72 protein-coding genes and 3 pseudogenes are annotated in these 85,423 nt (G+C 63.7%); 39 read left to right on the top strand and 36 right to left on the bottom strand.

What is annotated here, in order from left to right; genetic code table 11:
- The first annotated feature begins 192 nt into the window (after nucleotides 1–192).
- The gene (locus tag NKJ94_RS21725; RefSeq protein ID WP_352527659.1) at nucleotides 193–747 is read left to right on the top strand and encodes a DUF4142 domain-containing protein; all 555 of its coding nucleotides are present in this window, start codon (nucleotides 193–195) and stop codon (nucleotides 745–747) included.
- A 241-nt stretch (nucleotides 748–988) separates the two neighbouring features.
- Complete coding sequence (locus NKJ94_RS21720; RefSeq protein ID WP_352527657.1) at nucleotides 989–1,231, top strand: polymerase; 243 nt, start codon at nucleotides 989–991, stop codon at nucleotides 1,229–1,231.
- A gap of 118 nt (nucleotides 1,232–1,349) precedes the next feature.
- Here NKJ94_RS21720 and NKJ94_RS21715 read toward each other — a convergent pair whose 3' ends face one another.
- Complete coding sequence (locus NKJ94_RS21715; protein ID WP_352527655.1) at nucleotides 1,350–2,210, bottom strand: DUF1236 domain-containing protein; 861 nt, start codon at nucleotides 2,208–2,210, stop codon at nucleotides 1,350–1,352.
- 202 nt (nucleotides 2,211–2,412) lie between these two features.
- Between NKJ94_RS21715 and NKJ94_RS21710 the strand changes: the two genes are divergently transcribed.
- The 4 genes from NKJ94_RS21710 (at nucleotide 2,413) to NKJ94_RS21695 (ending at nucleotide 5,764) form a co-directional block, all read left to right on the top strand.
- Entirely contained in the window at nucleotides 2,413–2,712 is a 300-nt protein-coding gene (locus NKJ94_RS21710; protein ID WP_352527653.1) for a DUF1236 domain-containing protein, read from the top strand.
- A gap of 363 nt (nucleotides 2,713–3,075) precedes the next feature.
- Nucleotides 3,076–3,930, top strand: coding sequence for a MetQ/NlpA family ABC transporter substrate-binding protein (locus NKJ94_RS21705; protein WP_352527651.1), 855 nt, complete (start codon nucleotides 3,076–3,078; stop codon nucleotides 3,928–3,930).
- Between the two features lie 99 nt (nucleotides 3,931–4,029).
- Nucleotides 4,030–5,127, top strand: a complete 1,098-nt coding sequence (locus tag NKJ94_RS21700) for a methionine ABC transporter ATP-binding protein (protein ID WP_352527649.1) — start codon at nucleotides 4,030–4,032, stop codon at nucleotides 5,125–5,127.
- Nucleotides 5,108–5,764, top strand: a complete 657-nt coding sequence (locus NKJ94_RS21695) for a methionine ABC transporter permease (protein ID WP_352527647.1) — start codon at nucleotides 5,108–5,110, stop codon at nucleotides 5,762–5,764. Before NKJ94_RS21700 ends, NKJ94_RS21695 begins: the two co-directional genes overlap by 20 nt.
- A gap of 419 nt (nucleotides 5,765–6,183) precedes the next feature.
- On the opposite strand, the gene NKJ94_RS21690 is transcribed toward NKJ94_RS21695, so the two are convergent.
- Both NKJ94_RS21690 and NKJ94_RS21685 read right to left on the bottom strand, forming a co-directional pair.
- On the bottom strand, nucleotides 6,184–7,869 hold the full coding sequence (locus NKJ94_RS21690; RefSeq protein ID WP_352527645.1) for a hydantoinase B/oxoprolinase family protein: 1,686 nt from the start codon (nucleotides 7,867–7,869) through the stop codon (nucleotides 6,184–6,186).
- Between the two features lies 1 nt (nucleotide 7,870).
- Nucleotides 7,871–9,955: a hydantoinase/oxoprolinase family protein gene (locus tag NKJ94_RS21685; protein ID WP_352527643.1), complete on the bottom strand. Its 2,085-nt coding sequence runs from the start codon at nucleotides 9,953–9,955 to the stop codon at nucleotides 7,871–7,873.
- A gap of 217 nt (nucleotides 9,956–10,172) precedes the next feature.
- Here NKJ94_RS21685 and NKJ94_RS21680 point away from each other — a divergent pair, with 217 nt between their 5' ends.
- The 5 genes from NKJ94_RS21680 (at nucleotide 10,173) to NKJ94_RS21660 (ending at nucleotide 16,385) form a co-directional block, all read left to right on the top strand.
- On the top strand, nucleotides 10,173–11,000 hold the full coding sequence (locus NKJ94_RS21680) for a ferredoxin--NADP reductase (RefSeq protein ID WP_352527641.1): 828 nt from the start codon (nucleotides 10,173–10,175) through the stop codon (nucleotides 10,998–11,000).
- Between the two features lie 161 nt (nucleotides 11,001–11,161).
- Complete coding sequence (deoC, locus tag NKJ94_RS21675; protein WP_352527640.1) at nucleotides 11,162–12,217, top strand: deoxyribose-phosphate aldolase; 1,056 nt, start codon at nucleotides 11,162–11,164, stop codon at nucleotides 12,215–12,217.
- 16 nt (nucleotides 12,218–12,233) lie between these two features.
- Nucleotides 12,234–14,606: an aldehyde dehydrogenase family protein gene (locus NKJ94_RS21670; RefSeq protein ID WP_352527638.1), complete on the top strand. Its 2,373-nt coding sequence runs from the start codon at nucleotides 12,234–12,236 to the stop codon at nucleotides 14,604–14,606.
- 173 nt (nucleotides 14,607–14,779) lie between these two features.
- Nucleotides 14,780–15,511 carry an SDR family oxidoreductase gene (locus NKJ94_RS21665; protein ID WP_352527636.1) on the top strand — a complete coding sequence of 244 codons (732 nt, stop codon included), beginning with the start codon at nucleotides 14,780–14,782 and terminating at the stop codon, nucleotides 15,509–15,511.
- Nucleotides 15,512–15,539: 28 nt separating this feature from the next.
- Nucleotides 15,540–16,385: a fumarylacetoacetate hydrolase family protein gene (locus NKJ94_RS21660; RefSeq protein WP_352527634.1), complete on the top strand. Its 846-nt coding sequence runs from the start codon at nucleotides 15,540–15,542 to the stop codon at nucleotides 16,383–16,385.
- A gap of 172 nt (nucleotides 16,386–16,557) precedes the next feature.
- On the opposite strand, the gene NKJ94_RS21655 is transcribed toward NKJ94_RS21660, so the two are convergent.
- From NKJ94_RS21655 to NKJ94_RS21630, 6 genes are all read right to left on the bottom strand, one after another.
- Nucleotides 16,558–17,556 carry an ABC transporter ATP-binding protein gene (locus NKJ94_RS21655; protein WP_352527632.1) on the bottom strand — a complete coding sequence of 333 codons (999 nt, stop codon included), beginning with the start codon at nucleotides 17,554–17,556 and terminating at the stop codon, nucleotides 16,558–16,560.
- 15 nt (nucleotides 17,557–17,571) lie between these two features.
- Complete coding sequence (locus NKJ94_RS21650; RefSeq protein ID WP_352527630.1) at nucleotides 17,572–18,633, bottom strand: Gfo/Idh/MocA family protein; 1,062 nt, start codon at nucleotides 18,631–18,633, stop codon at nucleotides 17,572–17,574.
- 240 nt (nucleotides 18,634–18,873) lie between these two features.
- The gene (locus NKJ94_RS21645; RefSeq protein WP_352527628.1) at nucleotides 18,874–19,713 is read right to left on the bottom strand and encodes a carbohydrate ABC transporter permease; all 840 of its coding nucleotides are present in this window, start codon (nucleotides 19,711–19,713) and stop codon (nucleotides 18,874–18,876) included.
- Between the two features lie 8 nt (nucleotides 19,714–19,721).
- A complete protein-coding gene (locus NKJ94_RS21640) occupies nucleotides 19,722–20,645 on the bottom strand; it encodes a carbohydrate ABC transporter permease (RefSeq protein WP_352527626.1) in 924 nt (307 codons plus the stop codon).
- Between the two features lie 243 nt (nucleotides 20,646–20,888).
- Nucleotides 20,889–22,145 (bottom strand): ABC transporter substrate-binding protein, encoded by a 1,257-nt coding sequence (locus NKJ94_RS21635; protein ID WP_352527624.1) that lies wholly within the window; start codon nucleotides 22,143–22,145, stop codon nucleotides 20,889–20,891.
- Nucleotides 22,146–22,147: 2 nt separating this feature from the next.
- On the bottom strand, nucleotides 22,148–23,107 hold the full coding sequence (locus tag NKJ94_RS21630) for an N-acetylmuramic acid 6-phosphate etherase (RefSeq protein ID WP_352527623.1): 960 nt from the start codon (nucleotides 23,105–23,107) through the stop codon (nucleotides 22,148–22,150).
- Between the two features lie 198 nt (nucleotides 23,108–23,305).
- On the opposite strand from NKJ94_RS21630, the gene NKJ94_RS21625 reads away from it, so the two are divergent.
- The 4 genes from NKJ94_RS21625 to nagA are packed head-to-tail and all read left to right on the top strand — an operon-like array spanning nucleotide 23,306 to nucleotide 27,169.
- Nucleotides 23,306–24,187 (top strand): glucosamine kinase nucleotide-binding domain-containing protein, encoded by an 882-nt coding sequence (locus tag NKJ94_RS21625; protein ID WP_352527622.1) that lies wholly within the window; start codon nucleotides 23,306–23,308, stop codon nucleotides 24,185–24,187.
- Nucleotides 24,184–24,966: a GntR family transcriptional regulator gene (locus NKJ94_RS21620; protein ID WP_352527621.1), complete on the top strand. Its 783-nt coding sequence runs from the start codon at nucleotides 24,184–24,186 to the stop codon at nucleotides 24,964–24,966. The genes NKJ94_RS21625 and NKJ94_RS21620 overlap by 4 nt, the downstream gene beginning before the upstream one ends.
- Nucleotides 24,963–25,994, top strand: a complete 1,032-nt coding sequence (locus NKJ94_RS21615; protein ID WP_352527619.1) for an SIS domain-containing protein — start codon at nucleotides 24,963–24,965, stop codon at nucleotides 25,992–25,994. The genes NKJ94_RS21620 and NKJ94_RS21615 overlap by 4 nt, the downstream gene beginning before the upstream one ends.
- A complete protein-coding gene (gene nagA / locus NKJ94_RS21610) occupies nucleotides 25,991–27,169 on the top strand; it encodes an N-acetylglucosamine-6-phosphate deacetylase (RefSeq protein WP_352527617.1) in 1,179 nt (392 codons plus the stop codon). Before NKJ94_RS21615 ends, nagA begins: the two co-directional genes overlap by 4 nt.
- Here nagA and NKJ94_RS21605 read toward each other — a convergent pair.
- From NKJ94_RS21605 to NKJ94_RS21590, 4 genes are all read right to left on the bottom strand, one after another.
- The gene (locus NKJ94_RS21605) at nucleotides 27,166–28,689 is read right to left on the bottom strand and encodes a malonate--CoA ligase (protein WP_352527616.1); all 1,524 of its coding nucleotides are present in this window, start codon (nucleotides 28,687–28,689) and stop codon (nucleotides 27,166–27,168) included. The two genes, nagA and NKJ94_RS21605, sit on opposite strands and share 4 nt — an antisense overlap.
- Before the next feature lie 40 nt (nucleotides 28,690–28,729).
- On the bottom strand, nucleotides 28,730–29,407 hold the full coding sequence (rpe, locus tag NKJ94_RS21600; protein ID WP_352527615.1) for a ribulose-phosphate 3-epimerase: 678 nt from the start codon (nucleotides 29,405–29,407) through the stop codon (nucleotides 28,730–28,732).
- A 224-nt stretch (nucleotides 29,408–29,631) separates the two neighbouring features.
- Nucleotides 29,632–33,603, bottom strand: coding sequence for a DUF7929 domain-containing protein (locus NKJ94_RS21595; RefSeq protein WP_352527613.1), 3,972 nt, complete (start codon nucleotides 33,601–33,603; stop codon nucleotides 29,632–29,634).
- Nucleotides 33,604–33,613: 10 nt separating this feature from the next.
- Nucleotides 33,614–35,587: a hypothetical protein gene (locus tag NKJ94_RS21590; protein ID WP_352527611.1), complete on the bottom strand. Its 1,974-nt coding sequence runs from the start codon at nucleotides 35,585–35,587 to the stop codon at nucleotides 33,614–33,616.
- Between the two features lie 578 nt (nucleotides 35,588–36,165).
- On the opposite strand from NKJ94_RS21590, the gene dnaK reads away from it, so the two are divergent.
- From dnaK to pmtA, 3 genes are all read left to right on the top strand, one after another.
- Entirely contained in the window at nucleotides 36,166–38,082 is a 1,917-nt protein-coding gene (gene dnaK, locus NKJ94_RS21585) for a molecular chaperone DnaK (protein WP_023718912.1), read from the top strand.
- A 229-nt stretch (nucleotides 38,083–38,311) separates the two neighbouring features.
- Complete coding sequence (dnaJ, locus tag NKJ94_RS21580; protein WP_352527609.1) at nucleotides 38,312–39,442, top strand: molecular chaperone DnaJ; 1,131 nt, start codon at nucleotides 38,312–38,314, stop codon at nucleotides 39,440–39,442.
- A 117-nt stretch (nucleotides 39,443–39,559) separates the two neighbouring features.
- Nucleotides 39,560–40,159, top strand: a complete 600-nt coding sequence (gene pmtA / locus NKJ94_RS21575; protein WP_352527608.1) for a phospholipid N-methyltransferase PmtA — start codon at nucleotides 39,560–39,562, stop codon at nucleotides 40,157–40,159.
- 34 nt (nucleotides 40,160–40,193) lie between these two features.
- Here pmtA and NKJ94_RS21570 read toward each other — a convergent pair whose 3' ends face one another.
- Nucleotides 40,194–41,183, bottom strand: coding sequence for an alpha/beta hydrolase (locus NKJ94_RS21570; RefSeq protein WP_502904212.1), 990 nt, complete (start codon nucleotides 41,181–41,183; stop codon nucleotides 40,194–40,196).
- Nucleotides 41,184–41,305: 122 nt separating this feature from the next.
- Here NKJ94_RS21570 and NKJ94_RS21565 point away from each other — a divergent pair, with 122 nt between their 5' ends.
- The 3 genes from NKJ94_RS21565 to NKJ94_RS21555 are packed head-to-tail and all read left to right on the top strand — an operon-like array spanning nucleotide 41,306 to nucleotide 42,929.
- Complete coding sequence (locus NKJ94_RS21565; RefSeq protein ID WP_352527606.1) at nucleotides 41,306–41,902, top strand: NADPH-dependent FMN reductase; 597 nt, start codon at nucleotides 41,306–41,308, stop codon at nucleotides 41,900–41,902.
- A complete protein-coding gene (gene pyrF / locus NKJ94_RS21560; protein ID WP_352527605.1) occupies nucleotides 41,899–42,612 on the top strand; it encodes an orotidine-5'-phosphate decarboxylase in 714 nt (237 codons plus the stop codon). The genes NKJ94_RS21565 and pyrF overlap by 4 nt, the downstream gene beginning before the upstream one ends.
- A gap of 29 nt (nucleotides 42,613–42,641) precedes the next feature.
- Entirely contained in the window at nucleotides 42,642–42,929 is a 288-nt protein-coding gene (locus tag NKJ94_RS21555) for a DUF1330 domain-containing protein (RefSeq protein ID WP_352527604.1), read from the top strand.
- Here the strand turns inward: NKJ94_RS21555 and NKJ94_RS21550 are convergent.
- From NKJ94_RS21550 to NKJ94_RS21525, 6 genes are all read right to left on the bottom strand, one after another.
- Nucleotides 42,926–43,984 carry a D-alanine--D-alanine ligase family protein gene (locus NKJ94_RS21550; protein ID WP_352527603.1) on the bottom strand — a complete coding sequence of 353 codons (1,059 nt, stop codon included), beginning with the start codon at nucleotides 43,982–43,984 and terminating at the stop codon, nucleotides 42,926–42,928. The two genes, NKJ94_RS21555 and NKJ94_RS21550, sit on opposite strands and share 4 nt — an antisense overlap.
- A gap of 167 nt (nucleotides 43,985–44,151) precedes the next feature.
- Nucleotides 44,152–45,033, bottom strand: coding sequence for an SMP-30/gluconolactonase/LRE family protein (locus tag NKJ94_RS21545; protein ID WP_352527602.1), 882 nt, complete (start codon nucleotides 45,031–45,033; stop codon nucleotides 44,152–44,154).
- Entirely contained in the window at nucleotides 45,030–45,671 is a 642-nt protein-coding gene (locus NKJ94_RS21540; RefSeq protein WP_352527600.1) for a 2-dehydro-3-deoxy-6-phosphogalactonate aldolase, read from the bottom strand. Before NKJ94_RS21540 ends, NKJ94_RS21545 begins: the two co-directional genes overlap by 4 nt.
- Nucleotides 45,668–46,618, bottom strand: coding sequence for a 2-dehydro-3-deoxygalactonokinase (locus NKJ94_RS21535; protein WP_502904213.1), 951 nt, complete (start codon nucleotides 46,616–46,618; stop codon nucleotides 45,668–45,670). Before NKJ94_RS21535 ends, NKJ94_RS21540 begins: the two co-directional genes overlap by 4 nt.
- Complete coding sequence (locus NKJ94_RS21530; protein WP_352527596.1) at nucleotides 46,618–47,385, bottom strand: SDR family NAD(P)-dependent oxidoreductase; 768 nt, start codon at nucleotides 47,383–47,385, stop codon at nucleotides 46,618–46,620. The genes NKJ94_RS21535 and NKJ94_RS21530 overlap by 1 nt, the downstream gene beginning before the upstream one ends.
- Before the next feature lie 132 nt (nucleotides 47,386–47,517).
- A complete protein-coding gene (locus NKJ94_RS21525; RefSeq protein ID WP_352527594.1) occupies nucleotides 47,518–49,320 on the bottom strand; it encodes a GtrA family protein in 1,803 nt (600 codons plus the stop codon).
- A 129-nt stretch (nucleotides 49,321–49,449) separates the two neighbouring features.
- Between NKJ94_RS21525 and NKJ94_RS21520 the strand changes: the two genes are divergently transcribed.
- The 3 genes from NKJ94_RS21520 to gshB all read left to right on the top strand — a co-directional run bounded on the left by NKJ94_RS21520 (nucleotide 49,450) and on the right by gshB (nucleotide 51,903).
- Nucleotides 49,450–50,460, top strand: a complete 1,011-nt coding sequence (locus NKJ94_RS21520; protein ID WP_352527592.1) for a glycosyltransferase — start codon at nucleotides 49,450–49,452, stop codon at nucleotides 50,458–50,460.
- Nucleotides 50,461–50,467: 7 nt separating this feature from the next.
- Complete coding sequence (locus NKJ94_RS21515; RefSeq protein ID WP_352527590.1) at nucleotides 50,468–50,842, top strand: GtrA family protein; 375 nt, start codon at nucleotides 50,468–50,470, stop codon at nucleotides 50,840–50,842.
- A gap of 116 nt (nucleotides 50,843–50,958) precedes the next feature.
- Nucleotides 50,959–51,903, top strand: coding sequence for a glutathione synthase (gene gshB / locus NKJ94_RS21510; protein WP_352527588.1), 945 nt, complete (start codon nucleotides 50,959–50,961; stop codon nucleotides 51,901–51,903).
- An 11-nt stretch (nucleotides 51,904–51,914) separates the two neighbouring features.
- Here gshB and NKJ94_RS21505 read toward each other — a convergent pair whose 3' ends face one another.
- Entirely contained in the window at nucleotides 51,915–52,295 is a 381-nt protein-coding gene (locus tag NKJ94_RS21505) for a cupin domain-containing protein (RefSeq protein WP_352527586.1), read from the bottom strand.
- 285 nt (nucleotides 52,296–52,580) lie between these two features.
- Between NKJ94_RS21505 and NKJ94_RS21500 the strand changes: the two are divergent.
- Nucleotides 52,581–54,167, top strand: a pseudogene (locus NKJ94_RS21500) (YifB family Mg chelatase-like AAA ATPase).
- A gap of 269 nt (nucleotides 54,168–54,436) precedes the next feature.
- Here NKJ94_RS21500 and NKJ94_RS21495 read toward each other — a convergent pair.
- From NKJ94_RS21495 to NKJ94_RS21460, 8 genes and pseudogenes are all read right to left on the bottom strand, one after another.
- Nucleotides 54,437–56,608 carry a malate synthase G gene (locus NKJ94_RS21495; protein ID WP_352527584.1) on the bottom strand — a complete coding sequence of 724 codons (2,172 nt, stop codon included), beginning with the start codon at nucleotides 56,606–56,608 and terminating at the stop codon, nucleotides 54,437–54,439.
- A gap of 257 nt (nucleotides 56,609–56,865) precedes the next feature.
- On the bottom strand, nucleotides 56,866–58,908 hold the full coding sequence (locus NKJ94_RS21490) for a hydantoinase/oxoprolinase N-terminal domain-containing protein (protein ID WP_352527582.1): 2,043 nt from the start codon (nucleotides 58,906–58,908) through the stop codon (nucleotides 56,866–56,868).
- Between the two features lie 248 nt (nucleotides 58,909–59,156).
- Entirely contained in the window at nucleotides 59,157–59,780 is a 624-nt protein-coding gene (locus NKJ94_RS21485) for a CDGSH iron-sulfur domain-containing protein (protein ID WP_352527580.1), read from the bottom strand.
- Nucleotides 59,781–60,315: 535 nt separating this feature from the next.
- Entirely contained in the window at nucleotides 60,316–60,690 is a 375-nt protein-coding gene (locus tag NKJ94_RS21480) for a hypothetical protein (RefSeq protein WP_352527579.1), read from the bottom strand.
- A gap of 293 nt (nucleotides 60,691–60,983) precedes the next feature.
- A complete protein-coding gene (locus NKJ94_RS21475) occupies nucleotides 60,984–61,496 on the bottom strand; it encodes a hypothetical protein (protein ID WP_352527577.1) in 513 nt (170 codons plus the stop codon).
- A gap of 191 nt (nucleotides 61,497–61,687) precedes the next feature.
- On the bottom strand, nucleotides 61,688–62,062 hold the full coding sequence (locus NKJ94_RS21470) for a hypothetical protein (protein WP_352527575.1): 375 nt from the start codon (nucleotides 62,060–62,062) through the stop codon (nucleotides 61,688–61,690).
- Entirely contained in the window at nucleotides 62,040–62,354 is a 315-nt protein-coding gene (locus NKJ94_RS21465) for a hypothetical protein (protein ID WP_352527573.1), read from the bottom strand. The genes NKJ94_RS21470 and NKJ94_RS21465 overlap by 23 nt, the downstream gene beginning before the upstream one ends.
- Nucleotides 62,355–62,650: 296 nt before the next feature.
- A pseudogene (locus NKJ94_RS21460) lies at nucleotides 62,651–62,962 on the bottom strand (elongation factor 4); the annotation flags it as partial.
- Nucleotides 62,963–63,227: 265 nt separating this feature from the next.
- On the opposite strand from NKJ94_RS21460, the gene NKJ94_RS21455 reads away from it, so the two are divergent.
- Entirely contained in the window at nucleotides 63,228–64,295 is a 1,068-nt protein-coding gene (locus NKJ94_RS21455; RefSeq protein WP_352527571.1) for a cyclic nucleotide-gated potassium channel, read from the top strand.
- Nucleotides 64,296–64,424: 129 nt separating this feature from the next.
- On the opposite strand, the gene lepA is transcribed toward NKJ94_RS21455, so the two are convergent.
- Nucleotides 64,425–66,230 carry a translation elongation factor 4 gene (gene lepA / locus NKJ94_RS21450; RefSeq protein WP_352527569.1) on the bottom strand — a complete coding sequence of 602 codons (1,806 nt, stop codon included), beginning with the start codon at nucleotides 66,228–66,230 and terminating at the stop codon, nucleotides 64,425–64,427.
- A gap of 157 nt (nucleotides 66,231–66,387) precedes the next feature.
- On the opposite strand from lepA, the gene NKJ94_RS21445 reads away from it, so the two are divergent.
- The 4 genes from NKJ94_RS21445 to msrA all read left to right on the top strand — a co-directional run bounded on the left by NKJ94_RS21445 (nucleotide 66,388) and on the right by msrA (nucleotide 69,634).
- Nucleotides 66,388–67,473 carry a TadE/TadG family type IV pilus assembly protein gene (locus tag NKJ94_RS21445; RefSeq protein ID WP_352527567.1) on the top strand — a complete coding sequence of 362 codons (1,086 nt, stop codon included), beginning with the start codon at nucleotides 66,388–66,390 and terminating at the stop codon, nucleotides 67,471–67,473.
- Nucleotides 67,474–67,695: 222 nt separating this feature from the next.
- A complete protein-coding gene (locus tag NKJ94_RS21440) occupies nucleotides 67,696–68,412 on the top strand; it encodes a DUF1223 domain-containing protein (RefSeq protein WP_352527565.1) in 717 nt (238 codons plus the stop codon).
- A 71-nt stretch (nucleotides 68,413–68,483) separates the two neighbouring features.
- On the top strand, nucleotides 68,484–68,810 hold the full coding sequence (locus NKJ94_RS21435) for a hypothetical protein (RefSeq protein ID WP_352527563.1): 327 nt from the start codon (nucleotides 68,484–68,486) through the stop codon (nucleotides 68,808–68,810).
- Between the two features lie 89 nt (nucleotides 68,811–68,899).
- Nucleotides 68,900–69,634 (top strand): peptide-methionine (S)-S-oxide reductase MsrA, encoded by a 735-nt coding sequence (gene msrA, locus NKJ94_RS21430; RefSeq protein ID WP_352527561.1) that lies wholly within the window; start codon nucleotides 68,900–68,902, stop codon nucleotides 69,632–69,634.
- 198 nt (nucleotides 69,635–69,832) lie between these two features.
- Here the strand turns inward: msrA and NKJ94_RS21425 are convergent, their stop codons facing one another.
- The 3 genes from NKJ94_RS21425 to NKJ94_RS21415 all read right to left on the bottom strand — a co-directional run bounded on the left by NKJ94_RS21425 (nucleotide 69,833) and on the right by NKJ94_RS21415 (nucleotide 74,075).
- A complete protein-coding gene (locus tag NKJ94_RS21425) occupies nucleotides 69,833–71,599 on the bottom strand; it encodes a mechanosensitive ion channel family protein (RefSeq protein ID WP_352527559.1) in 1,767 nt (588 codons plus the stop codon).
- A 101-nt stretch (nucleotides 71,600–71,700) separates the two neighbouring features.
- A complete protein-coding gene (locus NKJ94_RS21420; protein WP_352527558.1) occupies nucleotides 71,701–72,705 on the bottom strand; it encodes a cytochrome d ubiquinol oxidase subunit II in 1,005 nt (334 codons plus the stop codon).
- Nucleotides 72,702–74,075, bottom strand: a complete 1,374-nt coding sequence (locus NKJ94_RS21415; RefSeq protein ID WP_352527556.1) for a cytochrome ubiquinol oxidase subunit I — start codon at nucleotides 74,073–74,075, stop codon at nucleotides 72,702–72,704. Before NKJ94_RS21415 ends, NKJ94_RS21420 begins: the two co-directional genes overlap by 4 nt.
- Nucleotides 74,076–74,338: 263 nt before the next feature.
- Here NKJ94_RS21415 and NKJ94_RS21410 point away from each other — a divergent pair, with 263 nt between their 5' ends.
- From NKJ94_RS21410 to NKJ94_RS21395, 4 genes are all read left to right on the top strand, one after another.
- Nucleotides 74,339–75,265, top strand: coding sequence for an ABC transporter ATP-binding protein (locus NKJ94_RS21410; RefSeq protein WP_352527554.1), 927 nt, complete (start codon nucleotides 74,339–74,341; stop codon nucleotides 75,263–75,265).
- Nucleotides 75,266–75,279: 14 nt separating this feature from the next.
- Nucleotides 75,280–76,041 (top strand): ABC transporter permease, encoded by a 762-nt coding sequence (locus NKJ94_RS21405; protein ID WP_352527661.1) that lies wholly within the window; start codon nucleotides 75,280–75,282, stop codon nucleotides 76,039–76,041.
- Nucleotides 76,042–76,224: 183 nt separating this feature from the next.
- Nucleotides 76,225–76,716, top strand: coding sequence for a MarR family winged helix-turn-helix transcriptional regulator (locus NKJ94_RS21400; RefSeq protein WP_352527552.1), 492 nt, complete (start codon nucleotides 76,225–76,227; stop codon nucleotides 76,714–76,716).
- On the top strand, nucleotides 76,713–77,393 hold the full coding sequence (locus NKJ94_RS21395; protein WP_352527550.1) for a GNAT family N-acetyltransferase: 681 nt from the start codon (nucleotides 76,713–76,715) through the stop codon (nucleotides 77,391–77,393). Before NKJ94_RS21400 ends, NKJ94_RS21395 begins: the two co-directional genes overlap by 4 nt.
- Before the next feature lie 105 nt (nucleotides 77,394–77,498).
- On the opposite strand, the gene NKJ94_RS21390 is transcribed toward NKJ94_RS21395, so the two are convergent.
- On the bottom strand, nucleotides 77,499–79,490 hold the full coding sequence (locus tag NKJ94_RS21390; RefSeq protein WP_352527548.1) for a PhoX family protein: 1,992 nt from the start codon (nucleotides 79,488–79,490) through the stop codon (nucleotides 77,499–77,501).
- A 206-nt stretch (nucleotides 79,491–79,696) separates the two neighbouring features.
- Between NKJ94_RS21390 and NKJ94_RS21385 the strand changes: the two genes are divergently transcribed.
- The 4 genes from NKJ94_RS21385 (at nucleotide 79,697) to NKJ94_RS21370 (ending at nucleotide 83,223) form a co-directional block, all read left to right on the top strand.
- Entirely contained in the window at nucleotides 79,697–80,035 is a 339-nt protein-coding gene (locus NKJ94_RS21385; RefSeq protein WP_352527546.1) for a hypothetical protein, read from the top strand.
- A gap of 14 nt (nucleotides 80,036–80,049) precedes the next feature.
- A complete protein-coding gene (locus tag NKJ94_RS21380; RefSeq protein WP_352527544.1) occupies nucleotides 80,050–80,751 on the top strand; it encodes a phosphatase PAP2 family protein in 702 nt (233 codons plus the stop codon).
- Between the two features lie 311 nt (nucleotides 80,752–81,062).
- Entirely contained in the window at nucleotides 81,063–81,332 is a 270-nt protein-coding gene (locus tag NKJ94_RS21375) for a helix-turn-helix domain-containing protein (protein WP_352527542.1), read from the top strand.
- Nucleotides 81,333–81,513: 181 nt separating this feature from the next.
- A complete protein-coding gene (locus NKJ94_RS21370; protein ID WP_352527540.1) occupies nucleotides 81,514–83,223 on the top strand; it encodes a SulP family inorganic anion transporter in 1,710 nt (569 codons plus the stop codon).
- Nucleotides 83,224–83,236: 13 nt separating this feature from the next.
- Here the strand turns inward: NKJ94_RS21370 and NKJ94_RS21365 are convergent, their stop codons facing one another.
- Nucleotides 83,237–84,097, bottom strand: coding sequence for an NHL repeat-containing protein (locus tag NKJ94_RS21365; protein ID WP_352527538.1), 861 nt, complete (start codon nucleotides 84,095–84,097; stop codon nucleotides 83,237–83,239).
- A 114-nt stretch (nucleotides 84,098–84,211) separates the two neighbouring features.
- Between NKJ94_RS21365 and NKJ94_RS21360 the strand changes: the two genes are divergently transcribed.
- Nucleotides 84,212–85,018, top strand: coding sequence for a helix-turn-helix domain-containing protein (locus NKJ94_RS21360; RefSeq protein WP_352527536.1), 807 nt, complete (start codon nucleotides 84,212–84,214; stop codon nucleotides 85,016–85,018).
- A gap of 61 nt (nucleotides 85,019–85,079) precedes the next feature.
- Here the strand turns inward: NKJ94_RS21360 and NKJ94_RS21355 are convergent.
- Nucleotides 85,080–85,322, bottom strand: a pseudogene (locus NKJ94_RS21355) (integrase core domain-containing protein); the annotation flags it as partial.
- Nucleotides 85,323–85,423 lie beyond the last annotated feature (101 nt).

Raw genomic sequence — 85,423 nt, 5'->3', positions numbered from 1 at the left:
CCTGATGGCCGTGCGCCAGGTGCAGGACCGGTTTGTGATCTCGGCCGAAGTGGCCGCTGCCTTGTATGCGCCGATCAACACCGAGGCGCGGGGGGGGGGCGCCGCCCCCCCCCCCCCCCCCCCACCAGGCAACCTCGCCGCAGCTTCCGCGTTGAGCCATCGGAGGGATGACATCAGCCTCGGAGAACTCCCATGAAAGCACTTCTATCCATCACTGCGGCAGCGATGATGGCCGGCGCGCCTTTGGCTGCTTTTGCCCAATCGGCGACGCTGACGCCTCTGACGACCGACACCATGAGCAAGGTTGACACCGCGACGTTCGTGAAGACGGTGCCCATCGCCAATGCGTTTGAAATCGAGTCGAGCCGACTTGCACAGAAGCAGGCGACGGCCGACGATGTGAAGGCCTTCGCGGCGCAAATGGTCACGGACCACACCAAGGCCGGCGAGGACTTCAAGGCGGCGCTCGGCAAAGGTCAGACGACGTCGGCCACCGCGCCGGCCGGCTCGCCGCTGGACACCAAGCACCAGGCGCTGCTCGACCAACTCAAGGAGACCAGCGGTGACAGCTTCCAATCGAAATATATCGACATGCAGACCCAGGCGCATAAGGAAGCGGTGGCGCTGTTTTCCACATATGCAAATTCCGGCGATGACCTGGCGCTGAAGGAGTTCGCCAAGAAGACGCTGCCGGTGCTGCAAATGCACGAACGTCATGTCAAGGAACTCGCTGCCGCCCATCAATGAGAGCGCAGGCAGTTTCGCCGACAGAAGACGCGCCACTCCGGCCGGAGTGAAGTGGCTGTCGTCGGGCCACACAGCCGGGAACAAAGCACCGAGAGTGCCGTTATTTACCCGCTTATTCGGGAGGATCCAATGAAAGGCGGCATTCGCGAGGCGCCAAGGACAGTAGCGCCGGCTTTCGGCGCCGTCCCGGTCGCCGCTGTCACAGGCTGAAATCACTTTCCAGCCGGGACAGGTTGCCTCAATGCGCTACGGCGAGATATTTGCAAACGCAACAGCACTCTTGTTGCTGGCGCTAATGATTGGCGGCATCTTCGTGTTGTTTGGAGAACCGCTGTGGCCGCGGCACTACGCGAGAATGGTGCTGGTCACGAATATTGATGCCATGGCCACCGCGTCAGTCCGAACAAGCTGCGCTCCAAGTCCATGCCTGCCCGACACCATCGATCAGACCATGCTGGCTCCTCGCCCCGAGGACGGACCGTGATCTGCGATTTGCAGACGCTGCAACGCTGTGGAGCGGGATGCGGTAAGGCCCGCCGCGCAAGTCGCGCCGCGGGCCTTACCGGTGCAGTCAAACGGTCTTGCAAACCGTCTGGCTACAACTAGGTCAGGATAAGCACGATCTTGTAGGTATTCGGATCGACGATGATGATTCGGCCGTCGGCCAGCACGAAATATTCATAGGATTCGTAAGCCGGGACGATCTTGACGATGCGCGCCGGCAGACGATGCAGCCGGACCTTCTTCCGCGGAACCTCGATGCCGACAGAGATGTCGAAATCGACATTGGCAACCGGTTCGACCTTCGTCTCCTTGATGACCTGAGTAATCTCAGTCTTCTGTTCAACGGTCACATTGCTGATGGAAGCGGTCGAACTCTGGTCTTGCGTCTGCGTGGAGGCGTTGCCCTGAGTCTGCTCGGTAGTGGTGGTCCCAGTCTTGCCCTGAGCCTGCTCCTCGGTCTTCATTTTCGTGTTGCCTTGGGCCTGCTCGGTGGTGGCGGTTCCGGTTTTGCCCTGGGCTTGCTCGTCGGTTTTCATTTTGGTGTTGCCCGTGGCCTGCTGGTCAGTCGTAGCGCCAGCCTTGCCCTGGGCTTGCTCGTCGGTCTTCAGCTTCGGTTTGCCCGTGGCCTGCTGGTCAGTCGTGGCGCCAGCCTTGCCCTGAGCTTGCTCGTCGGTCTTCAGCTTCTTGTTGCCCTGGGCCTGCTGGTCAGTCGTAGCGCCAGCCTTGCCCTGAGCTTGCTCGTCAGTCTTCAGCTTCGGTTTGCCCTGCGCCTGCTGATCAGTCGTGGCGCCGGCCTTGCCCTGAGCCTGCTCGCCCGTCTTGGCGCCGCTCTGGCAATTGGCAGTGCCGGCTGCACAATTGGCGCCGGACTGGTCGTCGGCCGACTGCTGCGTCTGGGCAAGTGCTGCCCCGCAGCTGACGCTGATTGCTAGCATGCTGGTGATCAGAACGCCTTTCATGAGAGATCTCCTTGGAAAATGCGTCCCTTCACCGAGTAAAACTGCGGCTCAAAAACTTTGTTCCAAACTAATGGAGCGAAACGGCAAGTGATCCGATTGGCGGAACAAGCTCTATCCGATGGCGTTACCGGCCTAGCGACCCCGCTGCGAACGGCATGGTGCAGCGCAGCGCAGAGGTGGCTCACGACGAAAGGAGATAATCATGAGAATGCATCTTTCCGCGGCCGCGGCCGGGTTCTTGCTGCTCGCGGGCGTCGGCGCCGCTGCCGCCCAGGACGTGGTCATCGAACCGCAGCAGGAAACGGTCGTACGCGAGTATGTCAAAAAACAGCCTCTGGCGTCCGTCCAGCTTCCCGGCGTGGAACTCAATGTCGGCTCGACCTTGCCCGACACCGTCGAGCTTCATGAAGTTCCCAACGTCAAATACCGCTATGTCGTCGTCGACAACCAGACCGTCCTGGTCGATCCGGGCACGCGCAGGATCGTGAAGGTCATCCAGTGAGCAAAGCGCGTCGCTCTTTGAAGGGACATGCGGCGCGTCCTGCATTGTCGACACCCAAACCGCTGCCCGTCCTGGGCAACTCGGACGCAGAAAGGCCCGCCGTTTCGACGCACGGCGGGCCTCATAGCCGAGTCGACGCCCGGATAACTTCTGAACCAGCTTTGGCTTGAGGCGCATGATCCCAGCACGCCAGGGACGGCAGCGTCCTGTGCTCGCCAGACAAGAAACTTTGAGAGAATATTCCCGGCTTCGCATTTGGCGGGAAATACGGTTCTTTGATCTGACGGTCAGCATTTCCGATGATGCCGGCAAGGCTTCGCACTCCGCCTGGCCGCAACGACTTCAGAACCGACGGGATTGATCATGTCTGGGAATATCAACACTTTGCTTCCATTCCTCTCAGCAACTATAAACCGGCGCGCCGGCCTGGCCGTACTTTTTGCATCGGCGGTTGCGATTGTCGGCCTGGCTGCGTCCGGTTCGTCGTTCGCCGAGGACAAGAAGGCGATCAAGGTCGGCATCATGAGCGGCGAGGATGAGGACGTCTGGCGTGTCGTCACCGCCCAGGCGGCGGAGAGAGGCCTGACGGTCGAGACCGTGGTGTTCAACGACTATACCCAGCCGAACGAAGCGCTGGAGCGTGGCGAAATCGACGCCAACGCCTTCCAGCACAAGCCCTATCTCGACAATCAGATCAAGACGCAGGGCTATCATATCGTCCCCGTCGGCTATACCGGGGTCTGGCCGATCGGCCTCTATTCCAAGAAGTACGCGAAGGTTGCCGACCTGCCCGAAGACGCCGTCATCGGCGTGCCGAACGACCCGTCCAACGAAGGCCGCGCGTTGCGCGTCTTGCAGAGCGAAGGCCTGATCAAGCTGAAGGACGGCACCGGCATACTGGCAACGACCACCGACATTTCTGAAAACCCGAAGAAGCTGGTCATCAAGGAGCTCGACGCCGGCATCGTCGGGCGCTCGGTGGAAGATCTCGACGGAGCCGTGGTCAATACGGATTGGGCGTTGAAAAGCGGGCTTGGTCCGGAAAGCCGCATCGCCCAGGAGACGGTGGCCGACAACCCCTACCGCAACTTCATCGCGGTCAAGGCCGGCAACGAAAACCAGCCATGGGTAAAGACATTGGTCGCCTCCTATCAGAACGAAAAGGTGAAGGCCGAATTCGACCGGGTCTACAAGGGAACCGGCATCAGCGCCTATTGATGTCGAACCGGGCATTGAGGCTCGGGCTATGGGAAAAAGCGGTCCGCGTTCCAACGCGGACCGCGATCGCGTTTGCGGATCGCCGAGACAGGAACTTTCATGAACCAGCATTTCGCCTCGGTCACCGAAGTCGTGCATCCCGTCGAGAGCCGTTCCGCGGGATCGGACTATGTTGTGCGCCTCATCGAGCTGAAGCGGCGTTTCGGCGCGACAGCGGCGCTCGATGGCGTGTCGCTCAGCGTGCGCAAGGGCGAGATCCTCGGCATTATCGGCCGAAGCGGCGCCGGCAAATCGACGCTGATCCGTTGCCTCAATGGGCTGGAACGTGCGGATTCAGGACAGGTTTTCATCGAAGGCAGCGAGATCAGCCGGCTCGGCGAGCGCGAATTGCAGCCGCTGCGCCGGCGGATCGGCATGATCTTCCAGCATTTCAACCTGCTGTCCGCCAAGACGGTCGAAGACAATGTAGCGCTGCCGCTCAAGATCGAAGGCCGGCCCAAGGCCGAACGCCTGGCGCGCGCGGCCGAACTGCTCGAGCTCGTGGGCCTGTCGGAGAAGGCGAAAGCCTATCCGGCGTCACTGTCGGGCGGACAGAAACAGCGCGTCGGCATTGCCCGTGCGCTTGCGGCACGCCCGGCGCTGCTGCTGTCGGACGAAGCGACCTCGGCGTTGGACCCGGAGACGACGCGCTCCATCCTTGCCTTGCTCAGGGACATCAACCGGCAGCTCGGCCTGACCATCCTTCTCATCACCCATGAGATGGAGGTGATCCGTTCTATCGCCGATCGCGTCGCGGTGATCGACGCGGGACGGATCGTCGAGCAAGGGCCGGTGTGGTCGGTGTTTGCCGATCCGAAGTCGGAGATAACACAAAGCCTGCTCGGCGGCATCCGACCGCGATTGCCGGCGGAGATCGCAAGCCGGCTAACGCAGAACACGGGCGGCGAGGCTATCCTCAGGATCGACGTGGCGGGCGACGCCGCGCGCGGCCCGCTTTTGTCCGACCTTGCCGCAGCGGTTTCCGGCTCGTTCCGCCTCGTGCACGGCGGCATCGATCACGTCCAGCAGCAGCCTGTCGGGACGCTGTTCGTAGCGGTCGCGGGCAGCGATGAACATCATCTGGCACAGGTGATCGCGTTCTTGAAAGCCCACAATGCGCGGGTGGAGGTGCTTGGCCATGTCGACGGTTCTGTTTGAGCTCCTGCTTCGTTCGATCTGGGAAACCATCCTGATGACGGCCGCTTCCGGCCTCATCTCGCTGGTTTTCGGGCTGCCGCTCGGCCTGGCGCTGGTCGCCACCGACCGTGGCGGCATTGCCGAAAACCGCTGGGTGAACCGTGCGCTCGGCGCTGTGATCAACGGCTTCCGCTCGGTGCCGTTCATCATCCTTTTGGTCGCGCTGATTCCGGTGACGCGGCTGATCGTCGGCACCTCGATCGGCACATGGGCTGCCATCGTGCCGCTGTCGATCGCGGCGACGCCCTACTATGCCCGCATCGCTGAAGTGTCGCTGCGCGAGGTCGACCACGGGCTGATCGAGGCGGCGCGCGCCATGGGCGGCAACCGCTGGACGATCATCCGAGAAGTGCTGGTGCCGGAAGCGCTGCCCGGCATCGTCGCCGGCTTCACGGTGACGCTGGTGACGCTGATCGGCGCCTCGGCCATGGCAGGTGCCATCGGTGCCGGCGGGCTCGGCGACCTCGCCATCCGCTATGGCTACCAGCGCTTCGAGACCAGCGTCATGGTCGCCGTGGTCATTGTGCTGATCATCCTGGTCTGCGGCATCCAATGGGTCGGCGACCGGCTGGTCGCGAGGCTGGATCATCGGGCATAGCGGTGCGCAGCGGTTGTTTGGGCGATATGCCAGCACCCGGTGAAACTGTCACTGCCGGTCCGGCTTCTCCACCGCGCTCAGCGCCGCCAAGCCTTGTAGAGGCGGCTCTCCAGCTTGGAGATATAGCTGGATCAGTTGCTCATCCTCTGCGCGCTTATAGGCTAGCGGAATACCTCTGATCTGAGCAGGCATATCCCAGTCGGGCGGCCGGTCGTTTGGCGAGAACCATTTGCATCGCCGAACTTCGACCCAATTCCGGCGAATTGACAAACAGTTGTCGAGGCCGTCGTCTGCGTAGCCGAACTCTACACCGCAACAAGAACATATATTATGGCTGGGTTCTCGTCCGTTCTCGCCCCACGGCAAATCAGGAGACTGATCGAGGCCGCAGATACGGCATTTGAATTTGTCTTGTGGATTCATTTGATCCCGAACATGTCCCTGGCTTGCTCGGCGGTATAGTATCCTAGCCTGATATCCTGAGCGACCAATTCCGGGTCACGCTGCAAGGGATCGCCATAGCCGCCGCCGCCCGGCGTGCCGACGCGCACGCGGTCGCCGGCTTTCAGCGCGATGTCCTGCTCCTTGGAGAGATGCGGCGGCACATGGGCTTCGCCGTCGCGGAACACGGTCACCGTATTGACCGCGCCGTCCTTGCCGCCGAGGGCACCCTGCGGGCCGAAGCGGCCATGGTCCATGACGAAGGAGGCGCGGGCGTCGCCGCGCAGGATCTCGACCTCATAAGTGAGGCCGAAACCGCCGCGATGCTTGCCCGCGCCACCCGAGCCCTCGCGCAGGGCATAGTGGCGATAGAGCACCGGAAAGGCCTGTTCCATGATCTCGACCGGCGGCGATTTGGAAATGCCGATGGTCGAGCAGCCATTGGTCAGGCCGTCGTGACCGGCATTGCCGCCATAGCCGCCGCCGGAGATCTGGTACATGACGTAATCGCGGCCGCGCGCCGGGTCGTTGCCGCCGAGCGCGAAATTGCCGCTGGAGCCGGCGGGAGCCGCCGTCACCCTGTCCGGCAGCGCCTGCACCATCGCCGCGAATACCGCCTCGGCGATGCGCTGCGAAACCTCGGCCGCGCAGCCCGACACCGGGCGCGGATATTTGGCGTCTAGGAAGGTGCCTTCCGGTCGCTTGACGATGAGCGGCTCGAAGGCGCCGGCACTGATCGGCACATCCGGGAAAATGTGACGCATGGCGAGATAGACCGAGGACAAGGTCGTCGCCAGCACGCTGTTCATCGGCCCGGCGCAAGGCTTTGACGAACCCGCGAAGTCGAAGGTCAGCGTGTCGCCCTGCTTCTCCACCACAAGCGCGATGGTCAGCGGCTCGTTCACCACCCCGTCGGAATCGACGAAGGCCTGCGAGCGATAGATGCCGTCGGGAATGGCCGATATGTTGGCGCGCATCTGTTCGGCGGCGCGGCGGCGCAATTCGGCGATCGCCTCGATGACCGTTTCATCTCCGTAACGATCCAGGATACCGTTGAGCCGATCCTGGCCAATCAGCAGTGCTGCCGCCTGCGCCCGGATGTCGCCGATGCGTTGGTCGGCGACGCGGATGTTCGAGCAGATGATGGCGTAGATCTCGCGATCGAGCACGCCCTTCTTGAACAGTTTCACCGGCGGCAGCCGCAGGCCTTCCTGTTCGACCGCCGTAGCCGAGGCGGAGAAGCCACCGGGCACCGAGCCACCAATGTCGGGCCAATGGCCGGTGTTCGACAGCCAGCAGAAAATTTTTCTGTCCCTGTAGACCGGCATGGCGAAGCGCACATCCATCAGATGCGTGCCGCCGAGATAGGGGTCGTTGACGATGTAGATGTCGCCGGGCTCCGGCGGCAGGCAGCGGCCGTCGGCGATCATCTCGATCACCGTTTTTGTCGAATACTGCATGACACCGACGAACACCGGCAGGCCCTGGCTGCCTTGCGCGATCAGCGAACCGTCGACGGCCGAATAGATGCCGTCGGAGCGGTCATTGGCCTCGGCGATAACAGGCGAGAAGGCGGCGCGCGAAAACGTCAGGTCCATCTCGTCGCAGACCTGCTGCAGCGCCGCCTGAATGACCGAAAGTGTGATGGCGTCGAGCTTTTCCATCTCAGGCCTCACCAATGTCGATGATGATGTTGCCGTCGGCGTCCGATCGCGCCCGGTCACCGGGCTCGAGCACCGTTGTTGCGTCCATCTGTTCGAGGATCGCCGGCCCTTCGATGATGGCGTCGAGCGGCAGTTTTTCCCTGCCATAGACGGGCGTGTCATGCCAGCGGCCGCCATACCAGACCGGCCGGATCTCGCGCCGTGCCTCATCGAGCGTTTTGGCCCGGCCAGCCGGGTCGATCAGCCGCGACAGATCGATCGCCGGCCGCACGCCGGTCACCGAGGTGTTGAGGTTGACCAGATTGGCACGGATTTCCGGCAGCTCGACCTTGAAGCGGGCAAAATAGGCCCTCTCGAACAGTTGCTGCAGTACCTCGCGTGTCACTGCGGACGACGGCAGCGACACGTTGATGATATGCGTCTGGCCGACGAACTGCATGTCGGCGGAATGCGTGATGCGGATCGTTTCCGGCTTCACCGCTTCCTTGCCGATAAGCTCCTCGCCTTCGTTTCGGTGCCGTTCCAATATAGCGTGAAGCTCGGTTTCGTCGAGATTGGCCACCGGCTGGTTGACCGTGTTGACGAAATCGTGCCTGAGATCGGCGACGACGCAGCCGAGCGCATTGGTGATGCCCGGCCGCGCCGGCACCAGCACTTTTGGCAGGCCGAGTTCGCGCGCCAATGCCGTCGCATGCAGCGGCCCGGCGCCGCCGAAGGCGAACAACGTGAAATCGCGCGGATCGTGGCCGCGTGACACCGAGACCATGCGGATAGCGCCGGCCATCTTCATATTGCCCAGCCGCAGCACCGCTCCCGCCGCCTCGACGCCGGACAGCCCTGTGGCGCGGCCGATCCTGTCCTCGAATATGCCGGTGACACGTTTGACGGTGACCGGGTTTTCGACAGCAAGCAGCTTTTTCGGCGCCAGCCGGCCGAGCACCAGATTGGCGTCGGTGATGGTCGGCTCGCTGCCGCCGCGCCCATAGCAGATCGGCCCGGGATTGGCGCCTGCACTTTCCGGGCCGATCTGGATCAGGCCTGCCGCATCGACGCGGGCGATCGAGCCGCCTCCGGCGCCGACCGTGTGCACCGCCACCATCGGCACGTGAATCGGCATCGCATATTCGATCTCGATCTCGTTCGACACCGCCGGTTCGGCATCGCGGATCAGCGCCACGTCGGTCGAGGTGCCGCCCATGTCGTAGGTGACCAAGTTTTCGAAGCCGGCGCGCTTGCCGGTATAGGCGGCAGCAATGACGCCGGAAGCGGGGCCGGACATGACGGTCTTGGCCGATTCACGTGTGACAAAGCGGGCCGAGATCATGCCGCCATTGCCGTTCATGATCAGGAAGTCGCGGGCGTAGCCTTTTGACGCCAGTTCCTTGCGCAGCCGCTCGACATAGCGCTCGAGGATCGGCTGCACCGAGGCGTTGACCGAAGCGGTGACGCCGCGCTCGAATTCGCGCGCTTCCGACAGCAGCGCATGGCCTGACGTGATGTAGCCGTTCGGCCAAAGCTCGGCGGCGATCTCGGCCGCCCGCCGCTCATGCGCCGGGTTGGCGTAGGAATGCAGGAAATGAATGACGAGGGATTCGCAGCCGGCCTCGATCAGCTGTAAAATCGCTGCCCGCATCTCGGCCTCGTCGAGCGGGATGCGCACCGCGCCCGAGGCCTCTATCCGCTCCGACACTTCGAGCCGCAGATTGCGCGGAATGATCGGGACGAAGGTGCCCGTCATGCTATAGGGCTGCGGCCGTGTCCGCCGGCCAAGCTCGATCACGTCGCGAAAGCCGCGCGTGGTGATCATGCCGGTCTTCGCCAGCCGGCGCTCCAGCACCGCGTTGGTGGTGGTCGTCGTGCCGTGCACGATGAGGTCGATGCCGTCGACCGGAAAGCCGGTGGCGCCAAGCGCCGAAACGACGCCGAAAGCCTGGTTGTCGACCGTGGTCGGAGTCTTGGCGATATGCACCCTGCCACCGTCACGGCCGTCGATCAGAAGCAGGTCGGTAAAGGTTCCGCCGACATCGATGCCGGCGACGACGCTGCCCGCCGAATCCAGAGCTTGCGCCGAAAAATTCTGTTCCATTGTCGAAACCCGAAATGCCCGAACTGCTTACATGCCTCAGTTTGGAAACCTGTTTTACGGCGGCGTCTTGACGCAAATATCGTTTGTATACTAATAAATTCCGGACACAAGAGCTTACCGCTTCGGAGTGTGCAAGGGCACGCAGGAACCTGACCGGTTCGGGCGCGCAGGTGAAGATTTGGCGCCAGCGCTGAGCTGGTCCAGAAGGTTAGGTTTGATGAACACCACATCCGCGTTCAACACCGCCGGCGCGCGACCGCTGCAGTTTCCCATACCGGCTAATGTCTACGCCGAAACCGTGGTTTCGGTGAAGCACTATACCGACCGGCTGTTTTCGTTTCGCATCACGCGGCCGCAGTCGCTGCGCTTCCGCTCCGGCGAGTTCGTCATGATCGGCCTGCCCAACGCCGAGAAGCCGGTGTTCCGCGCCTATTCGATCGCCAGCCCGTCCTGGGACGACGAACTCGAATTCTTCTCGATCAAGGTACCGGACGGTCCGCTCACCTCGGAGCTGCAAAAAATCCAGATCGGCGACACCGTCATCATGCGGCAGAAGTCGACCGGCACGCTGGTGGTCGACGCGCTGACCCCGGCCAAGCGCCTGTTCATGATCTCGACCGGCACCGGCATTGCGCCCTTCGCCAGCCTGCTGCGCGATCCCGATACCTATGAGAAATTCGAGCAGGTGGTCCTGACCCACACCTGCCGCGACAATGCCGAGCTCACCTATGGCCAGGAACTGGTTGCGGCGCTGGAGAACGATCCGCTGATCGGCGAGCTGACCGGCGGCCGCGTCACGCTCTACAATTCGACGACGCGCGAGACCTCCGAGCGCATGGGCCGCATCACCGCGCTGATCGGCTCGGGCAAATTCTATAACGATCTCGACATAGACAAGCTCAACCCCGAGACCGACCGCATCATGATCTGCGGCTCGATGCATATGCTGAAGGACGTCAAGGAGCTGGCTGAAAGCCTCGGCTTCCATGAAGGCTCGCTGCATCATCCGGCTAGCTTCGTCGTCGAGCGCGCCTTCGTCGGCTAAAGCTGCGGCGCTTCGGTGCCCGATTTCCTAGATTTGGTTTTGACCATATGGTCAAAAGCAGCTGTCTTTGCAGCCTTTTTCCGCTATGACCGCTTGAAGGACTCGTGAAGCGCTGCTTCACGGTCTATCTTCGGCATAAGTCGCTGAACAAGGGGCAGGAGATGAGCAGCACAATCCGCGAAACCGATCTCGGTGCCGGCGCGTCCAAGATCACGCCGCTGCCGGCGCGCGCCGCCGCCAATGCACCAATCCCGCAAGCCCATGGCATTGCTCGCAATCCCGGAATGAGGCTCGATCTCGGCTTCATGGAGTCGATGCGCAGTGTCAACCGCTCGGCGCTGGAGCGTCGTGTCGCCAGCCTGACCAAACGACGCTCGATCAAGGCCGACGACCAGGCGGCCTGGCTGCTGCGCGCCGTCGCCTGCATGGACCTGACGACGCTGAACTCGAACGATACCGACGAGCGCGTGCGCCGGCTCTGCGCCAAGGCGGTCAATCCGTTTCGTCGCGACATTGCCGAAGGGCTTGGCATTACTGGAGAAAAGATCCGCCCGGCGGCGGTCTGCGTCTATCACCCCTTCGTCGCCACTGCCGTCGATGCGCTGCGCGGCACCGGCATTCATGTCGCCGCTGTTTCAACCGCCTTCCCGCACGGCCTTGCGCCTCTGTCGACGCGCCTGCAGGAGATCGAGGCTTCGGTGAGGGATGGCGCCGACGAGATCGATGTCGTCATTCCGCGCGGCCTGGTTTTCGGGGCGAAATGGCAGGAACTCTATAACGAGATCGTCTCGATGCGCGCCGCCTGCGGTGAGGCACATCTGAAGGTTATTCTCGGCACCGGCGATCTCGCCACGCTGCGCAACGTCATGCTCGCCTCGATGGTGGCGATGATGGCGGGCGCCGACTTCATCAAGACCTCGACCGGCAAGGAAAGCGTCAACGCGACGCTGCCGGTAGGCCTTGCCATGGTGCGCGCCATCCGCGCCTATTTCGAAGAGACCGGCTATCTCATCGGCTTCAAGCCGGCCGGCGGTATTTCCACCGCCAAGGCTTCGCTCGACTGGCTGGTGCTGATGAAGGAAGAGCTTGGCCGGCCGTGGCTGGAGCCGGAGCTGTTCCGCTTCGGAGCGTCGAGCCTGCTGACCGACATCGAGCGCCAGCTCGAGCATCATCTGACCGGCCACTATTCGGCCAATCATCGCCACGCGATGGTGTGATTTTCGGGAGCGCTCCATGAACATTCTCGAACGCTACCACGCCATGGACTATGGCCCGGCGCCGGAAGCCCGCAACGAGGCCGATGCGTGGCTCGCCGCGCGGGATTTCGGCAAAGCGTTGTTCATCGGCGGCGACTGGAAGGCAGCCGCAGGTGGCAAGACCTTCGACACCAGCGATCCGTCATCCGGCAAATTGCTGGCCAAGGTCTCGGATGCCGGGGCTGCTGATATCGACGCGGCGGTTTCGGCCGCCGCAAAAGCGTTGCCGAAATGGAGCGCCAGCTCCGGCTACAGCCGAGCCAAAGTGCTCTACGCCATCGGCCGCGCCATGCAGCGCCACCAGCGGCTGTTCGCGGTGCTGGAATCGATCGACAACGGCAAGCCGATCCGCGAAAGCCGCGACATCGACGTGCCGCTGGCCATCCGTCATTTCATCCATCATGCCGGCTGGGCGCAGGCGCTGGGCAGGGATTTTCCAGGCCATAAGGGCGTCGGCGTCGTCGGCCAGATCATCCCCTGGAATTTCCCGCTGCTGATGCTGGCCTGGAAGATTGCGCCGGCACTCGCCGCGGGCTGCACAGTGGTGCTGAAACCGGCCGAGTTCACGCCGCTCACCGCCATCCTGTTCGCCGACATCTGCGAGCGTGCCGGTGTGCCGAAGGGCGTCGTCAACATCGTCCAGGGCGGGCCGGAAGCAGGCGCGGCAATCGTCAAACATCCCGGCATCCAGAAGATCGCCTTCACCGGTTCGTCCGAGGTTGGCAAGATCATCCGCAAAGCCACGGCCGGCTCGGGCAAGAAACTGTCGCTTGAGCTCGGTGGCAAATCGGCCTTCGTCGTCTTCGAGGATGCCGATCTCGACAGCGCCGTCGAGGGATTGGTCGACGGCATCTGGTTCAACCAGGGCCAGGTCTGCTGCGCCGGCTCGCGCCTTCTGGTGCAGGAAGGCATCGCCGATGCCTTCATCGCCAAGGTGAAGACACGGATGAGCCGGCTGCGCGTCGGCAACCCGCTCGACAAGAACACCGATATCGGCCCGCTGGTCGACTTGACGCAGCTCGATCGCGTCAAGGGGCTGGTCGCCGAAGGCGCCAAGCAGGGCGCCGTCTGCTGGCAGCCGGACGTGGCGCTGCCCTCCTCCGGCTATTACCATCTGCCGACGCTGGCAACAGGCGTTTCGCCGGCTAATATCCTGGCGCAGGAGGAGGTGTTCGGGCCGGTGCTGGCGACCATGACCTTCCGCAACACCGAGGAAGCAATCGAGCTCGCCAACAACACGCGCTACGGCCTGGCCGCCTCGGTATGCAGCGAGAACGTCAATCTTGCCCTCCACGTCGCGCCGCAATTGAAGGCCGGCGTCGTCTGGGTCAACGGCACCAATATGTTCGACGCCGCCTGCGGCTTCGGCGGCTATCGCGAGAGCGGCTTCGGCCGCGAAGGCGGGCGCGAGGGCATGTTCGAATATCTCTCGGCAAAGCTGCCGCTCGGCCCGGTCATCAAGCCGGCTGTGGCCACACCTCAGCCCGTAGAGCGCTCCGAGGGCGACGCCATCGACCGCACGGCGAAGCTGTTCATCGGCGGCAAGCAGGTCCGACCGGACGGCAATTATTCGATTGCCGTCGCCACCACCAAGGGCAAGCTTGCCGGCGAGGTCGGTCTCGGCAACCGCAAGGACATCCGCGACGCCGTCGCTGCCGCGCGGGCCTGCAAGGCCTGGCCGGAGGCGACCGCCTACAATCGCAGCCAGGTACTTTACTATCTGGCCGAAAATCTTTCCGGTCGCACCGATGAATTTGCCGCACGCCTCAGCCAACTCACCGGCGCCACCGCCAAGGCGGCGCGTGAGGAGGTCGACCAATCGATCGAGCGGCTGTTCCTCTATGCCGGCCTTGCCGACAAGTTCGAGGGCCGCGTCCACCACCCGCCGGCCCGTGCCGTCACGCTGGCGCTGCACGAACCGGTCGGCGTCGTCGCAATCGTCGCTGCGGATAACGCGCCCTTGCTTGGCCTGATCTCGCTGGTGGCGCCGGCGCTTGCCATGGGCAACACCGTGGTCGCGGTGCCGTCCGAAAGGTACCCGCTGCTTGCCACCGACCTCTACCAGGTCATCGAATACTCCGACGTTCCGGTAGGCGCCATCAACATCGTTACGGGCCGTAGCGCCGAGCTGGCCGGCGTGCTGGCCAAGCACGACGATGTCGACGGGCTTTGGGTATTCGCCGATGCCGACACCTGCGCCAGGGCCGAAGCCGAGTCGGTCGGCAACCTCAAGCGGGTCTGGACCGGCAATGGCCGCAGCATCGACTGGACGTCGAGCGAAGCCGCCGGCGATGCCTTGCTGCGCCGTGCGGTCGAGGTCAAGAACGTCTGGGTGCCCTACGGCGACTGAGTTTCCCGCTCAGCGGGGACGTCCGGGCTTGACGGGCCAAAAGATGTTCTTTACCGAGAAAAAACATTTGGCCGGCAGGCGAATATCGAAACAGGCGACATCATAGGGCCTGTCTGGCACATTGCGCCTTGGCCGTATGCCGGTAAAAACCGGCGGCCACAGAGGAGACAAGCATGGCGGATCTGACAGGCAAGGTCGTTGTCGTCACGGCGGCGGCACAAGGCATCGGCCGGGCGAGCGCGCTGGCTTTCGCCAAGGCAGGCGCCGTCGTCCATGCCACCGACATCAACGAGGTGGTGCTCGCCGACCTCGGCAAGACGCCCGGTATCAAGACCCGCAAGCTCGACGTGCTGAACGACGAGGCCGTGACGTCGGCCTTCGCCGAGATCGGCGCCGTCGACGTGCTGTTCAACTGTGCCGGCTTCGTGCATTCCGGCTCGATCCTCGAGATGAAGGACGGCGATCTCGACTTTGCCTATGATCTCAACGTCCGCGCGATGATCCGCACCATCCGCGCCGTGCTGCCCGGCATGCTGGAGCGCGGCGACGGCTCGATCATCAACATGGCGTCGCTGGCCAGTTCGACCAAGGGCGTGCCGAACCGCTTCGTCTATGGGCTGACCAAAGCAGCCGTCATCGGCCTGACCAAGTCGGTCGCCGCCGATTATGTCGGCAAGGGCATACGCTGCAATGCGATCTGCCCGGGCACCGTCGAAAGCCCGTCGCTGCAGGACCGCATGCATGCGCAGGGCGACTACGAGGCAGCGCGCGCCGCCTTTATCGCGCGCCAGCCGATGGGCCGCCTCGGTACGCCCGAGGAAATCGCCGACCTCGCCGTCTATCTCGCCGGCGCCACCTATACGTCGGGGCAGGCTTATAATATCGACGGTGGCTGGTCGATCTAAGCTCATCTCATTCAAGGAGAGGAATTCTATGAAATTGCTGCGCTATGGCGAGGCGGGGAGCGAACGCCCCGGCCTGCTCGATGCGGATGGAACGATCCGCGACCTCTCCGCCCATGTCACCGACATTGCCGGCAAGGCGATCGACCCGGCATCGCTTGAGACATTGTCGAAGCTCGATCCGAAATCGCTGCCCGCCGTTTCCGGCAAGCCACGCCTCGGCGCCTGCGTCGCCGGCACCGGCAAATTCATCTGCATCGGCCTCAACTATTCCGACCATGCCGCCGAAACCGGCGCCATCGTGCCGCCGGAGCCGATCATCTTCATGAAGGCAAGCTCGGCCATTGTCGGGCCGAACGACGACGTGCTGATCCCGCGCGGCTCGGCCAAGACCGACTGGGAAGTCGAGCTCGGCGTGGTCATCGGCAAGACCGCGAAATATGTCACCGAGGCCGAGGCGCTGGACTATGTCGCCGGCTACTGCGTCGCGCATGACGTTTCCGAGCGCGCCTTCCAGGCCGAGCGGCAGGGCCAGTGGACCAAGGGCAAATCGTGCGACACCTTCGGGCCGATCGGCCCGTGGCTGGTGACCAAGGACGAGGTGAAGGACCCGCAGAACATCCCGATGTGGCTGAAGGTCAACGGCAAGACAATGCAGAACGGCTCGACCAAGACCATGGTCTATGGTGTGGCCTATCTGGTTTCCTATCTCAGCCAGTTCATGTCGCTGCATCCAGGCGACATCATCTCCACCGGCACACCGCCCGGCGTCGGCCTCGGCATGAAGCCGCCGGTCTTCCTGAAGCCCGGCGACGTCGTGGAACTCGGCATTGAGGGACTCGGCCAACAGAAGCAGACGTTCAAGGCGGACGCGTAGGCGCTTCACTTTGGCAAGTTTCCGCCGCCCCTCATCTGCCTGCCGGCATCTTCTCCCCGTATAGTGACGGGGAGAAGGACGAAGCTCCAGCGCTGACGCCCCCCTCTCCCCGTCTCTATACGGGGAGAGGGTAGGGGTGAGGGGCAGCGCCTGCCTACGCTAAGCCGCGATCCTACTTCAGCACCTTCCCATCCGCTCCGAACCGATAGGTCTTTGCCGGATCCGGCGTCGCGTAAAGCGTGGCGCCCGGTTCGGCGTTGTAGACGCCGAAGATGCGCACGGTGATCAACCCGGCCTTCTCGCAGTCGAGATAGAGGTTGGTGTCGGCGCCGAGATGCTCGGCATGGACGACCGTGCCCTTCCAGGCACCGGATTTGGGATCGACCGTCAGATGTTCGGGACGGACGCCGATGGTCTTGGCTGTCTCGCCCAGCCTGGCGCCGTCGACGAAATTCATCTTTGGCGAGCCGATGAAGCCGGCGACGAACTCATTAGCCGGCGAATTGTACAACTCCATCGGCCCGCCGATCTGCTCGATCTTTCCCGCATTGAGCACGACGATCTTATCGGCCAGCGTCATCGCCTCGACCTGGTCGTGGGTGACATAGATCATCGTCGCCTTCAGCCGGCGGTGCAGCTGCGCGATCTCCAGCCTGGTGTTGACGCGCAGTGCGGCGTCGAGGTTCGACAGCGGCTCGTCGAAGAGAAAAAGCTTGGGCTCACGCACCACGGCGCGGCCGATGGCGACGCGCTGGCGCTGGCCGCCGGAGAGCTCGGCCGGCCGCCTCGAGAGGTAGGGCTCCAGCGAAAGCATCGAGGAGGCGATGCCGATGCGGCGGTCGATCTCGGCCGCCGGCGTGCCGGCCTGCTTGAGGCCGAGGCCCATATTGTTCTTCACCGTCAGATGCGGATAGAGCGCATAGGTCTGGAACACCATGGCGATGCCGCGCTTGGCCGGCGGCGTTGCCGAGACGTCCGCGCCGTCGATCACCACACGGCCTGAGGTCGAGTCCTCCAGCCCGGCAATGACCCTCAGCAGCGTTGATTTCCCGCAGCCGGATGGGCCGACGAAGACAACGAATTCGCCATCCGTCACTTCGAGGTTGATGCCCTTCAGCACCTCGACCGGTCCGAAGGCCTTTTTGACATTCTCGATGTTCAGCGAGCCCACAATATCGTTCCTAGCTTAGAGTTTGACGGCGGCGCCACTGCGCACGCTCTCGTCGGCGGCAAGGCAGACGGCGAGCGACTTCACCGCGTCGTCCATGTGGCGGGAGAGATCCAGATCCTCGCGGATCGCCTTCAGCACAAACGCCTGTTCGAGATCGCAGAGGTCCTGATGGCCGGGCTCGCCTTCCATCGACAGCATCTCATCCGGCTTGGCGAACTTGCCGTCCGCGCCGGTTGCCGCACTGTGCAGGCGGATGGTCGAGGTCTTGGTGTGGGTGTCGATGTCGTCGGACCTGACGCCCTCTTTCATGACGATCGACACGCAGCCATTGGGCGAGATCACGTCCTTCACGAAGAAGGCCGTCTCCGAGATCATCGGCCCCCAGCCGGCTTCGTACCAGCCGACCGAACCGTCGTCGAACAGCACCTGCAGATGACCGTAATTATACATCGTGGGCGCGATCTCCTCGGTCAGCCTCAGCCCCATGCCGCGCACCTCGACCGGCCTGGCGTCAGTGATCTGCAGCATCACGTCAAGATAATGCACGCCGCAATCGACGATCGGCGACGTCGTCTGCATCAGCTGCTTGTGCGTCTCCCAGGTGTGTCCGGAGGATTGCTGGTTGAGGTTCATGCGGAACACGTAAGGGCCGCCGAGCTTGCGCGCCTCGGCGATCAGCCGGATCCAGGACGGGTGATGGCGCAAGATGTAGCCGATCACCAGTTTTTTGCCGTTGGCCTTGGCTGCCGCGACCACGCGTTTCGCATCCGCCACCGTGGTCGCCAGCGGCTTTTCGACAAAGACATGGCAGCCGGCCTCGAACGCCTTGACCGCGTAGTCGGCATGGCTGTCGGAATAGGTGGCGACGCAGGCGACATCAGGTTTTTCATCGCGCAGCGCCTCGTCGAAGGAACGCCGAATGCCGTAGGTCGAAAGTCCTTCCGGCAGCGGCACGTCTGAACGGTTGACCAGTGCCGCGATCTCGAACCCCGGATTGGTGTGATAGGCCAGCGCATGGCTGCGGCCCATATTGCCGAGGCCGGCGACGACAATGCGAAGGGGTTTTTCAGAACTCACCTGACCACTCCGGTATTCGAGTTGCTCTCGTCGAGGTCGCGTCACCCCACCCGGCGCTTCGCGCCGACCTCCCCATCGAGGGGAGGTAAGGGGCTGGCGCCGTCACCGCCGTCGGGAGATTTCCCGCATGGCCATTTTGCCCCCCGACATGTTGGCGCCCTACCTCCCCTTGATTAGGAGGTCGGCGCGAAGCGCCGGGTGGGGTGATACGCACGCCGGCGACAGACTTGATTCCCTCTTTCACTTGACCGCTCCCGAGGTGATGCCGCGGATCAGCTGCCGCGAGAAGATGACGTAGAGGATCAGCACCGGCATGATCGCCAGCGACAGTGCCGCCAGGATGGCGTTCCAGTTGGTGACGAACTGGCCGAGGAACAGCTGGGCGCCGAGCGTCACCGTCTTGGTCTCCTCCGACGGCGCCAGGATCAGCGGAAACCACAGATCGTTCCAGATCGGGATCATGGTGAAGACGGCGACCGTTGCCATCGATGGCCTGACCAGCGGCAGTACCAGCCGAAAGAAGATGGTGTATTCGGACAGTCCGTCGATGCGCCCGGCATTCTTCAGATCGTCGGAGACCTGCTTCATGAACTCCGACAGGATAAAGACGGCGAGCGGCAGGCCTTGCGCCGTATAGACCAGAATGAGCGCCGTCAGCGTGTTGACCAGCCCGCTCGCCACCATCAGCTGCAGGATGGCGACGGTGCCGAGGCGGATCGGGATCATGATGCCGAGCGCGAGGTAGAGCCCCATCAGTGAGTTGCCGCGAAAGCGGTATTCCGACAGCGCAAACGCCGCCATTGCGCCGAACAAAAGCACGAAGAACAGCGAGGCGACGGTGACGACGAGGCTGTTTTGGAAATAGTGGATGAAGTCGCCCTGGCCGATCACCGTGCTGTAGCCGATCAGGTCGAAGGTTTTCGGCGTCGGCGGCGTCAGCGGCGCGCCGAAGATGCCCGCGCGGGATTTAAACGAATTCATCACCACGAGGATCACCGGAAACAGCGCGATAGCGGTGTAGGTCAAAAGGATCGCATGGGCGCCGATGGTGCGGGGCAGCGAACGGGTTGCCGTGCTCATGTCGCGCCTCAGAACTGATAGCGACGCAAGCGCGTCTGTACGAGGAACAGATAAACGCAGACGCCGCCAAGAATGATCAGGAACATCATCGTGGCGATCGCCGCGCCCATGTTGGGATCGCCGACCTGCAGCTGGAAGCCGAAGAAGGCGCGGTAGAGGAAAGTGCCGAGGATATCGGTCGAATAGTTCGGTCCGGCCAACGCGCCTTGCGCGGTGTAGATCAGGTCGAAGGCGTTGAAATTGCCGACGAAGGTCAGGATCGAGATGATGCCGATCGACGGCAGGATCAGCGGCAGCTTGATCTTCCAGAATTGCGCCATGCCGGTGATGCCGTCGCATTCGGCCGCTTCGATCACCTCTTCGGGAATGGACAGCAGTGCCGCGTAGATCAGCATCATCGGGATGCCGACGAACTGCCACACCGAAATCAGGCTGAGCGCGGTCAACGCATATTGCGCCTTGCCGAGCCATGGCGTGAACAGGCTTTTGAGGCCGACGAGATCCATCATATGCGGCGCCACGCCCCATAGCGGCGACAGGATCAGCTTCCAGGCGAAGCCGACGATGACGAAGGACAGGATCGTCGGCACGAAGATCGCCGTGCGGTAGAAGGCGGAAAACCGCAATCTGGGGCTGGACAGAAGTGCGGCCAAAAGGACGCCGATCGGGTTCTGCACGAGCATGTGGATGATGAAGAACCAGACATTGTTTCTGAGCGCGTTCCAGAAATTGACCGACCAGTTGGGATCGCCGAACAGCATGCGGAAGTTCTCCAGCCCGACGAACACCTGCGACTGGTTGATGTTGCGGAACAGGGAGAGCTGCAGCGTGCCGGCCAGCGGCAGGATCATGATCGCCGTATAGACCAGCAACGCCGGCGCCAGGAAGACGCCGATGTGCCAGCGGAACGGTCTTTTCGGTGTTGCGGCCATGAGTTCGGTCCCCGCCGATCAGGTTCTTGCAATTGCCGGCAAAAAGAGCGCGGCGTCTCCCTCCCCCCTCGAGGGGAGGGTGCCTCGCGAAGCGAGGCGGGTGGGGTCGGCCGAGGCAGCGCGCCAGCGTCGTTCGACCGTGCCTTTCAGCAACGATCAAGCCGCGGCCTGCCTCGACCGACCCCCTCTGTCGCCTTCGGCGACATCTCCCCCTCAAGGGGGGAGACAACGCTTCGCCGAGCCTTACTTCGCCGGCTTGTACCAGCTGTCGAGGCCGTCCTGCAGCTTCTTGGCGGCAGCTTCCGGCGTGTCGGTGCCGTTGATGACGTTGGCCGATTCAACCCACGTCTCGTTCTCGAGGTTCGGCGTGCCGCGCGACAGGATCTGGTAGGTCGAGCGGATCGTCGACTTGCACTTGCCGCGCCAGGAGACGAATTCCTGTGCCAGCGAGTCTTCCATCGTCACCGGGGTGTTGTTCAGGCTGAAGAAGCCCGGCAGTGCGTTGGCGTAGATGGTGGCGAAATCCGGCGAGGCCACCCAGGACAGAAAGGTCTTGGCCGCATCGGCGTTTTTCGACGCGGCATTGAGGCCCATGCCGATATCGGTGTGGTCGGAGATGTAGCAGGTGTCGCCGGCCTTCTGCACCGGCGGCGGGAACGCGCCCATCTTGAACTGCGCCTGCGTGTTGAACAGGCCGATTTCCCACGAGCCGGCCGGGTAGATGGCGGCGCGGCCGAGCGTGAACAGGTTCTGGCTGTCCGGATAGGTCTGCGCCTCGAAGCCGTCGCCGAGATAGTCCTTCCACTTGGCCAGTTCCTTGAAGGGCTCGACCCACTGCGGGTCGGTCAGCTTCTGCTCGCCCTTGATCAGCGCCAGGCGGCCTTCCTCGCCCTTCCAGTAGTTCGGGCCGATGTTCTGGTACCCCATGGTCGCGGCTTCCCAGAGATCCTTGGTGCCCATCGCCATCGGAATGTAGGTGCCGTCGGCCTTGATCTTGTCGAGCGCGGCGTAGAACTCCTCATTGGTCGTCGGCACCTTGATGCCGAGCTTGTCGAAGGCGTCCTTGTTGTAGATGAAGCCGTGGATGACCGAGGCCATCGGCACGCAGAAGCTCGACTTGCCGTCGTCGGTCTGCCAGGCGGCCTTGGCGACGTCGGAGAAGTTCTCCATGCCGGGCAGCGTCGAGATATCGGCCAGGTTGCCCTTCTTGAAGAGCTCCAGCGATTTGTCGAACGGGCGGCAGGTGATCAGGTCGCCGGCAGAGCCGGCGGCGAGCTTGGCGCCGAGGGCCGCGTCATATTCGGTCGGCGCCGATGGCGCGAACACCACCTTGATGCCCGGGTTCTTGGCCTCGAAGGCCGGGATCAACTTGTCCTTCCAGATGGCAAGGTCGTCGCCGCGCCAGCTTTCGATGTTGAGCGTTACGTCGGCATAAGCCACCCCGGCGGAGCCGAGAATGCTGGTGCCGAGAAGAAGTGCCGTCAGTAGCTTCGTTGTCATGCTCAGTCTCCCTGTTGACCTTTTTCAGGTTCGGTTTTGATGAGAACAGAGGCATTGCGCCCCTTGCTCCCCTCGATCGCGGAAAGCGCCGGCCGCAGCTTGTGGCCGGTCCCTTCCAGTATCTTCTCGGCCGCATCGGCGCTGGCGGCGCCGGCGGCGAGCAGAATGGCGGTCTTGACGACGCCGCCGCTCTTTTCGAGCAGGCGCGCCGCCTCGTCCTTGTCGCGCCCGCTGATGGCGGCGACGATGCGTGCGGCGCGATCGCGCAGCTTGATGTTGTCGGCCATGAGGTTGACCATGTAGCCATCATGCACATGGCCGAGATGGATGGCGGCGAGCGTCGACAGCATGTTGAGCGCAATCTTCTGGGCGGTGCCGGCGCCCATGCGCGTCGAGCCGGCTATCAGTTCCGGCGGCGTTTCGAGCAGGATGGCGATGTTGGCCAGCCGCAGCAGCGGCGCATCCCTGTTGTTGGCGATGGCGATGGTCGCCGCACCTCGGCGCCCGGCTTCCCCGATCGCCCGCACCGCATAGGGCGTCGAGCCGCTGGCCGAGACGGCGATCAGGCAGTCGCCCTTGCCGATGCCGGCGGCGACGACCGCAGCCGAGGCTTCGTCGGTATCGTCCTCCGGCCCGCCGGCCAGTGTGTTGAAGGCGTCATCGCCGCCGGCGATCAGGATGGCGATGCGCTCGCGCTGGATGCCGAAAGTGCCCGGCAGCTCCAGCGCATCGGCCAACGCCATCAGGCCTGAACTGCCTGCCGCCGCATAAGCGAGTTTGCCGCCGCTTTTCAGCCGGTCGGCGATGATTTCGGCTGCGGCGGCAATGGCGGCAATGGCGCCGTGCACGGCCTTGGCGGCCTCGATCTGCGCATTGGCCAAAGAGGAAAGGATAGCCTCCGGGGCCTGGATATCCAGGCCCTCGGCATTCTGGTGAAGCGCTTCGGTGCGCGTTTCGGCCATCCGCTTTCCTCCAATCCAGAAAACAATACCAAAAAAATACCACTTGTCCACACGCATTAATGAAATCCTTGCGCGGGGCAGGCCTTCGGACAAAATCGGCTGATTTTCCAACAAATTACGCCTTAACATTTTTGAAATGGAAATTAATCCTTGGCTATTGGTATTTTATTGGTATTATCCGCCCGGAGGAGAAATCGCGTGAAATTCGTGCTCGGAATCGATGGCGGCGGCACCAGCTGCAGGGCGGCCCTTGCAACGGCCGACGGCACCGTCCTCGGCCGTGCCAAAAGCGGCGCCGCCAACATCCGCACCGATCTCACCGGCGCCAGGACGAACATCGTCGACGCAGCGCAGCAGGCCTTTGTCGCCGCAGGCAAGGATCCCGCACTAATCCCGCAAACTCCGGCCATTCTCGGCCTAGCCGGCGCCAATGTCGGCACCTACAGGCAGCAGCTCGAAGCGATCCTGCCGTTCCGCATCAGCCGCGTCGAGACCGATGCCGAGATCGCGCTGGAAGGCGCGGTCGGCTCCGGTGACGGCGCCATGGCCATCCTCGGCACCGGCACCGCCTACATGGCGCGCAAAAACGGCAGATCGCGCGCCATCGGCGGCTGGGGTTTCCAGGTCGGCGACCAGGGCAGCGGCGCCCGCATCGGCCGTGACCTGCTCGAACAGACGCTGCTCGCCTATGACGGCATCCGCGAAGGCTCGCCGCTGACAGAGGCCATGCTCGCCATCTTCCGCAACAATCCCGAGGATGTGGTCGAATTCACCACCAATGCCAAGCCCGGCGACTTCGGCGGCTTCGCGCCCAAGGTGTTCGAACATGCCGAAAGGGGCGATGTCGTCGCCATCTGGATCCTCGACAAGGCTGTCGCCGATGTCGAGGCAGCGCTTGGCGTGCTCGACCTCGGTGGCGACGATCCGCTCTGCCTGCTCGGCGGGCTGGCGCCGCTCTATGCGCCGCGCCTGTCGGCGCGCTACCGGGCGTTGCTGAAGCCGCCGCTCGACGATGCGCTGGGCGGCGCGGTGCAGATGGCGGTTCGGATTTTCGCGGACACGGCGGAGGCAGCGCGATGAGCGACGCCGCCGACCAGATTTTCACGGCGCTGAAACAGTCGTCGCAAAGCGGCGCGCCGCTCTATCTGCAGCTGAGGAAGAGCATCGAGGACGCCGTCAAACGCGGGCTGATCGGACCGGGCGATGCGCTGCCTTCCGAGCGCGACATCGCCAGCAAGGCTGACATTTCGCGCGTCACCGTGCGCAAGGCGGTACAGGACCTGGTCAAGGGCGGCATCCTCGTCCAGCGCCATGGTTCCGGTACCTTCGTTGCGCCGCGCATGGAGCGCGTCGAGCAGTCGCTGTCGATGCTGACCTCGTTTACCGAGGACATGGCGCGGCGCGGCATGGCGGTGCGTTCGGCCTGGCTCGACCGCGGCCTCTATCCGCCGTCGCCCGACGAGATGATGGTGCTTGGCCTGGCGTCGAACGAATTGGTGGCTCGTGTGGCGCGCCTGCGCATCGCCAACGACACGCCGCTGGCGATCGAGCGCGCCTCACTATCGACAAGCGTGCTGCCCGATCCGGCGGCGATCGGTTCATCGCTCTACGCGGCGCTGGACAAGACCGGCAACAGGCCGGTGCGGGCGGTGCAGCGGATTTCCGCCACCAATCTTGGCGATAGCGACGCGCATCTGCTGGAAGTGCCGCCGGGCATTGCCGGCCTGCACATCGAGCGTATCTCCTATCTGGCGAGCGGTAAGGTGATCGAGTTCACCCGCTCCATCTACAGGGGCGACGCCTATGATTTCGTCGCCGAACTCCGGCTGAGCGGGCCGGGCGAAGAGGGCCGGCCATGAGCGCAACAACGACCCATATGCGGCGCGAGATCGAGGAGATCCCGGAGGCCACCGCACGCCTGCTCGATGGCTCGGCAGCGATGCTGACCGAGGCCGGGCGCGGCATTCGCGAGCGAGACCCGAATTTCGTCGTCACCGTGGCGCGCGGTTCGTCGGACCATGCCGCGACCTTCATGAAATATGCCGTGGAGCTGACCGCCGGCCTGGCGGTTGCATCGGTCGGCCCGTCGATCGCCTCGATCTACCGCGCGAAATTGAAACTGGGCGGCTCGGCCTGCCTGGCGATCTCGCAATCCGGCAAGAGCCCGGACATCGTTGCGATGGCGCAAGCGGCGAGAGCCGGCGGTTCGCTGACCGTCGCCGTCACCAACACCGCCGATTCGCCGCTGGCACGCGCCTGCGACTACGCGATCGATATCCTGGCCGGACCGGAGCGCAGCGTCGCGGCGACGAAGACGTTCGTCAATTCGGCGGTCGCCGGGCTCGCCTTGATGGCGCATTGCACCGGCGATGACAAACTTCTGGCAGCACTCGCTCGCCTGCCGGAACATTTTCGCAAGGCGATCGCTTGCGACTGGATGGCGCTGGCCGGGGCGCTTGAGACGCCGAAATCGCTGTTCATCCTTGGCCGTGGCCCGTCGGCGGCGATCGCCAACGAGGCGGCACTGAAATTCAAGGAAACCTGCGCCATGCATGCCGAGGCCTATAGTGCGGCCGAGGTCATGCATGGCCCGCTGGCGCTGGTCGGTCCCGGCTTCCCGGTGCTGGCACTCGCCGCCCGCGATGCATCCGAACCGTCGGTGGCCGAAGCCGCGGACAGCCTGGCCGGCAAGGGCGCCGCCGTCTTTGTGACTTCGGACAAGGCAAAGAGGGCGCAGCCTCTGCCGCATGTCGCCACCGGCCATCCGCTGACCGATCCGCTGACGCTGATCGTGTCGTTCTACGGCTTCGTCGAGGCTTTTGCCCGCCATCGCGGCCTCGACCCGGACACGCCGCCCAATCTGCGCAAGGTGACGGAAACCCTATGAGCGACCGTTTTGCCCTGACCGGCGCCCGGATATTCGATGGCGACGACTGGCACGACAATGCGGCCCTTGTCGTACGCGCCGGCCTCGTCGAGGCCATCGTTCCCGCCGGCGCCGTTCCATCCGGTGTTGCGCGTATCGAGACCGGCGGCGGCATGCTGGTGCCGGGCTTCGTCGACCTGCAAGTCAATGGCGGCGGCGGCGTCATGCTCAACGACCATCCGGATGTCGCCTCCATCCAGACCATCTGCCGGGCACACGCGCCCTTCGGCACGACGGCACTGTTGCCGACGCTGATCACCGACACGTCCGAGATCACCGCCGCGGCGGTTGCCGCCGGAGCAGAGGCCGCACGGCAAAAGGTGCCGGGTTTCCTGGGCCTGCATCTCGAAGGCCCGCATCTGTCGATCGCCCGTAAGGGCGCACATGACCCGGCCCTGATCCGGCCAATGACCGATGCCGACCAGGCGATGCTGATCGCCGCGCGGAAAAACCTGCCGGTGCTGCTGACGACAGTGGCGCCCGAATCCGTCGAGCGCGACCAGGTGTCGGCGCTCAGCAAGGCCGGCATCATCGTCAGCATCGGCCATTCGGATACCGGCTATGCCATGGCCCGCGCCTTCGCCGAGGCCGGCGCCACGGTGGTCACACATCTGTTCAATGCGATGAGCCAGATCGGCAATCGCGAGCCGGGGCTGGCGGGCGCGGCAATCGATACCGGCACATTCTATGCCGGCATCATCGCCGACGGTATCCATGTCGATCCGGCCACCATGGCCATCGCCTTGCGCGCCAAGCCGGGGCCGGGCAAGATCCTGCTCGTCACCGACGCCATGGCGACGATCGGCACCGACATGATCTCGTTCACGCTGAACGGCCGCACCATCCACCGCAAGGATGGCAGGCTGACACTTGCCGACGGCACGCTGGCTGGCGCGGATCTCGACATGATTTCCGCGGTGCGCTTCGTGCACCGTGTCGTCGGCCTCGACCTCGACGAAGCCTTGCGCATGGCCTCGCTCTATCCGGCGCAGGCGATCGGCCAGTCGCATCGGCTCGGGCGCTTCGCCAAGGGCACCGCCGCCGACATCGTTTCGCTGTCGGACGATCTGGACGTGAAAAACGTCTGGATCGACGGCGCCAAGGTTTTTACAGCCAACGCTATCCCTCAGGCTTAGCCGGCTTTGGACGTATAGAGGGCCTTGTAAGCGTCGCGCAGCAGGTTCTTCTGCACCTTGCCCATGGTGTTGCGCGGCAGTTCGTCGACGAAGATCACCCGTTTCGGATGTTTGTACTTGGCGAGGCGTCCGGCGATGGCCTCGACGATCTCGGCGGCGCTGATGGTCGAGCCCGGCGTCCGCACCACGACCGCCGTGACACCCTCGCCGAAATCCGGATAGGCAACGCCGATGACAGCGCTTTCGGCGACACCGGCAAGAGCGTCGATCTCGCTCTCCACCTCCTTCGGATAGATGTTGTAGCCGCCGGAAATGATCAGGTCCTTGCCACGGCCGACGATGTGGACATAGCCGTCGGCATCGATTAGGCCGAGATCGCCGGTGATGAAGAAACCGTCGTCACGGAATTCCGCTCTGGTCTTTTCCGGCATGCACCAGTAGCCGGAAAAGACATTCGGGCCCTTGACCTCGATCATACCGATCTCGCCCTGGGCAAGTGTTTCACCACCGTCGGGATCGGTGATGCGCAGGCAGACGCCGGGCAAGGGAAAGCCGACCGTGCCGGCACGCCGCTCGCCCTCATAGGGGTTCGACGTGTTCATGTTGGTCTCGGTCATGCCGTAGCGCTCGAGGATGGCGTGGCCGGTGCGCTCGCGCCAAGCCTTGTGCGTCTCGGCCAAAAGCGGCGCAGAGCCGGAAACGAACAGGCGGATGTTTTTCGCCGCTTGCCGGTTCAGGCCGTCCTGCTGCAGCAGGCGGACGTAGAAGGTCGGCACGCCCATCAGCGCGGTGGCGCGCGGCAGCAGCGAGACGATGCGGGCCGGGTCGAATCTGGTTTCGAACAGCATCGATGCACCGGCCATCAGGACGACATTGGTGGCGACGAAAAGGCCATGCGTGTGGAAAACCGGCAGCGCATGGATCAGCACGTCCGCGGCAGTGAAGTGCCAGAGGTCGACGAGCACCCGTGCATTCGAGGCGAGGTTTTCGTGGCTGAGCATGGCGCCTTTCGAACGGCCGGTGGTGCCGGACGTGTAGAGGATCGCAGCAAGGTCATCCGGTCCGCGCGCCGCATCGTGGAAGTCCACCGCCTCCTCAGAGGCGCGATCGGTCAACGACCCCTCGCCCTTGCTGCCGAGTGTCGCGACCGCGGCGCCCGAGGCCTGCGCCAAAGAGCCGATCTCGCCCGCTCGCGCCGGGTCGCAGACGACCAGGCGCGGCTCGGCATCGCGGAAGAAATAGTCGAGCTCGGTCAGCGTGTAGGCGGTATTGAGCGGAAGGAAGATCGCGCCGGCACGCAGACAGGCGAGATAGAGGAAAATGGCCTCGGGGCTCTTCTCGACGTGAACGGCGACGCGGTCGCCGGCTTCGACGCCCAGCTGTGACAGCGCATGCGCCAGTTGTGCGGAGCGTGCCAGCACATCGCCATAGCTGACCGAGCGGCCGTCCTCCGTCTCCATAAAAAGGCGTTCTGGCGCGGGCATCCGGGCACGGAAAGCATCGAACAGATGGTTGCTCATAAGTCCCCCCGAGCGGCTGTCTCCGGCCGGACGGCGGCGGTCAGCCGGCCGCCTTGTCCGCCGCTCCCCTGATTGCCTCGATGTTTGCCCGGTAGGCTTCGACGCTGCCGCCCTTGAAGATGGCGGCACCGGCGACCAGCACGCTGGCGCCGGCCGCGGTGACCAAGGGCGCAGTTTCGGGCGAGATGCCGCCGTCGATCTCGATCCGGATCGGCCTGTCACCGATCAGCGCCTGCACCCGCCTCACCTTGTCGACGATCGCGGGAATGAAGGCCTGGCCGCCGAAGCCCGGATTGACGGTCATGATCAGGATCAGGTCGAGCCGGTCGAGCACATATTCGATCATCGTTTCCGGCGTCGCCGGGTTGAGCGAAACGCCGGCCTTCTTGCCGAGGCTCCTGATCGTCTGCAGCGAGCGGTCGAGATGCGGCCCGGCTTCGGCGTGCACCGTGATGCCGTCGCAGCCGGCTTCGGCGAAGGCCTCCAGATAGGGATCGGCCGGTGCGATCATCAGATGGCAGTCGAAAAACGCCTTGGTGCGTTTGCGGATCGCCTTGATTACCGGCGGGCCGAAGGTGATGTTGGGGACGAAATGCCCGTCCATGACGTCGAGATGGATCCAGTCGGCGCCAGCCGCGACCACCGCCTCGACCTCGTCGCCGAGCTTCGAGAAATCCGACGCCAGCACCGATGGCGCGATCAGGGTTTTTTTGCTCATGATGCGGCCTTCCCGAACGCCCCGGTTTACGGACCCTGTGTCTGTATCGACTGCCTAGACCATGAGTCCGGAAAGTGGAAGCCGGTTTGTCCTCCCGTCGACGCAACGGCTTCAGGTTTGCGCTGCCTTCTCATCTGCCGCTGAAGAAAAAACCCCGCCGGATCGCTCCGGCGGGGTGTTGGGTGACGAGCACGGTCACTGTTTGAAGTTCCGCGCCCCGTATCCTATTGCTCCGGCTGCGGCTTGCGCCGTGGAACGACTTGCTGAAGAACATTCGGATTCAGCAGCAGGTTCGGCTCAAGCGTCGATTTCCGGCGGATCGGGACGCAGTCCGGATATCGTCCGACCGTCCCGACCGGGCAGCGCCGCTTGATGATCGGCTGGCACTGGCCGTTGATCGGCCGCGCGCCCGGTGCGCATTCCAGCCGTGGTTTGCGGCAGGCGCCGTCGCGCAGCTCGGTCCCACGCGGGCAGACACAGGCGCCGCGCTTGTTGTGGATCTGGCCAGGTATCGGGCACTCCACCACAACTGGCTTCTTGCGCCGGCAGGCATTGCCTTGCACTTCCGCACCTTTCGGGCAGACACAATCGCCATCGGCGTTGTGGATCTGACCGCGGATCGCGCACTGCTCGGGCTTTGGCTGAATTGGCCGGCAGACATTGCCCCTGACTTCCGTGCCCCTCGGGCAGACGCAATCGCCGTCGGCGTTGTGTATCTGACCCCGAATGGTGCACTGCTCGGGTTTCGGCTGGATTGGCCGACAGGCATCACCCCTGACTTCCGTGCCCCTCGGGCAGACGCAATCGCCTCCGGCGTCGTGGATCTGACCGCGGATCGCGCACTGCTCTGGCTTCGGCCGAATTGGCCGGCAGGCATTGCCCCTGACTTCCGTGCCCCTCGGGCAGACGCAATCGCCTCCGGCGTCGTGGGTCTGACCGCGGATGCTGCACTGCTCGGGCTTTGGCTGGATTGGCCGACAGGCATTGCCCCTGACTTCCGTGTCCCTCGGGCAGACGCAATCGCCAGCAGCGTTGTGGATCTGGCCACGAATGGTGCACTGCTCGGGTTTCGGCTTGTTCCCAACGCAAGCGCCGTTCTCCAGCTCGGTTCCGCGCGGGCAGACGCAGCGTCCGTCCTCGGTACGGATCTGGCCCTTGAGCAGGACACAAGGCTTCGGCTTCGGCACGATGACCGTACCGCCGCCCGACGAGCACTGGCCGTTGCGGAAGGTCGTGCCTGGCGGGCAGACGCAGTTGCCAGCGTCGTTCATGACGAAGCCTTGCGAACACTCCTTCTTCACCTCATGCATGATGATGAAGGGATGGCAGGCATAGGCCTTGCCGCGATCGCCCTGCACGTTGGCCGCACCGCGGGACAACACGTCGCCACCGCCTTGCACCGGCGTGTTCGGAGACAGCACGCCGACGCAGTTCTGGCCGTTGACAGTGCCTTGCAGACTGGCCAGACGGCCATCGTCGGGAATGATCACGGTCACATTGTGCACGTGGCTTTCCCCGGCGCCGAGCGTCAGTTGGGCAATGCAGGACAGAGGCAAGGTTGCCGGCTCCGGCGAGCAGCCGAAGGGCGGATCGATCGAGGCGATCGCAACGCCCTCCAGCCGGCCGAGGCCTTCGACGCCGATCGCATCGCCGATGCGAACCGGACCGGAGAAGGCGCTCGCGCCATCGTTCGTGATGGTGATCTCGAACGAGCAGGGCTGGCCGAGCTTGCACTCGGCGTCGCCGGTCTTCTCGACGCGAATGGTCGAGGCGCCGCCGCCCTTGGCGCAGGCCTGGCCGATCGGATAGACGATATCGTCTCCCGGAGCCGGGCCGTAGGAGCCGCGTGCGCAGTTCTCGAATTCGGCGTTCGCGGCAACCGTCACGTCGAAATGGCGGCTGGTTCCGGGCGTCATCACGGCGCCGGGAATCTGGCACGACAGGGTATTGGCCGGAACCGGTCCGCAAGCCCATTCCGCACCGTCTGGGGTGACGGTCTGGATCTGGACCGGCGCTCCGCCGGCCACCAGCGTCGCGGCGTCATTGACCCGCACCGGACCGGTCGGGGCAGTGGTGCCGAGGCTGATAACGGTAATGCGGCAGGAAACGACCGCAGCACCGGCCAGCGAGCCATTGCACACCTTGGTGATGCGCAGGGCCGGCTGGCCGCCATTCGGATGACGGAGGCGTTTCTTGGCGCAGGCCCTGTTGTTGACGATGTCGTTCTCACCGGGAATAGCCTTCACCTCGGCGCAGTTCTCGACGCTATCCGGCCGGTAGTTGGCCGGCATCACCGCCCTGACGAAGATCGGCGTCGAGGCGCCCGGCATAAGCGCGATGCCGGCATTGTCGCAGCGGAACTGGCCGGGGCCGTTCGGCCCGCATGTCCATGGCGGCGTCGGGCCGAAGGTCGAGGATGGCGGTGCGCCGCCCGGATAGGTGTCGATGACCGTCAGCGGCCCATTATAGGGGACACTGCCATTGTTGATGATGTCGATCACGAAGGTGCAGACACCATCGGCCGAACAGAATTCGGTGCGGGCGCGCTTCTTCAGGATCAGGTCGACCTTCTTCTCCACCGGCGGCCGGCAGTCGCGGTCACGATCGCCACGCCGGCAGATCGGGATCGAAGCACAGCCGCGGTCGTTTTGCTGGCTGCCGAAAAGCGGCTTGCCGCTGGCCCCGTAATTATAGGTGGCGCAGTTGCGCAAGACGCCGCCTTGCCAGCCTGCGGCCGGCTTGAAGCCGAGCTTGAGGTCGACGGAAGCACCCGGATTGAGCGTAGTCACCGGATGGGTGCAAATCATCGGGGTGATTGCCGGCGCGCAGACCCATGGCGGGTTCGGCCCTGAATCGAGGGCAGAGCCGGCCGGCAGCGTCACTTCGTCGAGCACGATCTTGCCGTGATAGGGTGCATCGCCGACATTGGTGACCCTGATGGTGAAGTCGCAGCCGCCGCCCATCGTGCAACGTTGCACGTCGGCGCGCTTTTCAACCTTCAGATCCGGTTCCTTGTCCTTCGGCGGGCACCTCTGGTCACGCGGGATGACGATGTCGATGGTCTGCGTGCAGCACAGGCCCCAGCCCTCCTTCGGGCCGGCATAGGTTTCGATGCCGGTGACGATGATGTGGATGACGTCGCCAGGTGATGCACCAACGATCTTCCAATTGAGCACACCGCCGCCCGCCGGCACCAGCTGCGTGTCGGGGATGATGGTGATGCCGGGTGTCGTCGTCGAAAGCTGCACCCATTTGCCACCCATCTCAGGGCCGACCGGCATGTGGTAGATGAAGGCGCCGCCGCCGGGGACGCAATCGACCGTGCCTCGCTCCACCTTGAAGCATTCCCGATCGCCGGGAGGTGGAGGCGGCGGGTTGCACTTGGTGACGTCGATCTTGATCGAGGTCTTTGCACCCGTGAGATAGTTGCCGTCGTCCGGCTTGCCCGGGTCCTGCGACGGGATTTCGACGCCGGCGCCGCGTTCGCGGCTCACCTTGATCACGCCCTGATTGTCGACGATCGCCGGCGACGGAAACGCCGTATGGTCGATCTTGGCGGTGATCTGGAAGGTGATGACGCGCTCGTTCGGAGCGCCGATGCCGTCGAGATCGCCGGCGGAAATCCGGAAATCGGAAACCGTCGCCGTATCGTTGGGATCAGCCGAACTGCTGATCGCAGCGCCGGGCAGCGGTCCGCCGGACTCATCGGTGCCGTCGCCGGTCACATGCACGCCGACGATCCGCAGGCCATGCGGGAGCTGGTCCCTGAAATCGAGCCTGACCTTTTTCAGCGCTTCCGCGAGGTTCGGGCTGGCAAGACCCTGCGGATTGCCGCGCAAGCCGAAGCTCAGCGAGTATACGACATAGTCGCAGCCTCTCTGGGTGCCTTTCTTGGTGAAGAAGGGCACGATCCGGCCCGGCTCCGGATTGACGATGCGAGGATTGTCGAAATCGAGCTTGGGATCCGGAATGACCGTGTGGATGCCCGCATCGGCAGGCTTGGTCTTGGCCGGAGCAAGGTCTTCGGCGAAGCCTTGCAGCGGGCCTAGCATGGCGACCGCGATACCGGCCGCCATCAGCCAGCGCGCGCCGCGCCTGGCGAGTGACAGGGGTTTCATGATGGTCTCCATGACGATTGGTTGATTGCCGGTTGACTCACTGCTCGGGGCGAGCGGGAAAAGTGCAAGATTGCTCATCTTCCCCTCCTCACGGCTCGCAGCTGACGGCTGGGGTTCTGAGCGGCAAGGTCATCTTGCAGCAAGGGTAGTAGCCACCCTTGTCGCGGTCGGACTGCTTGTAGAAGCAGAGCCCGACATCGACCCTTTCGCCAGGATAATGGCCGGTGATGCCGATCGTGTATGGCGCGCCGGGAGCATGCGACAGGGGTGATGTCACGCCGACGCCAGGCGTCCTGGACAGAGCCTTGATCGAATCGCCGCCAAAGCCGGCATGGTCATGGAGATAGAGATCGGCTTCGAGGCCCGAGGGCGTGCAGAAATACTCGACGTCCTCGACATCGATACAGGGAGGCAAGTTCCCGGGGGGCGGGAAGTCCGGTGGATAGAAAGGTGGCAGATAGTCGCCCGGCACCTGCTCGTAATAGCCGGCGCGACCTTCGCAGGGGCGCCAGACCTCGACGTCGCCGACATGGCCTTCGACTTCCGGGTCTTCGAAATAATTGTCGAAATCGACGAACCACGAGCCGAAAGGCGGCACGTTGGCCGGCTTGACCAGCGCCGTCGGCGTGACCTGCACGCCGTGCACGGCAAGCGGCCCGCCGGCTGCGAGCTGTTCGGCGAACTCCGGGTTGTCGCGCAATTTGTCGCCGGTATCGACCAGCGTGTCGGTGCAGACACCGGTGTCGAGATTGCCTTGGGCATCGTAGCCATATTGCAGGTCGAGGCCGCCGGCCGACTGCCGGTTGTCTAGCGGGAAGCCGACCGCATATTCCTGCGGCACTTCCACCCAGACCGATTCAGTCGCCGGATCGTCCGGGTTTTCGCGCCAGTAGCGGATGACCTCACCCTTGCCGGAATCGGCGAACTGGCTGTAGTCGTAGCGGTTCTCCACCGGGCCGCGCTGGGCCAGATACATGAAGCCCTTGTTGTCAAAGGCGATGTCGGTGACCGCGTAATCCTTGTCGGCCTTGACTGTCAGTTCCCAGCGCGGGTCGCCGGCGAAGCTGCCGTCGCCGGCAATGCCCACCGACCAGATTTCCGCCTTTTCGCCGACCGAATAATAGAGCCGGCCGCCACGATAGGCGACCGACCAGACGCGGCGCTCGTCCTGCGTATAGCCCCAGCTGTCGGGGTCCTCGCTGTCGAAGGCAGCACCATGGATGTCCATCACAGAGCCGTCGTCGGCAAGGGCGGCAAGCCCGTGCGCCGGGCGTCCGGCAACGCCGTGATCGAATGTATCGACCAACGCGCCATTGGCGTCGATGCGGTGGATGAGGCCGGTGTCGAGATCGCTGGCGAAGAACTGGCGGTGGATATTGTCGAAAGTGACGTCGCCGATGCCGGGACCGCTATCGGCGTCGATATCGGCGAATTTCGAGACGGCGCCGGTGATGCCGTCGATCTTCCAGATCGTTCCGGGGCCGCCGCCGTTTTCGGTGCCGAACTGGCCGTCCATGAAGACCGCGTCAGCCATGCCGCGGCGTTGCCGCTCCGGCCGGCCGTCGCCGTCGCCGTCTGGCGTGACGATGCGGATGCCGTGCAGCGACGTGGCGCCGGCATAGAGGTTTGGAATGGCGGAGGGAACGCCGTCGCGCACGCCGTCGTCATAGGCGATGCCGAACACCTGGCCGATTTGCTCGGCCGTGACCTCGAAGGGTGGCGGGGTGAAGACCAATTGGCCCGAGGCCGGCCCATCCAGCCTTGAAACGTCGAAAACGCGCAAGGTTGCGCGCGCCGTGTCGATGAAGGTTTCGTCGACCGGATCGACGCCCGGCGGCAGCCCGTCCTCGAAATTGGGGATGATGGTGCCGGAAAACCCGGTCACTGCCATCGAGCCCGGATAGATGATCTGGGTTTCCTGCGCCTGGGCCGAGCCGCCAAGCCAGAGGCTGGCCCAAAGCCCGGCGATAAGCGCCAAGGGCAATAATGCGCTGGTTGCCTGGATGACACGGCGCAGACGGCCGGCATAAGAGCGCGCGAACGCGCCGTGGTCGCACGACATGGATCTCCCCCCGCAGGTCATGGGAGAAACATCCGGTCTCGGCGCGCAAATCAGGGCAAGGCGCGGCGTTCCGGCACGTTCATCCCTGATCGAATTGTCTGCTTTCCTCAACGTCATGCTACGCCTGCGTCTGCGCGGGGTCAATGGAACCGGCGGAAAGCCCAGCGCATCGACCCGGTCCCGAAGGCGATGGTCGCGCTGAGCTCCTGCTGTTCCCGGAGACCATGGAGCCTCTGGGTTTGTGGTCATTGGGCTTTCCTTTCCGGGCCGCACCACGCGGCACCTGAGCGTCAGTCGCAGGCTGAGGCGGAAAGGTTCATTGGTCGGGCTGAACCGGCTGGATTCGAGATATCGTGGCCGAGGAACACGGGGCCTGCCGGTCCCGAATCCGATCAACCGCGATGAATGGTGAACGCCTTGCGCAGAATGCTTGCGCGTCACGCAGCCTGTTCTTATATACGCGCCAAGCCGTCCAGCGCCGAATGCCGGTTGCCGGAGCGGAATTTCTTGTGAACAGGGGCTTTCGTCGGAACGCCTGTACGGGTCCTGAGAGCCTGCTTAGCGGAGAGATTAGAAAAATGGCAAAAGTAATCGGTATCGATCTGGGAACAACCAACTCCTGTGTCGCCATCATGGACGGCAAGGAATCCAAGGTCATCGAGAATGCGGAAGGCGCGCGCACGACCCCCTCCATCGTCGCCATCAACAGCGACGGCGAGCGCCTCGTCGGCCAGCCGGCCAAGCGCCAGGCGGTCACCAATCCTGAAAACACCATCTTCGCGGTCAAGCGCCTGATCGGCCGCCGCTATGACGATCCGGTGACGGAGAAGGACAAGAAGCTTGTCCCCTACAAGATCGTCAAGGGCGACAATGGCGATGCCTGGGTCGAGGCCGGCGGCAAAAACCAGTCGCCCAGCCAGATCTCGGCGATGATCCTGCAGAAGATGAAGGAAACGGCGGAAGCCTATCTCGGCGAAAAGGTCGAGAAGGCGGTCATCACCGTTCCTGCCTATTTCAACGACGCCCAGCGCCAGGCCACCAAGGATGCAGGCAAGATCGCCGGCCTGGAAGTGCTGCGCATCATCAACGAGCCGACGGCGGCCGCACTTGCCTATGGCCTGGACAAGAAGGAGGGCAAGACGATTGCCGTCTATGACCTTGGCGGCGGCACGTTCGACATCTCGGTGCTCGAAATCGGCGACGGCGTGTTCGAGGTGAAGTCGACCAATGGCGACACCTTCCTCGGCGGCGAGGATTTCGACATGCGTCTGGTCGAATATCTGGCGGCCGAGTTCAAGAAAGAACAGGGCATCGACCTGCGGAACGACAAACTCGCCCTGCAGCGCCTCAAGGAGGCGGCTGAAAAGGCCAAGATCGAGCTGTCGTCCACCACGCAGACCGAGATCAACCTGCCTTTCATCACCGCCGATGCCAGCGGCCCCAAGCACCTGACGCTGAAGCTGACGCGGGCGAAGTTCGAGAGCCTGGTCGAAGATCTCGTCCAGCGTACCATCGAGCCCTGCAAGGCGGCGCTCAAGGATGCCGGCCTCAAGGCCGCGGAGATCGACGAGGTGGTTCTGGTCGGCGGCATGACCCGTATGCCCAAGATCCAGGAGATCGTGAAGCAGTTCTTCGGCAAGGAACCGCACAAGGGCGTCAACCCGGATGAGGTCGTCGCACTTGGCGCCGCCATCCAGGCCGGCGTGCTGCAGGGCGACGTCAAGGACGTGCTGTTGCTCGACGTGACGCCGCTGTCGCTCGGCATCGAGACGCTGGGCGGCGTGTTCACGCGGCTAATCGAACGCAACACGACGATCCCGACCAAGAAGAGCCAGGTGTTCTCGACGGCCGAGGATTCGCAGTCGGCGGTGACCATCCGCGTCTTCCAGGGCGAGCGTGAAATGGCCGCCGACAACAAGGCGCTCGGCCAGTTCGACCTGGTCGGCATCCCGCCTGCCCCGCGCGGCGTGCCGCAGATCGAGGTCACCTTCGACATCGACGCCAACGGCATCGTCAACGTCTCGGCCAAGGACAAGGGCACCGGCAAGGAGCACCAGATCCGCATCCAGGCGTCTGGCGGCCTTTCGGATGCCGACATCGAGAAGATGGTCAAGGATGCCGAGGCCAATGCCGAAGTCGACAAGAAGCGGCGCGCGCTGGTCGAGGCCCGCAACCAGGCCGAGGCTCTGGTGCATTCCTCGGAGAAGTCGCTGAAGGACTATGGCGATAAGGTCTCGGAGACCGACCGCACGGCGATTGCCGATGCGATCGCGGCGCTGAAGACCGCTGCCGAAGGCGACGATGTGACCGAGATCGAGGCCAAGACGCAGACGCTCGCCGAAGTCTCGATGAAGCTCGGCCAGGCCATGTACGAGGCTTCGCAGAAGGAAGCCGCCGAGGCCGACGCCAAGGCGGATGCCGCCAAGGACAGCGATGTGGTCGATGCCGATTTCGAGGAAATCGACGAAGACGACGAGAAGAAGAAGTCGGCCTGAACCGCCTGACGGTACAGGTAAGGAAAAAGCCCGGCGCGCAGCCGGGCTTTTTTGCAACCCTTGCCGGAAAAACGCGGAGCCGGCCGAAAAAATGCGGACAAAGCCTCGTAGACACTGGCATCCCGGCTCCATCGCACCTAAATCGGAACAGCGTGCCGGCAAACGACGCGACGATGCTTCAAGACGTTGGAATGCTTCAAGACGTTGAATATCCGGACTGCGGGAAAATATGAAAGCTGATTTCTACGAAACGCTGGGCGTGCAAAAGGGCGCCGACGAGAAGGAGCTCAAGAGCGCTTTCCGCAAGCTCGCCATGCAGTTCCATCCCGATCGCAACCCAGGCGACCATGCCTGCGAGCACAAGTTCAAGGAAATCAACGAAGCCTACGAGACGCTGAAAGATCCGCAGAAGCGCGCCGCCTACGACCGCTTCGGCCACGCCGCCTTCGAGCACGGCGGCATGAATGGCGGGGCGCAAGGCTTTGGCGCCGGCGGTTTTGCCGACATTTTCGAGGACATTTTCGGCGATATGATGGGCGGGCGCCAGCGCCGCTCGTCCGGCGGCCGCGAACGCGGCGCCGACCTGCGCTACAATATGGAAATCACGCTGGAAGAGGCATTTTCCGGCAAGACCGCGCAGATCCGCGTGCCGGCCTCGATCTCCTGCTCGGAATGCTCGGGCAGCGGCGCCAAGCCCGGCACCCAGCCCGTCACCTGCTCGATGTGCAACGGCCACGGCAAGGTGCGCGCCACGCAAGGCTTCTTCTCGATCGAGCGCACCTGCCCGCAATGCCAGGGGCGCGGCCAGACCATCAAGGATCCATGCCCGAAATGTGCCGGCCAGGGCCGCGTCACCGAGGAGCGCTCGCTGTCGGTCAACATCCCCGCCGGGATCGAGGACGGCACCCGCATCCGGCTTGCCAATGAGGGCGAGGCCGGCTTGCGCGGCGGCCCGTCGGGCGATCTCTACATCTTCCTCGCGGTCAAGCCGCACGAGTTCTTCCAGCGAGACGGCGCCGATCTTTATTGCAAGGTGCCGATCTCGATGACGACGGCAGCGCTTGGCGGCTCGTTCGAGGTGACGACGCTGGACGGCACCCAGACGAAGGTGAAGGTGCCGGAAGGCACCCAGAACGGTCGCCAGTTCCGCCTCAAGGGCAAGGGCATGCCTGTGCTGCGCCAGCCCAATATCGGCGACCTCTACATCCAGACCGTGGTTGAGACGCCGCAGAGTCTTTCGCGCCGCCAGCGCGAATTGCTGGAGGAATTCGAGCAGCTTTCCTCAAAGGACAATTCGCCCCAGTCGAGCGGATTTTTCGCCCGCATGAAGGACTTTTTCGAAACGTTCGGCGAGCACTGACGCTGATCCCCGGAAAACGCTTCCCGAGCGTCATCAACACCTTATCCGGGGATTCGCCTTGTCTTGCACCTCGTAGCTGCTAAGTAGCATGCGAGGGAGCGTTGAGGAGGACTTTCGATGACACGTGGTCCCGGATTGCGAAAGACGCTGGCGGAAAAGTTCGACGACGAGCTGAAGTTCTTCAAGGGCTGGATCGACAAGCCGAAGGCGGTCGGTTCGATCGTCCCGACCAGTTCCATCACCGCGCGTAAGATGGCCTCGATCGTCGATCCGAAATCCGGCCTGCCGGTGCTCGAGGTCGGGCCCGGCACAGGCGTCATCACGCGCGCCATCCTCGCTCAGGGCATAAAGCCTGAAAATCTCTACGCGGTCGAATATTCCACTGATTTCGTGCGCCATCTGCGCCAGCTTTATCCAGGCGTCAACGTCATCGAGGGCGACGCCTTCAATCTCGATGCGACGCTTGGCGACAAGCGCGACTTGGTCTTCGATTCGGTGGTATCGGGCGTGCCGCTGCTCAACTTCCCGGTCGCCCAGCGCATCGCCTATGTCGAGAGCCTGCTCGACCGCATCCCGGCGGGCCGGCCGATCGTGCAGCTGACTTATGGACCGCTGTCGCCGATCCCGCCGGGCCGCGGCGACTATACGGTCGAGCATTTCCATTTCGTCATCCGCAACATTCCGCCGACGCAGCTTTGGATCTACCGGCGCGGCTGAACGCACGCCAGACGTCTGGATGCCGGCAAGCCGGTCATTGCGGCTGGTTGGCCAATCGGTCCAGGAATGCCGTTAGCCTTTCGAACGCCTGCTCTCCGGCCTTCCCGTCGAGATCGAACTGATATTCATGCGGCAGGGCCGGACTGTAGTCGTCCGGAAAGAGCAGCGTGTCGACCTCGACGCCCTGCGCCGTGAGCGCTTGCGCGATCAGACGGGACTGCGGCGCCAGCGGATCGGCATTGCCGACGGAGACGAATGCCGGCGGAAATTGCGGCGTCAGGTGCCTGTCGACGGAAAATTCGGCAACGCGCGGGTCATCGTTCAGCCGCTTCACACCGAGATACGACCACATGACGGTCCTGTTGAAGCCGGCAAACGGCCCTTCGGGCGAGATCATCGCTGGATCGTAGATGCCGCAGAACAGTGCAACGCCTTTCAGCTGCGCGCGCTCTATGGCCGGATCGACGCCCACCATGGCGGCATAGGCGGGATTGCTGATCGTGGCAGCCAGTTGAGCGACGATCTGCGAGCCGGCGGAATCGCCGGCAAGAAAAAGCCTGTTGCGGTCGATGTGGTAGCGGCCGGCATTGCCGGAAAGGAAGGCAAGCGCCTTGTTGGCCTGGAGGACCGGCGTCGGATAGCGGGCGCCAGGGGCGACGGAATAGCCGACCGAAACAGTGACGTAGCCACGCCCGGCCAGTATTTTCATGTATGCCGAGATGTCGGCCTTGTTTCCGGCAACGAAGCCGCCGCCATGCACCCAGACGACTGTCGGCAATGCCTTGGCCGAAGCCTCGACGGGAAAGAAGACGTCAAGGGCCTCGTCCGGGTCCTCGCCATAGCGCTCGTCGCGCAGTTCGCTGACATTGGCGTGCACGTGCTGTTCAAGCGCACGGTTCTTTGCCACCGCATCCTTATGGAAAGCGTAACGGATCAGAAGGACCGAAGGCCACGGGCTGAGTGCGAAGGCGGCGACAGCGACCGCGAGAGCGACAAGACCGTAGCCTACGTATTTCAATCCCACGAGGTCCACCCTATCCGCTGGCGCCGGCCGCCAAAGCGGCCAGTGCTAAATGCGTGCCGCAATCTCGGCTATTGATTCGTCCCACGCATCGCCTATAGCTGCCGCCACAGCAAGGGATTGCGATGCCGATCATCCCGAAAATTCTCGTCTTCGCCGGCTCGGTGCGCAACGGCGCCTATAGCGGCAGGACCGCCGACGTGGCGCAGAAGGAACTTGCCATGCAGGGCGCCGAGGTGACCCGCATCTCGCTCGCCGATTATCCGCTGCCGATCCTCGATCAGGATTTGGAAAAGGAAGAAGGCGTTCCCGAAAACGCCGTGAAGCTCGGCCGGATGATCGCCGCCCATGACGGGCTGCTGATCGCCACGCCTGAATATAACGGCTCCATTCCGCCGCTGCTCAAGAACACCATCGACTGGGTGAGCCAGTTGCGCAAGGATGGCGGCCGGACGTTCCGGCCGCTTGCCGGCAAGGTCGCCGGCCTCTGCTCGTCTTCCAACGGACCCTTCGCCGGGATACGCTGCATCAACCATCTGCGCGCCGTGCTGGTGCGCTGCCGGATGGAGGTGGTGACACCGGAGTGCTCGGTGCCGGAGGGTGGCAACGCCTTCGACGACGAGGGCAACTTCAGGGACGAGAGACTACGCCAATCGATGGAGCACTTATGCCGCACGCTGATCGAAACCTCGCGCATGCTGTCGACGCGGATCGAGGCATGATCCCGGACGCCGCGCATGCCGGTACAATGCAGGAAAGGCTGATCGTCGGCCTCGACCTGCCGACGCTGAAGGAAGCCGAGAATGCCGTGCGCGAACTCGACGGGATCGTCTCCTTCTACAAGATCGGTTACCAGCTCGCCTTTGCCGGCGGGCTCGACTTCGCCCGCGAGATGGCCAGCGGCGGCACCAAGATATTTCTCGACATGAAGCTGCTCGACATCGACAACACCGTGGCCAAGGGGGTCGAAAACATCGTCAGGATGGGCATGAGCATGCTGACCATCCACGCCTATCCGAAGACGATGAAGGCGGCGGTCGAGGCCGCGAGGGGCAGCGATCTTTGCCTGCTCGGGGTTACCGTGCTGACCTCGATGGACGAGCAGGACGTGATCGACGCCGGTTATGAATATGATCCGCATACGCTGGTGCTGAGGCGCTCCGAGCAGGCGCTGCATGCTGGCATGGGCGGCATCGTCTGCTCGGCCGAAGAAGCGGAGGCGGTGCGCCGCATCGTCGGCCCCGATTTGGCGGTCGTGACGCCGGGAATCCGGCCCGCGGGCAGCAACCGCGGCGACCAGAAACGCGTGGTGACGCCGGCGCAAGCAATCCGCAACGGCTCCAGCCACCTCGTGGTCGGCCGGCCGATCGTCGGCGCGGCCGACAGGCGGGCAGCAGCGGAAGCGATCCTTGACGAAATGCGCTCCGCGTAACATCCCCAGAACCATTTCGGAGAAAAAACATGCCCAAGGGATACTGGATCGCTCGCGTCGATGTGCGCGATGCGGAAGGCTACAAAGGCTATGTCGCCGCCGCCAAGCTGGCCTTCGACCGTTTCGACGCCAAGTTCCTGGCGCGCGGCGGCGCGCATGAAAAGGCCGAGGGGCCGGGCCGAGACCGCAACGTGATCATCGAGTTTCCGTCGCTTGCGGCGGCGCATGACTGCTACCACTCGCCCGAATACCAGCGCGCCGTCGCGATCCGCCAGAAGGTGGCTGATGGCGAAATCGTTTTGGTCGAGGGGATTTAGGCGAGAACGCGGTTCATCGCAGTTTCAGCCATCGCATCGGCGAGGCTCAGGCCCCACTGCGAACGGCAATAGTTACGGAAATCGAAGCATGGCAGGCCGGGGCAGACCTCGAACTCGATGAGATGGACGCTGTCGTCGGCCTCGACCCGGAAATCGATGGAAAACACATCGCGCAGGCCAAGCCCGACCATCAGGCTTTCGGCGATGCTGCGGATTCTTGCATCAGCCCGAGGCTGGCTACCCGTGACCGGCAGCAGCACCGGCTCTGTGTATGTTCCCGCCGCTTTCACCACTGCGCCGGTATCGCCGTAAAGCGCCAGGCTGTCCTGCATGGTCTGGAAATCGCCGCCCGAATCGACAAAGGCGATACCCAGCGCCTCGACGCCGGCATCCGGCTTCAGCCCGAGAAAGCTGGCACGCACGTTGCGGCCGGCGACATAGGGCTGGACGATGACATCATCTCGATAGGCGGCGAATACGCGCCGGCTAAGCTCCAGCGCATGGCCGAGATCGTGGGAGCGCGAATCCGGCCAGATACCGATCTTGGCGCCGAGCCGGTTCGGCTTGACGAACCAGCCGGCGGGCGAGGCTGGTGGCGCGACCAGCCAGGCGCCGTCACGGGCAAGGCCCGCCTGAGGCATCGGCAAGCCGAGCGCGCCGAGCACGGCGCCGGAACGGAACTTGTCCTGGCAGAGCGCGAACAACGCATCGTCGGCGCCGATCGTGTTCAGGCCGTTCAGCCGTGCCAGAGCCGGTGCGGCAGCGCCGCGGAAATAAGCGATGCCGTCGGTCTGCGTCCAGACAAGCGTGGTCTTCGGGTCTTCGCCGGCGAGAACGCTTGCGGCGTCGTCGAGCGTCACCGGTGCGAACGACAGGCCGCGCTTTTGGCAAGCGGCGGCAAGTGCGTCGAATTCAGCAGCGATGTCGGTCGATTGCGCCAGATAGGAGGCGATCTCGGCGGCACGCTCTGGCACGTGGTTATCGGCGACCAGCCGATCGAAGCAGGCCTTTTCCGGCTCGTAGATGAGGATCAGCTTCGGCTTGCGGCTTGACATGATTGAACGATTTCCCGGCAGCACGATTGCCTAGCATCGCACGGCGAATGCATTCGGCTTTCGCGGGACCGACGTCGGCCGGACGCCTGCACGACAGTGCTGGCGCCATCTTCCTGTTTGACCATGATCTTTTCCGAAAACCGGTTCCCACTTTTCGGGATCATGGTCTAGCCAATCAGCACGCGTGGCTCAAGGCGGCCATTGACTGGAATGTCGAGCATAAATGTCATGCCGGCTTGCGGGTCGAGCAGGCGCTGCTTCTCGCTCTTGCCCGACCAAGCGGAGGTGACCGCCAGCCGGTCGGCATTCCTGCCGACGAAAGCCGGACAGGACGGCTGCGTCGCCGGCATCGCCACCGAACGGACAAGCTTGCCGTCGGGTCCATAGGCTTCGACGACGCTGCCGCCCCAGCAAGCGTTCCACAATATGCCGTCAAGGTCGAGCACCGAACCATCGATATAGCCCTTGGCCGAACGGTGGTCGACGAAGACCTTCGGTTCGCCAACCGGCAGGCCGGTCGCCGGATCGCAGCCGACGCGCATCAACAGCCCGGTGCTGGTGTCGGTGTAATAGGCGATCGTCCCATCCTCGGAAAAGCAGATCGAATTGGGCACCGTGACGTCGGCATAGAGCCGGCGCAGCTCGCCCTTGAAGAACCAGTAGATCGAGCCGGCGGCCTTCTCCTCGCCCTTGCCCATGGTGCCGACCCAGAGGGCACCGCAAGGGTGAACGCGTGAATCGTTCGAGCGGGTGACCGTATTGTCGGCCTCGATTGGCGTGTGCAGCGTCAGCTTGCCGGTCGCGACGTCGCGGACATGCAGGCCGGTCTCGGTGGCGATCAGCTGGCGCCGGTCGTCGATGATGGCGATGGCGCTGGCCATCTGACCGAGCTCGTGGATTTTGACGGCACCGCCGGACAGGCGCTTTTCCAGGAGCTGGCCGTTGACGATGTCGAACCAGTAGAGCGTGTCGGTGGCAGGGTCATAGCTTGGCCCTTCGCCGAGTTGGCAGACATGGTCGGAAAAAACCGAAACGATGGTCTCGCTCATCCTGCCGCTCCAAACGCCGCGTCCCAGGCCACGACGGCAGCCTTTGCCCGTGCTGCCACTTCGTCGACGCTCATGCCCGGCTTGAACAGGCTGGAGCCAAGACCGAAGATGGTGACGCCGGCCGCTTTGTAGCCGGCAAAATCCTTATCCGAAACGCCGCCGACCGCGCCGACCAGCACACTGGCCGGCAGCACCGCGCGCATGGCCGAAATGCCTGCCGCGCCAAGCACGCTCGCCGGAAAGAATTTCAGTGCCGAGGCGCCGAGTCGGATTGCTTGAAATGCCTCGGTCGGCGTGAACACGCCGGGCATCGTCACCATGCCGTATTGCATGGCCCGACCCATCACCTCGGTATCGATGTTGGGACTGACCAGCAGCCGCCCGCCGACCTTGTGCAAGCCGTCGACATCGGCGGCGCCGAGCACCGTGCCGGCGCCGACCAGCGCCGTCGGAGGAAGCGCTTCGACAATGCTGGCGATCGAGGCAAAAGGCTCGGGCGAGTTGAGCGGCACCTCGATTGCTTCTATGCCGGCGCCGAAGATCGCCTGGCCGATCGCCACCGCCTCGCTTGGCTTCAGGCCGCGCAGGATGGCGACCAGTCCACGCTTGAGTTGCGGAAAAGGTGTAGTTTCGGTCATGCGGCAACTCCATTTTTGGCGATCATGCCATTTTCGCGCGCGGTTTCGGCAAGGCCGGCACGCACCGCCTCGTCGGCGTCGACCACCCTGACCGCGAGCCGGGCAAGGCCGAGCGCCTCGGTGTAGAGCGTGCCCAGTGCGCCCGACGCGATCAGCACAACGGGCACGGCACTTGCCCCATAACGGCGATTTGCCGAAGCGATCTCGCCGCCGATCAGCAGGCCGGACAGGCAGGCTGCGGCGTCTTCCGGCTTCAGATCCTGCAGCAGGCTGGCGGCGCGGATCGAGAACAGTCTTGAAACGATGTCACCGCCTTCGGCCAATGCCTTCAGGCACCACTCCCGGAAAAATGGATTTTCGGCGGCAACCGGCTTCGGCGCCTCGCCCAGCGAATGGCGCAGGATCGAGTGCGCGGCAAGCACCGAAAACAGCTCGCCGGTCGGCCATGTGCCGAAACCGGCAACGGCGCTGTCTTCGACCAGCACCCATTTGGAATGCGTGCCGGGCATGCAGACAAGATGTCGCCCCTTTGCCGGCAAACCGGCGCCAGCAAGCTGCGTTTCCTCGCCTCGCATGACGTCGGGTGCGTCAGCGAGGCGCTGGGCAAGGCCAGGCACGATGCGGATGTCGCGGCGCTGGCCGGGGATGCGGGCAGCGCCGGCGAGAATAGCGCCGATCGGCGCCGGCACGGTGACATAGGGCGCCTCCAGCCAGCCCTGGCGGGAACCTGCCATGCCGCAAATGATGACCGGCAGCGCCTCGGCTGCGCCCAAGGCAGCCAGATGCCCTTCGAGAATGGACGAAAACCCTTTAGCCTGGGCGGTGATCAGCCCGTCATCGCCGCGCCGCTCGGCGAGAACCTTGCCGGCGCCGTCGAGCAGCCAGACCCTCATACGGGTGGTGCCCCAGTCGACGGCCGCGACGGAAGCTGCCTTGTCTGCTGAGATCACAGGAAACCCCCGTCGACGATCAGCATTTGCGCAGTCAGCATGCGTGAGGCATCGGACGCCAGGAACAGCACAGTGCCGACAATGTCTTCCGGCTGCATGACCTCTTTGATGCACTGCTTGGCAACGTGGGCGGCGAGCGCCTGTTCGGTGACCCAGAGCTGCTTCTGCCGCTCGGTGATCACCCAGCCGGGTGCGATCGCGTTGACGCGGATGCCATCGACGCCGAGCTTGCCGGCAAGCCCCTTGGTGAGACCGACGATGCCGGCCTTGGCGGCGGTGTAGGCCGGCATATCGGGATGGTTGATGAGAAACGAGGTCGAGGTGAAGTTGATGATCGAGCCGCCGCCGGCCCGCTTCATGCCCGGCGCCACCGCCTGTGCGCTGAAGAAATGCGGGCGCAGGTTGATGGCATGGTTGTTGTCCCAGAACTCCACCGTGACGTCCTCCACGGCATGACGGTCATCCTGCGCGGCATTGTTAACCAGCACGGTCACGTCGCCATGCGCCTCGGCGGCTCTGGCGGCCGATAGCCGCAATGCCTCGATGTCGCGTATGTCGGTCTTGAGATAGAGCGGCCGCCGGCCGAGCTCCTTCTTGATGCGATCGGCCAGCGCCAGGCTCGGACCGTCGGCGATATCAATGAAGGCGACCTTTGCCCCCTGGCGAACAAAACCTTCGGTCAAGGCAGCACCAATGCCGGAGCCGCCGCCGGTGATCAGCACCGAAGCCCCTTCGAGGTCGGCAAAGCGCGCCGATGGCATCATGAATTCTCTCCCGGTCCAATGATCTCGGTCTGGCCGGCGCGCATCCTATCCAGCCATGTCGGGCGGGCAAGGGCGAAAGAGTGGATTGTCAAGACTTATGTCCGACAAAAGGCCGCACGGGCCGCCGATCGATCAGCTGCCCAGCCGGACGCGGTACAATTCGACGGCGGCTCCGCTGGTCTCGGCAACCGGCTCAAGCCATTCCGGCACGCTGCCGCGTATCAGCCCGGCAAGAAAACCCGCCGGCGCCTTGGCGGCGAGGAGCTTGCTTTCGGCGCTGCCGGGGCACAGCGCGACGAGGCCGACCTGATGATCCGCCAGGATCGCCTTGGCATCGGCAGCGGACCCAAGGAAGGCATCGAGCGCCAGCAGGTTCCCGGCGACGTTGCGATGATAAGGCCCGGCGAAGACGCGATGTCCGGAATAGGCCAGGATCGGCGATCCGAGATTGGAAATCGCCAGCACGGTGGTGCCCGGCAGGCGGCCAAGCGCCGCGAAGGAGGCCATGCGCTGGCAAGCGACATCGGCGCCATCGCCATTATCGGCCGCGGTATTGCTGTCTTCGAAGGCTACCGAGGTCGCCGCGGCAGCCCCAGTCCAGACCGCATTCACCGAAACCAGCCAGACGGCGGCCATGCGCAGCGCCACGCTGCGCGAGGGGCTGACCTCGGCCCGTTGACGCCATTTGGCAATCCAGGCTGAAAGCGGGATGACGGCAAAGGCGATCGAGAATGTCGAACCGCGCACCTGCCAGGCGCTGACGATGAAGGCCACGACAAGCAGCGCGCCGACAAGGCTGTCCTGCCGCCGCCAGCCGCCACGGCCAAGGCGAAGCGCCATCAGAACGAGCGCGACCAGCGGCGTGGCATAACGCGCCGCCACGCTGGCCGGATCGTCGGCGAGCAGGTTGAACAGCGACTGCGCCTCGTCGATGTGGTCGAGCCATAGCTCCTTGAGGCGCGGATCGAGGTTGGCATAGGGCGCTGCCAGGCATTGCGGGAACAAAAAGACGACGACAGTGCCCAATGCCAGGGCAAGCAGGCCAAGTGAGGCGAAACGCCGTCCGCACGTGCGGCCGGCGGGCTCGATCGAGGCTATCGCCGCAAGGCCGGTTCCGGCAATCGCTGCGACGACGAACTGCACGGTCGAGAAGGCGTCGCATTGCGCCTGACCCCAGGCAGACGGCGGAATGGTGGCGACAAAGGCGAGAGCGGAGACGCCGGCAAACCCGAGGCCGAAATCCCTGGCAATTGACCTTTCGCTATCGGCGCCGAGGGCGAACAGCGCGGCGACACAGATGCCGATAGCAGCGACGTAAGGGACGGTTTCCATGCCGATAGCCAGCATCAACCCGACGCATAGGCCGCAAAGCACTGCCGCCGGCCTGCGCAGTGGCGCTTCAAGCAACAGGCTCAGGCTGGCCATGCTCAGCATCAGCTGGACATTATGGTGGTCGAGCGCGCCAGGCGAAAAGATGCCGATGAAATGCAGTGCGGCGGCGGCGACGACGACAGCAGGCAACACGGCGCTGTCGCCGGCAAAGCTGCGTGCGGCTCGGGCGGTGAAAAACACGGTCAGGCAGAAGAGCAGCGCCGGCCACAGCACTTGCGCGACATTCTCGGCAAAGACCGTGCTGCCGGTCAGGGTCGATACGGCCATGATGATCGCGGCGATTGGTGCATCGACCAGCCGCGACCAGTGCATGACGAAACCGCCTTCCAGGCCCATCCTGTACTGGTGGAGATCGAACCAGCGCTGGCCGGCCAGCATGTCGCGAACTTCGACAAGGCGCAGCAGATTGTCGTTGTCGCCGCCGGCATCGGTCAGTGCCGGGAACCCGGCAAAGGCATTGACGGCAAGCACCATCAGCGTGGCAAACAGCGCCAGCGCGATATCGGACCTCCAAATGGAGGCGCCATCGTCGGCTGTGCTCATATCAGGACCTTTGGAAGGAATACGGGGCGGTTTAAACCTAGCCTTAACAGCTTCAATAAATAGTAAAGCCGCCCGAGCGAGGCCGGCGTTTGAGCGGTCAGGGGCCTCACAGGGCATCCGGAGACGAAAATGCCACAAGAAGTGCGCCATGAGCCGAGCATCGCCGTGCTGCTGCCTTGCTACAACGAGGAGCTGACGATTGCCGAGGTGGTGCGGCGCTTTCGCGAAACGCTGCCTTCCGCCGCGATCTATGTCTACGACAACAATTCGCGCGACCTGACGGCGCTCCGAGCCCGCGCGGCTGGCGCCACCGTGGTGCGCGAGCCGCGCCAGGGCAAAGGCAATGTCGTGCGCCGCATGTTCGCCGACATCGAGGCCGATATCTATCTGATGGCCGACGGTGACGGCACCTATGCGCCGGAGGATGCGCCGCAATTGATCAACACGCTGCTGACCGAGCGGTCCGATATGGCGGTCGGTACAAGGCGCGGCGTCACCGACGATGCCGGCAGGACAGGCCATGCCTTCGGCAACCGCATCTTCAACAGCCTTTATAAGCGGCTGTTCGGCTCGGACTTCACCGATATTTTTTCCGGCTACCGCGCCTTTACCCGGCGTTTTGTCAAAAGCTTTCCGGCCGTCTCGGGCGGCTTCGAGATCGAGACCGAAATGTCGGTGCACGCCTCGCAGCTCAAACTGCCGGTCAGCGAGATCGGGCTCGATTATGGCCGCCGGCCGCAAGGCTCCTCGTCGAAGTTGTCGACCTTTCGCGACGGCGCCAAGATCCTGTGGATGTTCGCCATGCTGATGAAGGAGACGCAGCCGTTGCGTTTCTTCGGCGCTTTTTCGGTGTTCTTCCTGGCATCGAGCTTGTTCCTGATGACGCCGGTGCTGATCGAGTTCGCCGAAACCGGCCTCGTGCCGCGTATGCCGACCTGGGTGCTGTCGGTCGGCCTGCTGCTGCTGTCGATGCTGGCGGCGGTGACCGGGCTGATCCTCGATTCGGTGTCGCGCGGCCGAGCCGAGCAGAAGCGCATCTTCTATCTGTCGATGCCTTCCGGCCGCGTCGAACGCGAACGCGCAAGCGCGCTCGCCACCTTGAAGAAGGCCGAACCGCGCAAGACCTCGCGGGCCGCCTAGGGTCGAAATGGGACGCCTCGCCCGCTTCATTGTCGCCGGCGGTATTGGCTTCGTCGCCGATGCGGCGGCGCTATGGCTGGTGCTGGCGGCAACGCCGCTCGGACCATTCGCGGCTCGCATCATCTCGATCGGTTTTGCGCTGTCCGTTACCTGGCTGATCAACCGCCATCTGACCTTCTCGCCTTCCAGCCGGGGCATCGCGCGGGAGGGCGCACGCTATGGCGGCGTCGGCATCGCCACCAGCGTCGTCAATTATCTCGTCTATTGCGCCATGCTGTTCGCGCTGCCGATGGTGCCGCCGCTCGCGGCCCTTGCGGTTGCCTCGCTGGTTGCCATGGCGCTTTCCTTCCTCGGCTATTCCAAGCTGGTCTTCGACCGCTGAAGGCACATCGCGTTGGGCTCTGCGCCAAGCGAAGCGCGGCCCCATAACAAGCTGACCGATTGGCAGAAGGCGCCGAGTTCCGTATATCGCTGTCGGTGAACGCCCGGAGACCTGCCGTGAAGCTGAAAATCGCCGTCCAGATGGACCACGTCTCAACCGTCTCGATTGCCGGTGACACGTCGTTTGCGCTGTCGCTGGAAGCGCAGCAGCGCGGCCACCAGCTGTTCCACTACACGCCCGACCGGCTGTCGCTGCGCGACGGCAAGGTGTTTGCCCGCATCGAGGAGATGCAGGTCCGCGACGAGAAGGGCAATCATTATTCGCTGGGCGAAGAAGTCCGCACCGATCTTTCGGAGATGGACGTCATCCTTTTGCGTCAGGATCCGCCCTTCGACATGAACTACATCACCACTACGCATATCCTCGAGCGTATCCATCCGAAGACGCTGGTGGTCAACGATCCTGCCTGGGTACGCAACAGCCCGGAAAAGATCTTCGTCACCGAATTTTCCGACCTGATGCCGGCGACGCTGATCACCAAGGACCCGCTGGAGGTCGCCGCGTTCCGCAAGGAGTTCGGCGACATCATCATCAAGCCGCTCTACGGCAATGGCGGCGCCGGCATCTTTCACCTGCACGAGGCCGACCGCAACCTTGCCTCCCTGCTCGAAATGTTCGGCCAGATGTTCCGCGAACCCTATATCGTGCAGCGTTACCTGAAGGAGGTGCGCGCCGGCGACAAGCGCATCATCCTGATCGACGGCGAGCCGGTCGGCGCCATCAACCGAGTGCCGGCCGAGCACGATTCCCGCTCCAACATGCATGTCGGCGGCCGCGCCGAAAAAACCGAATTGACGGACCGCGAGCGTGAGATCTGCGCCCGCATCGGCCCGTCGCTGAGAGAGCGCGGCTTCATCCTCGTCGGCATCGACGTCATCGGCGACTACATGACCGAGATCAACGTGACATCGCCGACTGGCGTGCGCGAGGTACAGCGCTTCGGCGGCGCCGACATCGCCAGCCTGTTCTGGGATGCGGTGGAGAAGAAGCGGAGAAAATAGACCCCGCTGCCCTACGCTGGTTTGGCGTACTGCTCGGCGCTCATGACTTCGAGGCACACAAAGCGCTCGTTGCCTTCCACCCAGGCGTCGTGGCCGGGCGGAATTGTATAGGACGTGCCTTGCTCGAAAGTTTTCTGTGTTCCGTCATCCAATCTGACGGTGATGGTTCCGGATGCGACGTAGCCGACATGCGACACCTGACAGCTGTCCGTCTTGACGACCGGCTTCACACACTCGGACCATTTCCATCCTGGCTCCATATTGAGCCGCCCGAGAGTGAACCCGGGAAGCCGCACCACTTCGACGCGTGTCTTGTCGGGCGCCCGAACTTCATCCGGGGTATCGTGAGACTTGGCTGCAAATTTCGTGACGTTCATTCCACCATCGGCCATAGCATCCTCCCCTGTACTCGACGCGGAACCTGGCGTTGCGATTGTCGGAACCGCTGCCGGATTTATATCTCATTTAGCGCCAAAATAATAAGCAGTAGCTAAAATATATGCCTTCTCGACGAGCCCAGCCTCGCTGCCGTCACTTGCATTGTCAGGCCGAGGTCATTGCTTTGACGGACGTCCGTTCCCCAAATGTTCTTGCCTTCGCCCAAAATCTGTGGTTGTCTCCGGTGACGCCGTTCGCGGCATGATCGCAGGGGGCAAGCCTGCAGCCGGGGTGAAGACATGGTGGCGCGGGTTCGCACGGTTGCTTTCCAGGGCATCGAGGCCGTGCCGGTCGACGTGCAGGTGATGATCGCGCCGGGCAAGGTCAACATGCACATCGTCGGGCTGGCCGACAAGGCGGTGGCCGAAAGCCGCGAGCGGGTGCAGGCCGCCCTGCACGCCTCCGGCCTGTCGATGCCGTCGAAGAAGGTCACGGTCAATCTGGCGCCCGCCGACCTGCCCAAGGAAGGCAGCCACTACGATCTGCCGATCGCACTCGGGCTGATGGCGGCGCTCGGCGCCATTCCGGGCGACATGCTGGCCGGCTATGTCGTGGTTGGCGAATTGTCGCTCGACGGCACTATTGCCGCGGTCGCCGGCGCGCTGCCGGCGGCGATCGGTGCCAATGCCGAAGGCAAGGGCTTGATCTGTCCGTTCGCCTGCGGCCCGGAAGCCGCCTGGGCCGGCAAGGACTTCGACATTCTGGCGCCGCGCAGCCTGATCGCCATCGCCAATCATTTTGGTGGCACGCAGGTCCTGTCGCGGCCGGAAGCCGGCATCCATGCTTCGGCGCGCGACCTGCCGGACCTTGCCGACATCAAGGGCCAGGAGACCGCCAAGCGGGCGCTGGAAGTGGCGGCGGCTGGCGGCCACAATCTTTTGATGGTGGGACCGCCGGGGTCGGGAAAGTCGATGCTGGCGCAGCGGCTGCCGTCGATCCTGCCGCCACTGGCGCCCAGGGAATTGCTGGAAGTCTCGATGATTGCCTCGGTGGCCGGCGAGCTTGGCGAAGGAAAACTGACCGACCGGCGGCCGTTCCGCGCGCCGCATCATTCGGCCTCGATGGCGGCGATGGTCGGCGGCGGCCTGCGCGTGCGGCCGGGCGAGGCCTCGCTCGCCCATCACGGCGTGCTGTTCCTCGACGAGTTTCCGGAATTCTCCGGCATTAGGTAGCTGTTACACCTAGGGTGTAACTGCTACCTAATACCGGAATTCTCGCCGCAGGCGCTCGATGCACTGCGCCAGCCGCTCGAGACCGGCGACTGCATGATCGCGCGGGCCAATCATCGCGTCACCTATCCGGCGCGTATCCAGCTGGTCGCAGCGATGAACCCGTGCCGTTGCGGCATGGCCGGCGAGCCGGGTTATCGCTGCCTGCGCGGCGATCGCTGCCGCACCGACTACCAGGCGCGCATTTCCGGCCCGCTGCTCGACCGTATCGACCTCAGGATCGAGGTGCCGGCGGTCTCGGCCAGCGATTTGATCCGGCCCGACCGGGCGGAGAAGAGTGCCGCTGTGGCACTTCGCGTGGCACGCGCCCGGACGATCCAGCGCGAGCGTTTCGAGCGGCTCGGCGCGACCGCCACCACCAACGCGCATTGCTCGCCGTCGGTCATCGAGGAAATCGCCATGCCCGATGCCGCCGGCCTGTCGCTGCTCAGGGATGCCAGCGAAAAGCTCGGCTTTTCAGCACGCGCCTACCACCGGGTGCTGAAGGTGGCGCGGACATTGGCCGATCTCGAGGCCAGCGAAGCGGTCGGCCGCATCCATCTGGCCGAAGCGATTTCCTACCGCATGAGTTCGGAACGGATGGCGCAGGCGGCGTAGCGTTTCCCTCCCCCTCGAGGGGAGGGTGGCCGCGAAGCGGCCGGGTGGGGTCGCCGGTGAGACGCTCGGCCTTCAACGCCTGCGCCATATGCGGCAGATCAAAGTGGCACCGAGTATCGGTCGCTAAGACAATCCTCGTTCCCGTCCTTGTCGACGGAATGGGAGTCGGCGCACTTCACGCAGGACCCCTCCCGGCCCTTCGGGCCACCCTCCCCTCAAGGGGAAGGGGGATGCCGGCGCCCGACCCTCCGCGCATCGTGCTTGCCGGCTCAGGCGCTCCGCTCCGCCTTCAACTCCAGTCGCCTCGCGTGCAGCACCGGCTCGGTGTAGCCATTGGGCTGGACGCGGCCCTTGAAGACGAGGTCGCAGGCGGCGAGGAACGCGATGGAGTTGTCGAAATCGGGTGCCATCGGCCGGTAGAGTGGATCGCCTTCGTTCTGGCGGTCGACGATCGCCGCCATGCGCTTCATCGTTTCCATCACCTGCTCGGGCGTGCAGACGCGGTGATGCAGCCAGTTGGCAATGTGCTGCGAGGAAATGCGCAGCGTGGCGCGGTCCTCCATCAGGCCGACGTCGTTTATATCCGGCACTTTCGAACAGCCGACGCCCTGGTCGATCCAGCGCACGACATAGCCCAGAATTCCCTGCGCGTTGTTGTCGAGTTCCTTCTGGATGTCCGCCTGAGACCAGTTCGGCCGGACCGCGACGGGCACCGAAAGGATGTCGTCGAGTTTTGCCTTGGGCCGGCTCTTCAGCGCAGCTTGCACGGCATGGACGTCGACCTTGTGATAATGGGTGGCGTGCAGCGTCGCTGCCGTCGGCGACGGCACCCAGGCGGTGTTGGCGCCGGCCTTGGGATGCGCGATTTTCTCGGCCAGCATCGCCGCCATCAAATCGGGCATCGCCCACATGCCCTTGCCGATCTGGGCGTGACCGGCCAGCCCGCATTCCAGCCCGGTGTCGACGTTCCAGGCTTCGTAGGCGGCAATCCAGGCGGCCTGCTTTATGTCGCCCTTGCGGATCATCGGGCCGGCTTCCATCGAGGTGTGGATCTCGTCGCCGGTGCGGTCGAGGAAGCCGGTGTTGATGAACACGACGCGCTCCTTCGCGGCGCGGATCGCCTCCTTGAGGTTGACGGTGGTGCGCCGCTCCTCGTCCATGATGCCCATCTTGATGGTGTTTTTCGCCATGCCGATCAGCGCCTCGACACGGTCGAAAATCTCGACGGCGAAGGCGACTTCCTCCGGCCCGTGCATCTTGGGTTTTACGATGTACATCGAGCCGGCACGGGAGTTTTGCCGGCGGCCATTCGGGCCGATGTCATGCAGCGCAATCAGCGCCGTCAGCGCCGCATCCATGATGCCTTCCGGCACCTCGTTGCCGTCGCGGTCCGATATCGCCGGATTGGTCATGAGGTGGCCGACATTCCTGACCAGCATCAGCGAGCGGCCGGGCAAGGTCAGCGTGCCGCCATCGGGCGCGGTGTAGGTGCGGTCGGGGTTGAGCCTTCGGACAAAACTCTTGCCGGCCTTGGTGATCTCCTCGGCAAGGTCGCCCTTCATCAGGCCGAGCCAGTTGCGGTAGACCAGCACCTTGTCTTCTGCATCGACCGCGGCGACCGAATCCTCGCAGTCCTGGATGGTAGTCAGCGCCGATTCCAGCACGACATCGGCAATGCCTGCCGGATCGGTGCGGCCGATCTGGTTGTTGCGGTCGATGACGATTTCGATGTGCAGGCCATTCTTGGTGAGCAGGACGTTGTCGGGATTGGCGGCATCGCCGCGATAACCGGCAAACTGCCTGGGGTCGGCAAGCGTGGTGACACCGCCGCCCTCGCCCAGCCGCAGCATGCCGTTGGCGACTGAAAGCCCGTTGACGCCGGCCCATTTGCCTGACGTGAGCGGCACCGCCTCGTCGAAAAAGCTCTTCGCCCAGGCAACGACCTTGGCGCCGCGCGCCGGATTGAATTTGTTGCCTCGCTCGGCGCCGTCGGTCTCCGGGATGGCGTCGGTGCCGTAGAGCGCATCGTAGAGCGAGCCCCAGCGCGCATTGGCGGCATTCAGCGCATAACGCGCATTCATCACCGGCACCACCAGCTGCGGCCCGGCCACCAGCGCGATCTCTGGATCGACATTTTCGGTGGTCACGCTAAACGCCGGCCCCTCGGGCAGGAGATAGCCGATCTCGCGGAGGAAGCTCTTGTAGGCCTCCATGTCGACGGGCGCGCCATTGTCGCGATACCAGCGGTCGAGCTTGTCCTGCATGGCGTCGCGTTTTCCGAGCAGCGCCCGGTTTTTTGGCGAGAGATCATGGACGATCGCCGAAAAACCGCTCCAGAAGGCGTCTGCCGTGATGCCGGTGCCCGGCAGCGCTTCACCGGCGACGAAATCATGAAGCTCGCGGGCAATCCGCAATCCGGCGATCTCGACGCGATCGGTCATCAGGGCTTCTCCAGGCGAAAGGCTAGGCCGGGCCTTTGGCATGTCACGGTGGCAGGGTCAATTCGGCTCAGGGTTAAGGTAGGGCGTTTTCGCCGCCGATCTCCCCCCTTGAGGGGGAGATGGCCGGCAGGCCAGAGGGGGTCGCCTCGCGTGGGGCGCGACGCCCTGTGGTGCAAAGAAGGGGTCGCGTTCATGCGCGGCGACCCCCTCTGTCGCCTTCGGCGACATCTCCCCCTCGAGGGGGGAGATTGGCAGCATCACACCGCAATCCTTGGCCTGCCCGATGCCACGGCCACGACATGCGCCTCGATGAACATGCGCTGGCCCTCGACGGTCGAGACGCGGAATTCGCTGGCGATCTCGATCTCGGCGCTGTCGGTGCCGGCGGCCCTCGCTCGCCCGGCGGCAATCGCCCGCACATCTTTCTCGGCCGCGGCGATCGCCGCCGCTTCGTCATTGAAATCGCGCACGCTTTCACCTGAGGCGAGGCGGAACAGCCCTTCCTTGGGTTGGCTGACCCGCGCTTCGGCCGAAACCCGGACCTGGCCGACGACGGCGCCGAGCGCGTTGGCGACGTCGGTATCCTCAGGCACCAAGCAGTCATTGCCGACCAGCTCGGCGAGGCCAGCATAATGCAGCGGCGCCGAGGCGCCGAGGCCGATGACCGGGCGGTCGAGCGCGACGCTGAGACGAGCGATGCCGGGATGCGCGTCGACGGCGCGCTGGACCAGCGCGTGGGCGACGGTCGCGGCGCCATCCAGCCCATCCTCGGCAAACGCGGTTTCGAGGATGACTTCGGCCGACAGACGGGTCAGCGTGGTCAGCACCCGTTCCGAGACCGCCTCCGGTGAGGCGGCGATGAACTGGCCGCGGCCGTCGCGCTTGCGCGCGAACAGCTCGGCACCCAGACGCGCCGCGGCCGGATCCCAATTGGCCTGCTTGCCCAGCACATGCGCCGCATCCGACGGCGTGAAGCCGGCAATCTGCACCAGCCCGCGCGACACCAGCCGGTTCAAGGTGGCGTTCTGGGCATTCGAGGCCAGCAATCTGTCGAGAGCCTGCGGCACAGCACCGATCAGCTCGTAGAGCTTGGCTTCGGCGCCGGTCAACCCAGCGGCGAGCCGCTCCGGCACGCCGGTGCGCACCGCGAGGCGGCCATCCATGCGGCCGGGATTGGGCGCGCGCAGCTGGCGTTCGAGCTCCGCCGTGACGGCCTCGCCATGCATCAAGCCGGCCAGCGCCAGCGGCACCAGGCGGCGCGGCCCGAGCAGGATTTTCGGGTTGAGCGCGCCGTCCTCCAGCGCCACTTCGGAATCGCCGCCCAGCCCAAAAGTGCGCATGGCGACGGCCTCGACCATGGTGCGGAACCCGCCGACGGTGGCGCCTTCCGGATCGAGCCTGGGACGGCCCCCGTCGAGCACGGCGACATCGGTTGTGGTGCCGCCGATGTCGGAGACGATAGCATTGTCGAGGCCGGTCATATGGCGGGCGCCGACAAGGCTGGCGGCCGGGCCGGACAGGATCGTCTCGATCGGCCGCTGGCGGGCGAAGGCGGCCGAGACCAGCGCGCCGTCGCCGCGCACCACCATCAGGGGCGCGGCAATGCCGCGGGCGGCGAGAAAGCCTTCGGTTGCCGCGACTAACCGATCGATCATCGAGATCAGCCTGGCATTGAGCAATGTCGTCAGCGCCCGGCGCGGACCGCCGAGCTTGGCCGACAGCTCGTGGCTGGCGGTGACCGGCAGGCCGGTCCTGTCGCGGATCAGGTCGCGAGCGGTGAGCTCATGCGCCGGATTGCGGGTGGCGAAATAGGCGCAGACGGCAAAGCCGGACACCGATTTTTCCAGCTCGGGTAAAGCTGCCTCCAGCCCGGACAAATCGAGCATTGCCGCATTACCGTGAACGTCATGGCCGCCGGCGCAGAACACCACCGGATCGGTGCCGAGCGCCGCTTTCAGCCCGTCGCGGGCGAGATCGCCCTCGGCAAAGCCGATCATCACCAGCGCGACGCGGCCGCCCTGGCCCTCGACCAGCGCATTGGTGGCGAGCGTCGTCGACATCGACACCAGCTTGATCGCCGCCGGGTCGGTGCCGGCCATTTTGAGCACCGCATCGACCGCGCCGGATATCCCGACCGCCAGGTCATGGCGCGTCGTCAGCGCCTTGGCCTTGGCCAGCACTTTTCCGCTTGGTCCGCCGGCCTCCGACCACAGCACGGCGTCGGTGTAAGTGCCGCCGGTGTCGATGCCGAGGAACAGGGGCACCTTGGGAAGATGCTGGGATTTGGTCTTGGCGGTCATTGGCGGGCCCGGAGAATTCTCTTGCCCCGCCCCTTAGCGGATATGAACGGGCCGATAAAGCCGCGATGGCTGGGCCAAGGCAGCGTAATCTCCCCCCTCGAGGGGGGAGATGTCGCCGAAGGCGACAGAGGGGGTCGGTACGTCCTGACGCGACCCTCCTGTCGCCGGCGGAGGACGATGACGCTCCACGCGAGACGACCCCCTCTGGCCTGCCGGCCATCTCCCCCTCGAGGGGGGAGATCGCTAGGCTACCCCACAAACCCCACGCGCTTATGCGACCCGTCACAAAACGGCTTGTTGGCGGAGTGGCCGCAGCGGCAGAGGAAGGTGCGCTGCGTGCGATCGACCGTGTGGCCGGTGCCGGTGACGATTTCGACATTGCCTTCGAGCTTGAGCGGGCCGTTGGTCGTCGGTGTGACGGTCAGCGGGCCATCTCGCACTTCCAGCGCCGGCGTATCCTTCAGCGGCGGCTCGCCGGTGGCGGAAAAACCTGATTTGTTGTGGCTGCCGTCGCAGAACGGCTTGTTTTCCGAGGCGCCGCAGCGGCAGAGCGTGGCGCGATAGAAATTCTCGCCGCCCATCACGATCTCGGCATGCAGCGCCAGCGGGCCGTTTTCCCGGATGCGCACGGTGTTGACCACAGGCGGCTGTTCCTGCGGCCCGCCATCCTTGCGGAGATAGGTGATGGCGCCGGACGGACAGCCTTCGGCGAGCGCCACGATCTTCTCGACGCTGGCCGCATCCGGATGGATCCACTGGCCGGGCGCGTTGGGCACGAAAACATGCGGATCGCCAAGCACGCAGTTGCGCGAATGGATGCAACGTTTTCCCGAAAAGCCGACGTCGATCTTCTCGCCTTCGACCACTGCCATGGGTGGGATCTCCTGTCGGACTACGCTATGGCGACAGTCAGGACGACGTCAAGGCAGCATTCTCCCCCTCGTGAGGGCCGACCTCGGGCGCGGCGGGAAGGGAATTCGCATTTTTTGCTCGCAGCACCACATTTTGTTCTTGCTTTGTGCCGGCAGCTATGCTACTAATTTGGATATGGTGCCAATTGGCGCCGACGACCCGCCCGCCGAGGCGGGTTTTTTGTTTCGGCTTTGAAATTCTGGCGTTGTCGGCCTGACGTTGGCGGGACAGCGCGCCCCTGCCCGCTTTGCGCTGGCTTCTCCCCCGCAAGGATGGAGCAATCGCCTATGAAATCCCCCTCAGCCGGTCGCTGAGCCTGTCCTCGGGCTTGCCGGAGGGCAAGACCCGTGGGCGGCCACCTTCTTCCCGCCGGGGAGAAGAGCCTGGCGCCAGCGCAGGCGACCTCCTCTCCCCTCGGGGAGAGGTCGGATTGCCCCGAATTGCCCTTCGCAATTCGGTCGGCAATCCGGGTGAGGGGCACTTGAGACGGGCAGCTCACGGAACCAGATCGATTTCCTCGGTCTCGCCGCCACTACAGGTGTAGCAGCAATCGTCGCATTTTTCGGTGTTGGCGGGGCCGACACCCCAATAGGTATTCTCGTCACCATCGACCCAGGCGCCGTAGCAGATCGATTCGCCGTCATTGCAGGACAGCGGGATCGACTTGGTCTCGCCGTCGTTGAGATAATAGTCCTGATTGTCGCCCGGCCAGACATGGTCGCGGTCCTGGCTGTAGAGCTCGACGCGCATGGCGTTGGGATGGCTGTTCTTGATCTCGAAGGTGACATCGCCGGCATGTGCGACGGGCGAAAAAAGCGCGACGATGAAGAGCGCCGCGGCAGCGCGGCGCGCGAACGTGTAAGACGACATTGCAATTCCCCCCGGAATGAAACGGCCTGCCCGGCCGCGAGGGTGAGCATGGCATGCCGGGTTGAAGGGTGGAAGAGGCGATTGCGGCATTTCCGCTCCGCGAAAGGCGCCGCGTTGTTAAGACCCCTCTCCGGCCGCTTCGCGGCCACCTCTCCCCCGCATCGCCGGGGCGAGGAACCCAAGACTAGCAAGGGCGCAGCGTAGGCGATTGGCGTTTCCTCGCCCCCACAAAGTGGGGGTGAGGTGGTTTGCGAAGCAAACCGGAGAGGGGGCGGCCCGACTGGGTCATCGACTCATCGGCTCGGCTTCACCAGGGTCCAGATCCAGCCGATGAATGTGAGGACCAGAAACGGATATCCGGCAGCCGGCAAGGGCGCCGACGTCGGCAGCAAAGGCGCACCCCACAGGATCAGCCCCGCCGACACGACGAACAGCACAGCCGCCACGACAGCGGTAAGCCGCATCCACAGAGCGAAGGTATTCGGGACGCTAACCATGATGAGGGCGGCCGCCCAAAGCGAGATGCCCCCGACATAGGCGGGAACGCTGGCCTGGAGGCCTGCCGCATTGCCGGCGAGCAGCAGGCTCTCGCCGGCAACGAAAATCAAAAATCCGGCCGCTACGCAGTCGTTGCCCAGCCGCTGATACTTCATCGTCAACAGAGCGGCTGCCACTACGAGTGCCACGCCGTCGATCATCCAGAGTGTTTCGCGAAGCTCAGCGCTCTCCACGAAGGTGCCGGCAAGGCCGAAAGCGCCGCCAATGGCGAGGCCGATCGCGGCGATGGTGTCCAAGGTGGAACGCATTGATGTCTCCCCAGCCGTCTAAGAATACTTCAGGATGGGGTATTCTCAAAAGGTGGGCTTATGCGGGCCGAAATCAACCATATCGTGAACGGCCCGACCGCAGGGAAGATTTTCCGGTAGCGCTGTCGCGGATTTCGAGCGGCGCGGATATTGGACGAGATTGAGCCCTGAAGCGGCGAGAGACGATAGGACTACGCCCGGCTATTCGGCGAGCCTTTGAGCGACCTTTCGACAGCAGTGCCCGGCCGCTCCCGGCAAAAATACAAGATCGCCAGCATCATCGCGACAAGGAGAATTGCGTAGTAGATCGACAGGCGGGCATAGACCTCCGCTTTTTCCGTCGTAAAGGGTCGGCCATGGCTGTTTGCGCGCGCCACGATCGAGGCAACCAGCGCATCATGGGAAAACAATTGGTTTATTCCGGCCAATGGCAAGGTCGATGCGAACAGCAGGGCGTTGTAGAGCTTTGCCCTTGGCTCGAATCTCAACAGCATCACGCCACCCCAGCCATAGAGCGCACCGTAGAGCGCAACCGTCGTGATCTTAAGTGGTGTGTCCTCGACCATGAACAGGGAACGGCATGCCGTCGCCAGGTTCGGTTAGGCGTAGCAGGTACCAGATACCGGACACGAAGCCGAGTGTGCCAAGCAGAAGGTTGGGCCACTGGCGTAAGCTGGTCCGGTGCTCGGCGAGTGCGTAAGCCAGCAGCCATTCGCCTACCGAAGCGTTTGCCACCCGGGCAAGGCTGAGCAGGATCAGCGAAAAGACGGTGCGGGCCGCCCACGACGTCGGCTGACCGAGAACGGTCTCCGCAACGCCTGGAAACAACCGGTCGGCCAGAACGACTGCCGCGTTCACCCAAAGTAATCGATGCAAAGACCGAGAAACAGCAAGACATATTTGCGCAATTTGAAATCCCCAAAAGCCCGACGTATCGCCTCTGCTTACCGCTTGGATGGTGCTAGGCGCGACGGCTTGCAGGCACCCTTAATCTGGTTTGAAGATCACCCTGCCGTCCCGAGAACAGTCCCCATCGTGCAGCGTCAACGTCGCGCTGGCGGGGGGCCGCTGCCTCCCCCGCTTTCGAAGCCTGCCATCGATTCACCGGATCGATGTCTCGGCGCCACGCTTCGCGCCGACGCCCGACCGGCTCCTCAATCGCCCATCTTCAGCGCCTGGATAAACGCCTCCTGCGGGATATCCACCTTGCCGAACTGGCGCATCCGCTTCTTGCCCTCTTTCTGCTTGTCGAGCAGCTTGCGCTTGCGCGAGACGTCGCCGCCGTAGCACTTGGCCGTCACATCCTTGCGCAGCGCCGAGATGGTTTCGCGGGCGATGACCTTGCCGCCGATCGCCGCCTGAATCGGGATCTTGAACAGATGGTTCGGGATCAGCTCCTTCAGCTTCTCGCACATCTGGCGGCCGCGCTTTTCCGCCGCGGTGCGGTGGACCAGCATCGACAGGGCGAGGTGCCGGCAAGGCCCGAGGCGCCGCCGATGGCGAGGCACTCTCGCCTGTTTGACTTGCCCACGCGGCTCCGGTGTCAACTCGAAATTGACAAGGGAGTGAAGGAGAAAAAAGCGGAGACTATCGAGAGAGCGGCCCGCAGCGCCCACAGTCGACAAAGTCAGCCTTGCCGAGAACCGATATCGGCGTGGCGACAGTAAGCACCTTTACGCTTGCCTCGAAGGCATCCTATTTTGGAGGATAGTAGCCGCTCGTGGGCATAGAATGTCGGCACTGCCTTTCTTAAGAATTTACGCGCCGCTAAACGCGGTGCTGGCTGCGCCTGGGCTTCTGGCGGTGGCTGCGCTCACGATGCCGAACATGTCCGGACGAAGCAGACTGGCTCTGACTGCCGTGCTCGCTGTCATTTGGGGCGCCTATCTTCTGCAGATGGCCGAGACGCTGCTCAAGCGCCGGGCGGCAGACCTTCGAGACAGGACGCCGGCAATCGCAATCGATGTGCTCGCGGTTTTGGTTCCACTCGCCGCATTTCTGCTCGACGGCACGCCCGACCGGAGCCTCTACTGTGCTGTCTGGCTGCTGAAGCCGCTGCGCGACTCGACCTTCTTCCCGGTGCTGGGCAGGGTGCTGGCCAACGAAGCGCGCAACCTGATCGGCGTCACCACGCTCTTCGGCGTCGTTCTGTTCGGTGTCGCGCTCGCGGCCTATGTCATCGAGCGCGACATCCAACCGGAAAAGTTCGGCAGCATCCCCCAGGCAATGTGGTGGGCGGTGGTCACGCTGTCCACCACCGGCTATGGCGACGCTATTCCGCAAAGTTTCGACGGCCGCGTCCTTGCCGGGGCGGTCATGATGTGTGGCATCGGCATCTTCGCGCTCTGGGCTGGCATTCTTGCCTCCGGCTTCTATCAAGAAATCCGTCGCGAGGATTTCGTCCGCAATTGGCAATTGGTTGCCGGCGTGCCGTTGTTTCAGAAGCTTGGCCCGGCCGCGCTGGTCGAGATCGTGCGAGCGTTAAGACCTCGTAATTTGCCGGCGGGCGCCGTGATCTGCCGCAGTGGCGAGACCGGTGATCGGATGTTCTTCGTCGTGGAGGGGCGCGTCAGCGTCGTGATGCCGAACCCGGTGGAGCTTGGCCCCGGCGCCTTCTTCGGCGAGATGGCGCTGATCAGCGGCGAACCGCGTATGGCGACCGTCAGCGCCGCAACAGCGGTCTCACTCCTGTCGCTGCACGCGGCGGATTTCCAGATGCTGTGCAGCAGCAGCCCGGAGATCGCGGAAATCATCCGCAAGACCGCGCTTGAGCGGCGTGGCGCGGCACCGATGGCTTGATCGTGCAGCTTCAGCGTCGCGCTGGTGGGAGCCAGCTGCCTCCGGCAGCTCCCCGCTTTCGAAGCCTGCCATCGATTCACTGGATCGATGTCTCGGCGCCACGCTTCGCGCCGACGCCCGACCGGCTCCTCAATCGCCCATCTTCAGCGCCTGGATAAACGCCTCCTGCGGGATATCCACCTTGCCAAACTGCCTCATCCGCTTCTTGCCTTCTTTCTGCTTGTCGAGCAGCTTGCGCTTGCGGGAGACGTCGCCGCCGTAGCATTTGGCGGTGACATCCTTGCGCAGCGCCGAGATCGTTTCGCGGGCGATGACCTTGCCGCCGATGGCCGCCTGGATCGGGATCTTGAACAGATGGTTCGGGATCAGCTCCTTCAGCTTCTCGCACATCTGGCGGCCGCGCTTTTCCGCCGCTGTGCGGTGGACCAGCATCGACAGCGCGTCGACCGGCTCCTCATTGACCAGGATCGACATCTTCACCAGGTCGCCTTCCTTGTAGTCGGTTAGGTGATAGTCGAAGGAGGCGTAGCCCTTTGAGATCGACTTCAGCCGGTCGTAAAAGTCGAACACCACCTCGTTAAGCGGCAGATCGTAAATCAGCATGGCGCGCTTGCCGACATAGGAGAGATCGAACTGGATGCCGCGCCGGTCCTGGCAGAGTTTCAGGATACCGCCGAGATACTCGTCCGGGGTCAGGATGGTGGCGCGGATCCATGGCTCCTCGATGGCCGAGATCTTGACCACGTCGGGCATGTCGGCCGGGTTGTGCAGTTCCTTGACCGAGCCGTCGTTCAACAGCAGGCGATAGACGACGCTAGGTGCGGTGGCGATGAGGTCGAGGTTGAATTCGCGCTCCAGCCGCTCCTGGATGATTTCGAGATGCAGCAGGCCGAGGAAGCCGCAGCGATAGCCGAAGCCGAGTGCCGCACTGGTTTCCATTTCGAACGAGAAGGACGCGTCGTTGAGGCGCAGCTTGCCGACCGCGGCGCGCAAATCCTCGAAATCGGCGGCGTCGACCGGAAACAGGCCGCAGAACACCACTGGCTGCGCCGGCTTGAAGCCGGGCAGGGCACTTGCCGTCGAGCGCTTGTCCTCGGTGATGGTGTCGCCGACGCGGGTGTCGGCGACTTCCTTGATCGAGCCGGTGAAGAAGCCGAACTCGCCGGGACCGAGCTCGTCGACATTGATGCGGGCCGGGGTGAAGACGCCGGTGCGCTCGACCAGGTGCTTGGCGCCGGTGCCCATCATGCGGATGGTCTGGCCCTTCTTCAGCACGCCGTCGATGATGCGGACCAGCACGATGACGCCGAGATAGGCGTCGTACCAGCTGTCGACCAGCATCGCCTTCAGCGGGGCCGTGATGTCGCCTTCGCGCGGTGGCGGCAGATCGTTGACGATGGCTTCCAGCACGTCGGGAATGCCGAGGCCGGTCTTTGCCGAAATCAGCACGGCGTTGGAGGCATCGATGCCGATCACCTCCTCAACCTGCTCGCGGATGCGCTCGGGCTCGGCGGCGGGCAGGTCGACCTTGTTCAGCACCACGACGATCTCGTGGTTGTTGTCGATCGCCTGGTAGACATTGGCCAGCGTCTGTGCCTCGACGCCTTGCGAAGCGTCGACGACCAGCAGCGAGCCCTCGCAGGCGGCCAGCGAACGCGACACTTCATAGGCGAAGTCGACATGGCCGGGCGTGTCGATCAGGTTGAGGATATAGTCCTCGCCGTTGTTGGCGTGGTACTTCAGCCGCACCGTCTGCGCCTTGATGGTGATGCCGCGCTCACGCTCGATATCCATCGAGTCCAGCACCTGCTCCTTCATGTCGCGCAGCTCCAGCCCGCCGGTCGACTGGATCAGCCGGTCGGCAAGCGTGGATTTGCCATGGTCGATATGGGCAACGATGGAGAAATTGCGGATGTTTTTGATCGGCGTGGTCATGCGGCGCGCTTTAGCAGGGGCACGATGCATCGGCAAGCGGCGGGGCGCGGGTGCGGCGGCGGGGGCCAAAGTCGTTAAACTTTGATCCATGAGATTAGAGCATAGTTTGCGCCCGGCGTGATAGCCCACCGGCCTATCGCCGTTTCGGGGGATCGGAATGCCGCTGTCAGCACGCAAATTTCTCAAATCGGTGAGCGGCTCGTTCGCGCCAATGCTCGCCATTTTGCTTATCCCGATGGTTGTCGCATTGGGTTTTTCCATCGACTATACCTCGGCGGTTTCAACCAAGGCCTCGATGCAGAACGCGCTCGATGCAGCGTCGCTGTCGATCACCACGCTGGCGACGACCACGTCATTGGCGGACCGCCAAGTAAGCCTGCAGGACTCATATCTGGCCAATGGCGGGCAAGGCACAGCCAAGCTCGACAGCTTCGTCGTCGCCGCCGACGGCACCGCCAGCATCAAGGCTTCGGCCGGTTTTGCCATGCCGACCAGTTTCATGCAGATCGCCAAGATCAACACGGTGCAGGTCGGCGTCGCGTCGGCAGTGACAAAGCGGCCGGCGCTGGTGCAGGCCACGTTCAAGGTCGACAAGATCTCGGGCTATTGGGGCAAGACGATGACGCTCTATGGCACCAAGTTCGGTGACACGGTGGCCAACAAACTAATGAAGATCACCTACGCATACAATAATTTTGGCGATCCAAAGGGCTACGGCACGTCGACCGTGTACACGGTCAACGGAACGACGAGCACGATGGTCCAGCAGCAAGTATGCACGACCGCGATCGTGATCAGCTTCTACGGCCTGCCCACCACCACGATTGTCCAGACCGACTCCTATGGCAGGAAATACGCGACCACCTGTGTCACCACCACGTTTCCCGCGACCGGAGCCGGCGCGGTGATCGACGTCAGCCTGATGGACCAGTTGTATTTGCAGATGGATGTGCCGTCCGCTGCTTCGGCCAACCCGCCGCAGCCAACCGTGCTCAAGTCAAACGATCCGGCGACATCGAACCGGCTCTATATGGGCACAAGCCCGACCGACATGGTCGAGGTCGCGACCGGTCAGGTCGTCGACATCTTCACCGCCGTGCCATGCGGCCAGACCAGCTTGCAGGCCTGGGAAGACGGCGGCAATCCCGTACCGGCAGCAGTCTCCAATGCAGACTTCTCTTACTTCGTGACCGGCAAGTGCGCCTTCAATCAGCGGGCATCGGAAACGCTGCTGACGCAATAGGCAGCCTGCGGCGGGGCGCTGCGGTAAGGCCTTATCGCAGAATTCATCGCAACGCCGCTCGGCCATGCTGGGCGGCGTTGCCGTTTGCGGGCAATCATCTTCCCTTCTCCCGTTGTGGAGAAGGAAAGAGCCACGAACGATCACGAAGCGGTGATGCTGTAACGAACCGCGCGGCGGCGGCGAAGCATGGACATGGAACGATGTCTGCGCAGGAGAAACGCGATGACCGGATCGGCAGCGAAACGCAGCACGGCCCTGATGGGGCTCGCCGCAATGCTGTTTTCGGCAGCTGGGCTTTCGGCAACAAGCGCGGCCGCCGCTCAGAAGCTGACCGTGGTCGAGCTGTTTACCAGCCAGGGCTGCTCGTCCTGCCCGCCGGCCAATGCCAATCTGATCAAGGTCAAGGACCGGCCAGGCGTGCTGGCGCTGTCCTTCAACGTCACCTACTGGGATTATCTCGGCTGGAAGGACACGTTCGGCAGAGAAGAATTCACGCAGCGCCAGGTCCGCTATGAACCGTCGCTCGGCCGTTCCGGCCCGTTCACGCCGCAAGTGGTGGTCAACGGCAAGGCCGATGCCGTCGGCGCCATGCCGGGCGAAATCGACCGGCTGATTGCCAGCGGCGGCCACGCCGACGGACCTTCGCTGTCGCTCGCCGGCGGAAAGGTCAGCATCGGCGCCGGTCCGGTGCCGGACGGCAAGGCCGACGTCTGGCTCGTGCGTTACGACAAAGGCGTCGTCGAGGTGCCGGTGTCACGCGGCGAAAACACCGGCCGCACGCTGCCGCACGCCAATGTCGTGCATTCGCTGACCAGGCTCGGCAGCTGGACCGGCGAGGCCACCGCGCTGCCGCTGCCGGCTGCCGCGAACGGCCTCAGCACCGCCGTTCTGGTGCAGCTGCCGGGCGGCGGGCCAATTCTCGCTGCCGCTACGAATTAGCATCAGAGATTGCGCAATGCCGCAGGAGCGGCGGCGCATGCCCACATCTCATCTAACTCAAGGAGACCACCATGACCAATCGCCTGACCCTGCCGGCATTCGCCTTCGCACTTTGCTCGACGGCGCTGTTCGCCGGAGGCGCGACGCGGGCCGAAGATGCGATGAAGCCGGCGAATGCCATGGCGACAAACGCCACGAACCCGGCAACAGACGCGACGAAGCCGGCCGGCGCCATGGCGCCTGACGCGATGGCCACGACCGCGATGAAGGCTGCTGACCCGATGAAAGCGGGCGATCCGATGAAGGCCGACTGCATGAACAAGGCCGCCGCCGAGACGGACGCCATGAAGAAGGCCGAAGCGACCAAGGCCTGCGATGCCATGGCTCCGGGCAACTAGGCAGGGCGGCCGCCGATGCGCACAGCAATGTGAGAGCCCGGCGGCCCTATCCGTCGTATAATCCACAACACCAGTATGGGAGATCAGACATGACCGGAGAACCAGCCGTGAAACGATCGTCGATTTTCGCAAAAGCGGCGCTTGCCGCGCTCATCCTCACGGCTGCCGCTGCCGTGTTCTGGCAGACGCCGGCCGTCTCGGCCGAAGACGCGGTGGTGATCCCGCCGCCGGCGCTGGACGAGAAGGCCATCGCCGGCACCGAAAAGGCGGTCTTCGCCGGCGGCTGCTTCTGGGGCGTGCAAGGCGTCTTCCAGCACGTCAAAGGCGTGACCAGCGCGGTGTCCGGCTACACAGGCGGTGACAAGGAAACGGCCGTCTATGAAATGGTCGGCACCAGCCGGACGGGCCATGCCGAATCCGTCGAGATCACCTACGAGCCATCCAAAGTCACCTATGGCCAGCTGCTGCAGGTGTATTTCTCGATCGCGCACAATCCGACGCAACTGAACTACCAAGGGCCGGACAGCGGCACCCAATACCGCTCGACGATCTTTGCCGAAAATGACGCGCAGAAAAAGATCGCCGAAAGCTATATCGCCCAGCTCGACAAGGCCAAGGTGTTTGCAAAGCCGATCGTAACGACGCTGGAGACCGGCAAAGCCTTCTATCCGGCCGAGGACTACCATCAGGACTTCCTGACGCTCAACCCGAGCTATCCCTATATCGTCTACAATGATTTGCCCAAGGTCGAGAATCTGAAGCGGCTGTTTCCCAACCTCTACAGCGAAAAGCCGGTGCTGGTGCTGGCCGCCAACAAGAGCTGAATTTTGCGCGGGGCCTGCTGATCTCCCCCCTTGAGGGGGAGATGGCCGGCAGGCCAGAGGGGGTCGGTTCGGTTGGCGCGACGCGGTCCGGCATATCGAGGAAGACGAAGTTGGCACTCCACGCGCGGCGACCCCCTCTGTCGCTTTCAGCGACATCTCCCCCTCAAGGGGGGAGATCAGCAGTTCCCGCGCTTCGCACTACTCCCCCCTGCGCCAGGGCAGGCTCCAGCGCACTTTCTCCAGCGTCGCCTTTGCCTCGGCCGAGTCCGGGTCGGGCTCTGTCTCGCGATAATGCGCCGAGCCCTGAGGCGGGTAGGCAAGCGTGTTGTTGAGGGCAAATTTGTCGATCTGGCTGAAGTCGGGGAAAGGCAGGTTTTCCGCCTCGCGCCAATCGCTGACCCTTTTCTCCGCAGCGATGCGTTTTTCGTCGTCGACCGGAAGATCGGTGGCTCTGTATTCCAGCGATGAGGGAAAGGCGAACTGCGCGCCGGCATCATCCATGATGTTGATCATGGACAGCAGAATGTCCTCGCGGATGGCTTGAAATTCGGCCACGTCGGCGGTTTTGACGTAGGTGAACACGTCGATATCGAGCGAATAGGCGCCGAAGCCGACAAAGCGCACGCGGCACGGCTCGTCGATGACGCGCGGATGGGCGATCAGCAGCTTGCGCAGCTCGGCCAGGACGTAACGCAGCTGATCGGGCGTGGTCTCGTAGCGCAGCTGCAGCGTCGTCGCGAACCGGGTGGGGTCGCGATGCGCGTAGTTCTCGATCTGCATGCCGGCGAAATCCGAGTTCGGCACCGAGATGATCGTGCGGTCGAGCGACCGGATGCGCGTCGAGCGCATGCCGATATGCTCGATCGTGCCGGACTGGTCGCCGAACTTGCAGAAGTCGCCGACGCTGACCGGCCGGTCGGCATAGAGCGTCAGGCCGGAGAGGAAGTTTTGCAGCGTCGGCTGCGCCGCCAGCGCCACCGCCAGACCGCCGATGCCGAGACCGGCAATGACGCCTTCGTAGGGAATGGCGAGCACTTCGGCCAACAGCAGGAAGGCGACGACCAGGACGGCGACGCGCGCCACGCCGGTGGACAGCGAAATCAGCGTGTCGTGATAGCCGGGCACCTGCCACAGTCCGCGATAGTGTTCGGCGACCTTGCCGATCAGGTGCCAGACCACCGGCACGGCGCCGATCACGATCAGGCTCCAGGCTATTGCCTTGACCGGGGCCGCGACCACCTGCGGCAGACCGAGCGGGCGCAGCGTCAACAGCAGGAAGAAGCCAAGCACGATCGAGCGCACCGCCCATTCGACGATGCGGAAAAAAGCCGGGCTGTCCGTCCTCCGTACAAACAAGGAAATCAGCGCATTGGCGATGAAGCCGAAGACGATGCCGGCCAGTGCGGCAAGGCCGAGCATCCACCATTGCCAGTGCTCCATCGGACCGGCGCGGGTAAGCAGGCCGGGGCTGATCTGACGGGCAAGGCCACGGGCGATGAAAAACGGGTCGGTGCTGGCGAAGGCGGCGAATTCCGGCGCCACCGGCACGTCTTCAACGTCGGCATAGAGCGTGCGGATGTGGGCGAGCGTCTCGGGCGTGAACTGCCAGATCTTGCCCTTCTCAGTCTCGACCGGGCCGATGACGATGTTGCCGGCGGGATGCTCGAAATAGACGAAGGGGGTGTTGCTCTTCGGATCGTCCGGGATCTCCTGCCAGTAGACGTAGCCGATACGGTCGATCACCTTTTTGAGATAGCGCTCGAGCAGGAACGCCTCGTCGCCGCGCACCGCCGGAGTGTAGTTGCGCAGGTCGAGCGCCGCCTGTGCCGGATCGCCGGCCTCGGTGAGGCCGCTCAACAGCACCTTGAACGTATCGCGCGGCGAGGCAAGCTTGCTCGGATCGTCGACCATGTCGACGGCCTCGCCGCGCGCTTCCTGGAATCTTGCCGCAAAAAAGGGGGTCATTCTATTGCCCTTCTTCTGCCGGCGATACTGCTGGGCCGGCCAGAGAAGGTTATTCCGCTTGAAGATGAATATTCTGTTTCAGGCGACGCTGGTGATGCCGGTCAATCGTAGGTCAGGTCCGTCGCCTTGCCGGCGAACACGCGGTAGGCAAAGAACGAATAGAAGATGATGATCGGCAGCACGACCACCGTGCCGACCAGGATGACGGCCAAGCTTTCGGGTGCCGAAGCAGCCTGCCAGATGGTCAGCCGGTCGGGCACCACGAAGGGGTAGAACGACCAGGCGAGCCCGGCAAAGCCGAGCGTGAAGATCGCGGCCAATGTCAGGAACGGGAGCAGCGCGTGGCGGTCGTCGGGCTTCGGCAGATGAAAAGTCTGGCGCCACAGCCACAGGAACAGCACTGCCGACAGGATTGGCAACGGCGACAAATAGAGCATGGCCGGCCAGACGAACCATTTGTCGAAGATGCGCGCGCTGGCAAAGGGCGTGGCCAGCGATACCGCAACCATGCCGAGCGCGGCCAGCACCAACGCCGTGCGCAGCCACAGCACCGCCTTCTTCTGCAAGTCGCCTTCCGTCTTGTAGATGACCCAGGCCGCGCCCATCGCCGCATAGGCGGCGGCAAGGCAGAGTGCCACCAGCGTGCCGAAGGCGATGCCGCCAGGGCCGACGTCGAGGCCGAGCACATAGACGCCGAGCATATAGCCTTGCGCCAGCGAAGCGATGACCGAGCCGAGGAAGAAGATGCGGTTCCAGCGATGCTTCCTGCCGGCCGGCACCTTGGCGCGGAAATCGAAGGCAACGCCGCGCAGGATCAAGCCGACCAGCAGCACGAAGACAGGAATATAGAGCGCGGTCAGGATGGTGCCGTGCGCCAGCGGGAAGGCGACCAGCAGCAGGCCGACGGCCAGCACCAGCCAGGTCTCGTTGGCGTCCCAGAACGGGCCGATGGCGGCGATCATTGTATCCTGCTCGGTATCTTCGGCTGCGGCGAACAGGATGCCGATGCCGAGATCGAAGCCGTCGAGGATGACGTAGATCAGGATGGCGAGGCCCATCAGGCCGGCGAAGATCAAAGGCAACAGGGTCGGCCAGTCGAAGCTCATGATGTTTCTCCTGGTTGCGCAACCGGCTGCGACAGCGGCCTGTTCATGACGCCCGGCAGCGGCGAGGTGTCACCCTCCTTCGCCGCCTTCAGCGCCAGATGCACCAAGACGCCTAGATAGGCGATCAGCAGCAGCAAGTAGAGGATGAGATAGACCGCAAGCGACAGCGCGACATGGCTGCCGGCGACCGGGCCGACAGCATCGGCGGTACGCAGCACGCCGGTGACCAGCCAGGGCTGGCGGCCGATCTCAGTGGTGTACCAGCCGGCCAGCGTCGCCAACCAGCCAGACAGCGCCATCGGCACCATGACAAGCGCCAGCGGCTTAGGCAGACTGTGGCGACGCTTGAGGAAGAAGGCCGCCGACCAGGAGACGACGAGCATCAAGAGGCCGGTGCCGACCATGATGCGAAAGCCCCAGAACACAGGAAACACCGGGGGGTGGTTGCCGGCATAGTCGTTCAGCCCCGGCACGACGCCGCCGGCGCTGTGCCTGAGGATGAGGCTGGCGCCGTCGGGAATGGTGAGCTCGAACCTGTTCTCCTTGGCCGCTTCGTCGGGAAGCGCAAAGAGCACCAGCGGTACGTTGGGGCCAGTATTCCAGTTGGCCTCCATGGCGGCGATCTTCTGCGGCTGATGCTCCAGCGTGTTGAGGCCGTGCTGGTCGCCGGCAAAGATCTGGATCGGGATCAGGATCGCGGCGGCGAAGACGCCAGTGCGCAGCGCCTTCCACATCGATTCCGAGCGATCGCCGTAGAGATAGCGCAGCGCCGACAGGCCGGCGATGAGAAAGGAGACGGTCAGCCCCGAAGCAAGCAGCATGTGGACGAGCCGGTAGGGCATGGATGGGTTGAAGATAATGGCCCACCAGTCGGTAGCGTGCGCAACACCATCGCGCATTTCGAAGCCGGCCGGCGTCTGCATCCACGAATTGAGCGCGATGATCCAGAAGGCAGATAGGGTGGTGCCGCCGGCCACCAGCACCGTCGCCAGCGTGTGGACGCGGTTTGAGACGCGACGGAAGCCGAACAGCATGATGCCGAGGAATGCTGCCTCGAGGAAGAAGGCGGTCAGGATCTCGTAAGCCAGCAGCGGGCCGGCGATGTTGCCGACCGTCTCCATGTAACCCGGCCAGTTGGTGCCGAACTGGAAGCTCATTGTGACGCCGGAAACGACGCCCATGGCGAAGGACAGCGCGAACACCTTCACCCAGGTGAAATAGGCGCGCATCCAGGCGGAATCGCCCGTCGCGTTATAGCGGAGCTTGAAGAACAGCAGCACCCAACCGAGCGCGATGGTGATCGCCGGAAACAGGATATGAAACGAGATGTTCGCGCCGAACTGTATGCGCGACAGGATGAGCGGGTCCATGGCGGCTCCGGCTGCTGCTTGCTTGTAGAAGGATAGGCTGGATGCGCCGGACGGTCAAAGCGGCGTCCCGCCGCGAGGCGGAACGCCGCAGTGCCGTTTAATCTGCTTTTGCGTGGAATTTGGCTGGACGACCAAGCAAGTGTTGCCTATTCCGGCGAACCTCGGTGTCCAGAACTGTCAGGAGCGCCATTGACATCCGGATTTGCGCACCGACATTCAGCGGATTAAATCAACAACTCTGTTTCAAGCAGCCGTTTTCAGCCATGCAGCCGATCATTTCGATTTCCGGGGTCACCAAGACCTATGCCACCGGCTTCAAGGCGTTGAAGGAGATCAATCTCGATATCGTGCGCGGCGAGATATTTGCGCTGCTCGGGCCGAACGGCGCCGGCAAGACGACGCTGATCTCGATCGTCTGCGGCATCGTCAATCGCTCGTCGGGCAGCGTCACGGTCGACGGCCATGACATCAACCGCGACTACCGCGCCGCGCGCGGCCTGATCGGGCTGGTGCCGCAGGAACTGACCATCGACGCCTTCGAGAGCGTGTGGGCGACGGTCAATTACAGCCGCGGCCTGTTCGGCAAGCCGGCGAACCCCGCCTTTGTCGAGAAGGTGCTGCGGGATCTCTCGCTGTGGGACAAGAAGGACGCAAAGGCGATCACGCTGTCCGGCGGCATGAAGCGCCGGCTGATGATCGCCAAGGCGCTGTCGCACGAGCCGCGCATCCTGTTCCTCGACGAACCGACAGCAGGCGTCGATGTCGAGCTGCGCAAGGACATGTGGGCGATGGTGCGCCGGCTGCGCGAGGACGGCGTCACCATCATCCTGACCACGCATTACATCGAGGAAGCCGAGGCGATGGCCGACCGCGTCGGCGTGATCAACCGCGGCGAGATCGTGCTGGTCGAGGACAAGGCCGAGTTGATGCGCAAGCTTGGCCGCAAACGGCTTGTGCTGGAACTGCGCAGTCCGCTGGCCACCGTTCCCGACGCATTTTCGCGCTATGCGCTGGAGCTTTCGCCGGATGGCGGACAGCTGACTTATACTTATGACAACCAGAGCGAACGGCCGGGCGTCGCCTCGCTGATCCGCGAGCTCGAGGCGGCCGGTATCCAGTTCCGCGACATCGACACGGAAAACAGCTCGCTCGAGGAGATCTTCGTCAATCTGGTGAGGAAACAGGCATGAACCTGCGCGCGGCCATGAATCTTCATGCAGTATGGGCGATCTATCGGGTGGAGATGGCGCGCGCCCTTCGCACGGTGCTGCAGAGCATCGTTTCGCCGGTCATTTCGACGTCGCTCTATTTCGTCGTCTTCGGTTCGGCCATCGGTTCACGCATCACCGAGATCGACGGCATCAGCTACGGCGCCTTCATCGTGCCGGGGCTGATCATGCTGTCGCTGCTGACGCAGTCGATCTCCAACGCCTCTTTCGCCATCTATTTTCCGAAATTCGTCGGCTCGATCTACGAATTGCTGTCGGCGCCGGTGTCCTATCTGGAGATTGTCATCGCCTATGTCGGCGGTGCTGCGACAAAGTCGATCGTGCTTGGCTTGATCATCCTGGCGACGGCCTCGCTGTTCGTGCCGCTGACGATCGAGCATCCGTTCTGGATGCTCGCCTTCCTAGTGCTCACGGCGGTGACCTTCAGCCTGTTCGGCTTCATCATCGGCATCTGGGCGAAGAGTTTCGAGCAGCTGCAGCTGGTGCCGCTGCTGATCATCACGCCGCTGACCTTCCTCGGCGGCAGCTTCTATTCGATCAACATGCTGCCCGGCATCTGGCGCACGGTGACGCTGTTCAACCCGGTCGTCTACCTGGTCAGTGGGTTCCGCTGGAGCTTCTACGGCAAGTCCGACGTCTCGGTCGGCGTCAGCCTCGGCATGACGGTGATCTTCCTGCTCGTCTGCATAGCAATCGTCGCCTGGATCTTCAGGACCGGCTACCGGCTGCGCAACTGATCGACTGGCCTTGCCAGGCAAAGCAGCCCCAGCATTTCGAGCAACGTTTCCAGGCGGAAAAGCGGTATAGGTCAGCTCCTAGACGCAGTGGACCGCTTGAAGGCAAGCCTTGCAACGCGGCGCTTGATTTCCATGCACTGTTATATACAATGTTATTGATTTCTGCATGCGATGGGCTGACCTATGGAAGACGTCATACGATCGCTTGGCTTCCTGTGCCTGGGCAGCAGGTTGAAGCGTATAGGCGAGCAACTGCAAGCGGATGCGCAGCGCCTGCTCGACCGGCTGGACGTCCCGGTTCAGGCGAGCCAATACCCGCTGCTAGCCGCGCTCGACAGGCTGGGCCCGCTGCCTGTCGGGGAACTGGCGCAATCCCTTGGGATCGCGCAGCCAGGTGTAACGCGGAGCGTGTCGCTTCTGGCCGAATTGGGATTGCTCGAGGTCAATCAGTCGAACGATGACCAGCGGCGCAGGATCGTCTCCCTCTCGGGGGACGGTCGGCGGCTGGTCGATGTCGCAAAGCGCGACGTCTGGCCGCGCATCGAGAACGCCGTCGCGGATTTGTGCGCAGATCTTTCGGGGCCGCTTCTTGATCAGCTGACCGCCATCGAGGACGGCCTCGCAGCGGCTCCTCTCGACCGTCGATTAAAAGAGCCGGAGGGTGCGGTGCAATGAGACACCTGCTTGACCGCCCTATCTGGAGCGCGCTTCGGACGCGGCATCAGGTCTTCGCGCAAGGTGACAACCTCGCCAGACGATATCGGCCGTCGATTGTTCCTTTCGCCACCACCGCCGCGGACGACCCGGAAAGCCTGCAGGCGCTCGAAAAGCTTGTCTCCTCAGGTGAGAGTGTGATCCTGCTTCAGGCCGACGCCATTGCTCTGCCCGCGGGGCTTTGTGCAACGTCTGCCGCGGCCGGGGTTCAGATGATTGCCGAGCAGCCGTTGCAAGTCGTCTCCGACCAGCGCGTGCAACGTCTGACGCGACACGATGCAGCTGAGATGCTCGCCTTGGCACTGGTCACCAAGCCAGGCCCATTCACGCTCGAAGCCTTGAGCCTGGGCGATTTTTGGGGTGTGAAAATTGAGGGCAGACTTGCGGCCATGGCCGGCGAGCGCATGAAGCAACCTGGCTATACCGAACTCAGCGGGGTGTGCTCACATCCGGAATTTCGGGGCGGTGGCCTGGGCAAGCTGCTGTCCCTATTCGTGGCAAATCAGATAGTAGCGCGCGGCGAGGTTCCATATCTCCACGCCTATGCCAGCAACGCTACGGCCATAAGATTATACGAGTCGATTGGCTTCAGGTTGCGAAGCATGATGAACGTAGCCGTGGTTCAGCGCGCCGAATAATCCGTCAGGCGCACAATGGCAGCATGGATGCATCCTGCGCATCGGAAAAGGAAGGATTTCGTATCACCGAAATCCTTCCTTGAGACTGCAAGGCCTTGCTGCGTATCAGACCGCGATCTTACCGCCGCCTTGCTTGGTGATGGCAACGACCGCTGGGCGCACCGGCATCTCCGGCTTGAAGTCGGGCCAGCGCGTCGACAGGTCCTCATAGTAGGACGGACGGCCGAACGCCTCCCAGTCCTCGCCGCCGTCGCCCGGATGCTGGACGGCAACGAAGGCGGTCTGGTCGTCCGGCGCAAATAACGGGCCGCACATTTCGGCTCCGATCGGCACACGGAAGAACAGTTTCGAGGTCGCCCGCGCCGGTCCTTCCGTATCCACCGCCCACAGACCGTCAGTGCGGCCCGTGGCCTTCGGACCCTGGCCGTCGGTGGCGACCCAGAGGCGGCCGGCCGAATCGACCGCGCAATTGTCCGGCATGCCGAACCAGCCATTGGCGGTGGTTGCGGTCGAGAAGGTGGCGCCGACTTCGGCCACAGCGGGGTCGCCGCACTTCAGCAGGATTTCCCACTTGCCCTTTGTCGCAGTGAAATCGCCGCCATCCTCGACGATCTCGATGATATGGCCAAAGGCGTTTTCGGCGCGCGGGTTGGCGGCGTCGACCTGATCGGCCTTTCGCTTCGAATTATTGGTCAGCATGACATAGACCTTGCCGTTGGCGGCATTGGGCTGGATGTCTTCCGGGCGGTCCATCTTGGTGGCGCCGAGCAGGTCGGCGGCGCGGCGCGTCTCGATCAGCACGTCGGCCTGGCCGGCAAAGCCGTTCTCCGCCGTCAGCGGACCCTGGCCGAAGACGATCGGCAGCCATTCGACCGAACCGTTCTCGGCGAACTTGGCGACATGCAAGGTGCCGTCGTCGAGCAAATTCATGTTGGCGGCGCGCTCGTTCGGGTTGAACTTGCCGGTGGTGACGAACTTATAGACATAATCGAAGCGCTCGTCGTCGCCGAGATAGAAGACGACACGGCCATCCTTGGCGACGATCGATTCTGCGCCCTCATGCTTGAAGCGGCCCATCGCGGTGCGCTTCCTCGGCACCGAAGTCGGATCCTGGACATCGACCTCGACGATCCAGCCGAAGCGGTTCGGCTCGTTCGGCTCCTTGCCGATGTCGAAGCGGTCGTGATGCGCAGCCCATTCATAGGCGCCTTCGGGAATGCCGAGGCGCTTGTAATTGGCCGCTTCCTTGTGGCCCTGCGGCAGCTCGCCAGAGAAATAGCCGTGGATGTTCTCCTCGGCCATGACATAGGTGCCCCACGGCGTGACGCCGCCGGCGCAGTTGTTGATGGTGCCAATGATTTTCGTGCCGCTCGGGTCGGCGCTGGTCTTGACGCGGTCGTGGCCGGCGACGGGGCCGGACAGCGCGATATCGGTGTTGGAGGTAATGCGTCGGTTGAGCTTGCCGTCGCCCACGACCTGCCATTTGCCGGCTTCTTTGCGGATCTCGACAATGGTGCCGCCATGCGCGGCCATCTCGACGTCGACTTGTTCTTTGCTGAGGGCCGTCTGCTTGGCTTTGCCGTCGACGATGGTGACGAGGCCCGGAAACATCAGATGCGGATTGGTGTATTCGTGATTGACCACCAGCAGGCCGTGCTCGGCCGAGCCGTCGATCGGGATATAGCCGACATAGTCGTTGTTGTAGCCGAATTGTCTGGCCTGGGCCTCCGCCGACTGTTTTGTCGGATCGAATTCCGGCGAATCGGGGAAAAGCGGATCGCCCCAGCGCAGCAGAACATCGGCGTCGTAGCCTGGTGCGACGTGATGCTTATCGTCGATGCCGGCTTCAAGCTCGTCGAAAGCGAAGGCAGAGCCTTCGGCGGCGCGGGCGTTGTCGGCGGTGATCAGCGCCAGCGGGCTGACGGTTGCCGCTATGGCCGAGACGGCAAGCGAGCCCTTGAGGAAGCCGCGGCGCGAGAACCGCGCGGCGATGATCTCGCCCATGGTGCGGTTGTCGGAGGGATTGATGGCCGGGCCGTTGTTTTCCTCGAGCTGGCTGGTGCGGAATCGGGCGTCGGGGGAGCGATGTTCAGTCATGGGGGCTTGCCTCTGGCTTCTTGGGATGGCTGGAGCGTGGCGCTTGACTGACCGCCTATCGCCGGCAGATCACAGTTTGATGACGTTGCCGGTCAATTTCCAGCTTCAGATTTCGCGTCCGTGATCGGCCCCGCTTGACCGCGACCGGCGCTTCGGAAACAAGAGCTGCGGCAGGCGCGGAAGGACCGCATCGAGAGGAACAAAAAGTGAGTTTCTGGGGACTGGGGCAGCTCGGCGTTTCGACAGTGATCTTTCTGCTGGCGGCGACGGCGGCGAAGCAATGGGGACTGGCGCCGAGCCTCGGCAAGATGGTGCTGACGCTGGCGCTCTATTCGCTGGGCAATCTGATCATGCTGAGGCTGATCCGTGAATTCGGCATGTCGGTGTCGTTCAGCCTGTCGGCGGTGATCCAGCTGGTGTCGGTCAACGTGGTGGCGCTGGTCTTCTTCGGCGAGCGCGTCAATGCCTTGCAGGCGACCGGCATCGTGCTCGCCGTCGCAGCTGTGGCGCTGATAACGCTCGGGCCCTATCTGCAAAAGCTGTAACTGCGATCGGGCCGATGAAGAACACTGCAAGCAGGCTGCGCAACTGGCTGGAGTTCCCGGTCCTGCTGGCTGGGCTGATCATTGCCGGCGGGCTGTGGGGGTTCGAAGAGCTGATGGAAATGGCGCGGGCGACCACGCCGCATGCCTTCGACACCGAAATCCTGCTCGCCTTCCGCAAAGCCGGCCAACCCGACAATCCGATCGGACCGGCATGGCTGGAAGGGGCGATGCGCGACATCACCAGCCTCGGCAGCGCCAGCGTGCTGGTACTGATCACTGCGGCAATGATCGTCTATCTGCTCCTCATCCGCAGGCCAGGCGCGGCGCTTCTCATGTTCGTCGCGGTGGCGGGCGGCCAGGTCCTGTCAAGCGTGCTGAAATTCGACATCGACCGGCCGCGCCCCGATCTGGTCTCGCATCTCGCCGACGTGGCATCGCTTTCGTTTCCGAGCGGCCACGCCATGCTGTCGGCGGTGACATATTTGACGCTGGGCAGCATGGCGGCGCGGTTTTTGCCCGGGCGGACAACGAAAATCTACGTGCTTGGGCTGGCGGTGCTGACGGCGGTGCTCGTCGGCATCAGCCGTATCTATCTCGGCGTCCACTGGCCATCCGACGTGCTGGCCGGCTGGTGCGCCGGCTTTGCCTGGGCGATGCTGTGCTGGCTGGCGGCACGGTTCCTGCAGCGATGGCTCGGGCGGGCCGATGGCACCTGACTCAGTAAGTCAATTTGCGGTCAAATCAGCCTGTTAATCAGGCCATGGCCGCAGCCTGCCAGCAGGAAAACCATCGACAGCAAGGCTGTCGATGTCGTCAACGGTTTGAATATCTTCACCCGCTTATCCTGTTGAAGTCGTTGCCTGTGAAATCGGGATCGCAGGGCCGCCAAACGATCCCGAGTCTGTAGCATGATAGCGTATCGGCTGGCAAAGAGTGGTGCATGTCTCACATGTGCAGGATGATGCTTGAACCATTATAACAAAGGTATTATACGTGACATTGCAGACTCAGACGGGGGTTTTGGCCGATGATCACTGCCGCGCAGATGCGTGCCGCGAGGGCGCTGGCCGGCATCGACCAGAAGACGCTCGCCGAGCGCGCCGGGGTTTCGCTTCCAACCATCCAGCGCATGGAAGCGAGCGACGGCGTGGTCCGGGGCGTGGTCGATACGCTGATGAAGGTCATCCAGGCACTTGAAGAGGCCGGGGTCGAGCTGATCGGCGAGAACCAGGCGAGCGAGCGTGGCGGCAGGGGTGTTCGCCTCAGGCCTGTCACGCCGCAGAACCCGCAAGGCTGACGGTACTGCCGCATCGGCGGAAATCGAGATCGATTTTCGGATAGTCCGATGCGCGGTTCAAAAGTATTGGAGCGTACCTGTGCGCCCATTTGGACGCACGCCGCTCCAAGTCGCGACGGCGACCGCCGACAGTCTTGCCGACGATCCCGCCGCCTCCTTGGTTTCATGCGGAAGGCACTCGATGGATCAGACCCGGCGGGCAGTGCATCAACCAGCGCGGCCGACATTTTCCGAACTGTTCACGCCGAAGCTGGTGACGGTGCTGCGCGAGGGCTACACGCTCGAGCACTTCAAGGCCGATGCCATCGCCGGGCTGACCGTCGCCATTGTGGCGCTGCCGCTGTCGATGGCAATTGCCATTGCTTCAGGCGTGACGCCGGAGCGCGGGCTTTACACCTCGATCATCGGCGGCTTCCTGGTCTCGGCGCTGGGCGGCAGCCGTTTCCAGATCGGCGGCCCGGCCGGCGCCTTCATCGTGCTGGTGGCGGCGACGGTGGCGCGGGTCGGCGTCGATGGCTTGCTGCTGGCGACGATGATGGCCGGCGTTTTCCTGCTTGCCATCGGCTATCTCCGGCTTGGCACCTACATCAAGTTCATCCCCTATCCGGTGACCGTAGGCTTCACCGCCGGCATCGCCATTATCATCTTCTCTGGCCAGATCGTCGAACTGTTCGGGCTGAAGCTCGCCGGCAAGGAGCCCGGGCCGCTGGTGCCGAAGCTGATGGCGATCGGCGAGGCGGCCGGCACGATCAACATCGCCGCCACCTCGGTGGCGGCACTGACCATCATCACTATTGCGCTGTTGAAGCGATTTCGGCCGAAGTGGCCGGCGATGCTGATCGCCATCGGGCTGGCGTCACTCGTCGTGGCATTGCTCGCCCTGCCGGCCGAGACGATCGGCACGCGCTTCGGCGGCATTCCGCGCAGCCTGCAATGGCCCGCCTTTCCGCCGCTCAGCCTCGACCGGATGATCGACGTGCTGCCGGACGCCATCGCCTTTGCGCTGCTCGGGGCGATCGAATCGCTGCTCTCGGCCGTGGTCGCCGACGGCATGACCGGCAGGCGGCACCGCTCCAATTGCGAGCTGGTGGCGCAAGGCTTCGCCAATATCGCCTCCGCCTTGTTCGGCGGCATCTGCACCACCGGCACCATTGCCCGCACCGCAACCAATGTGCGGGCCGGCGCGCATGGACCGGTCTCAGGTATGATGCACTCAGCCATCCTGCTTGCGTTGATGCTGGTGGCGGCACCACTGGCCAGCTACATCCCGCTTGCAGCGCTTGCCGGCGTGCTGGCGGTGGTGTGCTGGAACATGTTCGAGAAACAGGCCTTCGCCACCTTGCTGCGCGCCTCGCGCGGTGATGCGCTGGTGCTGATGACGACGTTCCTGATCGTCATCTTCCGCGACCTGACCGAAGGCATCGTCGTCGGTTTTGCGCTGGGCTCGATCCTGTTCATTGACCGCATGGCCAAGAGCATCGCAGTGGAGGCGGACCAGTCGCTGGTGCAGGAAGACGTCGCCGACCGAGCCAGCGCCTATGATTCCAGCGAGGCGAGCGATGCCGACACCGTCGTCTACCGCATCTCGGGCGCCTTCTTCTTCGGCGCCGCCTCGACCGTCGGCACGGTACTGGACCGCATCGCCGACCAGCGCAAGAACTTCATCCTCGACTGTTCAGCGGTGCCGTTCTTCGATTCGACGGCGGCCAACGTCATCGAAGGCGCGGCCCACAAGGGGAGCCGCGCCGGCGTGCGCTTCATCATCGCCGGCGCTTCACCGCAGATACGTCGCATGCTGATCAACCACGGCCTCAAGCGGCCGCTGGTGACCTATGCCGCCTCGATCAAGGACGCGCAGGCGCAGCTGAAGAAAGCTGCGCCCGCTGCCTGAGCTGGCTGCTGGCTTAGTCGAGGCTCAACGCCGCAACTTCGCCGTCGTTCATCAGCGGCACGAAGATTGTCGACCTGCCGTCGGTGCCGATGTCGGCGCTGCCCGGCTTGAAGGTCGCAACCACCTGCGGCGTGTCTCCCGCTTTGTAGCGGTAGAGCGTGCCGGTCATATAGGCGGTGGCGTAGATGCTGCCGCTGATGGCGACGATGCCGTCGAGATTGGCGAACTTTTCGGCACCGGGCAATGGCGCAATTGCCTTGGTGGCGAGATCGACCGAGAGCAGGCCGCCCGGCTCCGCGGTGCTGAAGTCGGGCTTGATGCCCTTGCCCCAGGAGGCGACGATCAGCCGGCCGCCGTCGCAGAAGACGCCGTTCGGCGAAGCCAGTGCCGCATCCCTGACGAACAGTTCCGGCCGGTCGCCGTCGATGCGGTAGATCGCGTCGGCCAGCATGTCGGTGACGTAGACCTTGCCGGATGCATCGGCAGTCATGTCGTTGAGAAAGACGGCATTCGGCACGTCGATGGTCGAGACGAGCTTGCCGCTTTGAAGATCGACGACGCGCACATGGGTGATGTCGGCGACATAGAGTTTGCCGCCTGCAATCGCCATGCCCTTGGGCGCGTCCATGCCGTCGGTCCAGTGCTGGGTGACCATCTTGCCGTCCGTCGACAGGACCGACAGATAGCCATTGCCGTCGGCTTCGCCGGGGCTGCCGACGATGTTTGAGACAATGATGCGTTTGCCGGCAGCGTCGAGGAGCGCCGATTCAGGTTGCTCAAGGCCGGTGGCGCGCCAGAGTTCGCCGGCCTGGGCTGCAGGCGCAATCGCGGCGCCGATGGTGGCGAAGAGTATCGAAGTGATGAGGGTCCTCATGGCTGGTCTCCTGTAATGAATGGCGGAGAGCTAGGCCTTTCGATACTTTCCCGGAAGACCTATCGGGACTAGTACCGAAGGCTGATACCAAATCACGCGAAAGAGGTGCATCGCATGAACGGGCTGATCTTCGAAGCGTTGAAACGGACGTTGAAGGCCAAGGGCGTCACCTACCGCGTCCTTGCCGAGCGGATGAGCGTTTCCGAGCCGACGGTGAAGCGCATCTTCCACGAGCGCAACTGCAAGCTCGACCGGCTGGTGGAGATCTGCGCGGCAGCCGGCGTAGAGCTGGAAAATGTGCTTGGCTCGATGACCAGGGGGCCGGGACCTGCCAACCACATCGCGCCGGAAATCGAACGCAAGCTCGCCGGGCGGCCGGCGCTGCTGTTCGTTTTCGTCATGCTCTCCGAGAAATTCACCCCCGAAGGCATCATGCGCTCACAAGGATTGAGCGAGGCATCGATGTTCCTCTATCTGCGCGACCTTGAGGAACTCGGGCTGGTCGCGCTCGGTCGCGGCCTGTCGGCGAGACTGCTTGTCGAGACACCGATCCAGTGGAATTTCGACGGGCCGCTGCGGCCGCTGTTCGAGATGACCAACAAGAACTTCATCGGCTGGGCCATCACGCATCTGCAGCGCGAGGCGACATTCGTCAGCTTCTCCAGGCGGATGCGGCCGGAAACGGCGGAAATGGTCAGGCGCGAGGCGGAGGAACTGGCCGAGCGCGCCAAATTGCTTGCTCATCACGATCAGCACACGACGCCCGAGGACGGGCTGGTCGGCTACAAATGGACCTTCGCTTTCGGCGCGACGCCATTCCCGGTGATTATGCCGATCGGGCCGCATCCGCGCGACGCCGGCGCACGGACGCCCGACCGGGCGGCGGTCGCGGCCAACGGGCGACGTCCTCTGCCGGCCTAAATCGATTGCCTCCGCCTTGCCCTCGGCGCAGCGGACCCTAGAGGTTGGTCCCAAGCACCATCTAGATGTTTAGTCCCGGCGTTTGATGGGTGGGATCGAGTCGGAACCGTTCGGGCTCTTTTGCCCAAATTTTGCAGATGAACTCATAGGGTGTGAGACCCTTGAGGGTCTTGAGGCGGCGCGCGAAATTGTAGGCTAAGACGAAGTCAGCGAGGTGCCGGCGCAGTTGATCGTGATCGTCATAGTGGAAGCGCTTGACGGTCGCGTCCTTGATGGTTCGGTTCATCCGCTCGACCTGGCCATTATCCGGTATGTGATCTGTGGTGCCTTTTCGTCCTGCTGTTCTTGTTTTGGAACGGCCTTATGGTGAGCCCATCCGGGACGTGGGGCACCGGGAGCACGAAG

The sequence above is a fragment of the Mesorhizobium sp. M0060 genome (assembly GCF_040323155.1).
GTDB lineage: Bacteria > Pseudomonadota > Alphaproteobacteria > Rhizobiales > Rhizobiaceae > Mesorhizobium.
Note: the sequence above shows the minus strand (reverse complement) of the source record. Positions and strands in the feature narration are given on the sequence as shown.

What these genes read in the sequence shown, in the direction of transcription:
- NKJ94_RS21725 (WP_352527659.1), top strand. Translation starts at nt 193, where the DNA reads ATGAAAGCACTTCTATCCATCACTGCGGCAGCGATGATGGCCGGCGCG.
- NKJ94_RS21720 (WP_352527657.1), top strand. Translation starts at nt 989, where the DNA reads ATGCGCTACGGCGAGATATTTGCAAACGCAACAGCACTCTTGTTGCTG.
- NKJ94_RS21715 (WP_352527655.1), bottom strand. Translation starts at nt 2,210, where the DNA reads ATGAAAGGCGTTCTGATCACCAGCATGCTAGCAATCAGCGTCAGCTGC.
- NKJ94_RS21710 (WP_352527653.1), top strand. Translation starts at nt 2,413, where the DNA reads ATGAGAATGCATCTTTCCGCGGCCGCGGCCGGGTTCTTGCTGCTCGCG.
- NKJ94_RS21705 (WP_352527651.1), top strand. Translation starts at nt 3,076, where the DNA reads ATGTCTGGGAATATCAACACTTTGCTTCCATTCCTCTCAGCAACTATA.
- NKJ94_RS21700 (WP_352527649.1), top strand. Translation starts at nt 4,030, where the DNA reads ATGAACCAGCATTTCGCCTCGGTCACCGAAGTCGTGCATCCCGTCGAG.
- NKJ94_RS21695 (WP_352527647.1), top strand. Translation starts at nt 5,108, where the DNA reads ATGTCGACGGTTCTGTTTGAGCTCCTGCTTCGTTCGATCTGGGAAACC.
- NKJ94_RS21690 (WP_352527645.1), bottom strand. Translation starts at nt 7,869, where the DNA reads ATGGAAAAGCTCGACGCCATCACACTTTCGGTCATTCAGGCGGCGCTG.
- NKJ94_RS21685 (WP_352527643.1), bottom strand. Translation starts at nt 9,955, where the DNA reads ATGGAACAGAATTTTTCGGCGCAAGCTCTGGATTCGGCGGGCAGCGTC.
- NKJ94_RS21680 (WP_352527641.1), top strand. Translation starts at nt 10,173, where the DNA reads ATGAACACCACATCCGCGTTCAACACCGCCGGCGCGCGACCGCTGCAG.
- deoC (WP_352527640.1), top strand. Translation starts at nt 11,162, where the DNA reads ATGAGCAGCACAATCCGCGAAACCGATCTCGGTGCCGGCGCGTCCAAG.
- NKJ94_RS21670 (WP_352527638.1), top strand. Translation starts at nt 12,234, where the DNA reads ATGAACATTCTCGAACGCTACCACGCCATGGACTATGGCCCGGCGCCG.
- NKJ94_RS21665 (WP_352527636.1), top strand. Translation starts at nt 14,780, where the DNA reads ATGGCGGATCTGACAGGCAAGGTCGTTGTCGTCACGGCGGCGGCACAA.
- NKJ94_RS21660 (WP_352527634.1), top strand. Translation starts at nt 15,540, where the DNA reads ATGAAATTGCTGCGCTATGGCGAGGCGGGGAGCGAACGCCCCGGCCTG.
- NKJ94_RS21645 (WP_352527628.1), bottom strand. Translation starts at nt 19,713, where the DNA reads ATGAGCACGGCAACCCGTTCGCTGCCCCGCACCATCGGCGCCCATGCG.
- NKJ94_RS21640 (WP_352527626.1), bottom strand. Translation starts at nt 20,645, where the DNA reads ATGGCCGCAACACCGAAAAGACCGTTCCGCTGGCACATCGGCGTCTTC.
- NKJ94_RS21635 (WP_352527624.1), bottom strand. Translation starts at nt 22,145, where the DNA reads ATGACAACGAAGCTACTGACGGCACTTCTTCTCGGCACCAGCATTCTC.
- NKJ94_RS21630 (WP_352527623.1), bottom strand. Translation starts at nt 23,107, where the DNA reads ATGGCCGAAACGCGCACCGAAGCGCTTCACCAGAATGCCGAGGGCCTG.
- NKJ94_RS21620 (WP_352527621.1), top strand. Translation starts at nt 24,184, where the DNA reads ATGAGCGACGCCGCCGACCAGATTTTCACGGCGCTGAAACAGTCGTCG.
- NKJ94_RS21615 (WP_352527619.1), top strand. Translation starts at nt 24,963, where the DNA reads ATGAGCGCAACAACGACCCATATGCGGCGCGAGATCGAGGAGATCCCG.
- nagA (WP_352527617.1), top strand. Translation starts at nt 25,991, where the DNA reads ATGAGCGACCGTTTTGCCCTGACCGGCGCCCGGATATTCGATGGCGAC.
- NKJ94_RS21605 (WP_352527616.1), bottom strand. Translation starts at nt 28,689, where the DNA reads ATGAGCAACCATCTGTTCGATGCTTTCCGTGCCCGGATGCCCGCGCCA.
- rpe (WP_352527615.1), bottom strand. Translation starts at nt 29,407, where the DNA reads ATGAGCAAAAAAACCCTGATCGCGCCATCGGTGCTGGCGTCGGATTTC.
- NKJ94_RS21595 (WP_352527613.1), bottom strand. Translation starts at nt 33,603, where the DNA reads ATGAGCAATCTTGCACTTTTCCCGCTCGCCCCGAGCAGTGAGTCAACC.
- NKJ94_RS21590 (WP_352527611.1), bottom strand. Translation starts at nt 35,587, where the DNA reads ATGTCGTGCGACCACGGCGCGTTCGCGCGCTCTTATGCCGGCCGTCTG.
- dnaK (WP_023718912.1), top strand. Translation starts at nt 36,166, where the DNA reads ATGGCAAAAGTAATCGGTATCGATCTGGGAACAACCAACTCCTGTGTC.
- dnaJ (WP_352527609.1), top strand. Translation starts at nt 38,312, where the DNA reads ATGAAAGCTGATTTCTACGAAACGCTGGGCGTGCAAAAGGGCGCCGAC.
- pmtA (WP_352527608.1), top strand. Translation starts at nt 39,560, where the DNA reads ATGACACGTGGTCCCGGATTGCGAAAGACGCTGGCGGAAAAGTTCGAC.
- NKJ94_RS21565 (WP_352527606.1), top strand. Translation starts at nt 41,306, where the DNA reads ATGCCGATCATCCCGAAAATTCTCGTCTTCGCCGGCTCGGTGCGCAAC.
- pyrF (WP_352527605.1), top strand. Translation starts at nt 41,899, where the DNA reads ATGATCCCGGACGCCGCGCATGCCGGTACAATGCAGGAAAGGCTGATC.
- NKJ94_RS21555 (WP_352527604.1), top strand. Translation starts at nt 42,642, where the DNA reads ATGCCCAAGGGATACTGGATCGCTCGCGTCGATGTGCGCGATGCGGAA.
- NKJ94_RS21550 (WP_352527603.1), bottom strand. Translation starts at nt 43,984, where the DNA reads ATGTCAAGCCGCAAGCCGAAGCTGATCCTCATCTACGAGCCGGAAAAG.
- NKJ94_RS21545 (WP_352527602.1), bottom strand. Translation starts at nt 45,033, where the DNA reads ATGAGCGAGACCATCGTTTCGGTTTTTTCCGACCATGTCTGCCAACTC.
- NKJ94_RS21540 (WP_352527600.1), bottom strand. Translation starts at nt 45,671, where the DNA reads ATGACCGAAACTACACCTTTTCCGCAACTCAAGCGTGGACTGGTCGCC.
- NKJ94_RS21530 (WP_352527596.1), bottom strand. Translation starts at nt 47,385, where the DNA reads ATGATGCCATCGGCGCGCTTTGCCGACCTCGAAGGGGCTTCGGTGCTG.
- NKJ94_RS21525 (WP_352527594.1), bottom strand. Translation starts at nt 49,320, where the DNA reads ATGAGCACAGCCGACGATGGCGCCTCCATTTGGAGGTCCGATATCGCG.
- NKJ94_RS21520 (WP_352527592.1), top strand. Translation starts at nt 49,450, where the DNA reads ATGCCACAAGAAGTGCGCCATGAGCCGAGCATCGCCGTGCTGCTGCCT.
- NKJ94_RS21515 (WP_352527590.1), top strand. Translation starts at nt 50,468, where the DNA reads ATGGGACGCCTCGCCCGCTTCATTGTCGCCGGCGGTATTGGCTTCGTC.
- NKJ94_RS21505 (WP_352527586.1), bottom strand. Translation starts at nt 52,295, where the DNA reads ATGGCCGATGGTGGAATGAACGTCACGAAATTTGCAGCCAAGTCTCAC.
- NKJ94_RS21495 (WP_352527584.1), bottom strand. Translation starts at nt 56,608, where the DNA reads ATGACCGATCGCGTCGAGATCGCCGGATTGCGGATTGCCCGCGAGCTT.
- NKJ94_RS21490 (WP_352527582.1), bottom strand. Translation starts at nt 58,908, where the DNA reads ATGACCGCCAAGACCAAATCCCAGCATCTTCCCAAGGTGCCCCTGTTC.
- NKJ94_RS21485 (WP_352527580.1), bottom strand. Translation starts at nt 59,780, where the DNA reads ATGGCAGTGGTCGAAGGCGAGAAGATCGACGTCGGCTTTTCGGGAAAA.
- NKJ94_RS21480 (WP_352527579.1), bottom strand. Translation starts at nt 60,690, where the DNA reads ATGTCGTCTTACACGTTCGCGCGCCGCGCTGCCGCGGCGCTCTTCATC.
- NKJ94_RS21475 (WP_352527577.1), bottom strand. Translation starts at nt 61,496, where the DNA reads ATGCGTTCCACCTTGGACACCATCGCCGCGATCGGCCTCGCCATTGGC.
- NKJ94_RS21470 (WP_352527575.1), bottom strand. Translation starts at nt 62,062, where the DNA reads ATGGTCGAGGACACACCACTTAAGATCACGACGGTTGCGCTCTACGGT.
- NKJ94_RS21455 (WP_352527571.1), top strand. Translation starts at nt 63,228, where the DNA reads ATGTCGGCACTGCCTTTCTTAAGAATTTACGCGCCGCTAAACGCGGTG.
- lepA (WP_352527569.1), bottom strand. Translation starts at nt 66,230, where the DNA reads ATGACCACGCCGATCAAAAACATCCGCAATTTCTCCATCGTTGCCCAT.
- NKJ94_RS21445 (WP_352527567.1), top strand. Translation starts at nt 66,388, where the DNA reads ATGCCGCTGTCAGCACGCAAATTTCTCAAATCGGTGAGCGGCTCGTTC.
- NKJ94_RS21440 (WP_352527565.1), top strand. Translation starts at nt 67,696, where the DNA reads ATGACCGGATCGGCAGCGAAACGCAGCACGGCCCTGATGGGGCTCGCC.
- NKJ94_RS21435 (WP_352527563.1), top strand. Translation starts at nt 68,484, where the DNA reads ATGACCAATCGCCTGACCCTGCCGGCATTCGCCTTCGCACTTTGCTCG.
- msrA (WP_352527561.1), top strand. Translation starts at nt 68,900, where the DNA reads ATGACCGGAGAACCAGCCGTGAAACGATCGTCGATTTTCGCAAAAGCG.
- NKJ94_RS21425 (WP_352527559.1), bottom strand. Translation starts at nt 71,599, where the DNA reads ATGACCCCCTTTTTTGCGGCAAGATTCCAGGAAGCGCGCGGCGAGGCC.
- NKJ94_RS21420 (WP_352527558.1), bottom strand. Translation starts at nt 72,705, where the DNA reads ATGAGCTTCGACTGGCCGACCCTGTTGCCTTTGATCTTCGCCGGCCTG.
- NKJ94_RS21415 (WP_352527556.1), bottom strand. Translation starts at nt 74,075, where the DNA reads ATGGACCCGCTCATCCTGTCGCGCATACAGTTCGGCGCGAACATCTCG.
- NKJ94_RS21410 (WP_352527554.1), top strand. Translation starts at nt 74,339, where the DNA reads ATGCAGCCGATCATTTCGATTTCCGGGGTCACCAAGACCTATGCCACC.
- NKJ94_RS21405 (WP_352527661.1), top strand. Translation starts at nt 75,280, where the DNA reads ATGAATCTTCATGCAGTATGGGCGATCTATCGGGTGGAGATGGCGCGC.
- NKJ94_RS21400 (WP_352527552.1), top strand. Translation starts at nt 76,225, where the DNA reads ATGGAAGACGTCATACGATCGCTTGGCTTCCTGTGCCTGGGCAGCAGG.
- NKJ94_RS21395 (WP_352527550.1), top strand. Translation starts at nt 76,713, where the DNA reads ATGAGACACCTGCTTGACCGCCCTATCTGGAGCGCGCTTCGGACGCGG.
- NKJ94_RS21390 (WP_352527548.1), bottom strand. Translation starts at nt 79,490, where the DNA reads ATGACTGAACATCGCTCCCCCGACGCCCGATTCCGCACCAGCCAGCTC.
- NKJ94_RS21380 (WP_352527544.1), top strand. Translation starts at nt 80,050, where the DNA reads ATGAAGAACACTGCAAGCAGGCTGCGCAACTGGCTGGAGTTCCCGGTC.
- NKJ94_RS21375 (WP_352527542.1), top strand. Translation starts at nt 81,063, where the DNA reads ATGATCACTGCCGCGCAGATGCGTGCCGCGAGGGCGCTGGCCGGCATC.
- NKJ94_RS21370 (WP_352527540.1), top strand. Translation starts at nt 81,514, where the DNA reads ATGGATCAGACCCGGCGGGCAGTGCATCAACCAGCGCGGCCGACATTT.
- NKJ94_RS21365 (WP_352527538.1), bottom strand. Translation starts at nt 84,097, where the DNA reads ATGAGGACCCTCATCACTTCGATACTCTTCGCCACCATCGGCGCCGCG.
- NKJ94_RS21360 (WP_352527536.1), top strand. Translation starts at nt 84,212, where the DNA reads ATGAACGGGCTGATCTTCGAAGCGTTGAAACGGACGTTGAAGGCCAAG.